The organism is Labrys sp. F242 (genome assembly GCF_057813875.1).
The window spans coordinates 1-115,343 of the sequence record NZ_JBVASG010000007.1 but is presented as its reverse complement, the minus strand read 5'-3'; the positions used below and the strand labels follow the sequence as shown (position 1 = coordinate 115,343).

Genomic DNA, 115,343 nt, shown 5'->3' with positions numbered 1-115,343 from the left:
AAAGGGTCTTGTGCATACTAAGATTTTCGCTCACTCGGTTCTGACATCGATGACAAGATGTTGAGCATCAACCCATGGTTATGTGGTCGGATGCTCATCGATCCCGCGTCAGAATAGGAGGTCAATTCCGACCACGCCGCCATCGTAGGCGCCATCCGGCTCGATCCCGAGAAATTCCGCTCCCGTCGCATTGCCGATTTCGTCGCGGCCAGTCGCCAGCCGAAGGTCAAAAGGCGCTGTAGCCCTCGGCAGGCTCAAAATGACCTTCCATCCTCCCGTTCGCAGACACTCGTCGTAATCTGTTTGGCAGGTCTTGCCGGTCACCGGAATCCTGAACCACTTGCCGTAGGAACCGCCCTGCTCGGAAAACGCAGCATATTCATATTCGGCATCGGTGATATTTATGACGCACAACGTCCAGGCCAAACCTCCAGGCGGGGACTTCAGCGGATCATATGAGCGATCGATATCTCCATTCTGGATGATGAAGTTGTCGAGGTTTGCCTTGCTTTGGAGCCGTTGCAATTTCATCGTCTTCCCCTGCTCGCTGGAATGTAGGTCGCGCCTGCCGCCACTCCACTACTGTTGCCGAGCCTCAACCGCGCAGCGAGTGCAGGCGGAGTGGTCGACAAAGGCGGCGTTGTCGCCTTGCCGATCAGAAAGCAACCCGCATGCCAAGGCGAAACAGGGAAAGATCCGGGCTTTCGCCAGGCTGATCCTTTGAATTTCGGACAAGTTGTCAGCCCCGGCCGGACAAAACGTCCCGGCACATCCAGATGACGACGCTCGCCGCCGGCGCATGAGCGCATGACGCGCCGCATCGCGCGACGGCGCCTGGCACTGGTTCGTGGCTTTGTATTCGCGCTCGGGCCGCCATGGTTTGCGGCCTCGTGCGAACCCAGCCTGGCCGGACATTTTGTTCGCCGCCTCGGACATATTGCCCGCTGCCGCCATCTGCCAATCTCGTAATCCATTGATATTTCTCACCATGTCGAATGGCATGCGTCTTGCTAACGCCTTGCCAACGGCCTTGGGCCGAGCATCGGCCCCGCCGAACGATGGGCCGGATCACATCGACGGATGCAGCCGACGGAATGCTGAGAAGACAGGGCGGAATTGTCATGACAACGGATGTGGACACACAAGATGACGTATTGTCTGCGCCACGAAGGACCGGATTTCTCGATCGTCAAAGGATCATCGCCAAGCCCGGCTTCAATCGCTGGATGGTGCCTCCCGCCGCACTGGCCATTCACCTGTGTATCGGCATGGCCTACGGCTTCAGCGTGTTCTGGCTGCCGCTTTCTCAAGCTCTCGGTCCCGCCCCGTCGGCTCGATGTCCCGACCTGAGCCTCATGGCAGCCTTGTTCACCACGAGTTGCAACTGGCGCGTGTCGGATCTGGGTTGGATCTACACGCTGTTCTTCGTGCTGCTCGGCTGCTCAGCGGCCATCTGGGGCGGTTGGCTGGAAAAAGCCGGCCCTCGCAAGGCCGGGGTGGTGTCCGCCCTGTGCTGGTGTGGCGGCATGCTGCTGGCCGCGGTCGGCGTCATGCTCCACCAATTGTGGCTCATGTGGCTCGGTGCGGGCGTCATTGGCGGCATCGGCCTGGGCCTTGGCTATATCTCGCCCGTCTCGACCCTCATCAAATGGTTCCCGGACCGGCGCGGCATGGCAACCGGCATGGCGATCATGGGTTTCGGCGGTGGCGCCATGATTGGCGCTCCCCTCGCCAATCTCCTGATGGGAACTTTCAAGACAACGGACAGCATCGGTGTCTGGCAGACCTTCGTCGTCATGGCCACGATCTATTTTGCCTTCATGATGGCTGGGGCGCTGGGCTACCGGATTCCGCCGCCGGGATGGCGCCCCGAGGGTTGGTCCCCGCCGTCCGCGGCCGGGCGCTCCATGATCACGACCCGGCATGTCCACCTGAGGAACGCTCACAAGACCAGGCAGTTCTGGCTGATCTGGCTGGTCCTCTGCCTCAACGTATCGGCGGGCATCGGGGTGATCGGCATGGCCTCCCCCATGCTGCAGGAGATCTTCGGCGGCCGGCTGCTCGGTCTGCCGGACCTGAGCTTCGACAAGCTCTCACCCGACCAGAAGGTCGCGATTGCGGCGATAGCAGCCGGATTTGCCGGGCTGCTATCCCTGTTCAACATCGGTGGCCGTTTCTTCTGGGCCTCGCTTTCGGACAAGATCGGCCGAAAGAACACCTATTACGTTTTTTTCCTGCTTGGCATCGCGCTTTATGCGGCCGCGCCATCCGCGGCCCATTCGGGCAGCCAGCTCCTGTTCGTGGCGATCTTCTGCGTCATCGTTTCCATGTATGGCGGAGGATTTGCGGCCGTACCGGCCTATCTCGCCGACATCTTCGGGACACAATTCGTCGGTGCCATCCATGGTCGCCTGCTGACGGCCTGGGCAACGGCCGGCATATTCGGACCGGTGATCGTCAATTACATACGCGAATTCCAGTTGGCTGCCGGGGTATCGCGCGCACAAGTCTATGATTTCACGATGTATATTCTTGCCGGCATGCTGGCGCTCGGCCTGATCGCCAACGCATTGATACGGCCATTGGCCGACAAGTGGTTCATGTCCGAAGCCGAGGTCGCAGCCCTTCAGGACGCGCCCGCCTCTGCCCAGGACGGCACGATCGGGACTTTCGGGATCGGCAAGGGCGGCTTGGAGGGCAAGGCCCTGTTCGCCTGGGCCGCCGTCGCCATTCCGATTTTCTGGGGCCTTTGGGTCACGCTCAAAAGCGTCATTGCATTGTTCTGATGCCTGGCAGCATCCTCGGTCGCCGCCGTGGCGACCGCACTATAGGAGTGGAAGATCACGGCCTTCCAATCCGCAGGATCGGCAGGTTGCGCGGGCCGAGCAGTTCCCGCATCCGGCCAAAATGGTCTGTGCCCAAACAGACTATCTGCAACGGTCAGGCCGGCATCGGGCCTCCCCCATCGAGGAACTCGGCATGGCAGAGATCAAATGGTTGAAGGACAACGAATACCCCACGCAGCGGGGAGACTGGGTCTTGCTCACCAGGGAAGGCCCCGTCTGGTCGATCAACAGCGCCACATCCACCGGCGACAGCGTACTGTCCGTTCCGATCGGTGCCTTCCATCTATTGAACGACTTGCTCGCCTGCACGATCAAGTGGGCCGACCATGCAGGTATTGATTGGATCTACATACGCGCTGGCGATGATTTTGCGCATTTTTGACAGCCGGGTCGTTTACGCAAAAACCCGGCTCGCCGAATATGTCGCCTGGTCGCGCCCGCAGGCAGCGCGCGCCTCATGCCGACAACGTCCTATTTCTTGGCGGGCAGGAGCGCGACGGCTGCCTCCGTCGTCAACAGGCGGAAGGTCAGGCTTTCCTGGAAGTAGAGCTGGACCGATGTCGCCGAATGGCTGGCATAGCCGATCGAGATGTCCTGGCCCACGGACAATTCGAAATCACCGCCTCGCGTCGTCAGCACCAACCCGCCCTCGATCGCCGGGGCCCAGATGATTCCCCCCTCCACCAGGCGCTCGACATGCTCGAAGACCGGATAGCCGTCGTCGCTGCCGCCGGTGGCAGCCGTATAGGCATCGGCTCCCAGCACCAGCGCATAGGGCCCATCCACCCCCGCCAGCCGCAACTGGCTCACTGCCTGTGCGACAATGTCCGGATAGCTTTTCACCTGGGCCGGAAGCGTCAGGGCCGGATTGGAAAGGCCCTGACGGATGCCCTCGATCCCGGCCGCGGCAAAGCCATCGAAGACCGCGCGATCCTCGGCAAAGGCGAGCTTGCGCGCCGCTTCCTTCACCGGCGACCAGTCCGAATCCGCCGCACCCCGCTCCACATCGTCGATGGCCTGGCGTGCCAGCTCGAAGGGAACGCGCAGTTCCACCAAGGCCTTCACCTCCCGCTGGGCGGCTTGGACCCCCTCGCCCGGCCCTGCAAGCGGAAGGATATGACCGGTTCCCACCGCCGATGTCGCCAGGCCCTGCGGGCCCTCGACGTCCACCACACGACGGCCGGCCAGATGGCGCTTGAGGGTGCGCGTCGCCTCCTCCTCGATCTGCGCCCAGGCGCCGTCGGAGATCGGTGCCAGCTCCCGATGAAGATTATTCATGGCCTGCTTCCTTCTTGAGCGATCCAATACCGAGCGAGCCGTCACCGCCAGCCGGCCGCGAACCAGAGCTTTGCGCAGGCTCGATATCTGCGGGAACCGGTTCGGCCGTCGCCGGCGCGGCAGCATCGGCCGCCACATCGTCCAGGAACGTCGCCGACGGCACGAAGAACAAGGAGCCGGTCACCGCCCGGCTGAAATCGAGCAGCCGGTCGTAATTGCCCGGCGGCCGGCCGATGAACATGTTCTCCAGCATCCGCTCGATCCGGCTGGGCGAGCGGGCATAGCCGATGAAATAGGTGCCGAACTCGCCCTTGCCGACGTCGCCAAACGGCATGTTGTCGCGCAGGATCTCCAAGGCCTCGCCATTCTCCTCGATCGAGGTCAGGACGTTATGCGCGTACGGCGCCTTGAGCGCATCGTCCTGCTCGATGTCGGACAGCTTGGCGCGCCCGATGATCTTCTCCTGCTGCTCGACGGGCACCTGGTTCCATCCGGTCAGATCATGCAGATATTTCTGCACGATCACATAGCTTCCACCGGCGAAGGCGCCGTCCTCCTCGCCGATGAGGGTGGCATCCACCGCCGCCTGGTCGACCGGGTTCTCGGTACCGTCGACGAAGCCGATCAGGTCGCGGTCGTCGAAATATTTGAAGCCATGAACCTCGTCGCTGCCGGCGACGGCGTGCCCGATCCGCGCCATGATCTGCGTCGCCAGTTCGAAGCAAAGGTCCATGCGCCGGGCGCGGATGTGAAACAGGATGTCCCCCGGGGTCGAGACCGCATGATGGACGCCGCGGATCTCGCGGAAGGGATGCAGATCCTTCGGCCGGGGCGCTCCGAACAGCCGGTCCCATAGATCCGAGCCGAAGCCCATCACGCAGGACAGCCGCCCCTCGAGATCCCGGAACCCCACCGCCCGCAAAAGCCCCGACAGATCCGCGCACAGCGCCCGGACCGCCGCCTCCGACTCCCCGCCGGGCTTGACGGTTACCACCAGGAAAATGGCTGAACGCGAGAGGGGCGCAACGACCGGCTGCGAAACGGTAGAGGGCAAACTCGACTCCATACGGCTATCCATCCGGTTGCCGGCCTCAGCCCAAATCGACCGGACGCCCGGATTTTTCTTCTTCGAGGGTCACGGCAATGTCGGCATTGGCGGACAACCTGACTTTCTCACCTTCAACCCCAGCCACGAAACCGATCTCGATATAGTGGTGGTGGCCTCGATGCGCCCCGAAGCTGTCGCTCAATTTGAGCTCGATACGATCGCCCACAACGCGATCGACCGTCCCGACATGCACGCCATCGGCTCCGATTACGTCCATATGTGCCTTGATCTGGTCCTTCATCACACTTCTCCCTTGTTGATCCCATGCGCCATACAGCTATCGATCGGATGACATTGCGCTGCTTTAGGCTGCCTCGAATTCGTCCTCATCCATGATTTCCGGAGCCTTGCCATTGAAGATGAGGCTCTTCTTGCCTGCGGAGATCTTCACCTTCATATCGTCGCCGATCTCGCCCGCCAGGATCATCTCGGCAAGTGGATCCTGGACGTAGCGCTGGATTGCGCGCTTGAGCGGACGGGCGCCATAGGCGGGGTCCCACCCCTTGTCGGCCAGCCAGTTCCGCCCCTTGGCATCGAGCGAAAGCTCGATCTTGCGATCGTCCAGGAGCCTGCGCAGGCGGGCAAACTGGATCTCGACGATCCGTCCCATTTCGCTCTTCTGCAGGCGGTGGAACAGGATGACGGCATCGACCCGGTTGAGAAACTCGGGACGGAAGTGGCTGCGCACCATCGCCATCACCTGTTCGCGCACAGCACTCGTCTTCTCGCCTTCGGCCTGGTTCACCAGATATTCCGCGCCGATGTTGGAGGTCATGATGATCAGGGTGTTGCGGAAGTCGACCGTGCGGCCCTGCCCGTCCGTCAGGCGCCCGTCATCCAGCACCTGCAGCAGCACGTTGAAGACGTCGGGATGGGCCTTCTCGATCTCGTCGAACAGCACGACCTGGTAGGGCCGCCGCCGCACGGCTTCGGTCAACGCACCGCCTTCGTCATAGCCGACATAGCCCGGAGGCGCGCCGATGAGCCTGCTCACCGAATGCTTCTCCATGAATTCGGACATGTCGATACGGATCATCGCTGTTTCGTCATCGAACAAGAACTCCGCGAGTGCCTTGGCGAGTTCGGTCTTGCCGACACCGGTCGGCCCCAGGAACATGAAGCTCCCGATCGGCCGGTTGGGATCCTGCAGGCCCGCCCTCGCGCGCCGCACGGCCGTCGAGACGGCACGTACGGCCTGCGCCTGCCCGACGACACGCTTGGCGAGCATGTCCTCCATATGGAGCAGCTTGTCCTTCTCGCCTTCCAGCATCTTGTCGACGGGTACGCCCGTCCAGCGCGAAACCACCTGCGCGATGTTGTCCGCAGTCACGGTTTCGCTGATCGACGAATTCTCGCTGGCTTCGACGACAGCCAGCTTTTTCTCCAACTCCGGAATTCTGCCATAGGTGAGTTCGCCGGCCCGCTGAAACTCGCCCTTGCGTTGGGCATTGGCGAGTTCCGTGCGCAATCGTTCCAGCTCGCTCTTCATCTTCTGGGCGTCGGAAAGCTTGCTCTTTTCGGCCTGCCATTGCGAAGTCAGGTCGGCCGACTTCTTTTCGAGCTCGACCAGGTCCTTGTCGAGCGTCTGCAGCCTGCTCCTGGAGCCGGCGTCCTTCTCCTTCTTGAGCGCTTCCTGTTCGATCTTGAGGCGAACGATCTCGCGATCGAGCGAGTCCAACTCCTCCGGCTTGGAATCCACCTGCATCTTCAGGCGAGCCGAGGCCTCGTCGATGAGGTCGATCGCCTTGTCCGGCAGGAAGCGATCGGTGATGTACCGGTTCGACAGCGTGGCTGCCGCGACCAAAGCCGAGTCGGCGATCCTTACGCCATGATGAAGTTCGTATTTTTCCTTCAGGCCCCGCAAAATCGAAATCGTGTCCTCGACCGTTGGCTCAGGAACGAAGACCGGCTGGAAGCGCCGTGCCAGCGCAGCGTCCTTCTCCACATGCTTGCGATATTCATCGAGTGTGGTCGCGCCGACGCAATGCAGCTCGCCGCGCGCCAGGGCCGGCTTGAGCAGATTGGAAGCATCCATGGCGCCATCGGTCTTGCCGGCCCCGATCAAGGTATGCATCTCGTCGATGAACAAGATGATGCCGCCCTCGGCGCTCGTCACCTCCTGCAGCACGGCCTTGAGCCGCTCCTCGAACTCCCCGCGATATTTCGCGCCTGCAATCAGGGCGCCGAGATCGAGCGCGAGCAGCTTCTTGTCCTGCAGGCTCTCGGGCACGTCGCCGTTGATGATACGCAGCGCCAGGCCTTCGACGATCGCCGTCTTGCCGACCCCCGGCTCGCCGATCAGCACCGGGTTGTTCTTGGTGCGCCGCGACAATACCTGGATGGTACGACGGATTTCCTCGTCGCGGCCGATGACCGGGTCGAGCTTGCCATCCCGCGCCGCCCTGGTCAGGTCGCGGGCATATTTCTTCAAGGCATCATAGGCATTCTCGGCCGAGGCAGTGTCGGCAGGCCGGCCCTTGCGCAGTGCATCGATGGCCGCACCGAGGTTACGGGGGTCGACACCACCCTCGGCGAGCAGTTTGCCGACCTCACCGCTCTTGTCCGCGACAAGCGCCTGCAACAAGCGTTCAACCGTCACGAAACTGTCGCCGGCCTTTTCCGCGGTGCTCTGCGCGGCAGCCAGAAGGCGCGCCGTCTCGGGGGCCAGATGGATCTGTCCAGCGCCCGTACCGGAAACCTTCGGCAATTTTGCCAAAGCCTCTTCGGTCGCCTGCAGAATCGCACGCGAATTGCCGCCCGATCGGTCGATCAGTCCCGAAACGAGGCCTTCCTTGTCGTCGAGCAGGACTTTCAGGAGGTGGAGTGGCGTCAGCTGCGGATTTCCCTCGCGCGAGGCGAGGAACTGCGCCGACTGGATGAAGCCGCTGGCGCGATCGGTGTATTTATCAACGTTCATCGAGCCATCCCTCACGGCAACGATATCCGGTCAAAACGAAAGCGGTCGAAATGCACGCGCCTCTCCTCGACGGGCCACGAGCATGAAGGTCGCATGCAGATCCCATATGCCGTGGCACGGCGTCCTCCTAATAGCTCTGCTCTTCCTCACTGCCGCCGCACACCCGCCGGCGCGAATGTCCGGCACGGCTGCCCAGTTCCAGGAGCAACTGGCGTGCCAATTTGAAAGGAAAGCGAAATCAATCAGATAGAACTTCGCATCCAACGGCGGCGGACACTATGTCGAAGCCCTGGCGGACAAAATGTCCGCATCACTGCGGCGGCGTCAGCTTGCTTCGGGCAGCCAGACGAGGAATGACGTGCCCTTACCCGGTTCGCTCGACACGGAAATCCTGCCGCCCTGTCGTGTCACCAGCATCTGGCTGATCGAGAGGCCAAGTCCGGTGCCATCGCGCGTCTTGGTGGTGAAGAACGGGTCGAAGATCTTTTCGATCACGTCGGCCGAAATGCCGGCACCGGTATCCGCAACCTTGATGGCTACCCCTGCCCAACCATCCATGTCGCTGTCGTGGTTTCGCAGGGAAAGTCGCCCCCCATGCGGCATGGCATGGATGGCATTCACCAGTAGGTTGACCAGGACCTGCTGCAACTCGGTGCGGTTCATCGCGATGAGGCGGGATGCGCGATCCTCCCGCTCCAGGGTAATCGTCGTCTTCCTGATGAGATGCTGAACAAGCGGCAGCGTATCGGAGACGATGGTGGCGACGGCATAATGCTCGGTGTAGCCGGCATATTCCTGGGGTTTGGCAAACTGCAACAATTTGGTGATGATTTCGCCGATACGCGCCATCTGCTGGTCGATAAGACGGAACTCGACCTTGGCCTTTTCGGCGTCGGAGCCCATCAACTCGCGGATCACCTCGAGATTGCCCTGCATCACGGCGATCGGATTGTTGATTTCATGGGCAATGCCGGCACTGATCTCCCCGATCGCGGCAAGCTTCTCCGACATGACGAGCTGCCTGGTCGTGTTTTCCAGCTGCAGGGTGGCCTGGTGCAGTTGGTGGGCCCGCTCCTCGACACGGCGATTGAGCTCGTCGTTCCAGCGGCGCAATTGCGCATCGCGTTGTTGGAGCAAGTCGAGGAGATGGTCGAGGTGAAAAGCCACCTGGCCGATCTCGTCCTTCGTCTTCACATGACCGGTTCGCGCGGACAGGTCACCGCCTTCGACGCGGCTAATCGCGCCCGTCATCCGCTCCAAGGGCCTGAAAATGTTGGTTGCCCAGATCAGGAACAGGGGAACCGTAGCCGCCACCGCCACCAGGAACGCCCCGGCAATCGTCAGCAAGGTCTCATATTTGGCCTGTGTGAACGGTTTTTGCAGAAAACCCACATAGAGCATGCCGACCCGGCGGCCATAGCTGTCGATGATGGGCTCATAGGCGGAGATGAACCAGTCGCTGACGACGAAGGCGCTACCCCGCCATGTCCGCCCCTGACCGAGCACGGCGTTGCGAACGACTTCCGAAACGCGGGTTCCGATCGCCCGCCGCCCTTCGAACAACCCCACATTGGTGCTGATACGCACGTCCCCCAGGAACAAGGTAGCCGTACCCTGGCTTCCCTCGGGCAAGCCAGCCTCATGGTAGATCAGGTCGTTGATCGTATCGACGAAGGCTAGGTTCTGGTTGAGGAGCGTGCCGCCGACCAGGGCCGCCCGCCGACCATCCGGCAATGTCAAAGCGGTGGCCGACTGGAGCACCAGGCCGCGAGTTTCCTGGGAGAGCGTAGCGGCAGTACTGCCAATGGTGGGTACGATCTCGATGCGCGCGCGTGCGGCGAGATCGGGAGAGAAGGCACCAAGCTCTTCGGCCTCGAAAACATCGATAGCCGTCTTCGAATGCCCTTCGAGAGCCGACCGGACGATCGGCCAGCTCGAGCGCACGGAGGAAGACGCCGTGGCATAGGCACTCGTGAGGATCCTGCCGTCTTCGCCGACGATGTAGAGGAAATCAAACTGGCGTGCCTGTGCAGTCTCCTTGAGGAGCAAGGTAAACGCCGAACTTGGATAGTCGTTTTTCTGAAGGAGGTCGTGGAAACGTGCCGATTCACTCACCGAGGCCAGTCGAGAATCCGTGTTCTCGAGAATGCGGGCCAGATATTGATGGGCAATCGTCAAGTCGTCATTGACCTTGGAGATTGCCAGGGCATCGAACCGGGCATTCCAACGGTAGAGGCTGATACCCAACAGCAATGGCAAGATCACGAGCATGGGTACGAGCGCAATCGCCAGCAAGCGATAGCGCACCGATCTTCTTCTTCGTCCGGCCTTCGAGGCTTGGTCCCTAGACATTCCAGCTGACGCATTTGCGATCGATGGTCTTGCGCGAGATGCCGAGGCGGCGGGCAGCCTCCTCGCGATCGCCCTTGACCTCGCGCAGCACCGACAGGATGTGGCGCCGTTCCACCTCGGCCAGGCTCTGGCCGCCCCTGTCGTCATCGCCGTCACTGGCAATGCGTTCGATATCTTCCGGAAAACCGCCGAGGATCACGGTCCGCTCGATCAGGTTACGCAACTCCCGGATATTTCCCGGCCAATCATAGCGTGCGAGCGCAGCGCGCACCCTGTCGTCGATGGTGACGGGAGGCATGCCGAGCTGCTGGGCGAATTCGCGCATGAACAGAGCCGCGAGTTCCTGCACGTCGTCGCCGCGATCCTTCAGCAGCGGTAGATGGATCTGCATGACATTGATGCGGAAATAGAGATCGGCGCGAAAGCTGCCGGCCTCGACGCGCTTGGGAAGATCGGCATTGGTGGCAAAGATGAAGCGGGCGTCGAAGGGAACTTCGCGCTCCGAGCCGACCGGTCTGACACGTCGATCTTCCAGGACGCGCAGCAGCTTGGTCTGCAGCGAAAAGGGCAGGTCCCCGATTTCATCGAGGAACACGGTACCACCCTGCGCATGCATGAAAAGCCCTTCCCGAGCCCTGCCCGCCCCGGTGAAGGCCCCTTTCAAATGGCCGAACAGTTCGCTTTCGATCATGTCCGCCGGGATGGCAGCGCAATTGATCGGCACGAAAAGCTTGTCGGAGCGACCGGAAAGCAAATGAAGCGAGCGCGCCGCGACTTCCTTTCCGGTCCCCGACTTGCCGGTCAGCAGGACCGAAGTCGGCAAGGGCGCAACGCGTGCAATGGTCTGGCGCACATTCTGGATCGCCCTGGAGTCGCCGAGCAACTTGTTCCGCAGGAAGATCTGGTGGCCCGGCGATTTCAGTTCATGATGCAGAACGTCGTTCTCGCGCTGCAGCCTGATCCGGTCGAGACAGCGGGCGACCGCATTGAGAAGCTGGTTGGAGCGGAATGGCTTGAGCACGAAGTCGACGGCGCCGGCCCGCAAGGCACCGATCGCGGTGTCCAGATCGGCATAGGCCGTCATCAGGATGACATCGGCAAAGAACCCGACGGCACGCTGTTCGGCAAGCCAATCCAGGCCGTTCTGTCCCGGCATGATATTGTCGAGAATGACCACGTCGAAATGCTGCTGGTCGAGTTTCTGGGACGCCTGTTTGGTATCCGCAGCCTCGGCGATCAGCTTGCAGCGCGGCCCCAGGATCTTGACCAGGAAATTGCGCATGCCCGGCTCGTCGTCGACGACCAGGATCGAGGCCTGGGCGAGCCACGGCCCGAACTGTGGATCTGCGGCAGGGCCGGCAGCATCGCGAGCTGGATCCTCAGACATCAACACTCCTTCCCAACCTCACCCTGGCCAGACGCGGAGAACCGTCAGCCGCCCAGAAACGCCGGTGCCAAACTCTCTTCCACCATCTCCCGGGCCGCCTGAGGCGTCTGCTGGCTGCCGTCGATGTCGAGGCGGGTTGCTGCCTCGAACAGCAAGGCACGCACATCGTCCGGCGAAAGGATGCTTTTGGCCACGAGCTTGCGCACCAGGGCCTGCAGGATGAGGACATCGATCCCCTGCTCGGACGCGATTGGACTTTCACTCATTCCACTCTCCCCCTCTAGCTACGAACGCTCCTGTATATCCCCGCGCAGTTGCGCCAGAGCCTGACGCAGCCCATGAAGCTGATCCATCAGATGCAGGATGACGTCGATACCCTCGTCATTGGCTCCGATATCGTTCTTCAGCTCGTGGATCAGGCGTGCGCGGGCAATGTCGATTTCGGTGAATTGCACGCCAGTCGGGGTCGGTCGAGGAATAAGCCAGCGCTGCTCGAGCCACACTTCCAGCGTCTGCACCTGGATGCCGGAACTCGCCAGAAATTCCTGCTTGTTCATGCTCATGATGCTCTATCCTCACGGGGATTGAAGTCCTTGCCCTTGGCCCAGTTCGAAACAAAGGCTTCGAGTTCCGGATCGGGCGCTTTCGGCAGGACGATCTTCAGCTTGACGAACTGGTCGCCCTGCCCTCCGCCCCGGCGGGGCGCCCCCTTTCCCTTGAGACGCAGGGTCGTGCCAGTGTTCGACCCTTTCGGCACGGACATCGTCACGTCGCCGGTAGGGGTTGGAACACGCACGCGTCCTCCGAGCACGGCCTCCGACAGCGAAACCGGCAATTCCAGCGTGATGTCGTCGCCCTCGCGCGTGAAGCGCCGATCCGGCAGGACCTCCACTTCGATCAAGGCGTCGCCGGGACCGCCCGTACCGGCGCCCGGCGCTCCCTTGCCTTTCAGGCGCAGGGTCTGTCCATCCACCAGGCCGGGGGGAATCTTCACGTCGAGCGTGCCGCCATCCGGCAGGGTCAGGCGCTTGTTCGCCCCCATGACCGACTCGACGAACTCGATCGGCAGCCGATAGTGCAGATCCTGTCCGCGCCGGTTCGCGCGCGCCCGCTGGCCGCGCCTCAGCAGCTCGGCAAACGCATCTTCCCCGTCCATGAAGTCGGCGAAACCGGAAGTATCGGCGTAGGGATGGTCGTGATCGGCTTCTGTATATTCACGGTAGAAATGCTGCGGCGGGCGTTCCGCACCGCTCGCGTCGATCTCGCCATTGTCGAAGCGCTTGCGCTTGTCGGCGTCGCTGAGCAGGTCATAGGCGCCAGCGACTTCCTTGAACTTCTCCTCGGCGCTCTTGTCACCCGGATTGAGATCCGGATGCAGTTTCTTCGCAAGCTTGCGATAGGCGCTCTGGATCTCGGCCGAAGATGCCGTCGGGGCAACACCTAGAACCTCGTAAGGATTTCTCACAACCTACTCCGATAGCATTTCCACGGCGTTTTGCGGTTTGGCTCATAGGTTTCAAGGGGGCGCCCCATCGCGCCTCCGGTCGATGCTGAAAGCGTCGGGACCTCAACCCGGCGCAGGCCCTCGATGCTAGATCATTTTTCGCGGTCAGTCAGGAAGGCTCCGCGTCTCGGTCAAAATGCCTTTCGTGACAGGCTCTGCCGCCGGATCAGCTCGATCTCTTCGCATCATTGTCATCCACCTCGCTGAATTCGGCATCGACCACATCATCGCCGCCGGCACGAGAGCCCGTATCGGGCGACGCGCCCGGCTGCGCAGAGGCCGCCTCCGCCAGTTTCTGCGAGAGTTGCTGCAGGGTGCCCGTCTTTGCGGCGATAGCGGCCGCATCCTCGCCTTTCGCCGCCTCGCGCAGATCGGCCATGGCATTCTCGATCGCCCGGCGATCCGCCTCGGCCACCTTGCCACCATGCTCGGCAACCGCCTTCTCGGTCGCATGCAGAAGCGCTTCGGCGGTATTCCTCGCTTCCACCGTCTCCCTGCGCTTTTTGTCCTCGGCGGCATGGGCTTCGGCATCCTTGACCATCCGCTCGATGTCGGCTTCGGAGAGGCCACCGGACGCCTGGATCTGGATGCGCTGCTCCTTGCCGGTCCCCTTGTCCTTGGCGGAGACGTTGACGATGCCGTTGGCGTCGATGTCGAAGGTCACATCGATCTGGGGCACGCCACGCGGGGCCGGCGCGATACCCATCAGATCGAACTGGCCGAGCAATTTGTTGTCCGCCGCCATCTCACGCTCACCCTGAAAGACACGGATGGTGACGGCGTTCTGATTGTCCTCGGCGGTCGAGAACACCTGGCTCTTCTTGGCTGGAACGGTGGTGTTGCGTTCGATGAGGCGCGTGAACACACCGCCCAGCGTCTCCAGCCCGAGCGAGAGGGGGGTGACGTCGAGCAGCAGGACGTCCTTGACGTCGCCCTGCAGCACGCCCGCCTGGATTGCCGCCCCGACCGCAACCACCTCGTCTGGATTGACGCCCTTGTGCGGCTCCTTGTCGAAGATCTTGCGCACAATCTCCTGGATCTTCGGCATCCGGGTCATGCCGCCGACCAGCACGACCTCATCGATGTCCTTGGCCGCCAGTCCCGCATCCTTCAACGCATTGAGGCATGGCTCGATGGTTCGCTGCACGAGATCTTCGACCAGGGACTCGAATTTCGCCCGCGTCAGCTTGATCTGGAAATGCTTGGGACCGCTGGCATCGGCCGTGATGTAGGGCAGGTTGATTTCAGTCTGGGTGATGGTGGAGAGCTCGATCTTGGCCTTCTCCGCCGCCTCCTTCAATCGCTGCAGGGCCAGCTTGTCCTTTCTCAGGTCGATGCCCTGCTCGCGCTGGAATTCGTCGGCAAGGTAATTCACCAGGCGCATATCGAAGTCCTCGCCGCCGAGGAAGGTGTCGCCATTGGTCGACTTGACCTCGAAGACCCCGTCGCCGATGTCGAGGATGGAGATGTCGAACGTGCCGCCGCCCAGATCGTAGACCGCGATCTTGGCCTGCTTCTTCTTGTCGAGACCATAGGCAAGCGCCGCTGCCGTCGGCTCGTTGATGATGCGCAGAACCTCGAGGCCCGCAATCTTGCCGGCGTCCTTCGTCGCCTGCCGCTGCGCATCATTGAAATAGGCGGGAACCGTGATGACGGCCTGCGTGACCTTCTCACCGAGATTGGCTTCGGCGGTTTCCTTCATCTTCTGCAGGATGAACGCCGAGATCTGCGAAGGCGAATAGGCCTTGCCCTGGGCTTCCACCCAGGCATCACCATTGGCCGCCTTGACGATCTTGTAGGGGACGAGGGTCTTGTCCTTCTCGACGGTGGGGTCGTCGTAGCGTCGGCCGATCAACCGCTTGACCGCAAAGATCGTGTTGGTCGGGTTAGTCACCGCCTGCCGCCTGGCAGGCTGCCCGACGAGACGCTCGCCATCACCTGTAAACGCAACGATCGACGGTGTGGTCCTCGCACCCTCGGCATTCTCGATGATGCGCGTATTCTTGCCATCCATGACTGCAACGCATGAATTGGTCGTTCCCAGGTCAATTCCGATGATCGTAGCCATGAAGATGCTCCCTGTTACTTGATTGCTGGAATATGTGTTGCCGCTTTTGTTGTGATTGCCGCGGTCGAGATGTCTCAGGCGGAGGATTTGCTGCCCGACAGCGGGCAGTTCGCCTCTCTTCCGAGAGACGGCATTGGGCGTTTTGGCTCGCCCAGGACCAGCCCTGACCTGGCTGTTCCGGATGGCCATGCGGGCGGCCGGATATCGTCGAGTACGATGCCATGATGTCCCGTCTGTTTGTGGCGCTGCCGCCGAGCGCCGGCCTCGATGTGACAGCAACAGACGTGCCAGACTGGATACACAGCGATATCAAAGGCTTATGCGAGAGTTCCCGGTTGATCAGGACAACATGTCCGTGCAACCGCAGACAAAGTGTCCGCAGGCAGAGCCGGCTGAGCCAGAAACCGACAGGTTCGATGGCCGGCTATCGCTGCCAGTCGCGCCGTCAGGGCTGCCTTCCGACCCCGGATTCCGCGGGTTGCCTCGGCCCACCGCTGGAAACGCCGACCCTGGCCGGGCGCAAGGAGCGCGTTCCGATCGAATACCCGGCGCCGATGACCTTGCTGACGGTGCCGCTCGGCACCGAAGGATCGAGCACCTCGAACAGCGCTTCATGGAAATTGGGATCGAAGCGCTCTCCCAGGGGATCGAGCTTCCTGACGCCATGTCTTTCCAGGGAACGCAGCAGCTCCTTTTCCGTGAGCTCTACCCCTTCGATCAGCGTCCTGACCGCCTCGTCGCCTTCGCGGACTTGCGCCGGCACGTTGGCGATGGCGCGCTCGATATTGTCAGCCACCCCCAGCATGTCGCCGGCAAATTTCGCGACAGCATATTGGCGCGCATCATTCAGCTCACGCTCGGCACGGCGGCGCACATTCTCTGTTTCGGCCAGCGCCCGCAACAAGCGATCCTTCAACGCGGCATTGTCAGCCTCGAGCCTAGCGATGATCGCAGCGGCATCGTCGGCTGATCCGGCCGGAGATGGATCGGACTGCTCCGTCGCCTTCGCTGTCGGCCCCGGCGCATTTGTCGGCTCCGGTGCCCCATGAATGTCGTTCTCGGGTTTGGCTCTTCTGGTCATTTCGCCTCCCTGTCGGATGCTTTCAGATGAATGCCGCTATGCTGTAATCCCCGAAGGCAGAGACTTGTGGGCTGCGCGAGCCCATGCCTGATCGTCCAACGCCGATCCGGCTCGAGAAGATCCATCCCGGACTAGCGCAGAAGGCATAGCCGGATCGCGGCCGCCACCATCCCGAGCACGCCGATGCTGGCGGCCCAGATCACGACCATCCAGGCGAGCCGTTTCCAGAAGGGTGTTCTCGACGCCATCAATGATAGCCATGGATGCCGGCCTTGCCGCGAAATACCCAATAGGCCCAGCCGGTATAGACGAGGATGAGGGGGATGATGACGAGGGCCCCGACCAGCATGAAGGCCTGGCTCTCGGGCGGTGCCGCCGCCTCCCAGATCGTCACGGCGCGCGGCACCACATAGGGATAGATGCTGATCCCGAGCCCGATGAAGCCGAGCAGGAACAGTGCCAGGGCCATCAGGAAGGGCAACTGCTCCCGCTCGCGCCGCAGGCTCCAGAAGAAGGTCGCGGTGCAGATCGCCACGAGCAGGGGCACCTGGGCCGTGAGCAGCACGCCGGGCATGGCAAACCAGCGTCGCCAATAATCATAATGTAGGAACGGCGTTGCAGCGCTGACAGCGCCGAGCGCGAGGAGCGTGGCCAAGCCCAGCCAGAACGCCAGGCGGCGGGCATGGCGCTGGCTCGTCCCTTCCGTCTTCCAGATCAGCCAGCAGGCTCCCAGCAAGGCATAGCCGGTCACCACGGCCAGCCCCGTCAACAGGCTGAAGGGGCTCAGCCAATCGAGCCATCCGCCGGCATAGGCATTGTTCTCGACGTGGACGCCTTGCAGGATCGCACCGAGCGTCACGCCCTGTGCCGACGCCGCGACGAACGAGCCAAGACTGAAAGCCGCGTCCCATAACGGACGGTGGCGCGGATCGCGCCAGCGAAACTCGAAGGCGACGCCGCGAAAGACGAGCCCGAGCAGCATGGCGATGATCAGCGGATAGGTCGCCGGAAGGATGATGGCATAGGCAAGCGGGAAGGCCGCAAGCAGGCCGCCGCCGCCCATCACCAGCCAGGTCTCGTTGCCGTCCCACACCGGCGCGATCGAGTTCATCGCCTGGTCGCGCTCCTCGCCCACCGCAAAGGTGGGGAACAGGATGCCGATACCGAGGTCGAAACCGTCCATGACGACATAGGCCATCACAGCAAAGTCGATGACCGCCGCCCAGAAGATGGTGAGATCGATGCTGCCCATCACGGTCAATCCTTCGCCGGCACGGGAACGCCGACGCTTGCTGCGGGCGTGATACCGGCCGCGCGTTGCGGCAGGTTCGGTGGCTGGCTCTCGCTACGCCCGGGCGCCTTCTCCATCAGGCGCAGGAGATAATAGGTGCCGGCCCCGAACGCGCTGAAATAGACCAGCACGAAGGCGATGAGCGAGGCGGCAACGGCCGGCGCAGCGAGCGGCGAATGGGATTCGGCCGTTCGCAGCAAGCCATAGACCGTGAAGGGTTGCCGCCCGACTTCCGTCGTCACCCAGCCCGCAATCACGGCGACGAAGCCTGCCGGTCCCATGGCAACGGCTGCGCGATGCAGCCAGCGCCAGTCATAGAGCCTGCCCCGCATGCGTGCGAGCAGGCTCCACAGGCCGATGCCGAGCATGGCGAAGCCGAGCGCAACCATGATCCGGAACGACCAGAAGATGATCGGCGTGGGAGGCCATTGGTCTCGCGGAAAATCGGTGAGACCCGGAAGCGGTGCATAGGGATCGTGCTTGAGGATCAGCGAGCCGATATGCGGTATCGTCACTTCATAGCGCACCCGCCCCTCCACATTGTCCGGCAGGCCGAACAGCACAAGCGGTGCGCCATTAGGGCTGGGCTGGTAGTCGCCCTCCATGGCCAGCACCTTGGCAGGCTGATGCTCCAGTGTGTTCAGCCCGTGGGCGTCACCGGCCAGGATCTGGATGGGCGCCACGATCGCCGCCATCCACATGGCCATCGAGAACATCTTGCGCGCGCCGGCATTGCCGCCGTCCTTGAGCAGGTGCCAGGCGCCGACGCCTCCCACCACGAAGGCTGTGGTGAGATAGGCGGCGATCACGGTGTGGACCAAACGGTAGGGAAAGCTGGCCGTGAAGATGATCGCCAGCCAGGACCCCGCCGGTACGAACTGACCATTGGCATTGACGGCAAACCCTGCCGGCGTCTGCATCCAGCTGTTGACGGCGATGATCCAGGTCGCCGAGATCAGCGTGCCGAGCGCAACCATGCAGGTGGCAAAGAAATGCAACCCCTTGCCGACCTTGCTCATGCCGAACAGCATCACGCCGAGGAAGCCGGCCTCCAGGAAGAAGGCGGTCAGCACCTCATAAGCCATCAGCGGGCCGATGATCGGGCCCGCCTTGGTCGAGAAGACCGACCAGTTCGTGCCGAACTGGTAGGACATGACTAGGCCCGACACGACGCCCATGCCGAACACGACGGCGAAGATCTTCAGCCAATAGCGATAGAGATTGGCATAGACGCCCTTGCCCGTCTTGAGCCACAGCCCTTCCAGCACCATCAGATAGCTCGCAAGCCCGATGGAAAACGCCGGAAAGATGAAGTGGAACGACACCGTGAAGGCGAACTGCGCACGCGCCAAGATCACCGCATCCAGTTGCCCTAGCAACGTCCCCTCCTCTCAAACAAGCCGAAAGATACCGTCCTCGGAATTGGCTGACGCCGGGGATCCTTTTCCCAATGATGCGGGACGGCCGAAGCGTTTTCCAGAAAAGTCGATAGACTTTTCGTTCAATAAAACGCGTTAAAAACAAAGAGTTAGAGCAAAGTTCGGTTCGGAGAAATCGCACTTTGCTCTAGGCCCCGACGACGCGCACCGGTATCGATTTGGCGGCCGGAGTCCCGCTGATCTTGTCGTAATATTCGAGGGGCAGCAGCGGATTGAGCTCAGGGTAATATCCCGCGACCGCCCCTCGGGGCATCGGATAGTCCAACACTGTCAGGCCCTCCACGCGACGCATGACGCCATCGTCGCTGATCGTTTCCAGCGCAATGCGGGAGCCTGCGTCCAGGCCTCGCGCTGCACGGTCCTCGGCATTCATGAACAGGATCATGCGGTCGTTGTAGACGCCGCGATAACGATCATTGTTGCTGTAGATGGTCGTATTGAACTGGTCGTGCGAACGGACCGTGGCCAGCCGCAACATCGACGGGTCAGCGACCGGCACGTTCACATCGAGACCAGGCAGCAGCAGAAAATTCGCCTTGCCATTCGGTGTTGGCCAGACAAGGCGCCGCGGTGGCACATCGAGATGAAAACCCTTGGGGTTCTTCACCTTTTCCGAGAAGCCGGCGTAGATGTCCGGATAGACCTCGGTGATCTTGTCACGAATGAGATTGTAGTCGTGGATGTAGCTCGCCCAGGCGACCTTGCTGTTGGGCAGGCTCGCCAGAGCCATCCGGCAGACGATCTCCACTTCCGGCAAGAGATGGGCGCTGGCGGGCGTCAGGACACCGCGCGAGGCGGTGACGTTCGACATGGAGTCTTCGATCGTCACGAACTGCTCGCCGGCCGCCGTATGGATCACCTCGGATCGAGAGATCACAGGCAGGATCAGCGCATCGCGTCCGTGAACGAGATGGCCTCGATTGAGCTTGGTGGCGATGCCGACCGTCAGGGCCAGTTTGCGCATCGCCGCATAGGATCTGTCGGTATCGGGGATGGCGCGAACGAAATTCCCGCCCATCCCGATGAAGACCTTGGCGGTACCTTTTTCCATCGCCTCCACGGACTCGACCGTGTGATGCCCGTGATGACGGGGCGGCTCGAAGCCGAACACATCGCGCACGCGGTCCAAGTACTCCTGTGAGGGTTTCTCGTCGATGCCGACGGTGCGGTCTCCCTGCACGTTCGAATGGCCGCGAATGGGTGAAATCCCCGCTCCCGGCTTGCCGAAATTACCCCGGAGCAGGAGCAGATTGACGACCTGCTGGAGCAGGCGCGATCCCTCCTGATGCTGGGTGAGGCCCATGCCGTAGCAGATCATGGTTGCGCGCGAACGAATGTAGATCTCGGCGCAGCGGCGTATCTGGTCCTCCTCCAGTCCGGAGATCGCCACGATGTCCGTCCACTCCTGCGCCATGACATCGGCGCGGATCGCCTCCAGGCCAACGGTATGCCGGTTGACGAAATCGGTATCGATGACGTTTTCGCCTTGCGCCTCGCGCTCGAAGATCACCTTCATCATGCCCTTGAACAGGGCCAGATCTCCCCCGATGCGGATATGGACGAATTCGCTCGCTATCGGCGTCGACCCGAATGTCGCCATTTGCACGACATCCTGCGGCTCGGTGAAGCGTATGAGCGCTCGTTCCGGCATCGGGTTGACGGCTACAATCGGCACGCCGCGTTTTCGGGCTTCGACCAGATTGGTCATCATGCGCGGCGAGTTGGTGCCGGTGTTCTGGCCGATGACGAAAATGGCTTCGGCATGCTCGAAGTCCTCCATCACCACCGTCCCTTTCCCGACCCCGATGGAGGCAGGCAGCCCACGGCTCGTCGGCTCATGGCACATGTTCGAACAGTCGGGAAAGTTGTTGGTGCCGAATTCCCGAACGAAGATGGAATACAGGAAGGCGGCCTCGTTGGGCGTGCGCCCCGATGTATAGAACTCCGCTTGGTGAGGGCTTTCAAGCGCTTTCAGGTGATGGCCGATCAGCGCAAAGGCAGCTTCCCAGTTACAGGGGACATATCGGTCGGAGGCCGCATCGTAGCGCATGGGTTCGGTCAGCCGGCCCTGCATTTCGAGCCAGTAATCCGACTGCTCCATGAGTTCCGACACGCTGTGCCTTTCGAAGAACTCCCGCGTGATCCTTCTTTTGGTCGCCTCGAAGGCCAGCGCCTTGGCGCCGTTCTCGCAGAATTCGAGAGTCTTCTTGTGGTCGGGATCGGGAAAGGCGCAACTGGGGCATTTGAAGCCGCCAGGCTGGTTCATGGCGAGCAACGCGCGCGACCCCTTGGTGATGACGCTCTGCTCCAGCAGTACCTTGGCAGTCGCTGCAGCAGCGCCCCAGCCCCCTGCCGGATGATGGTACGTCTTATATTGAGGCTTGTTGTCGGCCATGCTCGAAACCGCTCCGCAGAAACTGTCGAGCACGTAGTAAAACACTCTATCTATTTGAAATCTATAGACATTTTGTCCATTTCGCGCGGACAAAATGTCCAAGAAATCAGGGATCTTCGGCGCCAAGTCATTGATGTGTCGTCCGGCCGGGAAGTGGCATGAATGATGCTTTCAGAACGACCGCCCAAGATCAGGGGAGCCGCAGGCTTCGTTCGCTGCAATGGCCATTTCGACCGGGGCCATTTTCTCGAAAGCATCGCGCTGCTCGAGATCGACGGCATCTAGGCCTGCAGGTCGACGCCTGCGCAAAGAGGGGATCGCGATGACAGGGACGGCTGCATGATCTTGCGCTCAAAGCCCGGCTTCAAGGACATTCTATTCGCCGTCAACGGCTCCATCTTGCCACGCATAGCGCCCCGTCTCCTCGCAATCGCACTCATCAGCGTGCTGGCGATTTATGCAGCACAGGAGCATCCGGGCATCTTCGCGCGGATCAGCGCCATTCCCTTCACCCTGATCGGCATCGCCTTGTCGGTGTTCATGAGCTTTCGCAACAATGCCTGCTACGCCCGCTGGTGGGAGGGACGCAGACTCTGGGGCGAATTGATCATCGCCTGTCGATCCCTCGCGCGCCAGACATCCACACTGGAGGCGGATGACCGGCGCTTCCTGCTCCGGGGACTATGCGCTTTCTCCGCGGGGCTTGCCGCCCATCTGCGGGGTCAAGATGAGTTGAAGGCCATCACGCACTGGTTCGATATCGGCACCGCCTCAAACAATCCCAATCTGACAAATGCCGTCCTTGACCAGATTGGCAAATATTGCCTGACGCTCATGCATAGGGGGCGGATAGATCCAATTCACTACTCGGTCATCGAACAGCAGATCAGCGCCCTTACCGAGGTGCAGGGTGGGTGCGAGCGCATCGCCTACACACCAGTTCCTTTTGCGTATTCCTTGCTGCTGCACCGAACGGCTCTCGTCTTTTGTGTGACACTGCCATTCGCCCTCGCCGGTACGCTGGATTGGTGGGCATTACTTCCCGTTCTGCTCGTCGCCTACACCTTCTTCGGCCTTGACGCTCTCGGCCACCAACTCGAGGAACCGTTCGGCCTGGAGCCGAACGCATTGCCGCTAGATGCCTTGAAGCGGACGATCGAACGAGAAATGCTCGCACTCCTCGGAAATGATGACCTTCCCGCCGCGATCAAACCGCACCGAAACATACTCATGTAATATATCCCTTCAAGACGGCGTCGCCACGTTACCGTCGATGTACACCGAGAACGAATTGTGCACCTCCTCGTATCTTTTTAAGCGGCGGTGACGGCTTTACGCCGCGCCATGACAGGCAGACGATGAAGACGGGTGGCAAGGGCGGAGTGACAAGCCCAAGCGGGACGACGCGTTTGCAAACGGCGGAGAAGATGGTGACGAGCCGTTGCGGAACTGTGAGGACCGAAAATCTTGCATCGCCAGTTCTCATTTTCGCGGCGACAAACGCGAATTCTCGGCCCTGTTGTTGAGCTCCGGCAGCCGCAAAAACCGCCCAGGTGATCAAACCTGGACGGTAATTAATTTATGACAAAATTGGTTGCGGGGGACCGCAACCAAGCCTTGCTCCGCGGCACGCCACAGTGCTCGAATTCACGATTTACCTCGACATGCTACGATAGAGGCGATTAGCGATCTGCCCACCTCAAGGCTAACGCTCGTGGAGAAAGGTTGACTGGGCAGCTCTGTTTTGTTCAAGGCTTCGATTTGGAGATAGCCATGGACTATAGAACTGACGGGCAGGCGCTGAACGTAGCCATCATGGAGCACCCATGGATGGATTTCTATCTTGTGAGTCTTGACGAGACCGGCGCACTGGTCAGGGGCACGCTGGATATAACTTATGGCTACCATCTGCACATTGAGTTCATCGGCGTGGACTACATCGACTGCCCAATCAGTTGGAAGACCGACACGGGCAAGGAGGTCTTCTCTAAGCCTTCACCGGAGACGTTGCCGGACGAAGTGCGCCAGCGCCTATTTGACAACAATAATGGTGAGGTGTTCCGCTTCGCGGTAGATGGTTTTCACGGCCCTTGGTTTGCGCACATCGTGGCTAGAGAAATGCGGTTCAAAAGCTCCTTAGGACAAGCGTATTTGCCTTGGTAGGAATGACTTGATTGCCAGCTCTCGTAAGATGCAACAAAGTGCGCCCCGACGAATCGGAGCAGGCCATTGCCAAGAGCGTTTTCACATGACCCTTGACGACGCCCGAGCGAAGGCTTGGCGAAGGGACTACAATTCTGCTTCATAACACCCATCTGTCTATGTCGTTGACGGGAACACGTTTTGCTGATCGGGATGCGATCCCGTGGGGTATTTTGGGTTCTGTCGCGCGCGGTGCGCGACCTGTAGAGCATGTGGTTTGTCGAATTCGGATCGGCTGAAGATCCACGGACCATCCGGGAGGGGGTGAACGCCTTCGATCTCGCCGGCTTCAGCGGCGAGCCTAAGGGTCTTGGGTGCAACGCCGAGAAGGCGAGCTGCGTTGTTCAGGTTGAGCCATGGTTCGTTCCCGTCCGGCGCCGGCCGGAAGACAGGGATTCTATGGTGTGACCTGTCGTGTCCCGCGATTGCCATGGCCGGTCGTCAGGCCGTACCGGAAAAGGTTCGAACTTCTACATCGAGGGCCCCGTCGCTGCTACGAGCGCCCTCCAAACGCACAAACCGCCCAGGTGATCAAACCTGGACGGTAATTGATTTTATGACAGAATTGGTTGCGGGGGACCGCAACCAAGCCTTACGCCGTGGCACGCTATAGCCCCACAAAACTGCGATTTCACCCGACGGATTAGGATGTAAGCGATTAGCAGGTCGGATTCCGGTCTAAGGATACTCGCTGCTCCCTTGCTCAGGCATGACGCCCGCTGGCAGATTGAAGCCATCGGACAGTGACTTCACGAGGAAATCGATGAAGGCCCTGAGCTTGAACGGCTGGTAGCGGGTTGGCGGTAACATCGCGTGGATCGACATTTCGGGCGCATGATAATCCTCCAGCACCTCCTTGAGAGTGCCGTCGCGCAAGCAGGAGGCAACGATGAAGGTAGGAAGGAGCGCAATGCCGCGCCCTTCGAGGGCGATGTCGCGCAAGACCTCCCCATTGTTGCTGCACAAGCACCACGACACCGGTACCCAGTGATCACCGTCCTTGCCGGTGAGCTTCCACTGCGCGCCGGTTTCGAGATAGCCGTAGTGCAGGCAAGCATGGGCTCGCAAGTCCCTTGGATGCTCAGGAATGCCCTTCTCTTCCAGATAGGCCGGTGATGCGCATACGATCCGCGGGGCCGACGCGATTTCATGGGTCACGAGATTAGGCGGCGGCGAATCCGTCAAACGGATCGTGACGTCAAAGCCTTCCTGCACAGTATCCAGTTGCTGATCGCTCAGGACCAGCTGAATCTGGAGGTCCGGATGCTGGGCCATGAACTGGCCGATCAGCCGTCCCAGAAACATCGTCCCGAACGACATCGGCGCATTGACGCGCAACAGCCCCCGAGCCTCGACCTGGAACTGCGATAGCGAGGTTTCGGCATCTTCGATCTCGGCGAGGATGGCCAGGCATCGCTCGTAATAACGCAGCCCGACTTCGGTTGGCGCCGCACTCTGCGTGGTGCGATTGAGCAGTTGCACACCGAGCTCGATCTCGAGATCGATGACATATTTGCTGACGGCCGATCTGGAAAGGCGCAGCTCTCTCGCCGCTTCGCTGAAGCTGCCATGGTTCACGACCCTCGTGAACGCTTTCATGTTGGTCAGTTTGTCCAAGCGCGCCTCCGCAGGTTGCGACACCAGCCGCGCAGACCATCGGCGCTCAGTCGATGCCGTCAGCTTGTCGCCATGTCGTAGACAAATACGCCATACGATTTGATATTGTCAACGCATCGGAACGAACCTATCGTCCGCCGCGTGAGATGAAGATTGCATTCGCAAGGCGTCGCGGCACATGCGCCTGGGGTCAGAAGTATGATTTCTAATGATCTCAAGTAACGGTGACGTATTGCGCCGAATTATCTGAAATTTCTTCTACAAATTACACACCGACAATATCTCAGCGAACGCGATCAGCCGCGAATAACGGCTATTCTCGTACGCGCAGCCACTTCGTTTGATGAATGGAGAGAAACATGAGCAAAAACTACTCCATTGCAACGACGGGGGCCTCACTGGACAAGGCCAAAGCGGCTGTCATCCTCCTGCATGGGCGCGGTGCCGCCGCCGAGAGCATGTTCGGTCTGGCCGACATCTTCGAGCAGCCCGATATCGCCTATTTTGCGCCGCAGGCACCGGGCGGCACGTGGTATCCCCACTCATTCCTGGCCGCGCTCGATCGCAACGAACCCTATCTATCCAGTTCGCTCACCGAGGTCGGCAATGCCGTCTCATGGCTGCAGGACAAAAATCTGGATCCGGCCCAGATCGCGCTGCTCGGCTTTTCCCAAGGCGGTTGCCTGGCGCTGGAATTCTCGGCCCGCAACGCAAGCCGCTACGGTGCGGTCATCGGCCTGAGCGCAGGCCTCATCGGTCCCGACAAGACGCCCCGGGACTATGCCGGCTCGCTCGCAGATACGCCCGTCTTCCTGGGCTGCTCCGACATCGACCCGCACATCCCTGTCGAACGGGTGCGTGAAAGCAGCCGCGTGTTGTCGGCCCTCGGCGGCCAAGTCGTCGAGAGAATCTATCCAGGCATGGGTCACGAGATCAACGACGACGAAGTCGATCAGGTCCGTGCGCTTTTATCCGCCCTCGTCGCCGCGTCCTGATCCCGCGATTCATGGCACGCGACGCACGGCCGACCAACCAATCCCGAGCTTTTAACGGAGACTAGACATGAGCAAGCTTCACGAAGTTCTGACGCCTCAAAACAGCCAGGTCATTTTCATCGATCAGCAGCCGCAAATGGCGTTCGGCGTGCAATCGATCGACCGGCAAGTGCTGAAGAATAATGTTGTCGGCCTGGCCAAGGCCGCCAAGGCTTTCAAGATCCCGACGACGATCACGACGGTCGAGACCGAGTCCTTCTCCGGCAACACCTATCCCGAACTGCTCGCCGTGTTCCCCGAGAACAAACTCCTCGAGCGTTCGTCGATGAACTCCTGGGACGACCAGAACGTCCGCGATGCCCTGGCGAAGAACGCCGAGGATGGCCGCAAGAAGATCGTCTGCTCCGGCCTGTGGACCGAGGTCTGCAACATGACCTTCGCGCTCTCATGCATGCGTGACACCGACTATGAGATCTACATGGTTGCCGACGCCTCCGGCGCCACCTCCGCCGATGCCCAGAAATACGCCATGGATCGCCTGGTCCAGGCGGGTGTCGTGCCGGTGACCTGGCAGCAAGTCCTGTTGGAATGGCAGCGCGACTGGGCGCGCAGGGACACCTATGACGCGGTGATGAACATCGTGAAGGAGCATTCCGGTGCCTACGGCATGGGCGTCGATTACGCCTACACCATGGTCCACAAGGCGCCCGAGCGCGTGAAGCACGGCGATCGCATCGGCCCCAACCCCGCAAAGCAAGTCTGAACCACCCGCCCCTCCCGCTGCGAACCGCAATCCGGACGGTTCAGAGGGTCATGGGCGACGGTGCGCGCAGCACCGTCGCCCACAGGTTCATGCACGGCTCCGCTCTCAGGGAAGCTATCTGATGAAACTCTATCTCGTCTCTTTGGGCTCCGGCCTGTTGGTCGGTTTGATCTACAGCCTTCTGGATGTCCGCTCTCCCGCGCCTCCGGTCGTCGCGCTCGTTGGCCTCCTGGGCATTCTCGTGGGTGAACAGATCATCCCGGTCGGCAAGCAGGTGATCTCCGGCAAGGCCTTCGCCTCCGCCTGCGACAAGAGCCATGCCATCACCCATGTCTTCGGCCAGCTGCCGGGCCGCCACATCGCCCAGGCCTCCAAAACATCAAAGGAAAAGACCTGATGAAGACCACCCGTCGCGCCTTTCTCGGCGGGGTATCCGGCCTCGCGCTCCCGACGATCGTCTCGCGGGCCCGCGCCGGCGACAGCAATTCAAACGGAGATGCCGCCATGAATGCCGATACCGTCATCCACAACGCCAAGATCACCACGCTTGATCGGGCAAATCCGGTCGCGAGTGCCGTCGCCATCAAGGATGGCAAGTTTCTCGCGGTGGGCAGCGACAAGGACGTGCTCGCGCTGGCGGATGACAAGACGAAGAAAATCGACCTCAAGGGCCGGTGCCTGCTGCCCGGCCTGATCGACAACCATCTGCACATCATTCGTGGCGGGCTGAACTTCAACATGGAGTTGCGCTGGGACGGCGTTCGCTCTCTGGTCGACGCGATGGACATGCTGAAGCGCCAGGTCGCGGTGACACCCCCTCCGCAATGGGTCCGTGTCGTCGGCGGCTTCACCGAGCATCAATTCGCCGAAAAGCGCCTGCCGACGATCGAGGAGATCAATGCCGCCGCGCCCGACACGCCGGTCTTCCTGCTGCACCTCTACGATCGCGCCCTGCTCAATGCAGCGGCGGTGCGCGCGGTCGGCTATACCAAGGATACGCCGGAGCCGCCCGGCGGCGAAATCACCCGCGACGCCAACGGCAATCCGACCGGTCTCCTGCTCGCCAAGCCGAACGCCGCCATTCTCTACGCCACGCTGGCGAGGGGTCCAAAGCTCCCCTTCGACTATCAGGTCAACTCCACCCGCCACTTCATGCGTGAGCTCAACCGTCTCGGCGTGACCGGCGCTATCGACGCGGGCGGCGGGTTCCAGAACTATCCGGAAGATTATGCCGTCATCCAGAAGCTGTCGGACGACGGCCAGCTGACCGTCCGCCTCGCCTACAATCTGTTCACCCAGAAGCCGAAGCAGGAGAAGGAAGACTTCCTCAACTGGGCCTCCTCAGTAAAATACAAGCAGGGCGACGACTATTTCCGCCACAACGGCGCCGGCGAAATGCTGGTGTTCTCGGCTGCTGATTTCGAGGACTTCCGCCAGCCGCGGCCCGACATGCCGCCGGAGATGGAGGGCGAACTTGAGGAGGTCGTGCGCGTGCTGGCGCAGAACCGCTGGCCATGGCGCCTGCATGCGACCTATGACGAAACGATCTCGCGCTCGCTCGACGTGTTCGAGAAGGTCAACAGGGATATCCCGCTTCAGGGCTTGAACTGGTTCTTCGACCACGCCGAGACCATTTCCGAAAAGTCCATCGATCGCATCTCGGCGCTTGGCGGCGGCATCGCCGTCCAGCATCGCATGGCCTATCAGGGCGAATATTTCGTCGAACGCTATGGCGCCGGTGCGGCCGAGGCGACGCCGCCGGTCGCCCGCATGCTCGAAAAAGGCGTCAAGGTCTCGGCGGGTACGGACGCGACACGCGTTGCTTCCTACAACCCCTGGGTCTCGCTGAGTTGGATGATCACCGGCAAGACGGTCGGCGGCCTGCGCCTCTATCCGCAACGCAATTGCCTCGATCGCGAGACCGCGCTGCGGATGTGGACCGAAAACGTCACCTGGTTCTCCAACGATGAAGGCAAGAGGGGCCGCATCGAGAAGGGCCAGCTCGCCGATGCAATCGTGCCCAGCAAGGACTTCTTCGATTGCTCCGACGACGAAATCTCCTTCCTCACCTCGGACCTGACGATGGTGGGCGGCAGGATCGTCTACGGCGCCGGGGATTTCTCGAAGCTCGACGAGAACCCGGTCCCGCCGGCAATGCCCGACTGGTCGCCGGTGCGCAGCTTCAAGGGCTATGCGGCCTGGGGCGAACCGGAGGGAGCAGGCAAGAATTCTCTGCAGCGCATGGCGATCGCCTCGTGCGGATGTCAATCCTCCTGCGGCGTGCATGGTCACGACCACACCAGCGCCTGGGGATCCAAGCTGCCGATCTCCGACCTCAAGAGCTTCTGGGGAGCGCTTGGATGCTCCTGCTGGGCGGTGTGACGTGACTGCTTCGCCCAATGCCCCAACAACCGTCGTGGCCAGACTGGCCACGGCCGTGCGTCCGGTCTTCGGATCGGCCGCCATGCGAAGTCTTGCCTATCTCGGCCTGTGCGCGGCCTACATCCAGGGCCCTGTCACCAAGGCCCTCGATTTCGACGGCGCGATCGCGGAGATGACGCATTTCGGACTGTCGCCGGCACCACCATTCGCGGTGGCGGTGATCGCCTTCGAGCTCGTGGCCAGCGCGATGATCCTGTTCGGTCTCTGGCGCTGGCTCGCAGCCCTCGCCTTGGCAGGGTTCACGCTTATGGCAACTTTCGTTGCCCTGCGCTTCTGGGAGATCCCCGCCGGCCAGGGGCGAATGATGGCGATGAACGCCTTCTTCGAGCATCTCGGCCTCATCGGCGGGTTTGTTCTCGTGGCCATTGACGATCTGACCAGGACGAAAGACACCGCGCATGACGGGCAGCGTTAAGCCGGCGGCTGCCCTCGGTTCCAGCAGGTTCGCCTGATCGCCAGCGCAGTACACATGCGGGCCGTGCGGGCTGGCACGGTCCCAATTGGTCCGGCCGTGAGCCCTGATCGATCACTTGGCTCCTCACGCCTAAAGAAAGGAAGTTGCCCATGGCGCGTCTATCTTGTGTCGCACTTGCCTTGTGCGGTCTGACATTTGGTGGCGCCGCAATGGCGCAGGAGACCAATTCAAACGGTGTGGCCGACAAGGACCCCTTCGACGCGCTGAAGAACATCCCACTCTCCTCGGACGGCAGCGTCTATGTCGATTTCGGGGGACAGTTGCGGCTTCGCGCAGAGTCCTCGAACCATCCGGTTTTCGGCTTGGCCAAGCCCGAACACAACGACGTCCTGCTCATCCGCTCTTTGCTCTCAGCGGACTTTCATTTCGGGCCCTATTTCAGAGCCTTCGTCCAATTGGGCAGCGGGCAGGCCCCTTCCTGGAACGGCACGCCTCCGGCAACGCAGTTTGATCGCTTCGATCTCATGCAAGGCTATAGCGAGTTGACCCTCCCATCAGCCGCTGGGCGTTTCATGGTTCGGGCCGGACGGCAGGAGGTGAGCTTCGGCTCTTCGCGCCTCGTCTCCGTGCGCGAAAGCCCGAACATCCGCCGTGCGTTCGACGGTGTCCGCACTGCCTGGATTGCGTCACCGGACACGCGCATCGATGCCTTTCTCGTGCGCCCGGTTTCGCTGCTCCCCGGCGTGCTCGACGACAAATCGGACACCAGTCAGGCCTTCTGGGGCATCTATGCCACAAGTCCCGTTCCCGGAATCTCCCCTCTGAAGGTCGATCTCTACTACTTCGGCCTCGACCGCGACGACGCGAAGTTCGCCCGGGGCACCGCCAATGAACATCGGCACACTGTTGGCGCCCGTCTGTTCGGCAAAACCGACAATTTCGATTGGGATCTGGAAGGTGCCTACCAATTCGGCCGCTTCGGCACGGCCGATATCAGTGCCTGGACCGTCTCGGCCGAGCTCGGCTACACGTTCCAGGGCGCACCGTTCTCGCCTCGGATCGGTCTCAATGCCGATGTGATTAGTGGTGACCACAATTTGCGCGACGGCACGCTCGGAACCTTCAATCCGCTGTTCCCGAAGCTGCCTTATTTCTCCGAAGCAAATCTGGTTGGTCCAGCCAACCTCATCGACATCCAGCCCAATCTGACGTTGACCCTGGTGAAGAACGTCGTACTGGACGTCGGTTGGAATCCGCTCTGGAAGGAAGCGGCGGCCGATTCATTCTACGGACCGGCCATTACCCCGGTCGCGGCCACTGCCGGCGGTACCGGCCGGTATATGGGCCAGCAGGTTTCCACGGCCCTTACCTGGACACCAACCAAACACCTGACCTTCGGTGGCACCTATGTAAACTACACGCCCGGAAAGCGGATACGACAGGCGGGCGGAAAGTCCGGATCGTTCGCCGCGGCCTGGGCGGCGATATCGTTCTGATCCCGCAGAAGGCCACGACGAAGCAAAGCCCCTCCGATAAGCGCATGGGACGTTCCACAGCGTCGGAAAGAAGGAACCAACAATTGAAACAGGGCACATCACTCCTGCTCAGTCTTAACGGCGGTTATGTCGATACCGCCGGCTTCCTGGTGCTGCAGGGCCTCTTTACGGCGCATGTGACAGGCAACTTCGTGACGTTCGGCGCCACCCTCGTGAACGGCACGTCGGGGGCCTTCGCCAAACTTCTCGCCCTTCCGGTATTCTGTCTGACAATCCTGCTGACGCGGATGATCAGCCTTCGCTTCGGCGCATCGGGCCCCACGGCCTTGAAGACCTTGCTCGGCATCAAAGTCCTGCTGCTCGCTGTCGCCGCGGCTCTTGCATTGGCCTGGGGTCCGTTCCCCGATGGTGATACCTGGCGGGCCATCCTGACCGGCATGATTTTGGTCTGTGCAATGGCGATCCAGAACGCCTCCCATCGCGTTCATCTGCCGAAAATTCCTCCCTCGACGCTGATGACGGGCACGACCACGCAAATTATGCTGGACCTGGCCGATCTGCTGTCTGGAAGCGCGTCGCAGCAGCAGCGCTCGGAAATCCGAGGCCGGCTCAGGAAGATGGTGCCGGCCATGGCTGCTTTTGTAGCCGGTTGTGGCGCAGCCGCGCTCATCTTCATCCTGTTTGGCCTTCGCGTCTTCCTCCTCCCGCCGTTGATCGCGCTCGCGACCGTGCTCTCGATCCACCTCGATCCAGAGCCGGATATCGCCTGATGGCAATTCGTACCGACAGGGAATGCGCATCCTGGTCCCGTCGAGCTGCATCTCAAGAAAGAAAGGGGGATGTCAAAACATGCTGAAAACACTTCGTGGCAAAGGCAATGCGCTGGTCCTGGCGTTCGTCTCCGGATTTGCCGATGCATTGTTCTTCATTCATCTGGGCGGCCTCTTCGTCGGCCTGGTCACCGGCAATGTGATCCTCCTCGGACTGGGCCTGATCGGCCACGAAAAAGGCGGCCTGCACGGGCTCCAGATCCTGACCTTCCCACTCTTCATGCTAGGCGCCGGCCTGGCGGCGATCCTGGTCGCCTGGATCGGCCCGCTGGGCCGCGCCACCTCCTGTACCATCGTCCTCGCAGCCTGCGCGTTCGCGACCTCCGCTGCGCTCGCGATCACCCAGACCGGCGCTGATTCCGCCTGCGCGCTTTTCGCTGTCGTCGCGATGGGCATGCTGACGGCGATCGAGCGCCTCGATCCTAGGCTCGGGCCGCCATTTTCGCTGATGACAGGCAATATCGCCGGTCTAGCGGTCGCAGGTACACGCCGGCTCATCGGCTACAAGGAAAGACCCGAAGAGTGGGGGCAATCATTGACCTCGATCATCCTCGTCATCGGCTTTGTCGCCGGATGTGGTGCGGGCGCCTTCGCTCAAAAAACTGTCGGTGTCGCCGGGATGCTCCTGCCGACGCTTCTGCTGTTCCTGGTCGGGTTTCTCTATTCGCCGCAGAGCGGCCAGAAGCCGAGCTGACGCAATGGGTCGCCTCATCGGGCCACTCCTTGTCTCGATCGTGAGGTTCGGCATCCGCGCGACGGGCGGCCCTTGGCGTTTACGGCGATGATCTTTCAACTCACCCCCCGCGATCAACACGAGGCGAACCGCAGCTCGACCTCGCTGGAATTGATGTTTGACCTCGCGACCGCCGTGGCGGTTGCAGCCGCAGCCCATGGCCTGGCGCAAGAAGTCGGCAGCGGCCATGTTGCCGAGGGTGCCGTTCGATTTGCGAGCAGCTTCTTCATGGCCTGGCTCGCTTGGGCCAACTACACGTGGTTCGCTTCGGCCTACGACAACAAGACGACGGCGTTTCGTGTCCTGACGATGATCATCATGTTTGGATCGCTCACGCTCGCCGCCGGGATCCAGATCACTTACGGCGATCAGCCGCTTTGGCTCGCACTTGCCGGCTTTATCGTCATGCGGGTCGGCATGATCGTATTATGGCTGGGCGCCGCCAATGGCGATCGAACGGCCCGCACCATGGCCCTGCGCTATGCAGCGGGGATTGGCACGATGCAGCTCTATTGGATCACGGTGATCGTCATTCTTCCACCGCAGGGCTCTGTATACCCGCTTTTGTTTGTGCTGGGTGTTCTCGGCGAGTTGGCGGTGCCGGCATTCGCGGAGCGCCAGACCACCACGAGCTGGCACCACGGTCACATCGTCGATCGCTATAATATGTTCAATATTATCGTTCTCGGCGAGTGCTTCGCTGCGATCGCGAAAATCATCGCGGATTCCGGGACGCTGGACCTCGGACATTTCTGGCTGGCCGGCCTGTGCTCCGTCATCGCATTTTCCATGTGGGGCCTCTATTTCGACCGAAAAGAGCAGTTACTTCGCCGCAACCTCGGCTCCGTCCTCGTCTGGGCCTATGGCCACTACCTGCTTTTCGCGGCCGGCGCTGCAACGGCGGCAGGTTTTGCAGTCTTCCTGGCTCTCGCTACCAAGCGCGTCGAGGTTCCTGCGCAAATCGCTTCCTTCGCCATCGCCATTCCGATCGCGCTCTACCTCGGGTCGCTTTGGCTGGTGCGTGACCGCGCAATCCATCGTGGTGCCATGCAATGGCTTCTTGTCGTCGCAGCCGCTCTGATTCTGACGAGCGCCGCACTCGCTCCCCAGCCGGCGGAAATCATCGCAGCGCTCCTCGTGCTGGCAGTCGTCTGCCGGCAGCGCCTTGGCCCCCACAATGCCAACAAGACCGAACGACACGACTGAGAGCTCAATCGCAGATGCGATCAGCTGCAGATGTATCTGATCAGGCCCACGACAATTCGCGTTGGCTCGCGGCGCAGGCCATTTCGACTGGGCTCATGTCGGGACTGTAAGGCGGCAAATCGACCATTTGCGCACAGCGCTCGATTGCCTCGTGAATGTCCGAAACATTATGCGCTGGTAGTTTATCCAAGACTGCGACGCCACCGCGTCTGAGTGCGGGACATAGGCAAGGCTATTAATTCGACAGTCCTATGGTCCTGCTGAGCGCGTCGGTCTATTTTCGACCCCTGCAATACCAGCGGCATCCACTTGAATCGCGCGCTCCCCCAACGCAAAAACCGCCCAGGTGATCAGACCTGGACGGTTATCGATTTATGATAAAATTGGTTGCGGGGGCAGGATTTAATCATTACTTGCGATCATTGGACGTACGCCGCAACGTGCTAGAAATTCTGCTTGCCGATGGCCGTGGCGGACTATTTCGTACCGCGGCGTAGCTCACTCTTTTGCTGGCATTGTATGTGTCGATGCCCCTTTCCGACCAATTGCCCCAACTGTTTATCTACGATTGTTAGGCTCTTTCAAACGCCCGATGGAGGTACAAATTCAGATCAGCGTGCTGCAGCGAGCAATGACCTACACGGAGTGGCCTTATGCACACTGAAGATTTTCGTTCACTCTGGTCGGACGCCAACGACAAGATGCTGAATCATCAACCAATGCTTATGAGGTCGGATGCTTTTTCCGCGATCATTATAGCGACGCCATTCGTATTGCACGACACCAAGTTCGGTGCGATGGAGTTGTCGCAAACGCGCAAACCCTGAACCCCGTATACACGGAGTTCATCGCTGGTAACGGCATCGTCGCCTGTGCCCATCTTGCAAGTTCCCATTGGATGAAGCGCGCCATGCGCTTGCTGGAGAACGTATTGCAATATCTCCTTGTGCGAACCGCTGCCGCTAGGAGCAAATTCGCGGCGCAGATGCTTGGCGATCACGGGTTGCGACATGATTTTTCTACCGAATGCCACGCCCTCGCACATGACCCGCCGGTCATATTCATCTTGCAGATAATTCGGCTGGATGAGCGGAGGCGCAAAAGGATCGGCTGAGCGCAATGTGACGAAGCCCACAGATCGCCGGCGGGTTTGGCAAACATTGAGCGTGGCCCCGTTGCCCCCCGGTACATCATCAACGCCCTCTTCCACGCCGGCTCCGGGCATGAAGCAGCACTGGAGATCGGCGCGGTCCTCCGCCAGAGAGGATCGGAAGAATGCTCCGCCCTCGACGACGTTGGAGACGCATGGACCACGCCGAAAAAGGGCATATTCCAACCCTGCCCAAGCCTGCCAGTGCAGCTTTTTGTACTTGTCGTAGCTGAACGGACCATTGACCATCGTGGATGATCGAGACCTCGACATGGTCCTGAAGGTTCCCGGCCCGGGAGGCGCGCCCGAAGGGCGGGCGACCTGCGGTGGAGGCTCGGGACGCGCTCGTCGGCATCCTGTTCGTTCTTTACACGGCGATCCCCTGGGAACGCCTGCCGTTTGAGGTGGCGGGTTGTTCGGGCATGACGTGCTGGCGTCGGCTGCGAACCTGGCTGGATGCCGGGCTCTGGGACAAGATCCATCGGCACTGCTGGGGGACCGGCTGAACCTGGCTGGGCAGATCGACTGGTCACGCGCCAGCGTGGATGCGTCTTGCGTTCCCGCGAAAAGGGGGCGACGAGACGGGGCCGAACCCGACCGACCGCGGCAAGCCGGGCACCAAGCGCCACATCATGGTCGACGGTGCCGGCGTTCCTCTCGCCGTCGTCCTGACCGGAGCCAATCGCCACGACAGCATGGCCCTGACCGCCGTCGTCGATGCCGTCCGACCGGTTCGCCAGAAGCGAGGTCGCCCGCGCAGGCGCCCCGCCAAGCTCCATGCCGACAAGGCTTACGACTTCGATCGTTGCCGACGCGATTTGCGGAACCGATCCATCATACCGCGCATCGCCAGACGGGGCATCGAATGCAGCAGCCATCTCGGAAAGCACCGCTGGGTCGTCGAACGCACTTTCGCCTGGATCAACCGCTTCAGACGCCTCGTCGTCCGTTACGAACGACACGCCAACCTCTACAAGGCCTTCACCATCGCAGCCGCCATCATCGCCTTCAGAGCAAGGAAGAGGTTTTGTTAGGCGCTCTAAGCGGATTGCTAGCCGCGACTTTTGAACACTTCACCAACCACGGGCACGGCGGAGAAGGCATTGGGCCAGCCGGCATAGAAGGCCACCTGCGCAATCACTTCACCGGCCTCTTCGTGTGTCAGGCCATTGTCCATGGCCTTGTTGAGGTGGAAGGTAATTTGGGCAACATGCCCTGCCGCCATCAGGCTGCTGACCGTCACGAGGCTTCTGTCGCGCGGCGCGAGATCGGGGCGCAGCCAGAGTTTCAGGAACAGCACGTCCGCCGTGAATTGCACCAGTCCTGGCGAGATCGGCCCAGTGTTCCTTTCGACATTCGCCGCGCGCGTTGCCTCGGCGGCTTCGTCGAGCGGCAGGAGCTTCGGATTGGCCGGGGGAAGGTCATCCACGCTGATGCCGCGCTCACCAAAGACGTCCTTGACGATGGCGATCGTGGAGCTCGCATTGCCGAGCCCAGCATAGAAGGCGAGGTGCGTGACGATCTCCGAGATTTCCGCCGGCTTCAGCCCGCTATCGAGCGCGAGCCGCAGATAAAAGGGAAGATCGAGCGTCTGATTGCGGGTGATGAGCACCGACAACGTCACGATGCTGCGATCGCGCGGCGACAATTGCGGACGTTTCCACAGGCCGTCGAGAACGTCGCTCTGCATATAGGCTCGTAGCGCCGGAGCGACGGACAGAACATCGTCGGAGATGAACGTGGGTTCATTCGTCGCCAGATGGCGAGCGGCGGCTTGGCCCACCCCGCTGCTGGCGCCGGTGATGACAACGACCTTGTCCTTGATGTTACCGGTCATGACGGGTTCCTTTTCTGTTGTAGTTGATGTTGAGACTGCAGCCGCAGCGCGATCGGCACGGCGCAGAGCGCGAGCAGCGCGTTGATGAGAAAGATCGATCCGAGCCCGGCCATATTGGCAACGAGACCGAGCAACGGCGCGAGGATGCCGAGCGAGAGATCGATGAAGGCGGTGTAGACGCCCATCGCCAGCCCGCGGGACTCCGCCGGCGCCAGGGCGATCGCCTCCATGCCGAACCCCGGATAGACCAGCGCGTAGCCAAAGCCCGCGAGCGCTGCGCCAACGAAGGCGAGCCAGGCGAAGGGGGAAAACCAGATCATCGCCATGCCCACGCTGTGGATGACGACGAAGATCATCGCCGTGCGTGCGCCGCCAAGCCGGTCGGGGAGCGGGCCGAAGAAGACGCGCGCTACCATGAGGGCGGCGGCGAAAGCGGTGAAGGACAGCCAGGCCGGTTGCCAGCCGCGTTCAACGAATAGCAGGACGGCAAAAGCAGTCATCGTGCCATAGCCCAGGCCAGCAAATGCCATACCCATTCCCGGAAGCCAGACCGCCTTCAGAACTCGCGTGATGGCTTTCTCGCCCTGGGGAGCCGGCGTCCCGGCCGGAATAGGCACGACCAACATCAGCGTCACCGCCGCTCCGGCGAACGTCGCCAATCCGATCGAGGCAAATCCCCAGTTGGCGTAGAGAAAACTGCCGAGCGGTGCGCCCGCCGCCAGCGCCACGAACATCGCCGTGCCGATCCAGGCAATCATCTTCCCGGCATTACCGGGACCGGCGAGTGCCAGGCACCAACTCTGCGCACCGGTCATGATGAAGCTCTCAGCTCCGCCGAGTAGCGCACGGCCTATCAGCAGGATCGCGACCGAAAGAACGGGATCGCCGATCACGAGCAGGGAGAAGAGATAGAACAGCCCGGCGAGCGCCGCTATGACCAGTCCAGCCGTCACCGCATGTTTCGGCCCCTGCCGATCGGCGACAGTGCCCGACCACAGGCGCGAAATCAGGGAGGCGGCGAATTGCGCGCCGGAGACGAGGCCGACCATGAAAGGGCCGAAGCCAAGACGGTCGTGGATGTGCAGCGGCAAGGCCGGCAACGCCGCACCGGTCACCAGAAACACCGTGAACACGCAGGCCATCAAAGACAGCAGGGATCTGCCAGCCAGGGAGCCCGACCGTTGTGACATCATCATGGACATTTGCCTCTTCCCCGGGCGCGTGGCCCGTCAGAGTCCGGAGCGTTTCAACATCGCATCGGGGTATCGTGCCCCTTCGATCCTGATCGCCGCCGCTCCGGCTTCGATTTGTTTGAGGTCGTCATCCGTCAGCGTCACGGCCAGCGCGCCAAGATTTTCTTCGAACCGCTCGAGCTTGCGTGTGCCGAACAGCGGTACAATCCAGGGCTTTTTCGCCAGCAGCCAGGCCAGCGCGATCTGGGCCGGCGTTGCGTTGTGACGTTCTCCGACGATGCGGATCAGGTCGACCAGCGCCTGGTTGGCTTCGCGCGCCTCGGGCGCAAAGCGCGGGATCTGGGCGCGAAAGTCATTGGTGGCGAAGGTGGTGTCCACGTCGATCCTGCCGGTCAGGAAGCCTTTTCCGAGTGGGCTGAACGGGACGAGCCCTATACCGAGTTCTTCCAGCGTCGGGATGATCTCGGCTTCCAGCTCGCGGGTCCACAGCGAATATTCGCTCTGCAGCGCCGCAACCGGCTGGACGGCGTGGGCGCGGCGGATGGATTGTGCACCCGCTTCCGACAGCCCGAAGTACCGCACCTTGCCCTCGGCGATCAGATCCTTCACGACGCCGGCGACATCCTCCATCGGCACGCCGGGATCGACCCGGTGCTGATAGAGGAGATCGATATGGTCGGTGCGCAAGCGCCTGAGGCTTCCTTCGACCGCACTTCGGATCTGGGCCGGCTTGCTGTTGACCCCGCCACGATTCTCACCGGTGGTCTGGTCAATGTCCCAGCCGAATTTCGTAGCGATCTTCACCTGGTGGCGCACGCCGGCGAATGCTTCGCCGACCATGTCTTCGTTCGTCCAAGGGCCGTAGACTTCCGCGGTGTCGAAGAAATCCATGCCGAGATCGACCGCCTTGCGCAGCAGCTCGATCATCTCCAGTCGATCAGGGACATCGCGCACCTTGCCGTAGCCCATGGCACCAAGGGAAAGGGCGGAGACTTCGAGACCCTGGCCGAGTTTGCGCTTGTGCATAGGAGTATCCTCAGTCCTTCGGTGCAATCCTGACGGTGGCGGCGCGGGCGCGCTCGCCGATCATCGGTGCAAGGTACGGGCTCTTGGCGTATTTGCGGCGATAGGCTTCATCGACACGGTCATTGACGGCGCTGCCGATCGGCTCGAAGGAGACGTCCTTCGTCTTGCCGGCAGCGGTGATGCGGCCCGCCTTCTGGGTGATCGCCGCCTGGTACCAGCGCGATCTTTGACCGTTGTAGCCGCGAACATAGAGTTCGCCGTCCACGACCACGGACCAGATCCAGGTCAGCGTGCCGTAGGTTTTGCCGTCCTCGCGGAACGGCGCGATGTGCAGGTCGTCGCTGTCGGCAATCTTCTGCAGATCCTGCTGCTGCCATGACATGGCGAGCCTCCTATAGGTCGAGCAGTTCGCTCGCAACGGTGAGTTACGTCAGCCGCGGTATTGCTTGTCCGAGACCTTCTCGAGCCAATCGACAACCTTGCCGTCCTGCACCTCGTTGACGGCGATATGGGTCATGGCCGTTTCCGGCGCTGCGCCATGCCAGTGCTTCTCGCCGGCGGGGAACCAGACCACGTCGCCGGGCCGGATCTCCTCGATCGGGCCGCCCCAGCGCTGCACGCGCCCGAGGCCGGAGGTGACGATGAGCGTCTGCCCGAGCGGATGCGTGTGCCAAGCAGTGCGCGCGCCTGGTTCGAAGGTTACGTGCGCGCCCTGAACGCGCTCAGGCGCAATAGGATTGAGCAGCGGGTCGACGCGAACCACGCCGGTGAACCAGTCCGTCGAGCCCTTTACCGATGGGCGCGAGCCGGCACGGATGATCTCCATGGGACTTCTCCAATTCCTTGTTCGCAGCGTTCTGCCGGCGATTTCAGAATTGAATCTACTCGAAGTGGGATCATCGAATTAGGTGGTGTAATGTTCATGTGGTTTTGAGCAGGATTCACAAATGGCGCGAGATCGCATCAACGACATGATCGCCTTCCTGGCGGTCGCGCGGGAGCGCAGCTTCACCAGGGCCGGTGCCCAGCTCGGCGTAACGGCGTCGGCCCTCAGCCACACGATCAAGGGGCTGGAAGCGCAATTGGGTGTCAGGCTCCTGGCGCGCACGACCCGCAATGTCGCGCCGACGGAGGCAGGAGAGCGCCTGATGAAGGCGATCGGGCCGCATTTCGACCAGATCGATGCGGAGATCGAGGCGCTCGGCGAATTGCGCGACAAGCCGGCCGGCACCGTGCGCATCACCTGCAACGACTATGTGATCGACACCATCTTCCGGCCAAAGCTCGCGACCTTCCTGCGGGACTATCCCGACATCCATGTCGAGCTCGCGATCGACTATAGCTTCACCGACATCATCGAGCAGCGCTTCGATGCCGGCGTCAGGCTTGGCGAGGCCGTCAGCAAAGACATGATCGCGGTGCGGATCGGCCCTGACTGGCGTTTTGCCGTCGTCGGCTCGCCATCCTATTTCGAGCGGCGCTCACCGCCGCTGACCCCACAGGATCTCACCAACCATAGCTGCATAAATCTGCGTCTCAACAGCGCTGGCGGTCTCTATGCCTGGGAGTTCGAAAAGGACGGCCGGGAATTGCGCGTGCGGGTCGAGGGCCAGCTTACCTTCAACAGTGCAGTGTCCGTTCTCAATGCCGCGGTCGACGGCTTCGGTCTGGGCTTTGTGCCGGAGGACCTTGCCAGACCCCACATTGCCAATGGACGCCTTATCGATGTGCTGGCGGACTGGTGCCCCGAAATTCAAGGCTATCATCTCTATTATCCGAGCCGCCACCAGTCCTCGCCCGCTTTTGTGCGGTTGGTCGACGCGCTGAGGCACCGGAATTAGGCGATCATAGCCCAGAAAAATATGCGCCAACTGCATACGTTCGAGTGCCGCATATTGAATTGGCCCCACGTAGGTAGGCAACAGCACGCTGATGTTGCCGAATTTCAGCAAAAGGCCATATGCGCCAGGAAACCGGCGATAGCCATGAGAACGGCTGCCGAGCTGAGATCAATCATTGTTTCCATATGTTCACTTCCTCCTGGAATTATCGGCAGGCTCACGACGAGCGGATCAATTTCAGACGCGCAGCAGTGTCTTGATGGCGCGTCGCTCGTCCATGGCGCGGTAGCCCTCCGCGACATCCTCGAGCGGCAGCGTCAGGTCGAAGACCTCGCCGGGATTGATCTTGCGCTCCAGCACCAGATCCATCAGATGCGGCAGGAAGCGGCGCACAGGAGCGGGCCCTCCAAGCAGGCTTTTCTGGGCGAAGAACAGGCCCTGGCCGTCGAGCTGGACGCCATGCGGCACGCCGACGAAGCCGATATGGCCGCCGGGGCGTGCGCAGGCGATTGCCTGCATCATGGATTCCTGGGTGCCGACACATTCCAGCACCGACTCCGCACCAACGTTGTTTGTGAGTTCCTTGATCCGGGCGACGCCGGCATCGCCGCGCTCGGAGACGATATTGGTCGCGCCGAATTCGAGCGCGAGATCTTGCCGCGACTTGTGGCGGCTCATGGCGATGATGCGCTCCGCGCCCATCTGCTTGACCGCGAGCACGCCCATCAGTCCGACGGCGCCGTCGCCCACGACCACCGCCGTCGAGCCTGGCTCAACGCGCGCCGCGTCGGCCGCATACCATCCTGTGCCGAGCACATCCGAGGCCGCGAGCAGGCTCGGGATCAAGTCATCGGCCGGCATCTCCGCCGTGGCGACCAGCGTGCCGTCGGCGAGCGGCACCCGCGCATAGGGCGCCTGAGCATGGCTCATGAATCCGCGCTGTTCACATGACGACTGGAAGCCGTAGCGGCAATGCGGGCAGGTGTTGTCGGAGATGCAGAAGGAGCCGACGACGAACTGGCCGGGCTTCACGGTCCTTACTGCGCTGCCGACTTCGACGACCACGCCACAATATTCGTGGCCCATATGCATGGGCTCATTGACCGGCTGGAGCCCGCGATAGGGCCACAGATCCGAGCCGCAGATGCAAGACGCCGAGAGCTTGATGATGGCGTCCGTGGGATAGAGGATTTTGGGCTCCTCGACTTCCTCGCAGCGGATGTCGCCCGGGCTATGGAGGACTGTTCCGAACATGAAATGCTCCTTTCGAAAGATTGGGATCAGGAGATGCGTTCGATGCGGAGCGGGAATTTTCCGCGCGCCAGAAGCGGCTCGAAACCGCCGTCGATGCGGCCGAGGCGGATAAGACCGCTCGACCAGCGATAGCCAGCATAGAAAAAGGCGAGATTGCCCCAGGGTGCGTAGTAGCAAAGATCACCGGGACGCTCGTTGCCGAACGGGCCGCTGCCCTCCTCAGTGAGCTTGCGCGGCAGATAGCTGATCTTCTCGTTGTTCGCGTAGTTGTCGATCGAGAGATCAGCGAGCGGCAGCAGCGACGTGAAATCCCGCGCGGAAGGATTGTCCTCAAGCGTCGCCGACATAGCCTGGCTGTTGAACGAGATGCGGATTTTCATGGCGCCTGATCCTTGAGCATGTCCACGCGTCGTCGAGATAAGACCGAGCGGGGCAGCCGCGGCTGTCAGAAGAACGACCTGGAGCACCGCCCTCCGATCAATGGACCGGTCCATCATTGTAAACCCCACCGGCCATCATGGGCTGCGGCGGTTGCGGCAAGCGCCGAACCCAGCAGCAGGAGGACAGCGAGCACAAACGGGCTCCACCATCCCAAGCTGTCGAACAGCACCCCGCCCAACGCTGCGCCGAGGGTGATGGCGAGCTGAATGACGGCAACCTGCAAGCCGCCTCCGGCTTCTGCGTCGTCGTGCAAAGCTCGGCTGAGCCAGGTGCCCCAGCCGACCGGCGCGGCCGTCCCGAAGAAACCCCAACCGACCAGCAAGACCGTGACCGCCGCTGGCATCGATCCCAACGCGATCAACCCGGCAGCGAGCACCGCCATGACGAGCGGGATAGCGATGACGATGCTGTAAAGCCGCGTCTGGAGCGCTCGCCCAATCGCCCAGGTCCCCGCGACGCCCGCCAGCCCCATCAGCAGCAAGATTGCCGAGAGAGCGGAAACGCTGATGCCGGTCACGGTCTCGAGGAACGGGCGTAGATAGGTGAACAGAGCGAACTGGCCCATGAACAGCAGGAAGATCGCGGCCATGCCGAGTGCTACTTGCCGGTGCAGGAGCAGCCTGAAAACGTTGCCGGACGCCTTGCGCCCTTGCGGCGCCAGCGAGGGCATGCCGAGCCATTGCCAGACCAGCGCAAGCAGCGCCAAAGGCACCACGAGGAAGAAGGCGCCGCGCCAGCCCACATAATCGCCCAGCAGGCTTCCCAGAGGCGCCGATATGGTTGCCGCAATGGCGTTGCCAGCATTGATCATCGCCAGTCCCTTGGGCACGACATCTTCCGGCACGAGGCGCATGACGATCGCCGTGGACATCGACCAGAACCCGCCGATGGCGATGCCGAGCAGCGCGCGTCCGATCATCAACACCGCGTAATTGGGCGCGAAGGTCACGATCAAGCCGGAAACGACCAGCAAAAGCGAGAACGAGGTCAACACAAGCTTGCGGTCGAGCCGTCTCGTCAGGCCAGCAACGAACAGGCTGGTGACGACTGCGAAGATGCCAGAGATGGAGATCGCCTGCCCAGCCCGGCCTTCGCTGATGCCGAGGTCGGCGGCAATGGGCGTCAGCAGGCTGACGGGCATGAATTCGGAAGCGATGAGGACGGCGACACAAAGCGCCATTGAGAACACCGCACCCCAGGCAGCGGCCGGCTTGACCAGCGCGTCATGATAGGTTGTGTGCATGATTTCATCTTTCGTCGCGGCGCGGCTGCCCACGCAGCCGCCTGCTTTCGACCTGATGTAGCAGACAGTGATCGATCGGATTAGGCGCTATTAATCGCTTGGATTTATCGACAGGCCGCATAAATCCGCGGCTGCCGATCTGGGCGTATTCGCCTGACAAGCCTTCGCGCGGGGCGTCATCAAGAATCTCGGCCAACCCCTCGGCAGCGCGGGCTCAAGGAATTGACGCGCTTCACGCTACTGGTGGGAGTCCAGGAACTCGATGATGGTTCGGCGTTCGTCTGCGCTGTTGAAGCGCTGAGTCATGCGCGTGCCGCGAACCATTGCGGATGGGTTCGCGAGGAAGGTTTCCAGAGTCTCGGCGTTCCAGGTCATGTCGGAAGCCTTGAGGACCGGCGAGTAATTATACTCCTGCACACTACCGGCCTTGCGGCCGATTACCCCTTGCAGATGGGGACCGACGCCGTTGCGCGGCGTCGCAATCTGGTGGCAGGCACCGCATCGCTGCTGAAACAGCTTTTGCCCCTGGGACGGATTTTCCGCTTGCGCATAGGCGGCATTTGGACCCATGGCGATCGAAAGAGCCGCCATCGCGGCGATGACAATCTTGCTCAACCTTGCAATCCCTTAAAATCGATCTTGGACAATGGCAGGCTGCGAATGCGCCTGCCGACGAGCGCGGACACCGCGTTCACGACAGCGGGCGGCACTCCCGGAAGGCCCGGCTCGCCGATGCCGCCCATGGGCGCACCGCTCTCGACGATCCGCACATGCACGCGCGGCATGCGATCGGGCGTGAGGATGGAATAGCCATCGTAGTTTCTTGCTTGCGGCATCCCATCGACATAGACGACTTCCTCGAGCAAAGCCGAGGACAGCCCGAGGGTAACGGCCGAATGTACCTGGGCCTCGATGATGGCGGGATTGACGATGCTGCCGGGGTCGATGGCTACCCAGACATCGTGAACCACCACCTCGCCGTCCCGCAAAGACACTTCGGCGATGGTCGCGACCTCGCTCCCGAAGGGCGAAGCCATCGCGACACCGCGGGCGCGCCGCGTGCCGTCCTGTGCCGTGAAGGGGCCGCGGCGCCATCCTCCGGAGAGGTCTGCCACAGCCTCCAGCAACGTCCTGTGGCGAGGACTGTCCGCAAGCAGGCGTCGGCGCAAATCATAGGGGTCCTGCCTGCCGGCATCGGCCATTTCATCGAAGAAAGTCTCGTAGAAAAAGTCGTTCATCGAATGGCCGACCGAGCGCCAAAAGCCGATGATCGCGGGATCGTCGACATGGATCTGCGCCACGCGCCGGTTCGGGATCGCATAGAGCTTGCCGGCAATTCCCTCGACGGCGGAGCTGTCGACCTTGTCCGGCTGGCGGCCGAACCACCGCCCGGTCGGCCCTTCGCCCACTGCCACCGCCTGCAGAGCGACCGGTAGACCGTCTGCATCGAGGCCGGCGCGAAAGCGGGCGACCCCCATCGGTCGCAACGCATCGCGCAGGAATTCCTCCTCACGGCTCCAGATCAACTTGACGGGGCGGCCGGCCGCCTTTGCCAGCGCGATGGCTTGCGGGAACGGATTGGCCGTCTGGTAGAGAAAGTGCCTCCCGAAAAAGCCGCCCAGTATGGGCGAGTGGATGATGACCTTGTCCGGCGCGATGCCGGCCACTTTCGCCGCCTCGGCCTGGAACATTTCCGGTGCCTGGTTCGGAAGCCAAAGCTCAAGCGATCCGTCCTGGTTCCAGCGCGCGAGGGCGGATGGCGGCTCGAGCTGGCCATGGACCAGATAGGGTGCGTCATAGGTCGCTTCGACGATGCGCGCGGCCGAGCGCAGGCCCGTGGCGGCATCACCCGCCGCTTCGAAGGCAACCCCGTCGCCTGCCGTCGCCTTCAGCATGGCCTTTCGGGCTTCCGACGAGAAATCCGCCGGCATGGCGCGCAAGGTTCCAGGCGCGGGCTCGGTCCAGCTCACCTGCAGGGCTTCGACGGCACGGCGTGCCCGCCACCAGCTCGATGCGAGTACGGCGACGGCTCCTGCGAGCCGATGCACCGAGTGGACGCCGGGCATGGCCCGTACCTGTTCCTCGTTTGCGAACGCACCGGCCTCGCCGCCGAGCCGGGGGCTATGCTGAACGGCGGCGTGAAGCATGCCGTCGACCGCGAGATCGATGGCGTAGTGGGCCTTGCCCGTGGATTTGTCGCGCACATCCAGGCGCGCTACGGGCTTGCCGATCCAGCGAAATTCCGATCGGGTCCTGAGCGGCACGTTCCCGGGAACAGTCAGTTCCGCAGCCGCAGCCGCGATATCTCCATAGGCAAGCGCGCGACCGGATGCAGCATGCACCACGCGCCCAGGCTCGGTGGTCAGCGTGGAGAGCGGCACGCCAAACCGCGTGGCCGCGGCCTGGAGCAACATCTGGCGGGCGGAGGCGCCGAGCCTGCGCATCGTCTCGTAGCTCATGCGCACCGACATGCTGCCGCCGGTGAAACGGGCACCGCCCGTCAGCAGATAATCGGCGCCCGGCGGTGCGCCTTCCACCGCGAATTGCGCGGGCTCGACATCGAGTTCCTCGCCGACGATCTGTGCCATGGCGGTGAAGATGCCCTGCCCGCCCTCGATGAAGGCGCTGCGGAACAGGACCGTGCTGTCAGGGCGGATCTCCAGAAACGCATTCACCCTGGTCCCCGGCACGATGGGCGCTGCCGCCTGGGCACTGACGCGACCACCAGGCAGGATGATCCCAAGCACCAGCCCGGCGAGCGAACCACCGATGAAGGCACGCCGGGACAAATTCAGCGGCTTGTCGACCTCGCCGGTCGAGGAGGCAGTCTGAGGAGCGATGGCGTTCACGATGTCTTCCTCAGGCTTGCGCAGCCTGCCGGACGGCAGACGCAATGGCGTTGTAGGTTCCGCATCGGCACAGATTGACCATGACGCCCGCGATTTCCTCGTCCGTCGGATGAGCGCTGTGCTTCAGAAGCGCCGTCGCCGCCATGACTTGTCCCGATTGGCAGTAACCGCATTGCGGCACCTGGTTCGCCACCCAGGCGTCGACGACTCTTCGGCCAACGGGATCGTCGGTGATCGCTTCGATGGTCGTGATCTGGGCGTTGGCCACGCTTTCGACTGGGGTCACGCAGGATCGCGTTGCCTGCCCGTCGACGAGAACTGTACAGGCGCCGCATTGCGCCAGCCCGCAACCATATTTGGTGCCGGTCATGCCCAAGCCGTCGCGCAACGCCCATAGTAAGGGGGTATCCGGCTCGACGTTGATCTGACGCTTCGATCCGTTGATGGTCAGCTCCATGCCTGTCTCCTTCGGACTGCTCGGCAAGATGGCGATGCGGGACAGACGAGCGCCCCTCCTGCTCCAAGCTAGCAGCCGACGGCAACGCGCATTAGTTGGCTCAATTCGCTTGCATTAATCGATGGGTGCCATAAATCTTCAGGTGGCTTATGGAGAGCGTCGATGGCCAAGGAAGACTTCAGCAACCTGTTGTGGTTCCTGGCCGTGGCCGAAGAACGCAGCTTCACCAAGGCTGCTGCCAAACTCGGCATTGCCCAGTCGACGCTCAGCCACACCATCAAGCAGCTCGAAGATCGCATGGGGATCCGGCTGCTGACGCGGACGACCCGCAATGTCGCGCCAACCGAGGCAGGCGAGCGTTTGCGCCAGACTCTGGCCCCACGCGTGTCCGAGATCGAGACCGAGATCGCGGCGCTCATGGAATTCCGCGACAAGCCGGCTGGCAAGATCCGCATAACGTTGTCGGACCATGCTTTGAATTCACTGGTATGGCCGAAACTCCGGCCTGTGCTGGCGTCCTATCCCGATATCAAGCTCGAGTTCAGCGTCGACAATGGTCTGCGCAACATCATCGAGGACGGCTTCGACGCCGGTGTTCGGCTTGGAGAAAGCGTGGAGAAGGACATGATCGCCATCCGTATCGGACCGGACTGGCGGATGGTCGCCGTCGCATCGCCCCTCTACCTCGAGACGCATACTCCGCCAGCGCATCCCCAAGACCTGATCGGGCACAATTGCATCAACATGCGCCAAGCCACGGCCGGCGGTCTGTATGCCTGGGAGTTTGGAAAGGACGAGCAGGATCTGCGTGTCAGAGTGGATGGCCAGCTCACGTTCAGCACGTCATATGCCATGATCGATGCGGCCCTGAACGGCTTGGGTGTTGCCTTTTTGCCGGAAGACCTCGTCGAGTTCCATGTCGCGTCTGGAGACCTTGTCTTGTTGCTGGACGAATGGTCGCCGAAATTTGCGGGATACTACATTTACTACCCAAGCCGGCGCCAGAACCTGCTCGCATTCAAAGTCGTCGTGGACGCACTTCGGCATCGTGATGCTTGATCCATCCGATGGCCTTCGCCTGGGGCCATCGTATCTTGAGGTTGCGCTCACATCTGGTTTGCACAGAAAGCCCTCCCGACCTCTCACGCAAAGCCGAGGTAGAAAGTGGCCCGGCCGCGCCGGAGGACTCAGCAAAAAGCCATATGCGCCAACAAGCCCGCAATGCTCATAAGCACGACTGCTGAAGTGCAGTCCACCAGTTTCTAGGCTCGCAGTATCCAAAAGAGGGTTAAATGACACCGTAGGTAAGTTAGTCAGGTATCATTCATCAATTCTAGGATTTGACAAAGTCGTTGTTCTGACTTTGTTCGAGCGGTGAGCTACCACGATCCACTGCTTGGTCGAGATTGAGCGGAGCGCTGCCATCGCTGCATGGCCGCCTCTTGTCGCCCGCTGCCTATGGCCTGTCGGCCAACAACGCCAGAGGCGCGGTCGCGTCGGCTGCGGGCCGTGAAGCGCTCCGAACTTGATTTGAACTTGCCGATTAAGGGGATAGCCTGTCGTGGAGGATCGTAGTTTAGAGTGGTCTGACGTGCTGCAGAGTGGTTGCGGGGGCAGGCAACCACCGATACCGACATTCGCTACAAGTGCCTGTCTAAAAACGATATATCTCAATTTCCTGCCACTCTTCGGCTTCGATCAGGACTATCCGAAATTTCGTGATAGCCTTCGAGAACCTTTCGCTGAACAAGACGGGCGTGCGCGCCTTCACGGCGGCATTTTCCACTCCTTTTTCGGATCACTTCAAGGTCAGAAAGGGCAGCTTCATCGCGGCCTATCATTCGGGAAGTGGCTCCTTGCCCGTCCATGCCTCCTCTCATCTCTGCTTATTTTGTCGAGATTATAGCGCAGACGAGTGATGAACCAATTGCCGCAAGAGGAGTATTATCGCACAGTTCGTAGCCGTACATTTTACAGCATTGTGACGTTGTCCATTCACGTCGACAAAAGGATTTGCATCCGCAAATTGGATGCGCGGAGCGGTCGCACGACATCATCTGTTTATGGCTGTGACGCGTAAGGACTTCAGTGATTTGCGTGAGAGTACACCTTCGCCGACACAGCAGCAGTTGCAGCGCGGCAGACGCCGTCAATCGACGTCTGCCCGCCTCCGATGGTGTGTCACCCGAGGTCGCGCGCGGCTCCGCGCCGGAAGACCGTCGGGAACCAATCTTCGCGCAGCTTTTCCCCAGCCGACATGCCGTGGCCGGGATAGGGGGGCGAGGTGCGCCCGGGCCGCTCGACATAGCGGACATCGTCTCCCACCAGCCGCAGGGAGAATGCCCTCCGGCGTGTCGCCGCTTCATTGCCGCGGGCACCGTGGAGCGTCATGTAGTTGAAAGCGACGGCATCGCCCGGCTCCATTTCCCATTCGCGAATGTCCATGCTCTCCGCATCGGGATCGGGCACGGGGATATAGGCATCGCTATCGGCGTAGAAATTTTCTTCCGAGAGCCAGCGCGTCGGCAATACTGGCTTGGCCCAGCGATGCGAGCCGGCGACGCAGCGCAGCGACGCTTCACGCACCGGATCCAGCGGCGACCAGAAGCTGACAGTCTGCCTTCCTTCGACGAAGTAGTAGGGGCCGTCCTGATGCCAGGGCGTCGGTTTGGACGTGCCCGGCTCCTTGACCAAGACGTGATCATGGAACAGTTGAACCGAATTCGCGCCCATCAGGTCGGCCGCGACCTCGCCAGCCGGCGAATGCCGGATTACCGCCTCGAATTCGGGGATGCGATTCCAATTGCAATAATCGTCAAAGAAGCGACCGGCGTCGCCGGGCTTGAGATTTTCAGCGGCATACTGGCTGGGCTCGGCCATGTTGCGGGCCACGCCAGCCTGCAGCGCCTCGACGTGATCCTTGAACAGCCCGCGTACCAGCACTACGCCGTCGCGCTGATAGGCCTCGACCTGTTCCGGTGCGATGAGCGGATGTGTCATTGTTTTCCTCCCGGCTTGACAGATCGAGCAAACACGCAATTATTTATAGTTTCAAATAATGAGTATCTAAATTACTCTTAGCTTCATGCTATATCTCACGCTTCGCCAGTTCGAGTATGTTTCGGCTGTGGCCCGTTCCGGCAGTCTCTCGGGTGCGGCCTCGCGGCTCAACGTATCGCAGCCCTCGCTTTCGGTCGCCATCACGCAGGTCGAACGGCGCCTGGCACGCAAGCTTTTCATCCGGCGCCGAGGCGCTCCGGTCGAGTTGACCGATTTCGGCCGGGATTATCTCGCCCAGGTCGAGGAGGTCATCTCTCTCGCCCGGCAATTGGATAACCCTGCGCACAGCCAACATGCGGCTGCCGGCCGCCTGACACTGGGGCTGTTCGAAGATCTGGCGCCACTACATATCGGCCGGCTTCTCAATGCCCTGCGCAGCAAATTGCCGGGCGCGGAGATCCGCTATCGCATCGCCGATTTCGAGACGCTCGCCCGCGACATGTTGCAGTCGCGCCTCGACATGGCCGTGACGTTCGACCTCGGTCTCGACGCAAGCTTCCTGCGCCGACCGCTCGCGTCCGTCCAGCCCCATGCTTTGATGCGCATCGACGACCCCCTGGCCGGCTTACAGGAAGTTAGCCTCCGGGACCTCGGCCAACGCGCGCTGATCCTCTTCGAAGAAGGTCTGTCGGTGCGGCACGTCCTGGGCCTCTTCCGGCGGATCGGTGCGGAGCCGGCCGTTCGCCACAGGGTGCAGGCACTTGAAGTCATGCGCAGCCTGGCCGCCCATGGCGAGGGGATCGGCATCACCTATGCGGGATCGAAAAACAGCTGTGCCTATGACGGGACTCCCCTGGCCAGTGTCCCGATTGCAGAGGACTTCGCCCGGGAGCCGGTCATCCTCGCCTGCCCGCTCGATGGTGCGAAGAGCGCGATCCGGAACCCCGCCTCGCAAGTCATTGTGGAAACGTTCAGCCACGGATGAGCCGGTCATTCCGTAACGCCCCTAGTAGCACTGCGGCACCGGACTTAATCTATAAATCGATATTCATGCCACAAGTTTCTATTATTACGTTATTTTTCCGGATCGGCATCCCTTCCCTATACGAGGTGTTAGCTTTGCACTTCGAACCGTTCGGGCAGGATCTTTCCCGGGTTCATGATGTTCTTCGGATCGATCGCCGCCTTGATGGCCGCCATCACATCCAGCGCCGGGCCCATCTCGCGTTCCATGTAGGAACGTTTGCCCTGCCCTACGCCATGTTCGCCCGTGCAGGTTCCTTCCATGGAAAGAGCCAGCTCGTTCAGCCAGCCGATATAGGATTTGGCGGCGGCCCGCTCTGCCGGATTCTCCGGATCCAGCACGATCAGATTGTGGAAATTGCCGTCGCCGACATGCCCCGCAATCGGGGCGAGCAGCCCCAGTGACTGGGCCTTCTCGGTCGCCGCGCCGATGCATTCGGCCAATCGCGATATCGGCACGCACACATCGGTGCTGATGCCCTTGGCGCCGGGCCGCAGGCCCAGGACTGCCCAGAACAGGTCGTGGCGCGCCTTCCACAGCAGCGTCCGTTCTTGCGCGTCGGTCGTCCAGTCCAGCGCGGTAGCGCCGTGCTCGTGCGCAATTTCGCCGAAACGCACCGACAATTCGGCGACCATGTCCGGCGTGCCGTGGAATTCAGCCAGCAGCAGCGGTGTCTCCGGCAGGCTCAGCTGCGAATAGACGTTGACCGCCTTGACTGTGGTTGCGTCCAACAGCTCGATCCGCGCAAAGGGCAGGCCGAATTGGAGGCCGCTGATGACGGCATTGCTGGCATCTTCGACGGTTGGGAAGGAGCAGCGAGCCGCCGACACCGCCTCCGGAATACCCCGCAACCGAACTGTCAACTCGGTGATGATGCCGAGCGTGCCTTCGGAACCAACCAGCAGCCTGGTGAGATCGTAGCCCGCCGCACTCTTGCGCGCCCTGTGGCCGGTGCGGATCACCCGGCCGTCCGGCATCACGGCCTCAAGCGACAAGACCGCGTCCTTCATTGTGCCATAGAGCACCGCGGTCGTGCCCGAAGCTCGGGTGGCGGCCATGCCGCCGAGCGTTGCATCGGCGCCTGGATCGAGAGGAAAGAACAGGCCGGTATCGCGCAGATATTCGTTCAGGCGGCTGCGTGTCACGCCCGGCTGGACCACGCAGTCCATGTCTTCCGCATTGACTGCAAGAATGCGGTTCATCCGCGTCAGGTCGACGGAAATTCCGCCCCTTGGCGCATTGAGCTGGCCTTCGAGCGAACTGCCCGCGCCGAAGGGGATAACCGGCACGCCGGCCTCGCCGCACAGACCGATGATATCTGCGACCTCCGCGGTGCTCTCGGCAAAGACCACGCCATCCGGCGGCTGGTTCTCGATCCAGGTGGTCGTGGAGCCGTGCTGAGCGCAAATGGCCGCTCCGGTCTGGAAACGATCCGCGAACCGCTCGCGCAGGGTTTGGGCGAACGCCTTGGGAAAGGTGCTTTCTCTCGACATGACACTCCGCTGATTTTGTAGTCCGCAACCCACGGGATGGTTCCGGAATGGACGAATACACCCACAGCCTCGGGCGTGGGGAGCATATTCTGTCACGGTCACGACGGTCGATAGGGCGGCCCGCCATAGCCGCAGCGGTGGATAGCATCAGGCAGGTCAGCGCTTCGCAGCGAACTATTCCCGGCGGCCTGCCGTTGTCCCTACCGATCGTCTCTCTTCCCCTTGCCCCCTCACCTCGACAGCCACGCGGCCGCCGCCGTCAGCAGGGCCTGGGTGGCGGCCGCCGTGGCTGTCGTGACGCGCACTCCCTCACCTCGAAAACAGCGCACCGAAATCCCGGCCGCGGACAGGTGAAGGGTCAGCGCTTCCGCTTCCGCGCCGACCGCCAGCCACACAAAATTGGCCTGCGAGCGCGCGACCTCGAAACCAAGGGCTGAAAGTCCCTTATACATGCGCCATCGCTGCTCGAGGCTGGCAGCTATTCGCGCCGCAACCACATCCTCCTCGCCAAGAGAGGCGAGCGCCGCCGCCTGCGCGGTAGCCGGCAGCGGGAATGGCGGCGCAACCGCGTTAACCGCGGCAACGATGCTTCGATCCGCCAGGCAATAGCCGACCCGCATGCCGGCAAGCCCCCAGGCTTTGGAAAATGTGCGCAACACGGCAAGGTTCTGATGTCGGGCCAGGCGGCGCGCGGGCGAGGCTGCAACGATATCCGCCTCGTCGGCATAATCGGCATAGGCCTCGTCGAGGATGATGAGCGTTTGGGCAGGTATGGCATCCAACAGAGCCTCCAACTCGGCCGGTGCCAGCACAGTGCCGGTTGGATTGTTGGGGTTACAGATGATCACCACCCGTGCCTCGGACCTGCAGGCCTGGAGGAGCGCTGCCGCGTTCAGCCGATGATTGCCATCAAGTGGCACCTCTACGAGGCGAGCGCCCGCACCACCGACAATGATCGGATAAGCCTCGTAGGAGCGCCAGGGCGTGATCACGCTGTCGCCAGGATCGCAATAGGCGCGGATGAGTTGGTCCAGCATGGTGACGGAGCCTGCCGACACCGCGACCATGTCGGCAGGCAAGCCATGTCGGCTTGCCAAAGCCTCCGCCAGCGTCTCGCCACGCAGGTCCGGATAGCGGTGCGCACCCGCCATGGCCCTTGTCACGGCGGCCTGGACGGCGGCGCTCGGTGGATCCGGCGCTTCGTTGGAGCCGAGCCGGTGCGCGAACGCGATGCCCGACCCGGCTCGGCCGCGCCCATAGCCGGGCAATTCCGTCAGCCGCGCGCTGGGCTTGGGCGCGCCAGCTCCCTGATCGCCGATTGCAAACATTGGCCCCAACATGTCGGCATCCAAGTTATATATAGTTGTATATGCAACTTGAATATCTTTCACATGTCGAGCCTCTGTCAAGGCAAACGAAGCCTCTTTGACGAAGTCGCGGAAGACCGAGCTCGTCAAGAAACCCAGCGGCCCCGTCGCGTCAGCGACCGACCGGCATTCGCCCTGCAAGGCTGAAGCGAGGACCCGGGTGCAGGAAGCGCGCGCTGGTGGCAATCATGCCGCGCGACCAGGTGCGGCGGCGCAGCAGGAGCAGCGGCTCGCCCTGCTTCATTTCGAGCAGCTTGCAGCTGAATTCATCGGCCAGGACGGCCTGAATGACATGTTCGACCTCCTCCAGGGGGGCCACGGCCATCAGGTGAACGTAAGGCGTTATTTTTGTGAAATCCTGCTCCAGATAATCCGGAGAAAACTGCGGGTTCACGTATCTGTCTTCAATTTGCAGTGGCCTTCCATTTTCCCTGTGGACCAGCAGAGAGTGAAATATCGTAGAACCGGGCACGACATTGAGCTCGGTAGCGAGATTGAGATCGCTATTGACCTCCTCCATCTTGACGACGTCTGTCGTATGTCGGTTCCCGCGCGCTTCGATCTCGGAATGTATGTTGCGCAATTCCAGGAAGGTGGATTGGCTTTGGCGGGCGGCGACAAAGGTACCGGCCCCCTGCCGTCGCACCAATACGCTCTCCGCGGCAAGGTCACGCATGGCCATATGAATGGTCATGCGCGAGGCGCCCAACTGTTCCGAAAGACGCGATTCGGACGGGACCTGATAGCCTTCCTGCCATTCGCCAGAATTGATTTTCGCCAGAATATGGTTGCGGACCTGCTGCCCCAGCGAGACCCCGATCTCGCCGTTGCCGCGGACCATATCCTTCAAGGCGCCATCTCTTTTCCTGTTCATATCGCCATGTGCCAATGCGTCTGAATCAAACACGTCTACATGTTAATATAAGCTGCCTGTGGCAGCGGTCGAGAACCAGCGATTTCCCCGAAGGTGCTTTCGACAGCCAGCTATTTCCAATAGTGTATATAGTTATATAAAAAAACGCATTGCTTGCCAGTCCCGATACGCTACCGCCCTGGAAAGGGCGTGACGGTCGAACCTCAACCGTCTCTTCGGTTTGCGCCATGGACGCGCGACAATCCACCTCGCAGGCGATCGTGGCGCGAAGGCGTCCTCTGCGGGTGTCCGAGAAAGAGAGCCTTGATTCTGCCCGCAAAAGCCTCTCCTCTATGGTCATATCGGCCGATATGTGCATCATGGGTAGGGTCAGAGCACCAGTTCGAACCTATCACCCCCCCGACGAAGCCCCCGAGCCCCCGAGCCCCCAGGGCGGATCGTGCTTGACAAAAACGGCTTCGTTAAGTTGTATAAGCTAGTATATACATCTAGCCGTCAGGGCCATCCAGAACCAAAAATCTGCGAGCTTCGAGACCACGTCAATGTGGCCCTCGCGATAAACAGGGGACTCAACGCATGGGCAATGAACGTCGTCGTCACGCTCAGTTCGCCTCGGCGACCGCAGCCGCATTGTTCCTGGCCGGAGCAATATTCGCGGGTGCGGCTCATGCCGACACTGCCATTTCAACCAAAGCGGATCCCAAAATCCAGGCCATGCTGCCGGCCAAACTGAAGGAAGCGGGCAAGATAAGGGTCGCCAGCAACGTCGAATATCCGCCGTTCGAATATTTCGACACCGACAACACCACCATCATCGGCCTCGACAAGGACCTTGCCGAAGCGATCGGGCAGAAGCTCGGTGTCAAGCTCGAGTTCCAGCATATGAGTTTCGACGCCATCATCCCGGCGCTGGCCGCCAGCCGCTACGACATGGCGATGTCGGCGATGACCGACACCGAGGAGCGACGCAGGAAGGTCGATTTTGTCGACTATTTTACCTCGGGTGGCGGCTTCCTGGTCAAGCAGGGCAACCCCAAGAAGATCCATAGCCTGGCCGACATCTGCGGCATCTCCGTCGCCATTGACAAGGGCACCACGGAAATCGACGATGCGAACAAGGCTTCGGACGACTGCGTGAAGGCCGGCAAGCCTGAAGTCAGCGCCAAGATCCTGCCCGGCACCAGCCAGATCGTCCTGGCCTTGCAGGCAGGCCGGGCCGACGTGGCCATGATCGACACCTCCGCCGGCGCCTACATTGCACAGCAGCACAAAGGCACCTTCGAGGTGCCGGGCACTTCCTATGCACCGCGTCACTACGGATTGGTGCTGCCCAAGGGCTCTGACGAACTGGCCAAGGCCCTCCAGGCCTCCGTGCAGGCTTTGATCGACGAAGGCACCTACGGCAAGATCCTGGCCAAGTGGGGCCAAGAGGTCGGTGCCATCGACAAGGCGTCGATCAACGACGGCCAATAAGGGATGGAGATCGCCACCCGGCAGCCGCAACTTCGGGAGCCAGCCATGTCGGTCAACGAGACCCGTTCGAAGGGAGCGAATGTCGATCCTACGATCGACCTGGTCATCAAGCCGGCCAGTCATCCCTGGCGCTGGGTGGCCATCGCCTTCGTTGCCCTTCTGGCGGCGATGTTGATGCATACGCTCTTCACCAACCCCCGGTTCGAATGGGCCGTAGTGGGCGAATATTTCACCTCTCAGACGATTTTGCTGGGCGTGCGGCGCACTCTCGAGCTGACGGTCATAGCCATGGTGATGGGCGTAACGTTGGGCGTGATGCTGGCCGTCATGCGCCTGTCGCCAAACCCCATCCTGTCGGGTGCATCATGGCTGTTCGTGTGGTTCTTCCGCGGAGCGCCGCTGCTGGTGCAACTGCTGGTCTGGTACAATCTGTCGGCCCTGTTTCCGCACATCTCGCTGGGCATCCCGTTCATCGGCCCAGACTTCGTCGAGCTGGATGCCAATATACTGATCACGCCCTATGTGGCGGCAATCCTCGGACTCGGCCTGAACGAAGCCGCCTACAGCGCGGAGATCATCCGCGCGGGCATCATTTCCATTGATCACGGCCAGACGGAAGCGGCCCAGTCCATCGGCATGTCGCGCGGGCGGCTGCTGCGGCGCGTGGTGCTGCCGCAGGCGATGCGCGTCATCATCCCACCGCTTGGCAATGACACCATCAACATGCTGAAGATGTCGGCCCTGGTCAGCATCATCGCCGTGCCCGAACTGCTCTTCGCCGCCCAAACGATCTATACGCGCACGTTCGAAACCATTCCGCTGCTGCTGGTGGCGGTCATCTGGTACCTGATCATCGTCTCGGTGATGAGCGGCATCCAGTATTACATCGAGCGCCACTATGCCCGCGGCAGCAGCCGCAACCTCCCCCCAACGCCTCTGCAAAGCATCGGTGCGTTCTTCGGGCTGTCGCGCAGCAGCCCGCTCGATCCTGGCGAGAAAGGGAGCGCGTCATGACCTTTCAACCAAAACCGCCGGCCCGGATCATGGTGCAGGCGACGGGCGTGCGCAAATCCTTCGGCGCCCTGGAGGTTCTCAAGGGGATCGACCTGTCCGTCTCGAACGGCCAGGTGATGTGCCTGCTCGGCCAGTCCGGTTCCGGTAAGAGCACCTTCCTGCGTTGCATCAACCATCTTGAGCGTATCGACAAGGGCCGTATCCGGGTGGATGGCGAGCTGATCGGCTACAAGGAGCACAAAGGCTACCTCCAGGAAATGCACGAGCATGAGATAGCGCGCCAGCGCATTCATATCGGCATGGTGTTCCAGCACTTCAATCTGTTCCCGCACATGACGGTTCTCCAGAACATCATGGAGGGACCGGTCGGGGTGAAACGGGAGCCGCGCGAGGAAGTGAGAGAACGCGCCCACGCCATCCTGAAGCGCGTCGGACTAGCTGAGAAGGTGAACGCCTATCCCCGCCAGTTGTCCGGCGGGCAGCAGCAGCGTGTCGCTATCGCACGCGCCCTCGCCATGCAGCCCAAACTTATCCTCTTCGACGAACCGACCAGCGCCCTGGACCCTGAACTGGTCTCCGATGTGCTGGACGTGATGCGCGATCTTGCCCAAAGCGGTATGACGATGATTGTGGTGACCCATGAGATCGCCTTCGCCCGCGAAGTGGCTGATCACATCGTCTTCATGGCAGGCGGCGAGATCATCGAGGAAGGAAAGCCGGCGAATGTACTGGGCAACCCTTCCCATCCACAGACACAAACCTTCCTCGCCAAGGTGCTTGTGTAGGGACGAGCAGAACAGGCGGTTCTGTCGCAGCGGCGATATGAAATCATGACAAGCCTGGATGCCCAGACTCAAAGTGCGCATGAACCCTCAACTTCTCAGAAATTCGAACGTGATTTCCGTGAGAAGGGACTCGGCGCATTGGGGCCTCTAGAGCGTCGGATCTGAAACTGGAATCGGCGATTCCCTTGGAGGGCAATTTGTGATTCACCGTTATTGGAGGTGGATCATGGGCAGGAGCTATTCTCAGGATCTTCGCGATCGGATTGTCAGCTTTGTTGAGAGCGGCCATTCGCGCCGAGCTGCGGCTCGTCATTTTGAAGTGAGCGAGAGCTTCGCTGTGAAGCTGCTGCAGCGTGTGGTTGCCTATGGATCAGGGGCACCCGCGCGTCAGGGGCGTCCTCCTGGTGGAGGTAAACTGGCTGGAGTTGCCGGTTTCCTGATCGGTGTTGTGGAAGCAAGACCCGACATCACCATGCCGGAACTGGCCGCACGGCTCGGAGAAGTCCACAATTTGCGGGCTGCTCCTGCTGTGCTGTCGCGCTTTTTGTGCGAGCTACGAATTTGAAATAGCTCGCCCCCAGAACCGGGTTTCGGTCGGGAGTTGTGGCTGATGCAAGCGGCCGGACTCATTCTGTTCGAGGATGTCGCCTGTCCGGTATCGCGATGGTTCACATGATGCGCAAAACACAGGCAAGATACGCCTACAATCCCACCCCTTTGATTTCCGAGCAGTTCGAAATCCTCGCCTCGTGACCGCAGGCGCGAATGACTCCGGCGTTGCTATCCTGAGTTTGCGACAGAAGCGTCGCCTTTGCCGCGGCAGGCTTCGACCTTGGCGGGCGCAAGAGGCTTTCCCTTGCGGATCTGGCCGCGTTGCCGCTTGTCATCCGCGAGCGCGGCTCCAAGACACGCAAGCGCCTGGAGGATGGGGCGGCTGATGCCGGCATAAAGCTAAAATATGCAATCGAGGCAGAGGGGCGGGAAGCGGTTCGCGAGATCGTGGCCTCGGGCGCCGGCCTCGGCTTTGTCTCTCAAGCCGAGTTCGGCAATGATAGCCGGCTTACGAGGATCCCGATCTCCGGCCCTCCGATGCTGATGGAAGAAGCGCTGGTCTGCCTGAGCGAGCGAAGCGAGGCAAAGGCCATTCGAGCTTTTTGGGGCATTGCGCGTGAGTTTGCGCACGTCGCATCAGCCGTCACGACGAAGTAAGTCTCACGCTTTCATTGTGTGTCGCGATAGTTGGTGAAGTACGGCGCCGAGAGACTGGAGCCTCGCCGCGGTCTGGAACGCCGGCGAGACCTTCAACGCGAATTTCAATTCTGGTCGCCAGCGCGGCGTTGGTCCCATGCCGTCGACCATCGGCTCGGATCGCCACCGCGGCAGCATGGTCGACGCCTTCCGGTCAATCGCCCAGGATGGCGTGAACGAATCGTCTCTTGGTCTTGAGCGTTCCTCTGTGAAGTTCAGGCCGGGTGCTGCAATTGGCTGAGCCCGCCGTCGACGACGAGGCACGCCGCGTTCATGAACGGGCACTCGTCGGAAATCATGAACACTGCGGCAAGTGCTATCTCGCGTGCCGAGGCGATGCGGCCGCTGGGATGGAGCGCCATCGTATTGGCACGCGCTGAGGCGGGATCGGGAAAACCATTCCAGTAGTCGATGGCCTTCTGTGTTTCGACATAGCCCGGGGCCAGTGCATTCACGCGAACGCCCTGCGCCGCATATTCGAGCGCCAGCGATTTCGTCAGTCCAAGCAGAGCGTGCTTGGCGACAGGATAGGGGAAGGTGTGCGGAATGATGGTGAAGCCATGGGTCGACGCGATGTTAAGGATTGCCCCGCCGCCGCTTGCGATCATCCCCGGCAATACCGCCTTGCTGCAGTTCCAAGCTCCCTTGACGTTGACATCAAAGTTAAGTGCCCATTGCTCCTCGCTCGCATCGAGCGGCGTGGAGAATACATTGACCCCGGCATTGTTGATCAGTGCATTGACCGAGCCGATCTGTTCATCCGCCTGTTTGACGGCAGCGGCGATCGCACTTTCGTCGCGAATATCAGCCGACACATGTCCAACCTGGCCCTGCGGGGCCGAGAGACTGGCGACGGCCGCGTTCAATAGTCCGCTGTCCCGGTCGACCAGGAACAGCTTTGCTCCCTCGGCGAGACATGCCTGGGCGATTGCCAGCCCGATACCCTGGGCGCTACCGGTCACAAGGATATGTTTGCCGGCCAAGCGCTCAGCCATGGGCTTCACTCCAATCGAAGACGGTCATTGCAAATCCCGCACGGAGACTGTCGCCGGGAGATAGCAACGCCAATCCCATCGGCTCGGTCTCGAAATGCTTCAGCGCATTGGGGCTGTGGCTCATCGGCTCCAGGCAGAAGAAGTCGCGCTTGCCGTTGGGCGCAAAGAGCATGTAGCGATCGAGCATGCTATCGGCGGCAATATCGACGCCGAGTTGACGCTCGGGCCATACGATGCGTGCGCTGCCATTCCAACCTTCGAAGCAATTGTTCAGCCAGCGATCGGGCAGTCGGCGTGCAGTAGAGAAATCGGCGTCGCTGACAAGGGCGCCTCTGGAGCCGGGTAGATGCGCATCTCGTTCCGTCCACCATGCGGTGGCCGGTGCAAGAAGGGTTGTCTGCGGTGTCAGCGGAAAGAAGGGATGAAAGCCGATGCCGAACGGCAGGTCGATCCTGCCTGTATTAGTTACCGACAGCTGCAGTTCAAATCGTGCGTCGGCGACGCGAAACCACTGCCGAGCCTGATAGGCATAGGGCGAGCCGAGGATTTCCGGCTTGCTGAACGCAAGTTCCACGCTATCGGCCCGGTGCTCCCTGACGTCCCATCTGGCCTGCCAGCCGTCGCCATGAATGTAGAGCGGATCATTCGTATTGCGGGCGAACGTGAAGGTTCGGCCGCGGTAGGAGAATGCATTGCCTTCGACGCGGTTTGCAATTGGCACCAGCGGAAAACAGGCAGAATCTTTTACGTCGAATGCGACCGCGCTTCGGCAGGGACGCAGGAACGGTACGCCCTCGACGGTATACGCGTCGACGACGGCGCCTCCGCAGGGGCTGATCCGAATTCGCAATCGCTTGCTGTCAAGGGGGATCCAAGCGGACATGCCTTTTTCCGACTCAGCGCCGCCCCAGGGCTGACGAGCGCAAATTGTCGAGCAACACGGCCAGGAGCAGGATCACGCCACGCACGATATACTGGTAGAAGGCCGGTATGTTGAGAAGATTCATCGCATTCTCGGCGATGCCCATGATGAGGACCCCGACGATCACGCCGGATATGGTGGCGCGGCCGCCAGCAAGCGAGACGCCACCGAGCACACAGGCCGAGATGACGGACAGTTCAAGCCCTACCGCGGAATTGGGTTGACCGGAGGTGATCCGCGAGGCCAACAGGATGCCCGCAATGGCGCAGATGCCCCCCTGTAACGCGAAGATCCAGATCCGCGTCATGTCGACATTGACCCCGGCCAGCCGCGATGCTTCGGGGTTGCCGCCGATGGCCAGCGTATTCTTGCCGAAAACGGTGCGGTTCAGCACGAAACCGAAGATGCAGAACAGGATGGCGAGCACCCAGATTGGTGTGGGGATGCCGACGAATTTCGAGAGCGCCAACTGGTAGAAATCCGGACTGTTGATGCCGACGGCGCGCCCGTCGGAAGCAATCAGGGCAAGGCCACGCACGATCTGCATCGTGGCCAGTGTCGTGATGAGCGCATTGATGTGGAATTTCGCAATGACGAAACCGTTGACGAAGCCCACGAAGGTACCGCAGGCGATTGCCGCTACAAGGCCGAGCAGGATCGACCCGGTCGCGTTCGATGCCATGACTGCCACCATGCCGGCAAAGGCGACGATCGAACCGACCGACAGGTCGAAGTCGCGTGCCGCCAGGCAGAACATCATGGTGCAGGCGACGATGCCGACCGTGACGACCGATTGCAGCAGGCCAAGCATGTTCCTGTCGGTGAGGAAGTTCGGCACGAATACCGATACGAGTGCGAAGGCGACGATGAAGATGACGACGAGACCCTGTTCGCCGAGCAGAATCTTATTCAACCGATCGGTCATGCAATATTGTCCTCAGGATGCGATCGCGTCAGGGGTTTTCTTGTCGGGAAGAGCGGCCGCCAGGATCATCCGCTCTGCAAAATTGCTGCGCGTGAGTTCGGCGCTGATGCGCCCGCCGCACATCACAAGGATGCGGTCGCAGATGCCCATCACTTCCGGCAGTTCCGACGACACCACGACGATCGCCATACCGCTTTCGGCAAGCTGGTAGAGCAATTCGTAAATCTCTGACTTCGCGCCCACATCGATGCCGCGCGTCGGTTCGTCGACGATCAGGACCTGGATTCCTTGCTCGGATAGCCAACGGCCCAGGATGACCTTTTGCTGATTGCCGCCTGAGAGGTTGACGATGTCCTGCTTGCGTGAGGGCGTACGCACCTTGAGTTTCTTGATGAACGTTTCGGCGGTTGCCGCTTCGCTCGCACGATCGAGCACCCCGAGGCGGCTGCGATGGCGGCGCGAGGAGATGTTGATGTTCTCTTCGATCGAGCGGCCCTGGATGATGCCATCATGCTTGCGGTCTTCCGAACACAACACGATGCCGGCCCGGATCACGCCGCGTGGATCGCTGGCATGGACCACCTTGCCGTTCACGGTGACCGTGCCGGTCGAGCGCGGGTCGGCTCCGAACACCAGTCGCATCAATTCCGAGCGCCCGGCCCCGACCAGGCCAAAGAAGCCGAGAATTTCACCGGCCTTGACCTGGAAGCTGGCCGGTGTCCTGAACCCGCTGCCGGAAAGGGCTTCGACCTTCAGGCGGGTGTCGCCCATTGCGCGCGGGCGAAAGCCCCAGATATCAGCGATCTCTCGGCCGACCATTTCGGCGACGATCTGGTCGCGCGTGACGTCTTTGAGCGAGGCATGGTGTGCCGCAAGCTTGCCATCGCGTAATACGGTCAGGCTGTCACAGAGCCGGAATACTTCGTCGAGCCGGTGCGACACATAGAGGATGACCTTGCCTTCACGGCGCAGGCGCTCGATCAAGGCAAACAGAATCTCGCTTTCGCGCGAGGAGAGTGACGAGGTTGGCTCATCCAGAGCGATGACCCGCGCATCGATCATGATCGCCTTGGCGATTTCGACCATCTGTCGTTCGCCGATCGACAATGACTTCACCTTGCGACGCACATCGATGTCGATGCCCGCCGCTCTCAGCTTCGCACCGACATCTTCGAACATCGTGCGGCCTGCGATGATGCCGGCGCGGGCAGGAAAACGGCCAAGACAGAGGTTTTCAGCCACCGTGAGTTCCGGAACGAGCTGCAGCTCCTGGTGAATGACGATGACACCATTGTCGAAGGCATCCCTGGTCGAGGCATAGGCCTGAACCCTGTCTTCGATGCGTATCTCGCCCTCGTCCGCATGCTGATCGCCGGAAAGAACCCTGATCAGGGTGGATTTTCCCGCGCCGTTCTCCCCCATCAACCCATGCACCGCGCCCTTGTCGACGCCGAAGGAGACGCCGGAAAGCGCGCGGACGCCGGGATAAGTCTTGGTGATGTGCGAGAATTGGAGAAAGGACACGGGCCAAGCCTCCTTGCCACTAAGGATTCGCCTATCAATAAGCGCTCAAACTGGCTCGACCTTTGTCATTGCCGGGGTTGACCCGGCAATCCACCCCCTTCAGGCATCGAAGACGGTGCCGCTGGATGCCCGGGTCAAGCCCGAGCATGACAAAAGTGGCGCTTCAGTTATTTCCAGACAATGCCTAACAACAGGCGGCACATTCATTCGCCGCCTGCCAATGCCTCGGTGCGGCTTACTCGATGCCGAGATCCTTGCGGACCTGCACGTAGGTGTCGCGTTTGGCAACGGCCCCCGATGTCAAGATCAGCTTCACCGGTTCCTTGTCGTTCTTGACCCACTCGTACATGTTGAGTGCCGTCTCGTAGCCGTGACGCTTCGGTGAGATGATCACCGAGCCGACGAATCCGGTCGCCGCAGGCTTCTTGAATTCGTTGATGGCCGAGTCCGCGCCGCCGATGCCGACAGCGATCACATTACCGGCCGGAATGCCCACGCTTTCCGACGCGCGCACTGCGCCCAGCGCCGCTTCGTCGTTCAGGCCGAACGCAACCCACTTCTTGATATCGGCATGGCTGTTCAGCACCGTGGTAGCAGCGTTCAGCGCAGCTTCGGTATCCGTCTTGGCTTGGGGCGCATCAAAGATGTTCGCGGCCTTGAAGCCGTTCGCCTTGAGGACCGAAATCGTTCCTTCGACACGGTCCACCGCAGTCGGCAACTGGTCATAGGAGACGCGGATCGCGCCAACTTCTTCGGGTTTCCATCCGCGTGCCTTCATCTCATCGACGATGGTCTGGCCGACGGCCTCGCCGATCTTGGTCGCCGAAATGCCCATATGTGGCACGGACTCGATTGGCTTGCCGTCGGCGCCCACCAGGCGGTCGTCTACGGTCATCAGCTTGAGATTGTTGGCTGCCGCCTTGGCGACGATGCCAGGGCCGAGCTTGACGTCGGGCGTGCAGACGATGAAGCCCTGGACGCCCTGGGCGCCGAGATTGTCGATTGCCGACATCAACTTCTCACCGTCCTCCGCGCCGATCTTGACGAGGGTGAAGCCCTTTTCCTTGGCGGCCTGATCGGCGAACTTCCACTCGTCCTGGAACCATGGCTCTTCCGGTTGCTTGACGATGAAGCCGATCTTGCTGTCCTGGGCATGGGCCGAGGCGATCGTCGTGACTGACAGCATGGCAAGCGCGCCCGCGACGAGCGCGGTCTTCAAAAGTCGCATCATTCCCTCCCCGCAATTGGCCGGGCGTTCAGCCCAAGCGCTCGTGTCTCTATTTGTTTTCATCATACCTGTCAATTGATCTGGTATGATAATTAAGATACATGCACTGATCAGTGGTCGCTGGTGCAAATCATCTGCATCCGTCAAGGTCGGGCCGGTCATACGCAAACAAGGAGGATGCGCCTTGGAGGAGAGGCTGGGGTGATTGAAGTGCCGAAGAGAGCGCAGAACGAAGGTGCCACGCGCCGCCCGCGCGTCATGCCGGATGTGACAAAGGCGATTGCCTCTGACATCTTTTCCGGGCGCTACCCCGCAGGATCATCCTTGCCGACCGAAAATGATCTCGGCGTTGAATACGGCGTGAGCCGTACCGTCATCCGTGAGGCCCTGAAAGTCCTGGCGGCCAAGGGGCTGGTGTTGTCGCGGCCCCGCATCGGCACCATCGTGTGCAACGAGGATGACTGGAACATCATCGACCCGCAGGTGCTTGCCTGGCATGCGCCGCATGCGCTGGACGACAAGCTTTTCGATGCAATCCTGGAGACGCGGCGCGCCATCGAGCCCCTGGTCGCCGAACTGGCCGCCACACGCGCAACGTTGCAGGAGGTTGCCGACCTCGAGGCGGCTTGGCGGGGGATGGCTAGTGCCGGTGAGGATCTCGTTGCGTTCTCGCGTTCCGACATTGCCTTCCACCAGATCGTCTACAGCGCCAGCCACAATCCAATCTTTCGGCAGATCGGCAGCTTGATCGATACGGCGCTCAAATTCTCGCTGGAGGCCACGGCGGTGATTTCTCTGGATCGGCGTACCGAGGCCGTGGCCGCACACCACGACGTCGTGGAGGCATTGCGCATGCGCGACGCCGAAGCGGCGCGCAGGGCGGCGAACAGAATTCTCGACCTGGCGGCACGCGACCTCGTCAGCGCCAAGAGACTCAAAAAAGACTGAGACAGGGCACCGTCCATGAAGATCACCTCGCTCACGACCTATGTCGTTCCGCCGCGCTGGCTGTTTCTAAAGATCGAGACCGATGCCGACGTTGTCGGCTGGGGCGAGCCGGTCGTCGAAGGCAGAGCACTGACTGTTGAGGCGGCGGTCAAAGAACTTGCAGACTACCTGGTCGGCAAGGATCCCCGCCTGATCGAGGACCACTGGACGGTGATGCATCGCGGCGGCTTCTACCGCGGCGGAGCGATCATGATGAGCGCCATCGCCGGTATCGATCAGGCACTGTGGGACATCAAGGGCAAAGCTCTCGGCGTGCCCGTGCATGAACTGCTCGGCGGCAAGCTGCGCGATAGGATCAAGGTCTATTCCTGGATAGGCGGCGACAGGCCGGCCGAGGTGGCGGCGGGCGCAAAGGACGTCGTGGCTCGCGGCTTCTCCGCGCTGAAGATGAATGGCACCGAGGAACTGCAGATCGTCGATGGTCATGACAAGATCGACGCCGCGGTCGAACGCGTCGCCATGGTGCGCGAGGCTGTCGGACCCGACATCGGTATCGCCGTGGATTTCCACGGTCGCGTGCATCGGCCGATGGCGCGCATTCTCGTCAAGGAGCTCGAACCCTATAGGTTGATGTTCATCGAGGAGCCGGTGCTCAGCGAAAACCGCGAGGCGCTCAGAGAGATCGCGGCGCTTGGTTCGATGCCAATCGCGCTGGGCGAACGTCTCTACAGCCGCTGGGACTTCAAATCCGTATTCGAGGAAGGCGTCGTCGACATCATCCAGCCGGATCTCTCTCATGCCGGCGGTATCACCGAATGCCGCAAGATCGCGGCGATGGCCGAAGCCTATGACGTCGCTGTTGCGCCGCATTGCCCGCTTGGCCCAATCGCCCTTGCCGCATGTCTGCAACTCGATGCGGTGAGCTACAATTGCTTCATCCAGGAGCAGAGCCTGGGCATCCACTACAACGCCGCCAACGACTTGCTCGACTACGCCGCCAACAAGGATGTCTTCCGCTACGAGGACGGCTATGTCGCCATTCCGGATGGTCCGGGCTTGGGCGTGGAGATCGACGAGGCCTATGTGAAGGAGCGCGCCAAGGAAGGGCATCGCTGGCGCAATCCGGTTTGGCGCCACAAGGACGGCTCGTTCGCCGAATGGTAAGCGCCTCCTGCAAAGATCGTTGGCGAACCGTCACGGTCTATTGAAATTCCGCTCATAAGTATCTGCGATCAGATCGCTGGCCGCCTTGCTCGCGGTTTCCGCGTCGCGCGTCTCGATGGCCACGGCTATCGCCTCGTGCAAGGCGAGCGCGTGGCGCATTCCTCCGAACTTCTGGAACGTCTTTGGCACGCTGATCGTCAGGGCGGCGCGGATGACCGACGCGACGGGCAGAAGGAAACGATTATGCGCCGCCTGGATGATTCCCAGATGGAAGGCGATGTCGGCGTCCATCGCCAGGCGCGGATTCTTGTGATCTTCCGCCATCGTGGTCAGCGCGATGCGGATCTGGGCGAGATCGTCTGCCGTTGCCCGTTGCGCCGCCAGTCCCGCGGCCAGCGGTTCAATGGCCGATCGGATCTCGAACAATTCCTGCGCCAACGCGTGCTCATCCTGGCCGCCATGCCAGGACATCACCATCGGGTCGAGAGTGTTCCAGAATTCGGCAGAACGGATCGTCGTTCCGATGCGTTGCTTGGCTTCCGTGAACCCCTTGCTGGACAATAGGGTCAGAGCCTCGCGTAGCGTTGTGCGGCTAACTTGCAATTGATCGAGAAGGTCACTTTCCTTGGGGAGCTTGTCTCCGGGGCGCAATTCGCCCTGAATGATGCGCCGCCCCAGACGTGCGGCGATCTGAGCCGGCAGCCCGCGTTCAGTGGCCGAAAACGGTTCCATGGCCTTGCTCTTTGCTGGTTCGTGCATGTCCGTCATGTCGCCAGCACCTTTCGCCTACGGGGTAAGAAATAACGCCCTAGCGCCTATTCCGGCAATTCGTTCAGCTGAGCCCGGAAGCGTTTCACCATGACAAGGCCGATCTCGGTGGGCCGCAAGGCCGGGGCGCGGTCATGGACGGGAATGCCCGCGCGAGCGCCGAACAGACGCTTGCCATAGCAGATCAGATTCTCGATTCCCTGCATGACGAAAACCGCCGCCGGTAGCATTTTTTCGTAGTGCATCGTCGCGCCGGCTTCGTCGCCGATGTGAAAAGCCCTATAAGCGCGCACCGCGTAGTCAATGCAGTCCGGCGCCAGGATCATGCCCTTGCAGCCGACACGCAGATTATCGATGAGTTCCAGGCCGCCGCGTCCGTTGAACACCGGCACGCGACCTTCGGTGCGTTCGATCAGGTTGGCGATGTCGACGACAGGCCCTTCGCCCTTGATCAGCCGGATGTTCGGGTGCTGCGAGACCAGATCTCGGATCTCGTCGGCGCTCAGCCCGCGCCCGAAGAAGGCTGGTGCATTCTGGATCGCCAACGGCAGGTCTGTCTTGTCCGCGACCCGGCCAAAAAAGCGGATATATTCCGCTGCGCCATACGATCCGCCCGCAGGGGGCTGCAGGATGACCCAGTCCGCGCCGACGCTTTCGGCATGGCGCACCTGCGCAATCTGCTCCGCGACCGACGAGCCGGAAATGGTGAAAGCGAGAGGTACGTGACCTGCCGTATCCTCTGCCGTCCAGTCCATCAACGTGCGCCGTTCGACTTCGCTCAGCTTCGAGACCTCCGTTGCCAGGCCGAGAGCGGCCATGCCGTGGACCCCGGATGCCAGGCAGATCTGGACTTGTTTGCGCATCGCCTGTCGGTCGAGTTTTTCTTGGCTGTCGAAGAGCGCGTAGAGAATGGCGTGGATGCCATGAAAATTGTCAGAAGCGAATTCAGTCATGAGCGATCTCAGTGGCTTTCGCGCGGAATGGCATAGCCGCGGCAGCCGACGAGGAAATCGAGGTCGGCACCCCGGTCCGCCTGCAACACGCGCTCGACATAGAGGCTTTGGTAACCGCCCTTCATTGCCGGCAATGGAGGCGTCCACTCGCTACGCCGCCGGGCAAGCTCGCCGTCCGACACCTCCAAATGCAGCTTGCGGGCCTCGACATCGAGTTCGATCATATCTCCCGACCTGACAAGCGCCAGTGGTCCGCCAACCGCGGCCTCCGGCGCCGCATGCAGCACGACGGTTCCGAAGGCAGTTCCCGACATGCGGGCGTCGGAGATGCGGATCATGTCGCGAATGCCCCTCCTGAGGAGCTTCTGCGGTAGCGCCATGTTGCCAACCTCGGCCATACCGGGATAGCCCTTCGGGCCGCAGTTCTTCAGAACCATGATGCAGGTTTCGTCGATGTCGAGCGCCGGGTCGTCGACACGCGCCTTGTAGTCGTCGATGTCCTCGAAGGCGACGGCGCGGCCGCGATGCTTCATCAGTTCGGGCGAAGCGGCGGATGGCTTGATGATGGCGCCACTCGGCGCCAGATTGCCGCGCAGGACCGCAATGCCGCCGTGAGGCATCAGCGCCTTGTCGCGCGGGCGGATCACGTCCGGGTTGTAGTTTCTGGCCTCGGCGATGTTCTCGCCCATGCTGCTGCCGGTCACCGTCAACACGTCGAGATCGAGCAGGTCGGCGATCTCCTTCATCACGGCGGGAATCCCGCCCGCGTAACAGAAATCCTCCATCAGGAAACGGCCGGATGGCATCAGGTCGAGAATGGTCGGGACATCACGGCCAAGGCGATCCCAGTCGTCCAGCGTCAATTCGGTGCCGATGCGGCCTGCAATCGACAGCAGATGCACCACGGCATTCGTCGAGCCGCCGATGGCGCCATTGACGCGAATGGCATTGGCGAATGCCGACTTGCCGAGGATTTTTGACAGGCGCAAATCCTCATTGACCATCTCGACAATACGCCTGCCGGTCATGCGCGCCAGCCGGTTGCGATGCGCATCGACCGCCGGATAGGCTGCGTTGCCCGGCAAGGCAATGCCAAGTGCCTCGACCATCGAGGCCATCGTCGAGGCCGTGCCCATGGTCATACAGTGGCCGGGCGAGCGCGACATGGCGCTTTCGGCGCTGCCGAACTCCTGAGTGCTCATGGTGCCGGCCCGCACGTCCTCGGAAAATTTCCAGACGTCGGTGCCGGAGCCTATCTCGCGGCCCTGGAAACGGCCGTTGAGCATCGGCCCGCCGGAAATGACGATCGACGGCAGATCGCAGGAGGCGGCGCCCATGACCAGCGACGGTGTGGTCTTGTCGCAACCGGCCATCAGCACAACGCCGTCCATCGGATTGCCGCGGATCGCCTCCTCGACATCCATCGATGCAAGATTGCGGAACAGCATCGCCGTCGGTCGCAAATTGGACTCGCCGCATGAGAAAACCGGGAACTCGAGCGGCAGGCCGCCGGCTTCCAGCACGCCGGCCTTGATGTGTTCGATCAACCCACGGAAATGCACGTGGCACGGCGTGAATTCGGAGAATGTATTGCAGATGCCGATAACCGGGCGGCCATCGAAGGCGTCATCCGGCAATCCATTGTTCTTCATCCAACTACGGTGGATGAAGGCGTCCTTGCCGATGCCGCCGAACCAGTGTTGCGAGCGCCTTTTCGTCACATCGTACTCCAAATCCCGGCAAGATCGCCCATCATTTCACTGCGCCCATCGTCAGTCCGCGGATCAGCTGTTTCTGGAAGACCAGCACGAAAGCCAGGACTGGTAGAAGAAGCACGATCGAGGCCGCCGACAACTCGCCCCAGCGGACCTGCTGATAGCCGACGAACGCATATAGGCCCAGCGGCACGGTGCGCACGTCGCTGCCGCCCAGCACGAGAGCGAACAGGAACTCATTCCAAGAAAAGAGGAACGCCAGAATCGACACGGCGGCAATGCCCGGCAACACAACCGGCAGGCAAATGTGACGAAACGCCTGGAAATAGGTGGCGCCGTCGATCGTGGCGGCTTCCTCCATCTCGCTGGGCAGATCCTCGAAAAAGCCCTTCATCAGCCAGACGACGATGGAAAGGTTGATGGCGACGTGCGCGATGATCAGCCCGATATGGGTGTTGATCAGACCGGTCCTCACATACATGACGAAGAACGGGATTAGCACCGCGACTGGCGGCGTCATCCGCGTCGTCAGGATCCAGAAGCCGTAGTCTGCATTGCCGCGGAACCGATAGCGCCCCAGTACATAGGCAGCGGGCAAGCCGATCAGCAGCGCCAGCGCTGTCGAGCCGAGCGCGACAATTGCGCTGTTCAGGAAATAGGCCCAGATCGCCGGGTCTGACAGTACCTTGGCATAGTTGTCGAGGATCGGAACGAACAGGAACTTCGGCTGCCGCGCCATGGCATCGACCTGTGCCTTCAGCGACATCATCACCAGCCAATAGACCGGAAACAGGCACCAGATAGCAAAGGCCCAAAGCAGCAGACGGCGTGCAAAAGCGGAGAGGTTTCGCGGGGCGTTCATAGCGCAGCCTTTGGCACGAACATGCGCATGCGCCGCAGGAAAAGCTGCGCCGCGACGATCGTCATCACAAGCATGACGATCGCGATGGCGGCGGCATAGCCCATCGACAGGAACTCGATACCCTGCTTGTAGGCGAACAGGTTCAAGGTGCGCGTGCTGACGCCTGGGCCACCACCGGTCAACACGAAGATAATGTCGAAGGTCTTGAAGGCGTCGATCGCCCGAAAAACGATGGCGACGCCAAGATAGGGCAGCAGTGCCGGCAAGGTGTGGTGGAAGAACACCTGCATCTCCGTTGCGCCATCCATGCGCGCAGCCTGCAAAGGCTCCTCGTCCATGGCCGCAAGACCGCCGGCCGCGATCAACAGAATGAACGGCGCCCACTGCCAGGTGTCGACCACCAGCAGCGAAGCCATTGCCATGCCAGGTGTGCCGAGCCAATCCTGCTGCGGCAGGCCAACCGACCGAAGCAGATAGTTGAACACACCGAGCGACGGATTGAGCATCATGCGGAAGGTGAAGACCGCGGCCACGGGCGTGATCGCCATCGGCAGCAGATAGATCGCCCGCAATAGAGGCACAGCCCTTGTCTCGTGATGCAGCAGCGTCGCGATGGCGACGCCCAGCACCAACTGGATCCCGACGGCGAGCACGGTGAAGACGGCGGTCGCCCGCAACGCCGTCCAGAACTCCTCTGACCGGAAGAGGTCGAGATAATTCTGCAGTCCGGCAAAGGCGAGCGCATCTGGCGTGACCAGAGAATAGGTGCTCAGGCTCATGGCCACCGAGACGACGAACGGAAAGAGGGTCAGCCCCAGCAACAACACGGTCGCCGGCGCCAGCATCAGACCGATGAAGCGAGCGCGTGCATCCATCTATTTTGCCCACCCACCTACCCGTGCCGCCGAAATGGCGCGGGCGAAAATCACTGCACACAAACGGAGCCAGGATCCTTCACGGCGATCCGAGCTCATGCGCCGAGCACCTGCTTGATCTTGCCGTCCGCATCCGCAAAGGCCTTCGCCGCATCGTTGCTGCCGGTAACGACTTCATTGACGGCGATGCCAACGGCATCGAGGATCTCAGCCGCCTTTGGATGAAACCAGGCGGCCTTGAAAAGGTCGCCATCAGCCGCCTGCAGATTCTTGAGCGCGGCATCCGCCGCCTGCGGGCCGAAACGGTCGCGGAAGGCCGAGGTCTGCCAAGCGGAACTGCGCGGCGTGGCCAGGCCGGCAGCGCCGGCCAGCGCGGAAGTCTGCTTGGATGTCGCCCACATCAAGAACAACCACGCTGCCTCTTTGTTGGCCGACCTGGCGTTGATGCCGGCCATCCAGTGCCACATGTTCGGTTTGGCGGGCTTGCCGGCCGGGGCCGGCAGCACGCCGAACAGGGTGTTGCCGGCGACGGTGCTCTTGGACTTGTCCTCGATATCGGTGGCGAAGTTTGATGAATCGCAGCCGATCGCCAGCGCCCCTTGCATGAAGTCGTTCAGGCATTCCATCCAGTGATAGCTGGAAATGCCGACCGGTCCAGCTTCGCGCAACAGTTTGCCATACATGTCCAGCCCAGCGATAGATTCTGGCAGCGCCAGTCCGGATTTGCCGTCCAGTGTCACGTAGGATCCGCCATAGGAGAAGACGAAGCCGGCCAGCGCCCAAGGGGCAGCGTCGCCCGTTGGTTTCGCCCGCATGGCGATACCGGCGACATCGTCGGTTTTAAGCGCCGTTGCCAGCTTCAACAGGTCGTCCATCGATGCCGGCGCAGTAAAACCCTTCTTATCAAGCATCGCCTTGTTCATGAACAGGGTCTGTGCCTCGGCGGTGATCGCAAGGCCGTAGGAGGCTCCGTCGCTCCACTTCTCGAACGAACGAGCCGACGAGAAGATATCGTCATCGTCGTACCAGGCGGCGTCGAAAAGCGCCGCATTCGAACGGAAGGCATCGATCGGCTCCAGCCATCTCGCCGAAATCGCCTGGCCGAGCGCCCAGATCATGAAGACATCGGGTGTAGCACTGCCGCCGCCAAGCTTGACCGGCATCGACGCGGTGAATTCCGTCTCCGACTGTTTGTCGGCCTTGACCTCGATTCCGGTCAAAGCAGTGAAGACTGGAATCAACGGGGTGAGCGCATTCATCCAGGGATGCTCGAGCCCGCCGAGAACGATCGCTTTGCCCTTCTCCTTCTGCCAGTCGATCTTGGCATTGGCGTAGAGCTTGACCAGTTCAGCCGTGTTTTCGGCCGCATGCAGCGGCGTGCCGCTGCGCAGGCCGATTACGCCGGCTGCAGCCAGTATCGATGTTGCCCTGAGGAACGATCGACGGTCGATCGACAGGTGCAGGCCTCCAACAGGCATTTTCAGATTGCTCATCACATCCTCCCTGGCACCCGGTTCTGCAATTTTCATCTCATGGCTTGAATAGTCATATTATCGGAGTTATTAGAGGTCAAGAACGGAAATCGGGAGAGAGCCTTTGGTCGACGTCGTGCTGTCCAAGGTGGAAAAGAGCTGGGGATCGGTGCGCGTCATCCAGAACCTCGACCTGCATGTCCGCGATGAGGAATTCCTGGTACTGCTCGGCCCTTCCGGCTGCGGCAAGACCACCACCATGCGCATAATCGCCGGACTGGAGACGGCGACGGCAGGCGATATCCGCATCGACGGTGAATCGGTCGTGAACAAACTGGCGCGTGAACGCGACATCGCCATGGTATTCCAGAATTACGGCCTCTATCCGCACATGAGCGTCGCCGATAATATCGGCTACCCCCTGAGGTTGCGCCGGGTCCCGGCGGAGGAGCGTGCGCGACGCGTCGGCGAGGCCGCGCGCAGGGTCCATCTTGAGAGCTTGCTCGACCGCAAGCCGCGGGCCCTTTCTGGCGGCCAGCGGCAGCGCGTCGCGCTGGCCAGGGCGATCGTGCGGACGCCGCGCCTGTTCATGCTGGACGAGCCGCTTTCCAATCTCGACGCCAAGCTGCGCGTATCGATGCGCGCTGAGCTCAAGCATCTTCACCACGATCTCAAAACGACGACGATCTACGTCACGCACGACCAGATCGAAGCGATGACACTGGCAACGCGCGTCGCCGTGATGCATGGCGGGCGCATCGTTCAACTCGACACGCCCGAGCGCATCTATAACGACCCGTCGGAGCTGTTCGTCGCAGCCTTCATCGGTTCGCCGCCAATGAACCTCTTGCGTGGCGACATGGTCAACGGCGTTTTCCAGTCCGGTACCATCCGGATCGATGGGCTGCCGGTTTCGCTCGGCGGCGACGTCACGCTCGGCATTCGCCCGGACGATGTGACCGTGGCGGGCAAGGCCGATGCCGACATCGAAGCATCGGTATTCGCGACCGAATTCGTCGGCCAGAACAGGCTGGTTTCAGTCAAGGCCGGTGACGATCTTTTCTGCGCCGTCACCGGCGCGGACCGCCAGATCACGATCGGCGAGACGGTGTTTCTGAGGCTCAACCGCGACCATATCTTCTTCTTCGACACCGCGACCGAAAAGCGTCTGCGCCCGGCCTGACGAAAGATGAGCAACGATTATGATTACATCATCGTCGGTGGCGGCAGTTCGGGTTGCGTCGCAGCCTGGCGCATGGTCAGCGAATTCGGTGCCAAGGTCTTGTTGCTGGAAGCCGGCGCTGATCGCATCAGCCCGATCATGCACATGCCTGCGGGATATATGAAATATCTGGCACGCGACACCTATCTCGACATGCACAAGATGGTGCCGCAGCCGCAGATCGGCGGACGCAGCACCATTGTGCCGCAAGCGCGTGTTCTCGGCGGAGGATCATCGGTCAACGCCATGGTCTATATGCGGGGCCAAAGCGGCGACTATGACAATTGGGCGCGCACGCTCGGCACCGGGCACGATTGGTCGTGGGACGACATGCTCGGGCATTTCAGGGCGCTGGAGAAGAATGATCACCTGGGAGCGCCTTTTCACGGCAACGAAGGCCGGTTGCATGTCTCGGCGCCATTCCATCGCGCGGCTTTGACCGACGCTTTCGTGGCCGCGGTCCAGAATGCCGGCGAGCCGTTCAATCCCGACTTCAACGCTGGCCGTCAACGCGGCGTCGGTTACATGCAGTCCACCATCGGACCTGACCGGCGACGCTGCAGTGCCGTCGATGCTTTCCTGTCGCAGGTGCTGGACGATCCCCGGTTCGAGTTGCGGACGCATGCCAAGGTTGACCGGGTGATTGTCGAAGGCGGTCGCGCGAAGGGCGTGGAGGTCCACCACAATGGCGAGCGCAAACGCATCCATGCGAATTCCGGCGTCATCCTCGCAGCCGGGACTTACGTCACGCCAAAGCTGCTGATGCTGTCGGGAATCGGTAATGCCAACCTGCTGCGCGGCCTTGGCATCGCCGTCGTCTGCGATCTGCCAGGTGTCGGTCAGAACCTTCAGGATCACTGCGAAGTGCCGGTGATCCATAGAAGCAACGGCCGTTACGGCTATTTCGGCGAGGATCGCGGCTGGCGCATGATCCGCAACGGGCTGCAATATCTGCTTTTCAGATCCGGCCCGGTCGCGACCATCGGCGTCGAGGCCTGCGCCTTCGTTAACCCCGACGACCCGCAGGCCGACGCGACATTGAAGATCTACTGCGTGCCGACCGTGTATGTCGACCGCGACGTCTCGGGCGTTGACGCTTGCGACGGGCTGACCATGACTTGCTGCCTGCTGCGCCCCCAGTCTCGCGGCAGCGTGAGCATTCGTTCCGCCGATCCTGATGATCCGCCTGTGATCGACGGCGGCTTCCTCCGCGATCCAACCGACATGGCAATGATGCTCAAAGGCATGAGAACCACGCGCGGCTTTGTTGCCCAGAAGCCATTGGCCGGCATGATCGCCGACGAGATTGTCCCCGGCAAGGAAGCCGTCAGCGACGAGGCGCTGCATGCCCATGCCAAGCGCATGGTCAAGACCAACTACCATCCGGTGGGAACCTGTAAGATGGGCGCCGAGGACGACCGCATGGCCGTCCTCGATCCGGCACTCACGGTGCGCGGGATCGGCGGCCTGCATGTGATCGACTGTTCGGTGATGCCGTCGATCGTCAGCGGCAACACCAACGCACCGGCAATGGCGATCGCGCACAAGGCCGCCGGTTTGATTTGTCACATGCACCAGAAAATCGCCTGACACCGGCGAATATCGAAAGGCTGGCCCTGGTTGTCGGCAAAGGAGGATCAATGACTGTCGACACCAATGTGGATGCAGTTCGACGCATTGACCTGCCACTGAGTTTTTCCTCCACATTTGATTAGAGTCCGGCCCTGATTGAAGGACGGACGAATGAAACGGAAGCGGTTCACGGAAGGGCGAACCTTCAGGGGTCAATCGCGTCTATAGGCTCTACCGGGAAGAAGGGCTGACGGTCCGCAAGCGCCGTGCCCGGCGATGAGCGGTGGGAATGCGAGCACCGATCCTGGTCGAGGCGAAGCCCAACGTGCGGTGGTCGCTGGACTTCGTACATGATCAGTTTGCCTGTGGGCAGCGCTTCCGGGTGCTGAACATCGTCGATGACGTGACGCGGGAATGCCTGGCTGCAATCCCCGACACTTCGATCTCCGGCCGTCGCGTTGCCCGTGAACTGACCGACCTGATCGCTCGGCGCGGTAAGCCGGGAATGATCGTTTCCGACCATGGCACGGAGCTCACCTCGAACGCTATCCTGGCCTAGTCGAAGGATCATCACGTCGAGTGGCACTACATCGCACCCGGCAAGCCGATGCAGAACGGCTACGTCGAGAGCTTCAACGGGCGAATGCACGACGAGCTCTTGAACGAGAGCCTGTTCTTCGACCTCAACCATGCCCGCAGCGTCATCGCTGAATGGGTCGGGGATTTCAACACCACGAGGCCGCACTCCTCACTTGGCTATCAGACCCCGGTGGCCTTCGCTGAGGTCCTCGCCGCAACCGGTTCGCCGGTTGCCAAATCCGCGCCTCACGGCGTAACAGAAACGGCCGAGGCTCTAATCGCCGCTGGACGAAAACTCAGTGGCAGGTCACATTCACTGGTTGAACAGGTTGCACAAGGAAGCCGCTGCCCCAAAGTCTAATCCATCACTTCGACCGGAGCATTCAATACGCCTGCACCGACTACCTTAAGCAGCTGGAGGATCACGCCATCCGCCCGAGCATGAGCGCGCCAGGCAGTCCCTACGACAACGCTCAGGCCGAAAGCTCCATGAAGACTTTGAAAAAGGAGGAAGTCGACTCCAAAAACTACCAGACAATCGAGGAGGCGCGCCGCAATATTGGCCCCTTCCTTGAGACCACCTACAATCGCCAGAGGCTCCACTCGGCCCTTGGCTACAAATCCCCGGTCGACTTCGAACGGCAGTTGAACCCACCCGCGTCAAACTCAAACAGTACGCCCCCTGTCACCCAAACTTTTTGTCTCACCAGAGGGGTACAATCCACAGGTTCGGCTCGCATCTCAGGGTGATTTTGCTTGCGCACTGGTGGATCGATCGTCTGCCGTGTCAATGGTCGCGGCCCCTTCATCAGAGGACGGATTGTCGATCTCAACCCAGCATCCGCTCAGGCCCTCGGATCGTCCAGCCTGGCCAAGGTTCACGTGAATGCGGAATAATTGGGTGTCAAAGAGACCCGGCTTTCCGGGGCTGGGGGTTTGAAGATTGGATCGCCGAGTCTCTTTGCACCGTGGTGGTGAACGCTCTCAACTTGAGCGAGAAAAATTAGACCAGACTTAGCATCTTGAACCGCCCCGGGTTTGTCGGAGGCCCCAATTCCTGAGAGGATGGGGCTATGACGAGCAAGACGACGAACAAGTTCTCGCCTGAGGTGCGCGCGCGGTGCGGATGGTGCTGGATCACGAAACCGAGCATCCGTCGCGCTGGGCGACGATCACGTCGATCGCGAGCAAAATCGGCTGCACGGCGCAGACGCTGAACGAGTGGGTGAAGAAGGCCGAGGTCGAGAGCGGTCGCAAGTCTGGGCTGACGACGGACATGGTGGCCAAGCTCAAGGCCTTCGAACGCGAGAATCGGGAGCTGCGGCAGGCGAACGAGATCCTGCGCAAGGCGTCGGGGTATTTTGCCCAGGCGGAGCTCGACCGCCGACGCCGGTCATGATCGCTTTCATCGACGATCACCGCAGGGCCTATGGGGTCGAGCCGATCTGCAAGGTGCTGCCGATCGCCCCGTCAACCTATCGTGAGTATGTCGCCAAACGGATCGATCCGGGGAAGCTGTCGGCTCGGGCGAAGCGGGACCTGGAGCTGAAGCCGCAGATCGAGCGTGTGTTCGGTGAGAACTTCGAGGTCTATGGCGCGCGCAAGGTCTGGCGGCAGATGTTGCGCGAGGGGTTCGACGTTGCCCGCTGCACGGTCGAACGCCTGATGGCCGACCTCGGCCTGCAAGGTGTCATTCGTGGCAAGCCGATCCGCACGACCATCCAGGACAAGGCCGCACCGTGCCCTCTGGACCATGTCAACCGGGTCTTCCATGCACCGGCGCCAAACCGGCTCTGGGTCTCGGACTTCACCTACGTCTCGGCCTGGTCGGGCTTCGTCTACGTCGCCTTCGTGATCGATGCCTATGCTCGGCGGATCGTCGGTTGGAGGGTGTCGCGGACAGCCCATGCGAGCTTCGTGCTCGATGCGTTTGAGCAGGCTGTGCACGAGCGCCGACCTGTGCACCGGGGTGGCCTCGTGCATCATTCCGACAGAGGTTCTCAATACGTCAGCATTCGATACACCGAGCGCCTCGCCGAGGCCGGTATCGAGCCCTCCGTCGGCAGTGTGGGCGACAGCTACGACAACGCTCTCGCCGAGACGATCAACGGCCTCTACAAAGCAGAGCTCATCCATCGGCGCGGACCATGGCGAAGCTTCGAGGCTGTGGAGTTCGCGACGCTGACCTGGGTCGACTGGTTCAACAACCGCCGCCTGCTGGAGCCTATCGGCAACATCCCGCCGGCCGAAGCCGAAGAACTCTACTACGCGATGCTGAGCGAACCAGCCATGGCAGCGTGACTCAAACAAAACGGCCTCCGGCAAACCAGGGGCGGTTCAGTATGAGCAAGGTGCCCAGGGTGTTCCAAAGTGCAAGGATAAAACGCGGGTATTCGACTTCTCGAACACGACATTGGAGCACGTCTATCCGCAGTCAGTAAAGGGAACTGACAAAGTCGCCGCTCTGGAAAAGGTCAAACACACCATTGGCAATCTGACGATCTTCGGCCCGAATGACAATGATGCCGCCGCCAATAAGTCTTATGCAGAGAAGCGCACCGTATTGAAAGCTTCAAATCTGAAACTCAATCGGGATATTGGCGCAAACACTAAGTGGACGGCTTCAACCGTCGATGCACGCACGAAATCACTCGTAAACATGGCCGTAAAGGTGTTTGTCCCGTAAGCGCCGTAACTAGCGGGCGCGACCGTATCGGGCGAACACTTTGTCGAACACAGCCGAACTGGATGCCAATCTCGGACGACGCACTCCTCTTCATTGAGCCAGGCGCTTTGCAGCAAGCAGGGGCCTTTCCTCTATTCGCCGAAATCCGGGTAGGTTAGCGTTCGCGCCTCGTTAATTCCATCTAGCGCGCTGCCGTGTAAGGGCAAACGAACATGCCTCACACGAGAATCTTCTTGTGATTTCAAATAGTTCCAGCCGACTTTCGGAAATCATTTTAGAGACCCAATGATGGTCACTTGCCCCGCGTCTGGGGCCTTCTGGATGTTGCGCGTTGAGAAACGTGCACTGGAAGGAAGCAGATATGACCATTTCAACGAAATACATCGGCCTTGATGTTCATCGGGATACGATATCGATTGCGGTTGCTGACGAAGGGAGCGACCGGGAGGTCCGGTTTTTTGGAACTGTTGCCAACTGCGGAAGGCGCTGACGAGCATCGGGAAAGACGGTGCGATGCTGAGGGTTTGCTATGAATCCGGTCCCTGCGGGTTCGCCATCTATCGCTTCTTGAAGAGGTTCGGGATCGATTGTGTTGTGATCTCGCCATCCTCCATGCCGCAACGGCCGAACGATCGGGTGAAGACCGACCGGCGCGATGCCCAGACGCTGGCCCGGCTTTTGCGCGCCGGCAAACTCGCACTCGCCGCCGTCTGGGTTCCGGACGAAGCGCATGAAGCGATCCGCGATGTGGTGCGGGCGCGTCGGCAGGTGAAGCAGGACATCGTGTCGGCAAAGAACACGCTGAAGAGCTTCCTGCTGCGGCACGACCGCCGCTTTCCGGGAAAGGCCATATGGGGCAAGGCGCACTGGCGCTGGCTGTCGGATCAGCTCTTTGCCTTTCCCCACCAGCAGTTCGTCTATGAGGAATACAAACGACGCATCCAGGAACTGGAGGAGCGCTGCCGGCGCCTGGAGCAGGTGCTTGCGGAAGCGGTCACGGACTGGCCGCTCTCGCCGATCGTCACAGCGCTTCAGTCGCTGCGCGGCATCAAGTTCATCGCGGCCGTGACGCTCGTCGCGGAGATCGGCGATCTGCATCGGTTCGACAGTCCGAAGCAGTTGATGGCCTGGCTGGGCCTCGTACCGCCCGAGCATTCCAGCGGAACGCGGACCAGGCGGGGTGAACTCACCCGGACCGGCAACGCCGCCGCCCGCACCATGTTGATCGAATCGGCGTGGCATTACCGCTACCCTGCACGAGAGGGACGAGCGTTGCGAGAACGCAATGCCGGACTGCCCGATCATATCCGGGCCATCGCCTGGAAGGCGCAGACCCGTCTGTGCGCAAAGTTCCGTCGTGCAGCAGTTTCTCGAAGACGCCGCTGAACCACCTCCTTTGCTACATCCCAACATGACGAAGCATTACCGGATCCAGGTCGAGCATCTCTATGCTGCGCTCAACGACGATTCCCAGGGACATATCGCATATGGCGGCCGAGCGGATCCGCTCGTTGATAAAGGAGATCGTGCTGACGCCAGAGAACGGCGAACTTCAGATCGACGTCCGCGGCGATCTGGCTGGGATCCTTGCCATATCCCTGGAACGCAAAAACCCCGACCGAGTAATTATCTCGATCGGGGTTTTTGATATGCGATTTGGTTGCGGGGGCCCGCAACGGCTTTCATCATAACATCACCAACCCTTTGATTTCGTTCAGGATTGACGAATTCGAGAATGCCAAACAGCTCACCGCGTAGCTCGGCATGGATCTCGCCGCGCTTCTCGCCCGGCGTGAGCACAATCTGACCGATGAGCGAGCGCAGAGCCTCAGCGGCCTGACGCCCACCCTCGTCATCGGCGAGCGCCTGCGTGAAGTGCTCCACCCGCTTGCGATAGAGATTGGCGATGTTGGGATGCAGGTCGGGAACATCGGTAGGAGCCTGAGCCAAGCGCTCAGTGATCTCGGCCTTCTGGCGCTCCAGGTCCTCCATCCTTGCTTTCATAGTCGGCTGGTAGAGGCCATCCTCGATCGCCGCCATGATGCCGGCGATGGCGCGCTCGATCTTGTCGAGCGCCTTGCGATCCTGCTCGCTCTGGGCGCGGCGCTCCTGGTTGAGCCGGTTGGTCTCCTGGGCATAGGCTTTCACCGCCTCCGCCACGGCATCACCCGAGACCAATCTTTCCTTCAAACCGGAAAGAACACGTTCCTCGATCTTCTCGCGGGTGATGGTACGACCATTGTCGCAGACGCCCCGGCGCTGATGGTTGAGGCAGCCAAAACGCTCTTTCGTGAACAGGCCATAGCGTCCGCCGCAGCAGCCGCAGGTGAGCAGGCCGGAAAGGAGAGACACTGGCCGCTTCATGGTGTGCAGCCTCTTAGCCCTGGCATTGCGGATGCCGATGGTCACCGCCTCGAACTTGCTGGCGATGACCTTTTGTCTTTCCTTCACGGCCAGCCAGAGCACGTCCTCGACGATCCTGAGATGCGGCACCTCGGTGCGGATCCACTTGGCGGGCGGGTTGATCCGCGAGACGCGCTTGCCGCTGGTCGGATCCTTGATGAAGCGCAGGCGGTTCCAGACCAGCACGCCTGTATAGAGTTCATTGTTGATGATGCCGGTGCCCCGGATCACATGGCCGCGCACGCTGGTGTCGCCCCAGTGCCGGCCAAGCGGGCCGGGAATGCCTTCCTTGTTGAGATCGACGGCAATGGCCTTCGGGCTCTTACCCGTGGCGAACTCCCGGAAGATGCGGCGGATGATCTTTGCTTCCTCCGGTACGATCCCGCGGTCACCGCGAATGGGCTCGCCTTCGGCATCGAGCTTCTTCACCACTCGATAGCCGTAGCACAGCCCTCCCCCCGCCTTGCCCTTCTCCACCCTGCCCCGCAGGCCTCGATGGGTTTTGAGGGCGAGGTCTTTCAGGAACAGGGCATTCATGGTGCCCTTGAGGCCGACATGCAGTTCGCTGATTTCCCCTTCGGCCAAGGTCACGATGGTGACGCCGGCGAATTTAAGGTGCTTGAACAGGGTGGCGACATCGGCCTGGTCGCGGCTGATGCGATCGAGCGCCTCGGCCAGCACGATCTCGAACTGGCCGCGCTGGGCGTCACGCACCAATTGCTGGATGCCCCGCCGCAAGATGGTGCTGGCGCCGGAGATCGCCGCATCCTGATAGGTCCCGGTCACGCTCCAGCCTTCGCGCGTCGCCTGCTCGCAGCACAGGCGGACCTGATCCTCGATGGAGGCATCCCTCTGGCTATCGGAGGAATAGCGGGCATAGAGCGCAACACGGGTCATGGCGGATCAACCTCTCTCTTTCACTGTGGGGGATCATCCTTCTTCCCCCTGCCCTCTTCCTTTCGGCGACCGGGCCGATTGTCGTTGGCCGCCTTGTGTTTCTCGAACGCTTCCCGGGCCAACTGCCGGCCAATCGAGCGTGCAATCTCAAGCACGATGCGATCCCGCTTGGCGGGGTCGCTGTCCTCGCCGGCACGGTGGGAGCCGCCGAGATCGGGATTGTCGTTGGATGGGGCCGAAGGTGCCGGCCCTGTCCTGGTTTCTTCTTCCATGGCGGTCGTTCCTGACAATGGATCGACCTGCCATCAGATGCCTTCAATGAACAAAGGAAAGCACGAAGTTCATGGCGTAGGGCCATGGCGTGCAATGACTTGCAAATTGCGGTTTTGCCTCATACGCCAGACCCGCCGGAAGCGAGGCTGGAGAGCCTTGATCTCGTTCATCCAGGCCTTCGCAAATCGACATGTCTGGCGCCAAGGCCGCTACGACGCCTTTTTCCTTCTGCCTTTGCTTGGAGCGGGAGGCGGTGGCGGCGGTGGTGCGGCCTTGGCTTTCTGACGGATTTGACCAAGCCCGAGTTCCTTGGCCAGCCGGGAACGCTGGGCCGAGTAATTGGGAGCAACCATGGGATAGTCGCTCGGCAGGCCCCATTTTTCCCGATACTGCACCGGTGTCAGGTCATAGGCAGTTCGAAGGTGCCGCGTCAGTGACTTGAATTTGCGACCATCGTCCAGACAGATCAGATAATCCGGGGTGATAGATTTCTTGATCGGGACGGCGGGCTTTAGCGGCGTATCGGCTTCGACCGGTTTGGGATTGTTCAGACCGGTGAGGCTTCCGTGCACCGTACGGATCAAATCCGCAAGGGAAGCGGTGGCAACCTGATTGTTGGCGACATAGGCTGAGACGATGTCGGCGGTCAGGTCGATCAGACTAGTGTCTTCCTCAAGCATGTTCAATCACTTTCTTGTTGTGGCGATGTCGAAGTGAATGACGTTTTTTCTTTATTAACGCAGCCTTGTGGACCCGATCGCTGCGCTGGCTAAGATTCTCAGGCAATTGCGGGCTTGTGTAAAGGTCTTTTATCCAATCATCCCAGTAATTTCCGTCGATATTCAGAACTTACTGGAATTCACCTCTATCACTCGCTCTTTGCGTGTAATTCAAGACAAACATCGGTGATCGGAGAACATTCGATTTACGTTCGACTGTTCCCGAACATCGACCGCTCTTCCTAAAGCAAGACAAGCTGCCTACAACCGTCGGCCAGAGCGCGCACCCGACGACGTTCCCGCCACTCGGCGAATTCCATGGTGACGATCTCGCACAAGGGAGCAACGCCGCGCCATTGATCGCGATAGATGCTGGCGTCGATGCCGATGCCGCAGTCCATCAACAAGCCAGTTCGCTGCTCGAACTCGACGCCCGGCCCTGAGGTCAGCCGCTCGAAGCATGGACGGGCGGAATAGCGAAACGACGTCGAGTTTTGCGGCAAGAGGAATACGCCATTGTCGGCGATCTGAGAGGCGATATCGATCACGGCGAACTCGAAGGATTTGAAGCCGCGACGATCGCCTGAGGTCATTCCCTTGCCGAAGGGCGGATTGGCAATCGCCCAGTCGAACATGGCTCCTTCAAGTTCATCCTTCCACCAGTTCCGCCAGTCGAGCACGTCGGCACAAATCCATCTGGCTTCCGGCAACAGCTTGCGGCCGATCTCGACGAAACGAGGATTGATCTCGACGCAGGTCAGTTCCACCTCACCCCGCCATTTGGCACGCTGCTGAACCCAGTAGGCGAGACCGCCGATGCCAGCACACAAGTCGATCACCCGGCCGCACCCCGGCTCAAGGGCAAAATCAGCTGCGAGGTCCGTGGGCGTGAAGAACACGCCAGCCGCCGCGACATTGTTCTCTGCCGCCGGATGCCAGTTCTCCAGGACGAAATCCTTCTCGTCCTCGCTCAGCACATCCTTCCTCAATACGGCTTCCGCCTCGGCGTGTGCTTTCATCTCGACTTTGCTTAACTTGCCCATCTTGCTGCCCTTCCCTGGATCGGCGAAGCAGGTGCCCGCCTGCTTCCCGAGCTCGTGCGGAACAGCGTGTGGGTGGGGGGCAAGCATGAACTGGGGAGGGGTTTCGCCCGCCCGCAGGGGGCCGCCTCTATCGGCGGCGAGATTGTCTGAGCGTAGCGAACAGAATTTCGGGGAGACCCCAGTTCATGCTTGCTGGGGAGGGAGAGCAGCGTTCTCCCTCCCCGCGCACTTCACAACGGGAGGCAGATGCTCGCGGCTCACGCAGCGCCACTCGCAATCCATGCAAATGCCGATATGGTTTAAGAAGATACTGAAGCGGCTATCCTCGCAGAATTATTGCTTAGGGCTCACCCCAGCGTGGAGATATTGGGAATGACTGCGGCTTCTTCGCGGAATCCGTCTGTTTCACAGAGTTCCCTAGATGAAATCCAGTCGCAGTTATTTCGAGGAATGACATGTGCAACGCACATAGTACGGACGTTCGAAATGATGGATAAGAAGAGCGCTACCTGCAGTGACCATGCAAGCCCTCCGGCGCACATCCGGCTTATCGCGCCTAATGACTAGTGTCGTGCGCACTGCCTCTTGCGGGGACCAACTCCCTCACGGCAATATTTGCTGGAGGTTTGAGTTATCAATCCTGTAGTCCAGAATTAATCCCGCGGCGACAGGGAGCGCAACGCACGCAGCTACGCCAGCTAAGCCGGTTAATGGCGTTGCAACGCAAAGCGCGCCTGCAGCAGCAGTAGTTGCCGAGACGGCAAAATGAGCCAAAGCTTTGAGCTGCTCCTCCTTACTCTCCGCAGTGAAAATACGATAGCCGCTATACCCGAGATCCACAGCGATTAGTATTATAGTGGCTCGGTTAAGCCACGGCTGAATGCGCTTCGCAACACTCACCGCCGTCGGGCCTAAACGACCATTCGCTACGCCTGATTTTTCTGCGACTAGCGCAAATTCACCCTTGGCGAGACGATTTCGCACAATCGAATTCTTCCCGGTTTGAAGCGAGGTCTTTACCTCCGCTAGGCTACCTGTGCGAACCAACTCTCTACCTCCGTCGACGGCCTCCCAAGCTACCGTTGGTATTCTTGAACGACTTCTTGCGGCCTGCCGGGCGGCCGCGCGAGCATCCGACAATTTCCGTGCTAGACGCTCCGCATCCGGCCCGCTCATAGGGCTTCCTGCGGCCTTCCACTCGTCGGTGATTGCCCGCACGTCTTGCAAGTATCCGTCTCTTACAAAGCTCAGCTCTCGAAACGCACTATGAAGCGGAATAACATCCTTCGGGATCTGCCGTCCCGGATTCTCAATAAGCCACTCAAAAACGCCCTGGGATTCCTGGACGTTCTCGCCAGGTACATAAAGCCCGCGGTCGATATTCGCCGGCGGAGTGATAAAATAACACTGATCTTCCGGACGCGTCGGGTAATTTGTTGACGCCGAGTTAGGAAAGCCCAGTGGAATTCGCAACGACATATTACACCAGCACGGTAATCGTTTCGTTAGTAGTTTGGTGCAGCATCAATGCGAGATTGCTTTCGTCTTCCGTAATCCACGGCTGTGCCGATTTAAATGTGAACTCCATCTTCTTGGCGGCCGACATTGCGTTTGAAACGTCGAGCTTTCCTTCCTGGGTACCATCCACATAAAGCAACCATCGGCCTTCCGTTGGAGCGGACTTGGTTGTGAATACGATAGACTTCAGATCGTCCGATCGTCTGATATTATCAACCTCATTGAACTTGCCTTGGCCCGCTCTCCTAGCCTGAGCCGTCTGCAACAGCGCGCCTGAAAGGGTAAGGGCAATTTGGGCATCCCGTCCGCGAACTTCTCGTTGTCTCATGGCCTCTGAGTACGGTTCGGTCCCCCTCATTGCTCCAACAACACAGTCGGCGAACAGCGCCGGGGTCGTAATTTCCAGCAACTCGAGATGTAGATCCTTGCCTGGTTTGGTGATGCCGGACAATTGCTTGACGAGTTCTTTCAGTCTTTTCGCAACTTCGCCTTCATCATTGGTCGGGCTTCCCGCGAGAGAAACGGTGGTCATCGGCTTTAAGATCGCTGCCGGGGATATGGATGTACCGATCGTATATTCGGCCAAAATCAAATGGTGGACTGATTGAATCCATTGGTCAAAATACCGAGCCAAGGATTTGAATTTGGTCATATCGCTTGCAACGAAGCTGGGCGAAGGCAAAATCAGGCCGCTTATCGCTTTATCAACTTCCGAGCGGTGATATACACTAGGCCACCTTAGAATAATTCCTTCAACCTTCGGAATTCCGGGTATCGAAACAAGCCGAAGATCTCTTACAATTGGCACCTGTGCGTAGATGTTCGACAAATGATAAAGTAGAATGGAAAGTGCCCTGCCATCATTTATGTTTGTAAGCGTCATGCTGGTCTTTTCTACGCGCTGCTCCTCGATACGCGTAGTGCTTGAAGTTGATACTTCACGCCTCGCTTTATTACTTAACGAAGAAGCTGATTTGCTCCCCGATTTTGCAAGGGTTTTGTAGAAATCTTCTGCAGTTTTTGTCCAAGTCTGCCCTCCGGATGCTGAGCCACCGGCGGAGAAAATGTCGAAGAATGAGGCGCTTCCTTCTGCACTTGCGCTCCAGTTGGTCGACGTACTCATGTTCACGGTATTTTTGCTCTCGCGCTCCACTTCGGTCGCGAACTCAGAAGAAAAGCTTTGGTCGCTGTCCAAAACCTGCTCATCGGAGGTTTTCTCCTCCCGCGAACGCGAAACGGTCTGCTCGAGTGTGATGGTGCGCTCCTCGCCCGGCGCAAGAGCTACGCTCGTGGCTAACTCACCCAGCTTCGCCCCGGTCCATGAAAGTTCGAGTGCGGCTTCTTCGTCAATAAACAACTGAGGTAGTCGGCATGGCGTGATCCCAGGAAGGGGTCCTCGAATGACCATGTAAGCCGATTTCTGGCGCTTTTTTGTTATAGACTGTATATAAAGAGGGATCCAGATTGCGGTTGCTCTTCGAAAATAATCGTCCTTGTTACATTTATCAAGTACATCTTCAAGAAGTTCGCCATTGTTAGTCTTATACTCGTTTCCTTCCAGGTCAAAAAAATAACTTTTGACCCTAGACATCTGAAGTCTCGCCTCCGTGGCTGCTATCAATGCGTCATTTCCAGTTATCTTAAGATTAACTTCCTCCGTCAATGAAGATGCAGACTGGAGATAGTCGAGTGACACCTGGGTTAATCCATCATCGATGAACTTTGGGGACTGGGTCAAAGTTAGCGTTATTCGGTTGAACCCAATCTCGATGTTCGCGGTGTCCCGCGTCCTCTGCAAAAGCTCGCCTGCCTTCAAAACAATCGGAGAGCCTCCTGCTCCCGGCGTGACCGTCGTCCCGTCCTCAATTGCAAGGACGTAGCCCTTGTCTTTGGCAGCTTGCTGCAAATCGCGCAGTCGCCCTTGGACATCTTCTTTTGGGTCCGTCATTGCAAGATATTGTGAAAAAAGATCGCCAACAGCTTCCACGTCCAAACCTTTGCCGTCGGGAACAGAGAGGAGTTTGCTGGCAGATGCGGCCAATTCTGTCGCAAGCGTTCTTGCCGAGTTCAGTTGCCGATATCTCGTCAATATCTGATCGGCCGAAAGGTCCAAAACTTCGACTGAAGTAATCGTCTGAGAAATGCCGATCGCCTCGGCTTCGAGGCCGTTAGGCATACGAAATCTAAGGACGTCTTCCCAAAAAGAAGCGTACTTCGCGTCGGTCGAAAAGGATTGAAAATCGATTGTCTGCCCGGGCTTTGCATCTATGGCAAAACATCTCGTGAGCTCAACGGGTGGAGAATTCAGCGGCAAAAGGACGTTTGTACGCGGAAGTTGATCCGGGCCTAACCCGTAAGCGATAAACACGGTGTCCCTCGCGTCATCATGATCAACCGAAAAAAGCCTGGGGCCGGGCAAATCTCCTAATTCTGCAGCTGTTGGCGATTGCGTTGGATATCCCCATGACGTTTCAAACAGCTTGCGACAATACGAAAAATCGTCGTTAGGGTAACTATATGGCGGGCTATTGCCGGAGAGGATCGCTGCCCAATCGAATCTGACGGCACGAGATCGATAGAAGTTAAGCGATATTCCCTTCTTTGATTTTTCCGGCTCTAGCGTTATCCCCACATCGGCAGACTGCAGCGATCGAAAAATTGCGTCATTTTCATCAGCCATCGCACGCCCCCGCGTTCCGATTTAATAACAGCCTTGATCATCCTGTGGTATTTTAATGCTTTCTCAGTCCCCCTGCCATCAGCACTGACCATTGTAGGTCAAGGCAGTTCATCGAAAGGGAAACCTGCAGCCGCTTGCGTGACGTAGTCGTGACTGCCAAGGCCGCAATTGGGAGCCTTGGAGCCAACGCTCACGTCGGGTCGCAACTATTTCATTCCGCGAGTCACAATTAATTCGATCGATTCGTACCTGTTTCAAGAAATGGCAGAAACTCTACAAGTACCTTGGGTTGCAGGCTTTACACTTGTGGCTTGCAAAGACCGTATTACCACTAGGCAATCCGCTCCAAGTTGCCTACCGGAACGCAATCCAAGCGCGTGATGCGCTCGGTTGGACGGACATCGAACAAGGCTTTGGGCATGGCATCCAACATGAGCTCACTGTGCCCTGCATGGCGCCCCCCTGGTCACCGGTGATTTCCTTACGGAATGTCGTTGGCGAGCTCGCGCTCGATCCTATGAGCTTCCGGAACGCCGGCTCGGACCAACCGGGCAAGGGCGTCATCGATTCGCGGCCGGAGCGGATGGCTTGCTGAGCGAACCGACGGGTCAGATGACATCAGGACTTCGATCCACAGAGCCAGGCGCTTCCCCAAACCGACTTCGACCCATAAGCCTGTATTGTCAGGCTGGCGCCTGAGCCAAACAAGAGCGCTGCTGAGGAAGAAGCCGGCATGCCTGGGCGCGTGAGACACCTCGAGCAAATTCATTGTCAGGATCGCAGTGAACGGGACGGGGCCCGTCTCGATCAACTGGCTGAGTTTTGGGAGGAATGCGTCAACCTGGTCAACGGCCGTTGCAAACAGATAGCAATTGGATCCGCTAAACGGATTGTAGTGGTTGAAAAACAAGGCTGCGATTGCCGGACCAATCCGGCTCTCGACCATAAGCTCCAATCGCTCCTGTTCCCGGTGCCAATCATGGCTTTGCATCAGGCGATCGGCGAGGTGATCGCGAATTTGAACCGCTGTCTCGCGATTTAGTCCGTGACCATTGAAATAAAGATCGTCGATGCTTGGGACCAGCACCGGGACGATGTCGAAAACCGACCTGTCGGGAACGTCGATCAACCGGCTGACTTCGGTGACGGCATCCCCCGGACCCAGCTTCAAGAGGGCACGTGCGACCAGCCGATAGAAGACGTCGTTCCAACCATCGAAGCGGTTTTCAACGTCGGCGTGCCGTTCGAATTCGGATCCATTCGCCCTGGCTGTCCAATCTGCATAGGCGTTGACGAATACCAGCAGCCAGTCGCGATCTTCCGGATCAAAAGCACCCGTGAGCTGGCGAACCCACAGAGCCCCAGCCTGGCTATGAAATAGCTCTTCGGGCCCTGCTTGACGATCCGTTCGAGCTTCGATTGGCGCAGTTCCAATCCGAACCCCCGGTCGGGTGCGTATGGCGGGTGCCGGCAGGGCTGGCCAGATCGGCTCGCCGGTGTGGCCGTGCAACCAGGCGCGCTCGGCCGCGATGGCTGCTTCAACTCTCCTTCTATGTTGAGCCTGGTCAGTCGATTGGTCCTCTGGGCTATCCCCTCGGCGGAACGGCTTGATTTGGGCCGTCATTGCACATCTGAGGGCCGCTCGAAGGAGGCGCCGATCACGCTGACGGATGATGGCTAGACCGGCTCCAAACCCTTGCGCGGCTTCGCTGGTGTCACGACCAGCCAGATCCAGCAATGCATCTCGATCGGCGTCACTTTGTTTCCTTCGCCATAGGTGGATGAGACCGAGCGTGGCAATGCTGATCGGATTGTAACGAATTCCCTCGCACATGCTGGACGCAATATCGGGCGCCGTGGTGGCAAGTGCTGTCGCAAACGCCTGTCGTACCCAGTCCTCATGCTCGCCAAGGAACGGATCGGAGCCGTCCCGGGCGGTAATCATGGCGGCCGAGACGATCGCAATCATTCGAGAACGCAAAACGTCCTCAGCCACGTCGTTGTCGAGCGACTGCAAGCGTCTGGCATGAGCAACTGCACGTTCCACAAGCTCAGGATTGGAGTGATCCACATGCTCCAGGAGATTGCGAAGCGCCAAATCTATGCTGAAATCCAAGCTTTCAGCAGAGTGCCTGACTTGAAGATCTGCGATGTGCACCAGTTCATCGGGGGGCGGCACATAGATTCGCTCGCCATTCTCCGTGTGCCAGTTGGCTGGATCGATTGCGTTGAGCGCTCGCCGCACCATGAGCCGGGGCTCTACTAAGGTATCGCCCGGTTGGGGCTCTTCAAGCCGCTCGGCGGCCGCCTGAAGGAGCACGCGGAGCCCTGTACCATCGGCGTCCGTGCTGTGCGCGAATTCACCCAGGAGATTCTCCAGGGCTGCTCGTCGCGAAGGCCGCTCGCTGATATCGGCAAGGCGAATTGTTGCGCCAGGTTCCTTTGGCCCGACGGCACCAAAGTCCAACGGGTTCAAACCGGGCAGCCAATCGCGCGCAAAGCGAACATGATCCAAGGACAACAGCTCAGGAGAGCAGAGAAACGGCAAGGCCGCCGGCATTGTCTGCGGCCAGTGCGAGATCAGGATATCGACCGCCACCAGAAGAAAGGCGGCGGGCGTACCGTCCGGACCGAGGATATCGTCGATGATCTGAGCAAGCGGGTCGCCCCGCTCCATGCGCATATGTGACCAAGCCTCCAGCGCCATCAGCCCTGATTCGACCGCAAACAGGCAGCCAGAGCCACGCGACCAATCATAAGTGCGCTCCCACGGGAAGAAACGAGGCCCGGACGACAATACGAGGGTGACCCCGTCTTTGCCGGGCTCCTGTCCTGTGCCGATGCAGGAGACGGCGTGCTCGACCAGGCGTCGTATGAGCGCCAGGCCCTGTTGCGGGGCCGCATTGAGCAAATCCCAAAACGGGCCTTGTGCCGGCGAGCTCGGCAGGAAGTCAGAATCGAGATGGCTGAAAATAGTGTCGTGAGATCGCCGGTTGGCCGGATAATCCTTGGGTTTTGGGATGAGGCCGAGAATGGTGAGCTCTGCAAGTTCAACGGGCGCCGCCTGGGCCAGGGTACCTCTGAACTTCATGAGATTGCGGATCGTATAAGTGTTGTTCCGTCCTATTACGCCGAGCAGATAGCGCTGGGCCCGTTCAGGTACGCTGATCGCCATGAGAGCGAAGGCCCGCTGGACGTCCGCGGCTAGCTTTTCGAGCTCATGGTATCTGAAGTCCGCTTTAAAGCGTGGTTCAGGCTGGGCAAACAGGCGGTGCTCTCGAGCCCCCTCGATCTCGTCGAGCCAGTCCGCGAGTGAGCGTGCGATAAGCTGCGTGAGCTCGCCTCGCAGGAACGTCGACATCGAGAGATGTTGGAAAAGCTCGACGATGTCGGGCAAGGCCTGGATCGGGAGGTCGGCTTGTCGCTTGATGAGCCAACACGCCAAAGTGGCCCAGGACATGTTGGCCGGCCCATAGATGCCGGCGGGAATCGCGGGCAGCCCGCCCCCCTTTTCTGCCAACATGTCCGCAAGCGGACGCGCCTCGACCGCGATCGTAGTCCGGATCAATTCACGCAAAAGTGCCCCGTCCTGTTCAAAAAGCGAGGCAGCCGCCTGATCCAGGAGGGCGAAGCCATGCTCCGAACGAAGGATCGCCAACAACGACCATCGACGCCAAGACGGATGTGCGCCCGGCACGCTGACCCGATCCAGGTAGCTGACCCAGGACCGAGCGTCCGACGAACGCTCGAGCGAGAGCCGAGCTCCAAGCTCAACGCCCCGAACCAACGACGCCGCGGCAGTTTGGGAAAGAGGCAGGCGGTCCACCGCGGAGGGGTCACCGTGCAGGAGCCGGGCTATTGCCCACTCGCGCAGCACGTCATGTCGGAAAGTGACCCGGTCCAAGGCTAGCTCGCGCAGAGTTCCGCTCGAGACCAAGGATTCCACCGCGGCCGGCGGGGCTTGGGTCGTGAGGTAATCGACACCTCCAAGCGCACCCTCGGAGAGGTCGCTCAGAAGTCGCGCGCGCTCCCGGCGTCCGCTAGGTGCGCCGTCGGCCGTTGTCCACCAGCGCTCGAGAAGATCGACTTCGGACCGTAGATCTTCCGTGGGGCCCTGCACATCGAGCAACCGGGACAAGCGGAATAAGTTGCGGGCAATCGGCCGGGCGGGGTGATCGTCCGCTAGGAGCGCTCGCAGAGCCGGTTTGGCCTCTTTCAGTTCATCGAGCTCCTGCTCACCGATATCTTGGATGACGACAGGCGAGGCGCGGCCTAAGCGATCCAGCACATCAGACGGCAACCAATTTGGCTCATCCTTATCAAAGCCGGTTCTTACTGTGACGATGATCTGAAAATTCGGGATGTCGGCCGCAGTGCGTACCAGATCGACCACGGTCTTGCGCTTGCTGTCGTCATCGAAGAAATCGAGACTGTCCACGAACAAGACGGCACCGCCGTCGCTGGCAAGATCGGATAGAAAGGCCTTTGGGCTTGCATCCACGCCCAGCGCGGTCTTGAACGCCAGCCAGCCTCCGGGTGTCGTTCGTTCAGGTGAAAGCACAATGGCGTTGGCTTCGCGAAGGGTCTGTTGGACAAGCATCCCCAGGACCCCGGACTTCCCAACGCCGGGACCGCCCTGAATCTCGATATAGCGACCCATAGCTCTCGATTCACGGACAGCTTGCAGTTGGGCTGAGCGCGCCAGAGTTACGCCGGCGATATCACAGCGAAGATCGGCGGCGGTCAGGGAGGCGGCATCGGATAGCGTCTCTCTCGCCAAGCGGTTTCGAAGCGATCCGCGCACGCGGAAACTGTCGACATTCGTGAGCGTTTCGAGCAGGCGCCTGCGGTCCAGATCCCCTCCTGACGCAGCGGTTCGAATGGCGGTTTCGGTCAATGCTTTCCAAAAGCCGCTCGCTCGAGAGACCTCGTCAGGTTCCAGGACGCTGCGGGACCGTTCGATGGCCAGCTCGAGTGACTGTGAGCCCGGTGCATCATAGTCGAATGGCAGGATCTGAAAGCGTCGGAGGATCTGCCAGATCGTCTGATCATCATTGGCGCAGCCGAACTCCGCAAGATGGGCGCGGACGGTTGCCACGAAGCTCCGCATGTCGTCGTTGCATACGCCCTTACGGTCAATCCGTGCGATGAAGGTGGTTGGCGAGCTGATCTCTCGAGCCCATCGAAGAACGTCCTGGTAGGCGCCGGTGATCTTGAATGAGTTACGCTCGGTCGCGACGGCGAACTGATGGCGTTGATGGGAAAGATCAAGCCTGGCATAGGCCCGAGCCAGCTGCGCGACGACGTCTTTGAACACGGCGTCGCCCCGAGTGAACTTGATCGTTCGCTTGACCTGCACTTCAAGCGTCGCGGGCTCGCCAATACGCGTTATGCCCTGGATGACTACATCGTCGAGTGGATATCCTTCCCCTGCGCGTTGGAGTTCGACGCGCTCGATTGACATGCCCGGCAGTCCCCGAGGATCTGCGTCTGCGAGAAGAGTCAACAGGTAATGCGCGCCGACCTGCCCCTCGAACAGCGCACCAGTCGGCCCGCTCGCAGAAGGACTTGCCGCGGAGGACGTTCCGGCGGATGTACTATTGCACATACGAGTTCATGAGATGTGGGAGCTTCATTCACAGCTAGATATAGCGGATGGATTGCAAAATAACTAGTGGTATGCTGCCTATTTGGCTAGGCGATAAAGTTCACATCAGCGTCGAGATTTCAGGAAGTGATCAGCCATGGAATATATAAACAAGAATCTTGCCGCGATTACCGCTCTTGCGACATTTGGTGGCGGTTTTTTATCTCTGTATTTTATAGTTATTTATTTATCGAAATTTAGCTGGAGTCTTGTATGGCTAATAGAATATACAGATATAATTAAAATTGCAATTGTGCTTGTCAGCTTTGTAATAAGTTATGTATTGTTATTTTATTATTGGGTTATTATGTGTAGATGGATGAAAAAGAAAAACTTACACGTGATTATTGAACTAATTGTATATTCTATGCCCGTATTGAGTTATTTGATTTTAACGTTATTTATAAACTATATAACTGGTTCTAGGCTAAGCGACTATCAGATATCGGTCATCGTTTTGTTGATGTGGACGATATGGGTAGCACTGGACATTATAAACGCCCCTCCCAACATATCTGCGCTTTCGTCCCTTATTACACCGCAGATGGGGCTTCAAATTATACTTATTTTGACACATACAGCCAATGTCATGGCCCAATATACAAAGTATAATGACCATTTAAATTCCTATATTATCACAGAGGATCGTACTTATTATAATACAAGAATCATTATGCTGCTATCTCATCATACCATATTTTTGATTAACGATGATATTAGGGTAATAAAAACAGATTCGATCAGAGATATTGTGATGTATGGATGGAATAATAAGAAGGATATAGAAAAGCACTAATTAGACTAAATAAAAATCTCAATTCAAATCGTGCCTATTTCAAGAAAAAATAAATCAATGCCATCACATCTAGGTTTCATATTCTGGAAACGCCACGGTAAGCTGACGGCGCTCTTATTCAGCCGATAAAGTCTTTTTTCAAACGCACTCCGACGCCACCGCCGTTCTCTGGAATAAACTCTATTCCGGCGTTTTCCATTACACTTTGCAGATTGCCCACGGTCTGACTTTTTAGCTGCTCCCCCCGTTCGAAGCGGACCACCGTCTGAGTTGAGACATTTGCACGAGCGGCAAGCTCTCGGACGCCCCACCCCAACGCCGCTCGGGCCATCTTACACTGCGTTGAGTTCATCAAATTTCACAACAATGTAGTGATTTTCATTGATCATTGACGCAATGCTCTGGTACTCTGCCACTTGTGAACGGCGGCTGGATACGTGTGTCACCACGCATCCAGCCTAGCCACAATCTAAGCTGGTAAGGAGCTCGGATCATGGATGATTCCGACCATAGCACGACTTTGTCTTTCGTCACCCGGCGACGCCTGCTGATGGGTACGGCGTTTGCCACATTGGGCTTGCCATTCCAGAGCAAAGCGGTGGCTTTCGAAACGATGGCCGGCCCCTACAGCCCCGACCCCGCCCTATTGGCGTGGAAGGAGTGGAAGGCGGCGGCGCTCAGAACAGAAGCGCTATGCCACAAGCAGCAGCGGCTCGAGACGAAGCTTGTCCGAGAAATCGGCTTCCCCCGGACCGCACTTCGCCTGCCGGGAAGCGGTGAGACGCTGGAATTCTTCTCGCCGGAAGATATCGAGGCCGTTTGTGGCTCAGCCCCCGAGATGGCTCACCTGTGTACGAAGGCCAAGGCAGAGTTGGCCGAGCATCAGGTGCGCTGGGACGTGGTCGATGAGCAGATTGGCTACTCGGCCACCAAGCAGGCGGAGGTGGAAGCCGGCGAGCGCGAACAGGAACTCGTCGATGCCTTGACCGTCACGGCGGCCACCTCACTTGCCGGCATCGCGGGCAAGCTCGACATGATCTTTCACGAGGGCACTATCTGGGAGGACGACACCGAGTTTCCCCAGCCGCAGATCCGCTCGGCGCTGCGTGACTTGATCCGCATCGGGCAGGACATGGAGCCCAATACCTTCATGCCTGGAAGCGACCGTGAAGCCTCCCGCGCTCGCCGGCCTGGGTCTGGGGCATAGCCTGCCTGGGGGCGTGCGTCGCTTTCACCAGAACTCATCGAACTTGCCCTTCGGGCGCCATCCAACGGGATCGGCAACCCATCGGCTGATCTCGGATTCATGCCAACCCGCCCCGGTGATGCTGATCTTGATCCGGGGTGGGAAGGTCCCCTCGGCGATCTTGCGGTAGATCGTGGATCGGGACAGCCCGGTTCGCGACTGCACGGTTTTCATGCGAATGATGCGGTCTGGTTCACGCATGGGCGGGTTGCCTCCTGCTGGCTGTTTCTGACTGGTGTTGGGACTACACAGGACAGGTGGTCACGGGTGCGCAAGAGCGTTTTCCGCTTCGTCGTGCCGTGACGAGGAGACGGCGGCATAGCGGATGGGTCACATTCCGATATCCAGTCCCCGGCCCCTGCCGAGGCCGTGACTGAAGGCGAGTTCCACACCGAGGCGGCGGCCTGAGTCGAACCCGACATCGATGCCGAGTTCCCGCTTGCGATTGGCGAGAAGAGACTCCAATTGCGGATCGCGCTCCAGGCTCCTGGCCATGTCGCCCATGGCTGAGCGTGTGGCGTTGTAATGGGAGAAGTCGCCGGCCTGGTACTGGAGCTGGCTCGCCCGCTGAAGCTTCTGCCAGCGCTCGACGAAGCGGTCAGCGACCCGCTGCGGATCGGTGCGGATCTCGGTCTCGAGTTGGAGGGCCCGAATGGCGCGGCCGAGCCGGCCGCCGGCCGCCTCGCGGGCAAGGCTGGTATCCTTGAGATAGGCCGCCTCGGCATCGCGCCAGCCAAAAGGCCGTACGTTCTCGAAGACATCGCGTGCATCCTTCAGCTCGCGCCACTGCTCTGGGCTGGCCCTGTCGCCGATTTGCTGCTCGGCGAAGATGGCATTCACCGCACGAGCATGGCGCACCAGCGCCCTCGTGCGGACTTTGCGCAGTGCCTCCTCGGGATCTTCGGCAGCTTCCTTTTCGGGTACCGTGGGTTCGTGCTGTACCTTCGTCCTGGCTCTTCCTGCTTCCCGTTCCGGCCCTTGCCCTGCTTCTCTGCTGGGCGGGCCGTCCGGGGACGAGCGGAACCCATCGAGCAACTGGTCGATCCGATCGCGCAGTTTCTCCGGCATCACCTTGCGTACGATTTCGGCGACGCGCTCGCGGAAGCTGATGCCGCGCCGCTCGGCATAGTGCTGGGCCGGATCGCGTTGTTCGTAATCGGACGCCATGTCCTTGGATCGATCGCGCGACAGGGTTCGGACTAATCGGTCCCGATCGGCAAAATCGTCGCGGCCATAATGCAGTTCCATACCGTCACGGTGGCGCGACAGGGCGACATAACTGCCATGGGCATCCAGGCCTGGTGTTGCCAGCACATGGGTATGGTCCACCGTCATGCCCTGGGCCTTGTGGATGGTGGCGGCATAGCCATGGTCGATACGATCATAGTCCTTGAGATCGAAGGCGACGGATCGGCCATCGTCGGTGCGCACGATCATCGATTGCGGGCTGACTTCCTGGATCGTACCGAGCGTGCCGTTCTTCACGCCGAGGCTGCGTTCATTGCGCAGGAACATCACGCGGTCCCCACTGGCAAAGCTGCGCTCGCCGCGCTCGACCGTCACGTGCACATCAGCGCCGAGATCGCCGGCGGCATGCATGCGGTCGCGGGCCGCTTCGTTGAGGGATCGCACCTCGGCATTGGTGTGGGTGAGAATGATCCGACTGGCATCGGATGAGGCCCGCCGATCGCGATCCCAGCGCTCGATCAGATCCTCGCGGGCCTGCTCCCGTGTCGGGGCTGCATGCACCCTATCATGGGCGCTATAGGCGTGGATGGCTCCACCGGCCCAGCCGGTGGCCAGATCCCTCGTGGCATCCCTCTGCCAGTCTTCGCGCTGGCGGCGCACCTCGCCGATCTCGGCGCCACCATGACGATCATGGAGCGAGCGGAAGGCCGCGCCCGCCTCGATCGCCTGCAGTTGCTGCGGATCACCGACCAGTACGACTTTCGCGCCGGCGTCGGCTGCATGCGAGAGCACCCGTTCCAGCTGCCGCGTACCCACCATACCCGCTTCGTCGACCACCAGAACATCGCGGGAGGTGAGCAGATCCCTGCCCTGCCCCCAACCATGTTCCAGGCTGGCGATGGTGCGGGAGGCAATGCCCGATCCGCTTTCGAGATTTTCCGCCGCGATGCCGGACAAGGCAACGCCGCGGACTTCATAGCCCGCTGCGGCCCAAGCCTGCCGCGCCACGCCCAACATTGCGCTCTTGCCGGTGCCGGCATAGCCGACCACGATGCCGAGATCACGCCCATCGGTGATATGCGCCAGTGCGTCGGCCTGCTCGCTCGACAGAACGAGACCACGTTCTGCTGCGCGTGCCAGTGCCGCCTCACGATCCGCGTCATCGACCGCATGGCGCTCCCGTTCCACCATCAGTTCGGCAGCACGGTGCAGGCGCTGTTCGGCTTCGATCATCGAGCGAGTGGTGAAGCGGTCCTCGTCTTGTCCGTCCTGGCCGAGTTCGATGAGATCGGGCGAGCCGCGCATCGCCCCCATCACCTCATTGAACTGGTCGAGGCCGTCGCTGTGACGATGGGCGAACATCGCCATGTCGCGCTGCGTGAAGGTCGATTGCTGATGGGTGATCGCATTCAGCGCCACAGACGGATCGGCGATGATCCGCTCGCCATTGCCGCGCGCAGTCTCGCGGTGCATCTCGGCGCGATCAGCTTCGATCCCGACGCCGTCAATGCCTTGACCCTCGACGCCCAGATCCTGGCTGCCCTCGCGCTCGATGCGTTGCGCCGGGGCACCGATCTGGCTTTGCGGCTCCAAGGCGATGCCCTGGTCTTCCAGACTGCGATGATCGATACGGGCGTCGATGTCGAGTTCGGCCAGGCGCTCGTTGGCAAACTCGGCCCAGCGCTCGCGCCAGTGCTCGACCATTTCGGTGCGGTTCCAGTCCCGCACCTTCGGGCCGAAGCTGGCCTCGTCTCCGTTCACTTCCACTGAGCGCATGGTCAGCATGACATGGGCATGGGGCTTGGGCATGCCGTCCTCGCCCACATCCCAATGCACATTGAGATCGGCGATCATGCCCATGTCGACGAACTCGGCCTGGGCGAAGTCGCGGGCAAGCTCGATGCCTTGCGTCTGGCTCAACTCGCGCGGCAGGGCAAACTCGACCTCGCGGGCCAGTTGGGCATCCTTGCGGATCTCGAACGCCTCGACATCGTTCCACAGCCGCTCGCGACCGCTCCAGACCTCGGGGGCATTGTCCGGCAGCATGACCTCGGAATGCACGACGCCCCGTTTGGCCGAGAAGTCATGGCTGCGGTCGAGGCGCTCGTCGCGCAAGCGCGAGGCCGAGCGGTAGGCGGCGGAAGCCACCGCGCTGGAGCCGGCCTTGCGGCCGATGACCTTGACGTGCAGATGATAGATCGCCACCGATCAGAATGTGGCACAGTCGAGCTGACGTCGGAACGACGTATAAGCGCGCCCTCCCTCGAAAAAATCTCGGGAGCGACTAGCCGGTCCCAGCCAGTCTCGGCAACCCTGCAGCCTTTGGTCAGGGGCTCGACTATCATCGCTCCATCAACACTTTGGAGGACATGATGCGCAAACCGCGAAACTTCGATGCCGAACTGAAAGCCCTCGAAGACAAGGCACGCGAGCTCAAGACCCGCAAAGTGCAGCAGCTCGGTGAGCTGGTGATTGCCACCGGCGCAGACGCGCTCAGCGCCGAAGAACTCGCCGGCGCGTTGCTCCTTCTGACCGAGACGAAAGACGCCAGCAGGAGAGAGGTGTGCGCGAGGCGCGGCGCCATGTTTTTCCAGGGGCGAGCACGGCGATCTGTGCCGGCGGCTGATCGCGATACGAACAGCACTCCGACGCAACCAGATCGACCGCAACCGACATCAGGCGGCGCGGGCGCGGCATGACATGCGGACGTGGCAGGTCGAGCGCCGCAAGCGTACGCGGCATCTGATCGAACTCGGCGGTCTCGTCGTCAAAGCCGGGCTCATCGACCTGACCAATGACGATCGCGCCATGATCTACGGTGCTCTGCTCTGGATGGCCGACAAGCTCAAGAGCGAACAGGGCGAACAGGGCGAACAGGCGCGAGCGCTATGGACCACAAAAGGAAAGCAGGCCTTTGAAAATGATTGAAAATAAGCAACGCCAGCCCAGAGAGGTGCGTGCCGGCGAACTGGGCCGGCTCTTGCTGAAGAAATCGAGTGCAAACTTCGGTGGGTGATTTCGCTGTGAGGTGCGTTGAGATAATGGCAAATCGCTCGTTCAGCGTGACAGATAGCGCCCCGACCGATCAAAGTTTGGGGAGCCGAATTGGCCAAACGCATTCCACAGGAGGTCAAACAGCGGTCGCAATGCGATCTCTGGCCCGTTAGCGGCCTCAGCAGCATCGAGGGTAAGTTCAGGCAACGTGATCCGATCGGAGCGACATGGATAGGCAATGCCACCGCGCTCTTCATTAAGGTGTGCCGCAACACCACGTATGCCAATGAGGCTTATCAATACTGCATAAGGAGCTGGTATCGCACGTCTATGATACTCAGCGAGCACCCGACTAACGCCGGAGATTATTTCCTGCTCGACACCAGTCAGGGCGATCCTCGGTCGATCGTCCCTTGCACCAACATGGACCTCTGCGACGGCTTCCGCGATTCCGTTGCGGAATAATGTCGAAAATGCGCGAACCGATGCAAACCTCTCGTCAGGTCTCGAATAGCGCACCAAGCCGTCGAGCGAATACATCTGATTTCCACCACTTGCCCCGAGAGGACAGGGCCAGCTTGCTCCACCATGCGGATCGAACGAGAGTTGAATGTTGTCGGTGAACGCAGCCCGCGGCACGACATGCATGATCAGGCGCGTATCACCGTCCTTGCCGACAGCTAGAGGGCCTTCATTATTCGATAGGATAGCCAAGCGCTCAATTCGAAAATACCTGATCCGTTCCTCGACCTCGGAAGCAAAAAGAAAAGCTCGGCGCAATTCATTTACTGACATCGGATGCTTCCCATTCTCGTCCCGGATGAAAAAGCGATAATCCTTGGCGACGACTACACGATGCGGCGCGCTCCAACTCCGAGCAATCTTGATAATCAAAACGCCACGTTCGGCCTCAATAGCGAGCCATTTGATCCTGAACTCAAGGAGCGGTGGCTCGAACGACGTGCGAATAGATTCGGAAGCCGCGCGAACAAGCCCATCCGGATCGGATGAATTGACACCACATAGGTCAGACGCGATTCCATTCTTTTCATCAATCCCGATGATGAGATACCCGCCATATGTGTTGGCCATGGCCGAAATATCCGCGGCAAACTCGCGCTTGTCCTCCTCTTTGCGGCCGTAGTGATCGCGCTTGAATTCGAGTTGCCGTCCTTCTGGGATACCCTCGTCAACCAGAGCTCGAAGATCAGTCAAAGATATGTCATCAAATTCTTTTGCAAGCATCAAATCGCTCTCGAAATTTCATGTCCAGCATCAGGCAATCGAGGCCTCACAATAGCAACTGCGGCTCGCTCTGAGTCCTAATCCTCTATGCCTCTTCTAGAGCCCCGTTGTACGAAATTGCTATGATTTGCGTCCTTAGACGCCTGGTGCAGCTCTGACCAACGAGCGCTGAGACATAACCTCATGTTCAGTTTGAATCCCTCACATACCGCTACAGGGCCTTTTCGTCACGTCGTCACCTCTGCCTGCTCCCCGAACTGAATCAATTGGAGCGCGAGATTTCTGAGCGGCTGAAGGGCAGCAGCATCCGGGCTGTCATTGTTTGTCACGAGTTCGGATCGACGCTACCAATTGTACGCTTGAGACGCCGCTGCAGAGTTTTCGCTGACGGAATAGGATCCCAACCCTGTTTTGCGGCTTCTTCTTTCATTTGCCGATGGACGGAGGCAAAGGTGGGGCGATGACCTTGCCGGGAGCTGGCGACAAGAAATTCCCAAGCTCGCGGGTCACATTTTGCGATAGCAGTGCGACCTACATTTTGGGCTGCCAAAGCTGCGAGCTGTTCACCGGGTTTGGCGCTCCTCCACCTTCTCAACCAGTTATAGACAGTCGAGTGGCTTACGCCCATCTCGCGAGCAACCGTCTCAACCGCCGACTGGCGTGAGCCGGAAGATGTCAGAATATTTACGCGTTCAATGGCTGTGTACTTTCCTTCTGTTTTAGTTCGGCTCATATATTATCCCCAACTTCTTCAAACCAAGCGGTATTGTCAGACTGCTTTGTGCCTTGCAGCCTGAGGTTAGTGAGCCCACGGCATGAATTCACTGAGGCAGCTATTCAAATGGCTATTGACGATCGAAGCAATCGCCTTGATGAGATAAGAAGCCGGCTCGCGCCTCGTGAAGCTTATTTTCGACGCCGAATTGTATGCATGGGCTGACTGGTCGTCGATGCTGGACCCGGGCTCGTGGACCTGGCCGGCGATGATCGCGCCATGGTCTACGGTGCACTGCTCTGGGCGGCCGACAAACTCAAAAGCAATCAGAGTGAACAGGCACGAGCGCTGTGGGTCGCTAAGGGAAACCAGGCGTTTGAAAATGATTGAGGCACCAGAATCGTGTACGTGCGCTGCCCGTTCATTTTCCCGGACGATCGAGCAATGTCCGGCCACCATTTTGAAGCCAAGTTCATATGTTACAAGATTGGAATCCCGATGCCCTTTCCCAAAGGGTCGTGCGTTTTTGCGAGCTGAAGCTCGCTATTCATTTTCATCCGCAGGATCTCAGAAAGCTTGAGGCCTTCCTTCTGAGCCTGATCGCTCGCCGGTCATTTCTGCCGCTGCGAGGCAGGACATACGACTGGGGCAGGATTGCAGAGCGCAGCACCGTCCAAAGAGAGCAATTGGTCAGGAACAGAGATGCGGTCCGTCCAGTGCTTGACGCCATTGCAAGGGCTCTGCGCGTGACGTCCACCAAGGAAACAGTCCAATCTGCAACCGAACCGTCGAAATCCAAAAGGCTTCGCGGGAGCCCTCAAAAGGCTTCTGCGGAATCGGCATTCCAGACAGCGGAGCCGCCGGCACCTTCCCTCTCCGCACCATCATCACGCAGACGGGCCATTGCGATCGAGGATGCCACAGAATCCCAATCAAAACTGTCGCAGCCGAAACGACAGCGTGGAAGACCGCGTAAGGTTCCTTTGGTCGCCCAAGAGCCGGCGACGTCACCGAGTGCTGCGACGAAACCTGCCGATGTGCCAACTTCGTCTCGCAAACCAATCGTTCCGGCCATTGCTGCTCATAGAAGAAAGAAGTCAGGCCCGAAACTAAAGCCGATCGAGGAATTCCCGCGCGCACTCACGGACGATTGGGAGGATCCTGTTGACTTCGATGCGGCTTTGGCCCTTCACCTGCAGCGCCATGGCGAAAGCTATTGGCAGCTTTATCGGGCCGTTGTCAGGGCCGATGAGACCTTCGACAACAAGACACTGCTGAGCTGGGTGCAAGGAACGAAGGCACCACGTAGTGTGGAAAGTCTCGAAATCCTTGGCCGCATCGAGCGCCGCTATCGGCTGCCCGAAGGATATTTTCAGGCGAAGATCCCAAACCAGGCTCGTGCGGCCTCCGGTTTCAATCTCCACAATGTCAGCCCCGCCGAACGACGCAGGCTGGCCTGGCATCTGCCAGATAATTTCAACACCCTGCCGCTCTCGGAGCGAGAGAAGATTCTGGAATGGGTCCGACGGGTAATCATTAGCGGCTCGACGGATTATCGCCGGTTCCAGGCTGCTGCGATGAAACAACGATATGCCATCCGCTTTCCCGGCATTGCCTATGGTCGTTCGGAACCTTCGGAATCTTTCGATCACAGCGAGGGTATCGAAAATAGGCCGCCGGACACCGATCCAGATCTCCTTTCGGGCGTCATTGACGCACCGCCGCGCCTTGCCATGGAGATGGCGCAACTGGTGCGCTTCAAGACCTCGACGCTGACCGCCTTCGGCCTCCAGCGCAACGGCGTGTGGGGTGAAGAAACCACCTCCCAGAAGATCGAGCACCTCGGCCTGATGCTGGGCGCCCTCGCTGCTTCGCCCAAGGGCATTGTCAAAGGCTATGGCGTGCCACTTCAGCATCTCACACTCGGCCTTCTCGCTTTTCCAGCCGTTTGGGATTGGTACGTCCAATGGCGCGAACGTCGGCGTGGTTTCTACACGGCCTGGGAGGTCGACATGTTGCGCATCGCCCTCGCCCTGACACGTCAGGAAACCGGCTGGCTTCGGCAACATGCGCAACTTGTGCAGCGGGTTCAGCCGATCCCTGGCCTCGTATCGCAACAGGAAATCGAACGCGCCAAAGCGGATTGGGATGGCGCCTGCGACACATTCTTCAAACACGCGACAGGCCGCGCCAAGGAGATCCAGCGAATTGCACGTGTTCATCGCGACCCGTTCGAACCCATTATGCCCATCCTGGAAGCGCCGAGCCCTGTTGGGGAATATCGCAAGATCACTGACGAGATCCTGCAGAGGATGCCAGACGAGCGACGCTATCCGCGCGCGGCGGCCGAGGCCGTTCGCTCCTTTCTGATGTTGAGGCTCGGCCTGCATCTCGGATTGCGGCAGAAGAACCTGCGCCAATTGATGATCTGTCCACGCGGACAGTTTCCGCGCACGGAGCGGCAGCTCGAAGACCTGAAGCGCGGCGAGATCCGCTGGAGCGAGCGCGGCAACGGTTGGGAAGTCCTCATCCCATCGGTCGCCTTCAAGAATGCGAACTCATCGTATTTCGGGAGCAAGCCGTTCCGCTTAGTCCTGCCGAACCTCAGAGATCTCTACGATCACCTGGAAGCCTACGTGAACCGCCATCGCGCTGTCTTGCTCGCCGGCACCCAAGATCCCGGGACATTTTTCGTCAAGACCGTGAAAACGACGAGCAAGGATCCTGCCTATGACCAGAATACCTTCTATGAGGCCTGGCGGCTAACGATCCAACGGTATGGCGTGTACAATCCATACACGGGCCGCGGTGCGATCAAAGGCTTGCTCCCACACGGGCCGCACAATGTCCGCGACGTCCTTGCAACTCATATTCTGAAGCAAACTGGTTCATATGAGCAGGCGAGCTATGCCATTCAGGACACGCCGGAGATGGTCACGCAGCACTATGGGCGCTTTCTGCCACAAGATAAGGCAGCGCTCGCTGCGAGGATTCTCAATCAAGTCTGGGAAGCGGCGTGAAAGAAGGTTCTGTTTGGATAATAGCGCTGGACGTGCCAGGCGGGCCAAGGATGTCCATTGATCTCGCCTCCAATACCGAAAACTCGGCCTCCAGCGGACCTCTGCCATCATTGCCGTAGCCCGGATTACAAGTTCGAATCCTGTCTGGGACGACACTCATAACTAAACCATATTGTATCTTGCAGTGCGGTCCCGGCTAGGATGATGACGGGCACCACTAAGTCATTGTTTCGCCGTTAAAAGTTTATCTACTTTGAGCGGTGATCGATCGCAATTTTGACGCAAGGACTTTAGGCTGCACCCACAAGATTACAGCGTTCGATTCCGAAGAAACCATTTTCCGCCAGAAAGGCTCGCGTCGGCTTCATTAAGTCACGCTGGCCGGCGGCCGATATAAATGTGCTTTGATTTAGGCTTGCGAGCCCGAATAGGTGGTAGATTTTGTATTCAGAGCCGATCCCCTTGAGCTGGTCCGCCCGAACTAACTCGACGATAGCATTACGCTGAGACAATTTCGTCCCTGCAACCGTCGGCACCTGCTGATTCCAAACCTTTATTGGAACGTGTTCATAAGTAGGAATGTCGTCAATCGTGACATCGAGGCGCTCCATGAGCGCTTGTCCAATTGACAATATGTTTGGACGACAGAATTTCGATATCCTAAAGAATCGGTCTACATCCAAGCCGATATAGTCTGTTCTTATAGCAGTAATTGCCTTTGTTTTGCTAGGCTCTAAAGATGTGCTGGCGAGATTTAAGTTGTTATAGAAAGTAGCTGAGAGTTCATTTCGAGCTTCGATCGACGGAGTTCGCGCTTGTGCGATGGACAGCATTTGCTCATGAAGATAGTTGAAGCGAGCGACATTGAGCTCGGTAACATCAGTGAGAAGATCAAGGACTCCTTTCAGTGGCGGATCAAAATGAGCATTTTTTACATCTTTCATATCATCCTCTTCCTCGAAGTCCGCGACAGGCCTTGAGAATAAATTAATATCGCGCGACTTGGAGAATGATGCTGCGACAGCGTCCATCAGCGCCGTCGCTGCTTGCTTGAGAGCCTTATCGTCCGCCTCATCGACTTCATATACGTACCAGAATTCGTCACCGATCGTTTTTACAAGAAAGAGTCTATCCAAACGGATGCGGTCATCATTAGAGAGCAGATTGTAAAATGTTCTTTCAACAGAAAATAGTAAACGCAGATAATCTTTATATAGATTTTCGCGGTAATCGCTTTGGCCTTTGCTCAATGATATAATAGCTTCTTTAATTTCTGTTGAGCCACAAAGATCAATTGAAAGAGAGAGGAGTGCTTTCCCAGCCATTTCGTCACCTTATTTCGTCTGCAGTTTAAAGACCCGCAAATTGCTTTTTACCTTCACAGCATAGCTCAAGTCGTTGCACTATCGCACATTCTATAAGCGGGAGTTTCTGTGAAGCGAGCTTTGAGGGGCAGTTGGAAGAGCAGCGCACCACCCAAGGCACTGAAGGGCAGGTATCCTAATTCGTCGAGGCACCTATTCGAAGGCGGATTTGATGTTATCCGTTACGGCGAGGAAAAGTTGCTTGGCCTTCCACAACCCAAGCGAGGCGGGTGGCCCAGCGAGTTTCCTTAGCCCCGATCGGCTAGGGGCAAAGAGATAGGCGCCGCCTGTAGGCGTAATCCATGATCGCGCCGGCGCAGCAATAGCTACCGAACCATTCGGGCCGGCGATCGTCATACTCCGGTGGACGTCCCCCCTGCCAACAAGCAGATCGTCACCACGCGCTGGATTGAGCGCACTGTTCATCCAATGCTGGGTTAGAAACTCGAATTGATTCTTGATGGAAGACTGAAAGGCGATGAAGTTGAGTCCTCGATCAATCTCTTCAGGCGCTTCATCATAGCGCTTGCCGAAAGGAATTCCTCTTCGGATCATCCGCGGAATCTCGACAACGTCCTTTGGCCCCGCGCGCGGGTTCACTTTTCGGATATGTGCTCCGAAAGGACATGAGAGCGCATCGGGATCGTTCGCGAAATCGAAGCCGTTCTCGTGAGGTGATGTATTGGGATCAGTCGCCACTCCAACTGCTATCGGCGTGCCCGATGGCCAGCGGCCGACCAGCAGCGCGGCGAGATGATCTGGGGAGAGCGAGGGCCATTGTACGGCTGCGTGAGCGGCTTCCACGCAAAAAGACCGGAAGGCTAGAACATCTTGGCGCAGTCGACGCCAGACTAAGAGAGAGCCATTGTCGGTAACAGCGCGTGGGTCGACGGCGGCGGTGTAGGGACCTTCGCCCTCGGACTTTGGATAGCCGAAAATGAAGAAACCGGGACCCAGCCCGGCATCCGAATCGTAACCCAGCACAGAAGGCTGAGACACGCCGTCCCTGAACCCAAAATGCTCAGTATCGTTCATCAAACGCCTCGCGGTCTCGCGCCATGATAACGACAGGCTCGCGGCCGCTGCAGCTGCAACGAGTTGGTCTGCACGCACGGTGACGGCGGTTTCGTCATTGGCAGCAACGATGAGGAAGACGTCAACGGGGTTGATCGTGTTGCCGGCCTTCCACGATGTGGGATCCGTCTTGTCACCTAAGATGGACGGCGCCCGTCTGAGCATACCGCCATTGAAGGCGTCGTCGCGGATGAGGACATCAGGCGCGACGGCTTTCAAGAATGCTTGGCCGATGGCCACGAACAGCCATGTTCCAGCATCTTTTGGGACAGCTTTCATCATCGGACGCTTCGCCTGCACGTCTGATGCGACTGCTACCTCATCTGCGAGGGATGCGACCCACGAAGCGGCGGCGGCAAAATCGCCGGCGGTCACTTTGAGGGCTATCAACTCCTGGACGTCGGTGTTGAAGCCGCCAAGAACATTTCCTTGAATATCCCCTAGTTCCAGGGCTCGGTCGCTCATCGCAATTTTGGCGCTGCTGTCACTGTGTGAGGTAGAACAGCCGAAACTGCGGTTGCTGTGATCTTGCTTGAAAGCAGATCAGGAAAGGCCTGGTCGAATCCAGCTTCGCAAGTCCCATCACTGAGCTTCAACTGTTGACCGCCTTGCTTGCGGCAACACGTCGCAGAACAGTTGACGATCGGGCCGATTGCGGAACCGCCACGCTTCCAACGGGTGACGAACAGGTGCACAGACAGCAGTTCTGCAATCTGGCCGGCATACTCGACTGGATTTCCACCGACGAGGAGATCGCTGATCGTGAGCTTCTCACTTGCCGGGATTTCAAGATCTAGGTGCAATACACGGCTCTTGCTATTGTCCCAGAGGTCCTGACCGCGTCTCACTTTCCACCAATCACGTGGAACTTTCGTTGCGTTGTCAGGAAGCAGGAGGCCGGCCTCCTCGACTCCGGCAATATACAAGCCAACAGGGTCAGCAAGCGTATATCGGTAACTCCCAAGAACTTGAGCATACGCCTGCGCCGAAATCAGCGGATCGCTGTTTCTGTTGGGGTTGCCGCCTTCGTTGCAGCACAGCAACCGCTCGGGGTCCTTCCCGTCGAGGGTTACGCCTTTCGCATTTTTTCGGGCGATCGCTGATACGCCTGCGAGATTAACCTCCGCGCCGAGAGAATTCGCGCGGTGCGAAAGATGCACAATCCCTGGGTTTATATTGAAGCGGTTCCGCGGGTTGAACCCGCCGGGCTCCGCGACCGTTTCCAACCTACCGTCAGAATAGCGCCGGTAGACGCCGTCTGGCGTGCGCAGATCGTCGATCTTGAGAGATGCGAGGCCCGTGAACTCTTTGTATAAATCGAGAACGCGCTGTTCGTCGGCATCGAACAGGGCAGCATAGTAATCGTAGCCCTCGGCGACAAATGAGAGTTTCACGATCTTTCCGTCACGGTCGCGACGCACCGCCCATTCCAGATATTCATCTTGGCGGTCACGAACGGGAAGGTGGAGAACGCGGTCATGCCGATCAATGAAAACGCCAGGTCGATGGTCTTCATCGCCGAGGTGCTCCACCGCTCGATAGTTTCCCTCAGCATCAGTCTCTGTCGGGGGGAACTCCTTCCAAGGCGCCCTGCGTTGGACCGCACGGGGAAAGCCCCCCCAAGCCTGGACCGGGATTGTCTCAGCGCTCCCGGGCGGCACCGTCTCTGTGGGATCGACATAGGCAAGGCTATCCCGATTTGCGATAACCTCCTCCGGAGTGACTGAGTTTGGATCCTTATTCAGAGCGGAGCCAACGAGGATCTGGATAATCCCCTGGGTCTCCTTCAGCATCGCTGCATGCCAGCTCAAAGGATCGCGAAAATCTGTCACGCCCGCTGGCGCGCCGAAGACCCATTCGGACATATTTCCCCCAAAAGAACGAAAGCGCTGAAATTTATTTCTACTGTCGAGCCTGCGATAGCCTCCGTGACTTGCTCGTGAACTGTTCCGAGTATTGACCAGCAACGGATGTCGGAAGTCATCTTCAGCGTCGCATTTTCTTCCTCAAGTGCCCTCAGCCGCCGGGCCTCCGACACCTCCATGCCACCATACTTCTTGCGCCACGTGTAAAACGTCGCGTCCAAGATGCCGTGCTTGCGACATAGCTCAGACGCAGATAGCCCCGCCTGATGCTCCTTCAGGATGCCGATGATCTGTTCATCCGTGAACCTCGATCGTTTCATGGCCCGCCTCCTCTGTCAGGAAGCAGGCTAATGTCCGCCGTCAGCACCCATGGCACAGATTTGAGGTTGTGATTTAAGGAGGATCTGGGCTTCGTCGCAGTGACGAAGGAACGAAGATGAAGCCCAGATCCTCCTTGAAAAAATCGCCGGTAAAAGCCCCTGCCGAGCAGGTGGTGAAGGACATCCGGCGGCAGACCCGGCGCCATTTCTCGGCCGAGGACAAGATCCGCATTGTGCTGGAAGGCCTGCGTGGCGAGGACAGCATCGCCGAACTGTGCCGCAAGGAAGGCATCGCCCAGAGCCTCTATTACACCTGGTCGAAGGAGTTCATGGAGGCGGGCAAGCGCCGCCTGGCTGGTGACACCGCCCGGGCTGCGACCACCGGCGAGGTGCAGGATCTGCGCCGCGAAGCCCGCGCGCTGAAGGAATGCGTGGCGGACCTGACACTGGAAAACCGTCTGCTCAAAAAAAGCATGATCGCGGATGGGGGCGACGACGAATGAGGTATCCCGCATCCGAAAAGCTCGAGATCATCCGGATCGTCGAGCAGTCGCACCTGCCCACCAAGCGTACGCTGGACCAACTCGGCATCGCCCGGCGGACGTTCTACCGCTGGTATGATCGCTTCCTCGAAGGCGGGCCAGAGGCGCTGGAAGATCGGCCATCCGCGCCGAGCCGGGTGTGGAACCGCATCGGCGCCGATATCCAGGACCAGATCATCGAACTGGCGTTGGAAGAGACAGCCCTGAGCCCCCGCGAACTGGCCGTGCGGTTCACCGATGAGAAGCACTACTTCGTGTCGGAAGCCACGGTTTACCGCCTGTTGAAGGCCTATGACCTGATCACCAGCCCCGCCTATGTGGTGATCAAGGCCGCCGACCAGTTCCACACGAAGACCACCCGACCGAACGAGATGTGGCAGACCGATTTTACCTACTTCAAGATCATCGGGTGGGGCTGGATGTACCTGTCGACCGTGCTCGACGACTTCTCGCGCTACATCATCGCCTGGAAGCTGTGCACCACCATGCGGGCCGAAGATGTCACCGACACGCTGGACCTCGCTCTGGCGGCCTCGGGCTGCGACAGCGCCACTGTGCTGCACAAACCCAGGCTGCTCAGCGATAACGGCCCGAGTTACATCGCCGGCGAACTGGCGGAATACATCGAAGCCCAGAAGATGAGCCATGTACGCGGCGCCACGTGTCATCCGCAAACCCAGGGCAAGATCGAACGCTGGCACCAGACCCTGAAGAACCGCATCCTGCTGGAGAATTACTTCCTGCCCGGCGATCTCGAAGCCCAGATCGAGGCCTTCGTCGAGCACTACAACCACCAGCGCTACCACGAGAGCCTGGCCAACGTGACACCCGCCGACGCCTACTTCGGCAGGGCTCCGGCCATCATCCAACAGCGCGAAAGGATCAAGCGACAGACCATCAAATATCGGCGCTTGCAGCACCGCAAGCTCGCCGCTTAACATCAACCCCCAGACGAGGCCAGAACTCCGCTAATCTACGCCGCGAGTTGCGCCAAATGTTCTGACGACGGACAGCTTCTGACTTCCGGGCGAGGCCCTGAAGTCCTTCCTGATCTGCCAAACAGAGCCATTCTCATCATCCCGCGGCGGTGCCCAGCCGGCGCTGACCGCAATACGAGGTGCACCATGTCCATCCGTCACATCCTCCTTGCCGGCGCTTTGTCCGCCAGCCTCGCCGCTGGTGCCTTCACCACACCTGCTTTCGCCAGCAACGGCGTCTTCGACGCCCTCGACCCCTGCATCCAGGCGACCGACAACTTCCGGGATGCTCGGGAGAATCTGATGCGCCAGTTCGATGCGGCGGTTGCCGACGCGGATAACGCCGCCGTGCCGCAGTGGTATCGCAACGCCTGGCTCAAAGCGAAGAAGGCGGTGCTTCGCAACATGTTTGACGAAGCTCTTGCGCCGCCGCTGAAGGACAGCGGCGTCACTGATCTCGACGCGGCCTATGAAAATTGGTTCAAGAAGCAGCTGGACGCCATCGGTCCGGAGAAAGTCGATCAGATCCAGACGGCCAGCTTCCGGCAGGAACTGAAGGAAATCCGGATCGAGCAGCGGACCAAGGGCGAAGGCGAATTGAAGGCGGGCTCCGCCGAACTCAGCAAGTCCTGCAAAATGGATGTCGGCAATCAGGCCCTCCGGGGCGTGCTGACGGTGACCTTGGCACCAGTCGGCATGATTTCGAGAAATCTGGAAATCGCGAAACGGGAACGCGGCGCGATCGCCAAAGGCCTGGCCGCGACGACTGGCATCAGTGTTGACGCGATCAACGCGAACGGCGGCGTCTTCGGCGGCGGCCTGTCGGGCGGACCGAACAGCTTCTTCCGGAAAAATCTCGGCATTCGCTTCTGACATACGCGCGATTGCTCCGTTGGAAGGGACGAAGCCCGCTTCTGAAAGCTGCGTGGGCGCATCTTCCAACTAGCCATGCATCCCTCGCTCGTGCACACCACGAGCGAGGGCAATTCCTGTAGCTATTCGGGTCGATGTAGAGGTGTTTCTTGCCCAGAAGGCCGAAGCGCAGGATCTGAAGCTCCACGAAACGACACGCCGCCTGGGAACATGCGGCACGTCCATCCTCCTCGGCTGATAGAACTGCAGATGGCCGCCGCACTGGCAAAGGCGGAAGAAGCCGTTTCGCTTCGGTTCAGTACGTTGCCCTTCCGGGCGAGAGACTCTTGGGATTGCGATAGATTTCTGTCGTTTACAATCAGACAGCCGTTTGCGACGGTTGACTGCTAGTTGGCCGGATGTCGAATCCGACAAAGACGAGCGTCGCTGGACGATCCAGGGGATGCCAACAAATGGGACTGAAAATTGAGCCCTATGCGAAGCCCGTCCGCTGTTGACTTAACAGCCGCCAACAACCTGCCGCCGGGAGGCGATGCGCTCTTTAGAATTTTCTCCAGATTTGAATTTGCTCTGAAGGCGGCTCGCTATGTCGAAGTAGATCGAAAGGGCGCAGTGAATCCAGACTGGGAAAAGTTCGTAGGCGATCGACTGAAAGAAGCATTTCTGCAACGAGTGCGGTCGGAGAATCTAGCGCCCACACTAATTTCCAAGCCTCCAAGCAAGCAAGTGTTTGAGCAGGAATTGGACTGGCGGCCGGCTCCGCCCGTTCGGAGCGTTTCGGACCTGTTCGTCATGATCCGTCGAGTACGAAACAACTTGTTTCATGGCGGCAAATCAGGCGAACCTGATGCGGACCGGAATGTGCGGCTAATAGCTGAGGCAATTGTCGTTTTGCTCACTGCTCTAGAAGATTGCGACGAAGTTCGCGCTGTGTTTGAAAACCGCTATTGAGCGCGCTGCGATATAAGCCTGGATGCAAGAGCACGTCGCATTGAAAGGCGACCCTCAGCGATCAAGCAACTTCGAAGCTTTGCCGACAACCGATTGACGTTGGCTCGTGTGTACTGTGGCGCCGACATAGAAACGCACGATCATTTGCCTTCCAAAGTCTTGCTCGGCCCGCCTTATTCTGAAAATCTTTCGGTTGTGCCGGCTTGTGACCAGTGCAATCAAACGTTTTCCAGCCATGGAGAATATCTGGCCTGCCTACTTGAATGCGTTCAATATGGTTCAACGGTTCCGGAGGATCTAGCGCGGCCAAACATGCGCAGAATCTTAGCCGACAGACCCGCGCTTCGCGCACGAATTGAGCACGCGAGAAGAAGCGATTGTATTTGACTAGGCCAGTCTCAAAGCGAGGACTTTCCAGGGGACTAGTTCACCCCAACGACGGAGCTAGCGTGACAACACCGCATACAAACGCAAAACCGCCCTGATGCTCAGATCAGGACGGTTAGCGACTTATGATAAAACTGGTTGCGGGGGCAGGATTTGAACCTGCGGCCTTCAGGTTATGAGCCTGACGAGCTACCGGGCTGCTCCACCCCGCGGCAGGTAATTTACATGGTATTCGAGATTTTTGCTTTGCAGGCCTGGCAAC

Annotated in this window: 96 protein-coding genes, 1 tRNA gene, 6 pseudogenes and 1 other annotated feature; of the genes and pseudogenes, 41 read left to right on the top strand and 62 right to left on the bottom strand. The window is 60.1% G+C overall.

Annotated elements, in window-relative coordinates:
• Positions 1-108 precede the first annotated feature (108 nt).
• Both ACZYTC_RS30680 and ACZYTC_RS30675 read right to left on the bottom strand, forming a co-directional pair.
• The gene (locus tag ACZYTC_RS30680) at positions 109-531 is read right to left on the bottom strand and encodes a hypothetical protein (RefSeq protein ID WP_434960288.1); all 423 of its coding nucleotides are present in this window, start codon (positions 529-531) and stop codon (positions 109-111) included.
• Between the two features lie 48 nt (positions 532-579).
• Positions 580-1,002 carry a hypothetical protein gene (locus ACZYTC_RS30675; RefSeq protein ID WP_434960287.1) on the bottom strand — a complete coding sequence of 141 codons (423 nt, stop codon included), beginning with the start codon at positions 1,000-1,002 and terminating at the stop codon, positions 580-582.
• Between the two features lie 119 nt (positions 1,003-1,121).
• Between ACZYTC_RS30675 and ACZYTC_RS30670 the strand changes: the two genes are divergently transcribed.
• Both ACZYTC_RS30670 and ACZYTC_RS30665 read left to right on the top strand, forming a co-directional pair.
• Positions 1,122-2,786, top strand: coding sequence for an OFA family MFS transporter (locus ACZYTC_RS30670; RefSeq protein ID WP_434960286.1), 1,665 nt, complete (start codon positions 1,122-1,124; stop codon positions 2,784-2,786).
• A gap of 193 nt (positions 2,787-2,979) precedes the next feature.
• On the top strand, positions 2,980-3,228 hold the full coding sequence (locus tag ACZYTC_RS30665) for a hypothetical protein (RefSeq protein ID WP_434960285.1): 249 nt from the start codon (positions 2,980-2,982) through the stop codon (positions 3,226-3,228).
• Between the two features lie 89 nt (positions 3,229-3,317).
• Here ACZYTC_RS30665 and ACZYTC_RS30660 read toward each other — a convergent pair whose 3' ends face one another.
• The 15 genes from ACZYTC_RS30660 to ACZYTC_RS30590 all read right to left on the bottom strand — a co-directional run bounded on the left by ACZYTC_RS30660 (position 3,318) and on the right by ACZYTC_RS30590 (position 21,666).
• Positions 3,318-4,124 (bottom strand): family 1 encapsulin nanocompartment shell protein, encoded by an 807-nt coding sequence (locus ACZYTC_RS30660; RefSeq protein WP_434960284.1) that lies wholly within the window; start codon positions 4,122-4,124, stop codon positions 3,318-3,320.
• Positions 4,117-5,190 carry a Dyp-type peroxidase gene (locus tag ACZYTC_RS30655; RefSeq protein ID WP_434960283.1) on the bottom strand — a complete coding sequence of 358 codons (1,074 nt, stop codon included), beginning with the start codon at positions 5,188-5,190 and terminating at the stop codon, positions 4,117-4,119. Before ACZYTC_RS30655 ends, ACZYTC_RS30660 begins: the two co-directional genes overlap by 8 nt.
• Before the next feature lie 25 nt (positions 5,191-5,215).
• Positions 5,216-5,473, bottom strand: a complete 258-nt coding sequence (locus ACZYTC_RS30650) for a DUF2171 domain-containing protein (RefSeq protein WP_434960282.1) — start codon at positions 5,471-5,473, stop codon at positions 5,216-5,218.
• Between the two features lie 63 nt (positions 5,474-5,536).
• Entirely contained in the window at positions 5,537-8,149 is a 2,613-nt protein-coding gene (gene clpB, locus ACZYTC_RS30645; protein WP_434960281.1) for an ATP-dependent chaperone ClpB, read from the bottom strand.
• A 324-nt stretch (positions 8,150-8,473) separates the two neighbouring features.
• Positions 8,474-10,501, bottom strand: a complete 2,028-nt coding sequence (locus tag ACZYTC_RS30640; protein ID WP_434960280.1) for a sensor histidine kinase — start codon at positions 10,499-10,501, stop codon at positions 8,474-8,476.
• Complete coding sequence (locus ACZYTC_RS30635; protein ID WP_434960279.1) at positions 10,494-11,888, bottom strand: sigma-54-dependent transcriptional regulator; 1,395 nt, start codon at positions 11,886-11,888, stop codon at positions 10,494-10,496. The genes ACZYTC_RS30640 and ACZYTC_RS30635 overlap by 8 nt, the downstream gene beginning before the upstream one ends.
• A 44-nt stretch (positions 11,889-11,932) precedes the next feature.
• Positions 11,933-12,154: a hypothetical protein gene (locus ACZYTC_RS30630; RefSeq protein ID WP_434960278.1), complete on the bottom strand. Its 222-nt coding sequence runs from the start codon at positions 12,152-12,154 to the stop codon at positions 11,933-11,935.
• An 18-nt stretch (positions 12,155-12,172) separates the two neighbouring features.
• Complete coding sequence (locus ACZYTC_RS30625) at positions 12,173-12,445, bottom strand: chaperone modulator CbpM (RefSeq protein WP_434961331.1); 273 nt, start codon at positions 12,443-12,445, stop codon at positions 12,173-12,175.
• Between the two features lie 2 nt (positions 12,446-12,447).
• Positions 12,448-13,353 (bottom strand): DnaJ C-terminal domain-containing protein, encoded by a 906-nt coding sequence (locus tag ACZYTC_RS30620; RefSeq protein ID WP_434960277.1) that lies wholly within the window; start codon positions 13,351-13,353, stop codon positions 12,448-12,450.
• A gap of 205 nt (positions 13,354-13,558) precedes the next feature.
• Entirely contained in the window at positions 13,559-15,460 is a 1,902-nt protein-coding gene (gene dnaK / locus ACZYTC_RS30615; RefSeq protein WP_488991348.1) for a molecular chaperone DnaK, read from the bottom strand.
• Positions 15,461-15,905: 445 nt separating this feature from the next.
• A complete protein-coding gene (gene grpE, locus ACZYTC_RS30610) occupies positions 15,906-16,541 on the bottom strand; it encodes a nucleotide exchange factor GrpE (RefSeq protein WP_434960275.1) in 636 nt (211 codons plus the stop codon).
• Between the two features lie 131 nt (positions 16,542-16,672).
• On the bottom strand, positions 16,673-16,789 hold the full coding sequence (locus tag ACZYTC_RS30605) for a DUF2474 family protein (protein WP_434960274.1): 117 nt from the start codon (positions 16,787-16,789) through the stop codon (positions 16,673-16,675).
• Positions 16,789-17,796: a cytochrome d ubiquinol oxidase subunit II gene (gene cydB, locus ACZYTC_RS30600; RefSeq protein ID WP_488991347.1), complete on the bottom strand. Its 1,008-nt coding sequence runs from the start codon at positions 17,794-17,796 to the stop codon at positions 16,789-16,791. The genes ACZYTC_RS30605 and cydB overlap by 1 nt, the downstream gene beginning before the upstream one ends.
• 2 nt (positions 17,797-17,798) lie before the next feature.
• Positions 17,799-19,211, bottom strand: coding sequence for a cytochrome ubiquinol oxidase subunit I (locus tag ACZYTC_RS30595; protein WP_434960272.1), 1,413 nt, complete (start codon positions 19,209-19,211; stop codon positions 17,799-17,801).
• A 187-nt stretch (positions 19,212-19,398) separates the two neighbouring features.
• Positions 19,399-21,666 carry an FdhF/YdeP family oxidoreductase gene (locus ACZYTC_RS30590; RefSeq protein ID WP_434960271.1) on the bottom strand — a complete coding sequence of 756 codons (2,268 nt, stop codon included), beginning with the start codon at positions 21,664-21,666 and terminating at the stop codon, positions 19,399-19,401.
• 162 nt (positions 21,667-21,828) lie between these two features.
• Between ACZYTC_RS30590 and ACZYTC_RS30585 the strand changes: the two genes are divergently transcribed.
• From ACZYTC_RS30585 to ACZYTC_RS30575, 3 genes are all read left to right on the top strand, one after another.
• On the top strand, positions 21,829-21,951 hold the full coding sequence (locus tag ACZYTC_RS30585) for a hypothetical protein (RefSeq protein ID WP_481270960.1): 123 nt from the start codon (positions 21,829-21,831) through the stop codon (positions 21,949-21,951).
• Between the two features lie 54 nt (positions 21,952-22,005).
• Positions 22,006-22,902, top strand: coding sequence for a bestrophin family protein (locus tag ACZYTC_RS30580; protein ID WP_481270959.1), 897 nt, complete (start codon positions 22,006-22,008; stop codon positions 22,900-22,902).
• 537 nt (positions 22,903-23,439) lie between these two features.
• Entirely contained in the window at positions 23,440-23,829 is a 390-nt protein-coding gene (locus tag ACZYTC_RS30575) for a hypothetical protein (RefSeq protein ID WP_454818995.1), read from the top strand.
• Positions 23,830-24,546: 717 nt separating this feature from the next.
• Here ACZYTC_RS30575 and ACZYTC_RS30570 read toward each other — a convergent pair.
• Positions 24,547-25,485 carry a LysR family transcriptional regulator gene (locus ACZYTC_RS30570; RefSeq protein WP_488991346.1) on the bottom strand — a complete coding sequence of 313 codons (939 nt, stop codon included), beginning with the start codon at positions 25,483-25,485 and terminating at the stop codon, positions 24,547-24,549.
• 359 nt (positions 25,486-25,844) lie between these two features.
• Between ACZYTC_RS30570 and ACZYTC_RS30565 the strand changes: the two genes are divergently transcribed.
• From ACZYTC_RS30565 to ACZYTC_RS30525, 9 genes are all read left to right on the top strand, one after another.
• Complete coding sequence (locus tag ACZYTC_RS30565) at positions 25,845-26,480, top strand: alpha/beta hydrolase (RefSeq protein ID WP_488991345.1); 636 nt, start codon at positions 25,845-25,847, stop codon at positions 26,478-26,480.
• Positions 26,481-26,547: 67 nt separating this feature from the next.
• Positions 26,548-27,243: a hydrolase gene (locus ACZYTC_RS30560; protein ID WP_488991344.1), complete on the top strand. Its 696-nt coding sequence runs from the start codon at positions 26,548-26,550 to the stop codon at positions 27,241-27,243.
• 121 nt (positions 27,244-27,364) lie between these two features.
• Positions 27,365-27,640 carry a XapX domain-containing protein gene (locus tag ACZYTC_RS30555; RefSeq protein WP_488991343.1) on the top strand — a complete coding sequence of 92 codons (276 nt, stop codon included), beginning with the start codon at positions 27,365-27,367 and terminating at the stop codon, positions 27,638-27,640.
• Positions 27,640-29,625 (top strand): amidohydrolase, encoded by a 1,986-nt coding sequence (locus tag ACZYTC_RS30550; protein WP_488991342.1) that lies wholly within the window; start codon positions 27,640-27,642, stop codon positions 29,623-29,625. The genes ACZYTC_RS30555 and ACZYTC_RS30550 overlap by 1 nt, the downstream gene beginning before the upstream one ends.
• Positions 29,626-29,707: 82 nt before the next feature.
• Positions 29,708-30,100: a DoxX family protein gene (locus ACZYTC_RS30545; protein ID WP_488991400.1), complete on the top strand. Its 393-nt coding sequence runs from the start codon at positions 29,708-29,710 to the stop codon at positions 30,098-30,100.
• Between the two features lie 149 nt (positions 30,101-30,249).
• On the top strand, positions 30,250-31,596 hold the full coding sequence (locus tag ACZYTC_RS30540; RefSeq protein WP_488991341.1) for an alginate export family protein: 1,347 nt from the start codon (positions 30,250-30,252) through the stop codon (positions 31,594-31,596).
• A gap of 44 nt (positions 31,597-31,640) precedes the next feature.
• Entirely contained in the window at positions 31,641-32,366 is a 726-nt protein-coding gene (locus ACZYTC_RS30535; protein ID WP_488991340.1) for a YoaK family protein, read from the top strand.
• Positions 32,367-32,388: 22 nt separating this feature from the next.
• Positions 32,389-33,120, top strand: a complete 732-nt coding sequence (locus ACZYTC_RS30530; RefSeq protein WP_488991339.1) for a YoaK family protein — start codon at positions 32,389-32,391, stop codon at positions 33,118-33,120.
• Between the two features lie 87 nt (positions 33,121-33,207).
• Positions 33,208-34,365 (top strand): low temperature requirement protein A, encoded by a 1,158-nt coding sequence (locus ACZYTC_RS30525; RefSeq protein ID WP_488991338.1) that lies wholly within the window; start codon positions 33,208-33,210, stop codon positions 34,363-34,365.
• Between the two features lie 712 nt (positions 34,366-35,077).
• On the opposite strand, the gene ACZYTC_RS30520 is transcribed toward ACZYTC_RS30525, so the two are convergent.
• On the bottom strand, positions 35,078-35,764 hold the full coding sequence (locus ACZYTC_RS30520) for a GMC family oxidoreductase (protein WP_488991337.1): 687 nt from the start codon (positions 35,762-35,764) through the stop codon (positions 35,078-35,080).
• Between the two features lie 38 nt (positions 35,765-35,802).
• On the opposite strand from ACZYTC_RS30520, the pseudogene ACZYTC_RS30515 reads away from it, so the two are divergent.
• Positions 35,803-36,549: pseudogene (locus ACZYTC_RS30515) on the top strand (IS5 family transposase); the annotation flags it as partial.
• Positions 36,550-36,566: 17 nt separating this feature from the next.
• Here ACZYTC_RS30515 and ACZYTC_RS30510 read toward each other — a convergent pair.
• The 5 genes from ACZYTC_RS30510 to ACZYTC_RS30490 are packed head-to-tail and all read right to left on the bottom strand — an operon-like array spanning position 36,567 to position 40,397.
• Positions 36,567-37,352 carry a carboxymuconolactone decarboxylase family protein gene (locus ACZYTC_RS30510; protein WP_488991336.1) on the bottom strand — a complete coding sequence of 262 codons (786 nt, stop codon included), beginning with the start codon at positions 37,350-37,352 and terminating at the stop codon, positions 36,567-36,569.
• Entirely contained in the window at positions 37,349-38,542 is a 1,194-nt protein-coding gene (locus tag ACZYTC_RS30505) for an arabinose transporter (protein ID WP_488991399.1), read from the bottom strand. The genes ACZYTC_RS30510 and ACZYTC_RS30505 overlap by 4 nt, the downstream gene beginning before the upstream one ends.
• 39 nt (positions 38,543-38,581) lie before the next feature.
• Entirely contained in the window at positions 38,582-39,571 is a 990-nt protein-coding gene (locus tag ACZYTC_RS30500) for an aldo/keto reductase (protein WP_488991335.1), read from the bottom strand.
• 10 nt (positions 39,572-39,581) lie between these two features.
• Positions 39,582-39,953 carry a DUF2255 family protein gene (locus ACZYTC_RS30495; RefSeq protein ID WP_488991334.1) on the bottom strand — a complete coding sequence of 124 codons (372 nt, stop codon included), beginning with the start codon at positions 39,951-39,953 and terminating at the stop codon, positions 39,582-39,584.
• Between the two features lie 48 nt (positions 39,954-40,001).
• On the bottom strand, positions 40,002-40,397 hold the full coding sequence (locus ACZYTC_RS30490) for a (R)-mandelonitrile lyase (RefSeq protein WP_488991333.1): 396 nt from the start codon (positions 40,395-40,397) through the stop codon (positions 40,002-40,004).
• Between the two features lie 121 nt (positions 40,398-40,518).
• Here ACZYTC_RS30490 and ACZYTC_RS30485 point away from each other — a divergent pair, with 121 nt between their 5' ends.
• Complete coding sequence (locus ACZYTC_RS30485; RefSeq protein ID WP_488991332.1) at positions 40,519-41,412, top strand: LysR family transcriptional regulator; 894 nt, start codon at positions 40,519-40,521, stop codon at positions 41,410-41,412.
• Positions 41,413-41,649: 237 nt separating this feature from the next.
• On the opposite strand, the gene ACZYTC_RS30480 is transcribed toward ACZYTC_RS30485, so the two are convergent.
• The 6 genes from ACZYTC_RS30480 to ACZYTC_RS30455 form a co-directional block, all read right to left on the bottom strand.
• Positions 41,650-42,666 carry a zinc-dependent alcohol dehydrogenase family protein gene (locus ACZYTC_RS30480; RefSeq protein ID WP_488991331.1) on the bottom strand — a complete coding sequence of 339 codons (1,017 nt, stop codon included), beginning with the start codon at positions 42,664-42,666 and terminating at the stop codon, positions 41,650-41,652.
• A 26-nt stretch (positions 42,667-42,692) separates the two neighbouring features.
• Positions 42,693-43,160 (bottom strand): cyclophilin-like fold protein, encoded by a 468-nt coding sequence (locus ACZYTC_RS30475; protein WP_488991398.1) that lies wholly within the window; start codon positions 43,158-43,160, stop codon positions 42,693-42,695.
• On the bottom strand, positions 43,160-44,350 hold the full coding sequence (locus ACZYTC_RS30470) for an MFS transporter (RefSeq protein WP_488991330.1): 1,191 nt from the start codon (positions 44,348-44,350) through the stop codon (positions 43,160-43,162). Before ACZYTC_RS30470 ends, ACZYTC_RS30475 begins: the two co-directional genes overlap by 1 nt.
• Before the next feature lie 237 nt (positions 44,351-44,587).
• Positions 44,588-44,965: a c-type cytochrome gene (locus ACZYTC_RS30465; protein WP_488991329.1), complete on the bottom strand. Its 378-nt coding sequence runs from the start codon at positions 44,963-44,965 to the stop codon at positions 44,588-44,590.
• Positions 44,962-47,199 (bottom strand): xanthine dehydrogenase family protein molybdopterin-binding subunit, encoded by a 2,238-nt coding sequence (locus tag ACZYTC_RS30460; RefSeq protein ID WP_488991328.1) that lies wholly within the window; start codon positions 47,197-47,199, stop codon positions 44,962-44,964. The genes ACZYTC_RS30465 and ACZYTC_RS30460 overlap by 4 nt, the downstream gene beginning before the upstream one ends.
• 10 nt (positions 47,200-47,209) lie before the next feature.
• Complete coding sequence (locus tag ACZYTC_RS30455; RefSeq protein ID WP_488991327.1) at positions 47,210-47,656, bottom strand: (2Fe-2S)-binding protein; 447 nt, start codon at positions 47,654-47,656, stop codon at positions 47,210-47,212.
• Between the two features lie 162 nt (positions 47,657-47,818).
• Between ACZYTC_RS30455 and ACZYTC_RS30450 the strand changes: the two genes are divergently transcribed.
• On the top strand, positions 47,819-48,715 hold the full coding sequence (locus ACZYTC_RS30450; protein ID WP_488991326.1) for a LysR family transcriptional regulator: 897 nt from the start codon (positions 47,819-47,821) through the stop codon (positions 48,713-48,715).
• Positions 48,716-49,837: 1,122 nt separating this feature from the next.
• Here the strand turns inward: ACZYTC_RS30450 and ACZYTC_RS30445 are convergent.
• Positions 49,838-50,656 (bottom strand): phytanoyl-CoA dioxygenase family protein, encoded by an 819-nt coding sequence (locus ACZYTC_RS30445; protein ID WP_488991325.1) that lies wholly within the window; start codon positions 50,654-50,656, stop codon positions 49,838-49,840.
• A gap of 85 nt (positions 50,657-50,741) precedes the next feature.
• Between ACZYTC_RS30445 and ACZYTC_RS30440 the strand changes: the two genes are divergently transcribed.
• Positions 50,742-51,641: a LysR family transcriptional regulator gene (locus tag ACZYTC_RS30440; RefSeq protein WP_488991324.1), complete on the top strand. Its 900-nt coding sequence runs from the start codon at positions 50,742-50,744 to the stop codon at positions 51,639-51,641.
• Between the two features lie 128 nt (positions 51,642-51,769).
• On the opposite strand, the gene ACZYTC_RS30435 is transcribed toward ACZYTC_RS30440, so the two are convergent.
• The 3 genes from ACZYTC_RS30435 to hutC form a co-directional block, all read right to left on the bottom strand.
• Positions 51,770-53,173 (bottom strand): FAD-binding oxidoreductase, encoded by a 1,404-nt coding sequence (locus tag ACZYTC_RS30435; RefSeq protein WP_488991397.1) that lies wholly within the window; start codon positions 53,171-53,173, stop codon positions 51,770-51,772.
• Positions 53,174-53,403: 230 nt separating this feature from the next.
• Entirely contained in the window at positions 53,404-54,513 is a 1,110-nt protein-coding gene (locus ACZYTC_RS30430) for an aminotransferase class I/II-fold pyridoxal phosphate-dependent enzyme (protein ID WP_488991323.1), read from the bottom strand.
• Between the two features lie 139 nt (positions 54,514-54,652).
• Positions 54,653-55,381 (bottom strand): histidine utilization transcriptional repressor HutC, encoded by a 729-nt coding sequence (hutC, locus tag ACZYTC_RS30425; protein ID WP_488991396.1) that lies wholly within the window; start codon positions 55,379-55,381, stop codon positions 54,653-54,655.
• Positions 55,382-55,990: 609 nt separating this feature from the next.
• Between hutC and ACZYTC_RS30420 the strand changes: the two genes are divergently transcribed.
• The 5 genes and pseudogenes from ACZYTC_RS30420 to ACZYTC_RS30400 all read left to right on the top strand — a co-directional run.
• Positions 55,991-56,887 (top strand): ABC transporter substrate-binding protein, encoded by an 897-nt coding sequence (locus ACZYTC_RS30420; RefSeq protein WP_488991322.1) that lies wholly within the window; start codon positions 55,991-55,993, stop codon positions 56,885-56,887.
• Positions 56,888-56,890: 3 nt separating this feature from the next.
• Positions 56,891-57,901 (top strand): amino acid ABC transporter permease, encoded by a 1,011-nt coding sequence (locus ACZYTC_RS30415; RefSeq protein WP_488991321.1) that lies wholly within the window; start codon positions 56,891-56,893, stop codon positions 57,899-57,901.
• Positions 57,898-58,686 (top strand): amino acid ABC transporter ATP-binding protein, encoded by a 789-nt coding sequence (locus tag ACZYTC_RS30410; protein ID WP_488991320.1) that lies wholly within the window; start codon positions 57,898-57,900, stop codon positions 58,684-58,686. The genes ACZYTC_RS30415 and ACZYTC_RS30410 overlap by 4 nt, the downstream gene beginning before the upstream one ends.
• A gap of 226 nt (positions 58,687-58,912) precedes the next feature.
• Positions 58,913-59,251, top strand: coding sequence for an IS630 transposase-related protein (locus ACZYTC_RS30405; protein ID WP_488991319.1), 339 nt, complete (start codon positions 58,913-58,915; stop codon positions 59,249-59,251).
• 239 nt (positions 59,252-59,490) lie between these two features.
• Positions 59,491-59,895: pseudogene (locus ACZYTC_RS30400) on the top strand (LysR family transcriptional regulator substrate-binding protein); the annotation flags it as partial.
• A gap of 254 nt (positions 59,896-60,149) precedes the next feature.
• Here the strand turns inward: ACZYTC_RS30400 and ACZYTC_RS30395 are convergent.
• The 5 genes from ACZYTC_RS30395 to ACZYTC_RS30375 all read right to left on the bottom strand — a co-directional run bounded on the left by ACZYTC_RS30395 (position 60,150) and on the right by ACZYTC_RS30375 (position 65,528).
• Complete coding sequence (locus tag ACZYTC_RS30395) at positions 60,150-60,929, bottom strand: SDR family oxidoreductase (RefSeq protein WP_488991318.1); 780 nt, start codon at positions 60,927-60,929, stop codon at positions 60,150-60,152.
• Positions 60,922-61,812, bottom strand: coding sequence for an aldose 1-epimerase (locus ACZYTC_RS30390; protein ID WP_488991317.1), 891 nt, complete (start codon positions 61,810-61,812; stop codon positions 60,922-60,924). Before ACZYTC_RS30390 ends, ACZYTC_RS30395 begins: the two co-directional genes overlap by 8 nt.
• Before the next feature lie 13 nt (positions 61,813-61,825).
• Complete coding sequence (araH, locus tag ACZYTC_RS30385) at positions 61,826-62,776, bottom strand: L-arabinose ABC transporter permease AraH (protein WP_434961291.1); 951 nt, start codon at positions 62,774-62,776, stop codon at positions 61,826-61,828.
• A gap of 12 nt (positions 62,777-62,788) precedes the next feature.
• Positions 62,789-64,300: an L-arabinose ABC transporter ATP-binding protein AraG gene (araG, locus tag ACZYTC_RS30380; protein WP_488991316.1), complete on the bottom strand. Its 1,512-nt coding sequence runs from the start codon at positions 64,298-64,300 to the stop codon at positions 62,789-62,791.
• 235 nt (positions 64,301-64,535) lie between these two features.
• A complete protein-coding gene (locus ACZYTC_RS30375; protein WP_488991395.1) occupies positions 64,536-65,528 on the bottom strand; it encodes an arabinose ABC transporter substrate-binding protein in 993 nt (330 codons plus the stop codon).
• Positions 65,529-65,705: 177 nt separating this feature from the next.
• Here ACZYTC_RS30375 and ACZYTC_RS30370 point away from each other — a divergent pair, with 177 nt between their 5' ends.
• Both ACZYTC_RS30370 and dgoD read left to right on the top strand, forming a co-directional pair.
• Positions 65,706-66,476 (top strand): FadR/GntR family transcriptional regulator, encoded by a 771-nt coding sequence (locus ACZYTC_RS30370; RefSeq protein ID WP_488991394.1) that lies wholly within the window; start codon positions 65,706-65,708, stop codon positions 66,474-66,476.
• 15 nt (positions 66,477-66,491) lie between these two features.
• Positions 66,492-67,640, top strand: coding sequence for a galactonate dehydratase (gene dgoD / locus ACZYTC_RS30365; RefSeq protein ID WP_434961293.1), 1,149 nt, complete (start codon positions 66,492-66,494; stop codon positions 67,638-67,640).
• Between the two features lie 30 nt (positions 67,641-67,670).
• Here the strand turns inward: dgoD and ACZYTC_RS30360 are convergent, their stop codons facing one another.
• The 6 genes from ACZYTC_RS30360 to ACZYTC_RS30335 form a co-directional block, all read right to left on the bottom strand.
• Positions 67,671-68,408 (bottom strand): FadR/GntR family transcriptional regulator, encoded by a 738-nt coding sequence (locus ACZYTC_RS30360; RefSeq protein WP_488991315.1) that lies wholly within the window; start codon positions 68,406-68,408, stop codon positions 67,671-67,673.
• Positions 68,409-68,455: 47 nt separating this feature from the next.
• Positions 68,456-69,361: a dihydrodipicolinate synthase family protein gene (locus ACZYTC_RS30355; protein WP_488991314.1), complete on the bottom strand. Its 906-nt coding sequence runs from the start codon at positions 69,359-69,361 to the stop codon at positions 68,456-68,458.
• 8 nt (positions 69,362-69,369) lie between these two features.
• Positions 69,370-71,082, bottom strand: coding sequence for an IlvD/Edd family dehydratase (locus ACZYTC_RS30350; RefSeq protein ID WP_488991313.1), 1,713 nt, complete (start codon positions 71,080-71,082; stop codon positions 69,370-69,372).
• A 31-nt stretch (positions 71,083-71,113) separates the two neighbouring features.
• Complete coding sequence (locus ACZYTC_RS30345; RefSeq protein WP_488991312.1) at positions 71,114-71,938, bottom strand: carbohydrate ABC transporter permease; 825 nt, start codon at positions 71,936-71,938, stop codon at positions 71,114-71,116.
• Complete coding sequence (locus ACZYTC_RS30340; protein WP_488991311.1) at positions 71,935-72,813, bottom strand: carbohydrate ABC transporter permease; 879 nt, start codon at positions 72,811-72,813, stop codon at positions 71,935-71,937. Before ACZYTC_RS30340 ends, ACZYTC_RS30345 begins: the two co-directional genes overlap by 4 nt.
• A 95-nt stretch (positions 72,814-72,908) precedes the next feature.
• On the bottom strand, positions 72,909-74,306 hold the full coding sequence (locus ACZYTC_RS30335; RefSeq protein ID WP_488991310.1) for an ABC transporter substrate-binding protein: 1,398 nt from the start codon (positions 74,304-74,306) through the stop codon (positions 72,909-72,911).
• Between the two features lie 103 nt (positions 74,307-74,409).
• On the opposite strand from ACZYTC_RS30335, the gene ACZYTC_RS30330 reads away from it, so the two are divergent.
• From ACZYTC_RS30330 to ACZYTC_RS30300, 7 genes and pseudogenes are all read left to right on the top strand, one after another.
• Complete coding sequence (locus ACZYTC_RS30330; protein WP_488991309.1) at positions 74,410-75,468, top strand: ABC transporter ATP-binding protein; 1,059 nt, start codon at positions 74,410-74,412, stop codon at positions 75,466-75,468.
• 6 nt (positions 75,469-75,474) lie between these two features.
• A complete protein-coding gene (locus ACZYTC_RS30325; RefSeq protein WP_488991308.1) occupies positions 75,475-77,097 on the top strand; it encodes a GMC family oxidoreductase in 1,623 nt (540 codons plus the stop codon).
• A 172-nt stretch (positions 77,098-77,269) separates the two neighbouring features.
• Positions 77,270-78,019: pseudogene (locus tag ACZYTC_RS30320) on the top strand (IS3 family transposase); the annotation flags it as partial.
• Positions 78,004-78,408, top strand: coding sequence for an integrase core domain-containing protein (locus ACZYTC_RS30315; protein ID WP_488991393.1), 405 nt, complete (start codon positions 78,004-78,006; stop codon positions 78,406-78,408). The pseudogene ACZYTC_RS30320 and the gene ACZYTC_RS30315, both read left to right, overlap by 16 nt.
• Before the next feature lie 323 nt (positions 78,409-78,731).
• Positions 78,732-79,959, top strand: a pseudogene (locus tag ACZYTC_RS30310) (IS3 family transposase).
• Positions 79,012-79,128, top strand: a sequence feature (AL1L pseudoknot). It overlaps the preceding pseudogene by 117 nt.
• Before the next feature lie 100 nt (positions 79,960-80,059).
• Positions 80,060-80,344: pseudogene (locus ACZYTC_RS30305) on the top strand (HNH endonuclease family protein); the annotation flags it as partial.
• A gap of 513 nt (positions 80,345-80,857) precedes the next feature.
• Entirely contained in the window at positions 80,858-81,730 is an 873-nt protein-coding gene (locus ACZYTC_RS30300; protein WP_488991307.1) for an IS110 family RNA-guided transposase, read from the top strand.
• Positions 81,731-81,970: 240 nt separating this feature from the next.
• On the opposite strand, the gene ACZYTC_RS30295 is transcribed toward ACZYTC_RS30300, so the two are convergent.
• The 7 genes from ACZYTC_RS30295 to ACZYTC_RS30265 form a co-directional block, all read right to left on the bottom strand.
• Complete coding sequence (locus tag ACZYTC_RS30295; RefSeq protein ID WP_488991306.1) at positions 81,971-83,644, bottom strand: recombinase family protein; 1,674 nt, start codon at positions 83,642-83,644, stop codon at positions 81,971-81,973.
• A gap of 20 nt (positions 83,645-83,664) precedes the next feature.
• Positions 83,665-83,916, bottom strand: a complete 252-nt coding sequence (locus ACZYTC_RS30290) for a hypothetical protein (protein ID WP_488991305.1) — start codon at positions 83,914-83,916, stop codon at positions 83,665-83,667.
• Positions 83,917-84,126: 210 nt separating this feature from the next.
• Entirely contained in the window at positions 84,127-84,597 is a 471-nt protein-coding gene (locus ACZYTC_RS30285) for a Ros/MucR family transcriptional regulator (protein ID WP_488991304.1), read from the bottom strand.
• A 281-nt stretch (positions 84,598-84,878) separates the two neighbouring features.
• Positions 84,879-85,766: a methyltransferase gene (locus ACZYTC_RS30280; RefSeq protein WP_488991303.1), complete on the bottom strand. Its 888-nt coding sequence runs from the start codon at positions 85,764-85,766 to the stop codon at positions 84,879-84,881.
• Between the two features lie 516 nt (positions 85,767-86,282).
• Complete coding sequence (locus ACZYTC_RS30275; RefSeq protein WP_488991302.1) at positions 86,283-87,158, bottom strand: hypothetical protein; 876 nt, start codon at positions 87,156-87,158, stop codon at positions 86,283-86,285.
• A 1-nt stretch (position 87,159) separates the two neighbouring features.
• Entirely contained in the window at positions 87,160-89,877 is a 2,718-nt protein-coding gene (locus ACZYTC_RS30270) for a hypothetical protein (protein WP_488991301.1), read from the bottom strand.
• A 481-nt stretch (positions 89,878-90,358) separates the two neighbouring features.
• Complete coding sequence (locus tag ACZYTC_RS30265) at positions 90,359-95,341, bottom strand: hypothetical protein (protein ID WP_488991300.1); 4,983 nt, start codon at positions 95,339-95,341, stop codon at positions 90,359-90,361.
• 280 nt (positions 95,342-95,621) lie between these two features.
• Between ACZYTC_RS30265 and ACZYTC_RS30260 the strand changes: the two genes are divergently transcribed.
• Positions 95,622-96,320 (top strand): hypothetical protein, encoded by a 699-nt coding sequence (locus ACZYTC_RS30260; protein WP_488991299.1) that lies wholly within the window; start codon positions 95,622-95,624, stop codon positions 96,318-96,320.
• A 118-nt stretch (positions 96,321-96,438) separates the two neighbouring features.
• Here ACZYTC_RS30260 and ACZYTC_RS30255 read toward each other — a convergent pair whose 3' ends face one another.
• Positions 96,439-96,672, bottom strand: a complete 234-nt coding sequence (locus ACZYTC_RS30255; RefSeq protein WP_488991298.1) for a helix-turn-helix domain-containing protein — start codon at positions 96,670-96,672, stop codon at positions 96,439-96,441.
• A gap of 141 nt (positions 96,673-96,813) precedes the next feature.
• Here ACZYTC_RS30255 and ACZYTC_RS30250 point away from each other — a divergent pair, with 141 nt between their 5' ends.
• Positions 96,814-97,527, top strand: a complete 714-nt coding sequence (locus ACZYTC_RS30250; protein WP_488991297.1) for a hypothetical protein — start codon at positions 96,814-96,816, stop codon at positions 97,525-97,527.
• Between the two features lie 24 nt (positions 97,528-97,551).
• On the opposite strand, the gene ACZYTC_RS30245 is transcribed toward ACZYTC_RS30250, so the two are convergent.
• Together ACZYTC_RS30245 and traA are read right to left on the bottom strand one after the other, a co-directional pair.
• The gene (locus ACZYTC_RS30245) at positions 97,552-97,767 is read right to left on the bottom strand and encodes a helix-turn-helix transcriptional regulator (protein WP_488991296.1); all 216 of its coding nucleotides are present in this window, start codon (positions 97,765-97,767) and stop codon (positions 97,552-97,554) included.
• Positions 97,768-97,896: 129 nt separating this feature from the next.
• A complete protein-coding gene (traA, locus tag ACZYTC_RS30240) occupies positions 97,897-100,959 on the bottom strand; it encodes a Ti-type conjugative transfer relaxase TraA (RefSeq protein WP_488991295.1) in 3,063 nt (1,020 codons plus the stop codon).
• A gap of 167 nt (positions 100,960-101,126) precedes the next feature.
• On the opposite strand from traA, the gene ACZYTC_RS30235 reads away from it, so the two are divergent.
• Both ACZYTC_RS30235 and ACZYTC_RS30230 read left to right on the top strand, forming a co-directional pair.
• Entirely contained in the window at positions 101,127-101,453 is a 327-nt protein-coding gene (locus ACZYTC_RS30235) for a conjugal transfer protein TraD (protein WP_488991392.1), read from the top strand.
• A 1-nt stretch (position 101,454) separates the two neighbouring features.
• Positions 101,455-101,682, top strand: coding sequence for a conjugal transfer protein TraD (locus tag ACZYTC_RS30230; protein WP_488991294.1), 228 nt, complete (start codon positions 101,455-101,457; stop codon positions 101,680-101,682).
• A 129-nt stretch (positions 101,683-101,811) separates the two neighbouring features.
• Here the strand turns inward: ACZYTC_RS30230 and ACZYTC_RS30225 are convergent, their stop codons facing one another.
• Both ACZYTC_RS30225 and ACZYTC_RS30220 read right to left on the bottom strand, forming a co-directional pair.
• Positions 101,812-102,993 (bottom strand): AlbA family DNA-binding domain-containing protein, encoded by a 1,182-nt coding sequence (locus ACZYTC_RS30225; protein ID WP_488991293.1) that lies wholly within the window; start codon positions 102,991-102,993, stop codon positions 101,812-101,814.
• Between the two features lie 325 nt (positions 102,994-103,318).
• Positions 103,319-103,726, bottom strand: coding sequence for a DNA-binding domain-containing protein (locus tag ACZYTC_RS30220; RefSeq protein WP_488991292.1), 408 nt, complete (start codon positions 103,724-103,726; stop codon positions 103,319-103,321).
• A 207-nt stretch (positions 103,727-103,933) separates the two neighbouring features.
• Here ACZYTC_RS30220 and ACZYTC_RS30215 point away from each other — a divergent pair, with 207 nt between their 5' ends.
• Both ACZYTC_RS30215 and ACZYTC_RS30210 read left to right on the top strand, forming a co-directional pair.
• Entirely contained in the window at positions 103,934-104,098 is a 165-nt protein-coding gene (locus ACZYTC_RS30215; RefSeq protein ID WP_488991391.1) for a conjugal transfer protein TraD, read from the top strand.
• An 86-nt stretch (positions 104,099-104,184) separates the two neighbouring features.
• Positions 104,185-106,728, top strand: a complete 2,544-nt coding sequence (locus ACZYTC_RS30210; RefSeq protein WP_488991291.1) for a hypothetical protein — start codon at positions 104,185-104,187, stop codon at positions 106,726-106,728.
• A 290-nt stretch (positions 106,729-107,018) separates the two neighbouring features.
• Here ACZYTC_RS30210 and ACZYTC_RS30205 read toward each other — a convergent pair whose 3' ends face one another.
• The 4 genes and pseudogenes from ACZYTC_RS30205 to tnpA form a co-directional block, all read right to left on the bottom strand.
• Complete coding sequence (locus ACZYTC_RS30205) at positions 107,019-108,053, bottom strand: hypothetical protein (protein WP_488991290.1); 1,035 nt, start codon at positions 108,051-108,053, stop codon at positions 107,019-107,021.
• A gap of 192 nt (positions 108,054-108,245) precedes the next feature.
• Complete coding sequence (locus tag ACZYTC_RS30200; RefSeq protein WP_488991289.1) at positions 108,246-109,631, bottom strand: Dyp-type peroxidase; 1,386 nt, start codon at positions 109,629-109,631, stop codon at positions 108,246-108,248.
• Positions 109,628-111,031, bottom strand: coding sequence for a hypothetical protein (locus tag ACZYTC_RS30195; RefSeq protein ID WP_488991288.1), 1,404 nt, complete (start codon positions 111,029-111,031; stop codon positions 109,628-109,630). The genes ACZYTC_RS30200 and ACZYTC_RS30195 overlap by 4 nt, the downstream gene beginning before the upstream one ends.
• Positions 111,032-111,150: 119 nt before the next feature.
• Positions 111,151-111,351 (bottom strand): annotated as a pseudogene (gene tnpA, locus ACZYTC_RS30190) (IS66 family insertion sequence element accessory protein TnpA); the annotation flags it as partial.
• 116 nt (positions 111,352-111,467) lie between these two features.
• Here tnpA and ACZYTC_RS30185 point away from each other — a divergent pair.
• The 3 genes from ACZYTC_RS30185 to ACZYTC_RS30175 all read left to right on the top strand — a co-directional run bounded on the left by ACZYTC_RS30185 (position 111,468) and on the right by ACZYTC_RS30175 (position 114,694).
• Positions 111,468-112,831 (top strand): IS3 family transposase gene (locus ACZYTC_RS30185; RefSeq protein ID WP_488991287.1). Its coding sequence is split into 2 segments (ribosomal slippage): positions 111,468-111,815 and positions 111,818-112,831, totalling 1,362 coding nucleotides; the frame shifts between segments, so codons are not numbered across the junction.
• A gap of 186 nt (positions 112,832-113,017) precedes the next feature.
• Positions 113,018-113,743, top strand: coding sequence for a hypothetical protein (locus ACZYTC_RS30180; protein WP_488991286.1), 726 nt, complete (start codon positions 113,018-113,020; stop codon positions 113,741-113,743).
• 474 nt (positions 113,744-114,217) lie between these two features.
• A complete protein-coding gene (locus tag ACZYTC_RS30175; protein ID WP_488991285.1) occupies positions 114,218-114,694 on the top strand; it encodes a hypothetical protein in 477 nt (158 codons plus the stop codon).
• Between the two features lie 522 nt (positions 114,695-115,216).
• Here ACZYTC_RS30175 and ACZYTC_RS30170 read toward each other — a convergent pair.
• Positions 115,217-115,293, bottom strand: a tRNA-Met gene (locus ACZYTC_RS30170).
• Between the last annotated feature and the right edge of the window lie 50 nt (positions 115,294-115,343).

Bases quoted from the DNA above. Each gene is read 5' to 3' on its own strand.
- ACZYTC_RS30265 (WP_488991300.1), bottom strand. From the start codon at position 95,341: ATGTCAATCGAGCGCGTCGAACTCCAACGCGCAGGGGAAGGATATCCA.
- ACZYTC_RS30390 (WP_488991317.1), bottom strand. From the start codon at position 61,812: ATGTCCGCTTGGATCCCCCTTGACAGCAAGCGATTGCGAATTCGGATC.
- ACZYTC_RS30375 (WP_488991395.1), bottom strand. From the start codon at position 65,528: ATGCGACTTTTGAAGACCGCGCTCGTCGCGGGCGCGCTTGCCATGCTG.
- ACZYTC_RS30530 (WP_488991339.1), top strand. From the start codon at position 32,389: ATGCGCATCCTGGTCCCGTCGAGCTGCATCTCAAGAAAGAAAGGGGGA.
- ACZYTC_RS30230 (WP_488991294.1), top strand. From the start codon at position 101,455: ATGCGGACGTGGCAGGTCGAGCGCCGCAAGCGTACGCGGCATCTGATC.
- araH (WP_434961291.1), bottom strand. From the start codon at position 62,776: ATGACCGATCGGTTGAATAAGATTCTGCTCGGCGAACAGGGTCTCGTC.
- ACZYTC_RS30225 (WP_488991293.1), bottom strand. From the start codon at position 102,993: ATGCTTGCAAAAGAATTTGATGACATATCTTTGACTGATCTTCGAGCT.
- ACZYTC_RS30630 (WP_434960278.1), bottom strand. From the start codon at position 12,154: ATGAGTGAAAGTCCAATCGCGTCCGAGCAGGGGATCGATGTCCTCATC.
- ACZYTC_RS30180 (WP_488991286.1), top strand. From the start codon at position 113,018: ATGTCCATCCGTCACATCCTCCTTGCCGGCGCTTTGTCCGCCAGCCTC.
- ACZYTC_RS30500 (WP_488991335.1), bottom strand. From the start codon at position 39,571: ATGCACAAGCGCAAACTCGGCCAGGGTCTCGAAGTCTCCGCCCTTTCC.
- ACZYTC_RS30550 (WP_488991342.1), top strand. From the start codon at position 27,640: ATGAAGACCACCCGTCGCGCCTTTCTCGGCGGGGTATCCGGCCTCGCG.
- ACZYTC_RS30175 (WP_488991285.1), top strand. From the start codon at position 114,218: ATGCGAAGCCCGTCCGCTGTTGACTTAACAGCCGCCAACAACCTGCCG.
- ACZYTC_RS30640 (WP_434960280.1), bottom strand. From the start codon at position 10,501: ATGTCTAGGGACCAAGCCTCGAAGGCCGGACGAAGAAGAAGATCGGTG.
- ACZYTC_RS30355 (WP_488991314.1), bottom strand. From the start codon at position 69,361: ATGACTGAATTCGCTTCTGACAATTTTCATGGCATCCACGCCATTCTC.
- ACZYTC_RS30575 (WP_454818995.1), top strand. From the start codon at position 23,440: ATGGACTATAGAACTGACGGGCAGGCGCTGAACGTAGCCATCATGGAG.
- dgoD (WP_434961293.1), top strand. From the start codon at position 66,492: ATGAAGATCACCTCGCTCACGACCTATGTCGTTCCGCCGCGCTGGCTG.
- ACZYTC_RS30210 (WP_488991291.1), top strand. From the start codon at position 104,185: ATGTTACAAGATTGGAATCCCGATGCCCTTTCCCAAAGGGTCGTGCGT.
- ACZYTC_RS30490 (WP_488991333.1), bottom strand. From the start codon at position 40,397: ATGGAGATCATCCGTGCCGGCTCGCGCCCATCGGTAAAGGGCTCGACG.
- ACZYTC_RS30440 (WP_488991324.1), top strand. From the start codon at position 50,742: ATGCTATATCTCACGCTTCGCCAGTTCGAGTATGTTTCGGCTGTGGCC.
- ACZYTC_RS30625 (WP_434961331.1), bottom strand. From the start codon at position 12,445: ATGAACAAGCAGGAATTTCTGGCGAGTTCCGGCATCCAGGTGCAGACG.
- ACZYTC_RS30275 (WP_488991302.1), bottom strand. From the start codon at position 87,158: ATGTCGTTGCGAATTCCACTGGGCTTTCCTAACTCGGCGTCAACAAAT.
- ACZYTC_RS30475 (WP_488991398.1), bottom strand. From the start codon at position 43,160: ATGGACCGGTCCATTGATCGGAGGGCGGTGCTCCAGGTCGTTCTTCTG.
- ACZYTC_RS30360 (WP_488991315.1), bottom strand. From the start codon at position 68,408: ATGACGGACATGCACGAACCAGCAAAGAGCAAGGCCATGGAACCGTTT.
- ACZYTC_RS30525 (WP_488991338.1), top strand. From the start codon at position 33,208: ATGATCTTTCAACTCACCCCCCGCGATCAACACGAGGCGAACCGCAGC.
- ACZYTC_RS30655 (WP_434960283.1), bottom strand. From the start codon at position 5,190: ATGGAGTCGAGTTTGCCCTCTACCGTTTCGCAGCCGGTCGTTGCGCCC.
- dnaK (WP_488991348.1), bottom strand. From the start codon at position 15,460: ATGGCTACGATCATCGGAATTGACCTGGGAACGACCAATTCATGCGTT.
- ACZYTC_RS30455 (WP_488991327.1), bottom strand. From the start codon at position 47,656: ATGGAGCTGACCATCAACGGATCGAAGCGTCAGATCAACGTCGAGCCG.
- ACZYTC_RS30660 (WP_434960284.1), bottom strand. From the start codon at position 4,124: ATGAATAATCTTCATCGGGAGCTGGCACCGATCTCCGACGGCGCCTGG.
- ACZYTC_RS30445 (WP_488991325.1), bottom strand. From the start codon at position 50,656: ATGACACATCCGCTCATCGCACCGGAACAGGTCGAGGCCTATCAGCGC.
- ACZYTC_RS30470 (WP_488991330.1), bottom strand. From the start codon at position 44,350: ATGCACACAACCTATCATGACGCGCTGGTCAAGCCGGCCGCTGCCTGG.
- ACZYTC_RS30270 (WP_488991301.1), bottom strand. From the start codon at position 89,877: ATGGCTGATGAAAATGACGCAATTTTTCGATCGCTGCAGTCTGCCGAT.
- ACZYTC_RS30410 (WP_488991320.1), top strand. From the start codon at position 57,898: ATGACCTTTCAACCAAAACCGCCGGCCCGGATCATGGTGCAGGCGACG.
- ACZYTC_RS30415 (WP_488991321.1), top strand. From the start codon at position 56,891: ATGGAGATCGCCACCCGGCAGCCGCAACTTCGGGAGCCAGCCATGTCG.
- ACZYTC_RS30235 (WP_488991392.1), top strand. From the start codon at position 101,127: ATGCGCAAACCGCGAAACTTCGATGCCGAACTGAAAGCCCTCGAAGAC.
- ACZYTC_RS30670 (WP_434960286.1), top strand. From the start codon at position 1,122: ATGACAACGGATGTGGACACACAAGATGACGTATTGTCTGCGCCACGA.
- ACZYTC_RS30535 (WP_488991340.1), top strand. From the start codon at position 31,641: ATGGGACGTTCCACAGCGTCGGAAAGAAGGAACCAACAATTGAAACAG.
- ACZYTC_RS30325 (WP_488991308.1), top strand. From the start codon at position 75,475: ATGAGCAACGATTATGATTACATCATCGTCGGTGGCGGCAGTTCGGGT.
- ACZYTC_RS30450 (WP_488991326.1), top strand. From the start codon at position 47,819: ATGGCCAAGGAAGACTTCAGCAACCTGTTGTGGTTCCTGGCCGTGGCC.
- ACZYTC_RS30405 (WP_488991319.1), top strand. From the start codon at position 58,913: ATGGGCAGGAGCTATTCTCAGGATCTTCGCGATCGGATTGTCAGCTTT.
- ACZYTC_RS30335 (WP_488991310.1), bottom strand. From the start codon at position 74,306: ATGAGCAATCTGAAAATGCCTGTTGGAGGCCTGCACCTGTCGATCGAC.
- ACZYTC_RS30485 (WP_488991332.1), top strand. From the start codon at position 40,519: ATGGCGCGAGATCGCATCAACGACATGATCGCCTTCCTGGCGGTCGCG.
- ACZYTC_RS30680 (WP_434960288.1), bottom strand. From the start codon at position 531: ATGAAATTGCAACGGCTCCAAAGCAAGGCAAACCTCGACAACTTCATC.
- ACZYTC_RS30220 (WP_488991292.1), bottom strand. From the start codon at position 103,726: ATGAGCCGAACTAAAACAGAAGGAAAGTACACAGCCATTGAACGCGTA.
- ACZYTC_RS30580 (WP_481270959.1), top strand. From the start codon at position 22,006: ATGATCTTGCGCTCAAAGCCCGGCTTCAAGGACATTCTATTCGCCGTC.
- ACZYTC_RS30300 (WP_488991307.1), top strand. From the start codon at position 80,858: ATGCTGAGGGTTTGCTATGAATCCGGTCCCTGCGGGTTCGCCATCTAT.
- ACZYTC_RS30255 (WP_488991298.1), bottom strand. From the start codon at position 96,672: ATGAACTCAACGCAGTGTAAGATGGCCCGAGCGGCGTTGGGGTGGGGC.
- ACZYTC_RS30635 (WP_434960279.1), bottom strand. From the start codon at position 11,888: ATGTCTGAGGATCCAGCTCGCGATGCTGCCGGCCCTGCCGCAGATCCA.
- ACZYTC_RS30285 (WP_488991304.1), bottom strand. From the start codon at position 84,597: ATGCTTGAGGAAGACACTAGTCTGATCGACCTGACCGCCGACATCGTC.
- ACZYTC_RS30195 (WP_488991288.1), bottom strand. From the start codon at position 111,031: ATGTCCGAATGGGTCTTCGGCGCGCCAGCGGGCGTGACAGATTTTCGC.
- ACZYTC_RS30245 (WP_488991296.1), bottom strand. From the start codon at position 97,767: ATGCGTGAACCAGACCGCATCATTCGCATGAAAACCGTGCAGTCGCGA.
- ACZYTC_RS30545 (WP_488991400.1), top strand. From the start codon at position 29,708: ATGCGAAGTCTTGCCTATCTCGGCCTGTGCGCGGCCTACATCCAGGGC.
- grpE (WP_434960275.1), bottom strand. From the start codon at position 16,541: ATGACCAGAAGAGCCAAACCCGAGAACGACATTCATGGGGCACCGGAG.
- ACZYTC_RS30565 (WP_488991345.1), top strand. From the start codon at position 25,845: ATGAGCAAAAACTACTCCATTGCAACGACGGGGGCCTCACTGGACAAG.
- ACZYTC_RS30585 (WP_481270960.1), top strand. From the start codon at position 21,829: ATGATGCTTTCAGAACGACCGCCCAAGATCAGGGGAGCCGCAGGCTTC.
- ACZYTC_RS30395 (WP_488991318.1), bottom strand. From the start codon at position 60,929: ATGGCTGAGCGCTTGGCCGGCAAACATATCCTTGTGACCGGTAGCGCC.
- ACZYTC_RS30480 (WP_488991331.1), bottom strand. From the start codon at position 42,666: ATGTTCGGAACAGTCCTCCATAGCCCGGGCGACATCCGCTGCGAGGAA.
- ACZYTC_RS30250 (WP_488991297.1), top strand. From the start codon at position 96,814: ATGGATGATTCCGACCATAGCACGACTTTGTCTTTCGTCACCCGGCGA.
- ACZYTC_RS30560 (WP_488991344.1), top strand. From the start codon at position 26,548: ATGAGCAAGCTTCACGAAGTTCTGACGCCTCAAAACAGCCAGGTCATT.
- ACZYTC_RS30520 (WP_488991337.1), bottom strand. From the start codon at position 35,764: ATGGTCAATGGTCCGTTCAGCTACGACAAGTACAAAAAGCTGCACTGG.
- ACZYTC_RS30435 (WP_488991397.1), bottom strand. From the start codon at position 53,173: ATGTCGAGAGAAAGCACCTTTCCCAAGGCGTTCGCCCAAACCCTGCGC.
- ACZYTC_RS30590 (WP_434960271.1), bottom strand. From the start codon at position 21,666: ATGGCCGACAACAAGCCTCAATATAAGACGTACCATCATCCGGCAGGG.
- ACZYTC_RS30295 (WP_488991306.1), bottom strand. From the start codon at position 83,644: ATGACCCGTGTTGCGCTCTATGCCCGCTATTCCTCCGATAGCCAGAGG.
- hutC (WP_488991396.1), bottom strand. From the start codon at position 55,381: ATGGTCCGCGGCAACGGCGAGATCGGGGTCTCGCTGGGGCAGCAGGTC.
- ACZYTC_RS30290 (WP_488991305.1), bottom strand. From the start codon at position 83,916: ATGGAAGAAGAAACCAGGACAGGGCCGGCACCTTCGGCCCCATCCAAC.
- ACZYTC_RS30665 (WP_434960285.1), top strand. From the start codon at position 2,980: ATGGCAGAGATCAAATGGTTGAAGGACAACGAATACCCCACGCAGCGG.
- ACZYTC_RS30280 (WP_488991303.1), bottom strand. From the start codon at position 85,766: ATGCTTGCCCCCCACCCACACGCTGTTCCGCACGAGCTCGGGAAGCAG.
- ACZYTC_RS30605 (WP_434960274.1), bottom strand. From the start codon at position 16,789: ATGGCGTCGAGAACACCCTTCTGGAAACGGCTCGCCTGGATGGTCGTG.
- clpB (WP_434960281.1), bottom strand. From the start codon at position 8,149: ATGAACGTTGATAAATACACCGATCGCGCCAGCGGCTTCATCCAGTCG.
- ACZYTC_RS30650 (WP_434960282.1), bottom strand. From the start codon at position 5,473: ATGAAGGACCAGATCAAGGCACATATGGACGTAATCGGAGCCGATGGC.
- ACZYTC_RS30370 (WP_488991394.1), top strand. From the start codon at position 65,706: ATGCGCCTTGGAGGAGAGGCTGGGGTGATTGAAGTGCCGAAGAGAGCG.
- ACZYTC_RS30510 (WP_488991336.1), bottom strand. From the start codon at position 37,352: ATGACCGGTAACATCAAGGACAAGGTCGTTGTCATCACCGGCGCCAGC.
- ACZYTC_RS30260 (WP_488991299.1), top strand. From the start codon at position 95,622: ATGGAATATATAAACAAGAATCTTGCCGCGATTACCGCTCTTGCGACA.
- ACZYTC_RS30420 (WP_488991322.1), top strand. From the start codon at position 55,991: ATGGGCAATGAACGTCGTCGTCACGCTCAGTTCGCCTCGGCGACCGCA.
- ACZYTC_RS30675 (WP_434960287.1), bottom strand. From the start codon at position 1,002: ATGCCATTCGACATGGTGAGAAATATCAATGGATTACGAGATTGGCAG.
- ACZYTC_RS30200 (WP_488991289.1), bottom strand. From the start codon at position 109,631: ATGAGCGACCGAGCCCTGGAACTAGGGGATATTCAAGGAAATGTTCTT.
- ACZYTC_RS30495 (WP_488991334.1), bottom strand. From the start codon at position 39,953: ATGTCATGGCAGCAGCAGGATCTGCAGAAGATTGCCGACAGCGACGAC.
- ACZYTC_RS30540 (WP_488991341.1), top strand. From the start codon at position 30,250: ATGGCGCGTCTATCTTGTGTCGCACTTGCCTTGTGCGGTCTGACATTT.
- ACZYTC_RS30505 (WP_488991399.1), bottom strand. From the start codon at position 38,542: ATGTCACAACGGTCGGGCTCCCTGGCTGGCAGATCCCTGCTGTCTTTG.
- ACZYTC_RS30340 (WP_488991311.1), bottom strand. From the start codon at position 72,813: ATGGATGCACGCGCTCGCTTCATCGGTCTGATGCTGGCGCCGGCGACC.
- ACZYTC_RS30205 (WP_488991290.1), bottom strand. From the start codon at position 108,053: ATGGCTGGGAAAGCACTCCTCTCTCTTTCAATTGATCTTTGTGGCTCA.
- ACZYTC_RS30345 (WP_488991312.1), bottom strand. From the start codon at position 71,938: ATGAACGCCCCGCGAAACCTCTCCGCTTTTGCACGCCGTCTGCTGCTT.
- ACZYTC_RS30555 (WP_488991343.1), top strand. From the start codon at position 27,365: ATGAAACTCTATCTCGTCTCTTTGGGCTCCGGCCTGTTGGTCGGTTTG.
- ACZYTC_RS30430 (WP_488991323.1), bottom strand. From the start codon at position 54,513: ATGTTGGGGCCAATGTTTGCAATCGGCGATCAGGGAGCTGGCGCGCCC.